The sequence below is a fragment of the Delftia sp. RIT313 genome (genome assembly GCF_000632165.1).
Classification (GTDB): Bacteria; Pseudomonadota; Gammaproteobacteria; order Burkholderiales; family Burkholderiaceae_C; genus Comamonas; species Comamonas acidovorans.
Genome location: NZ_JFYT01000101.1, coordinates 57,672 through 163,026, shown reverse-complemented (window position 1 = coordinate 163,026; position 105,355 = coordinate 57,672). Strand labels below are relative to the sequence as shown.

The window sequence follows — 105,355 nt, the reverse complement described above, 5'->3', positions numbered from 1 at the left end:
GCATGGTGATCGCTCCTTGGCTGCTGTTGGCTACAGCTGCCAAGCTTGGATCTGTTACCCATGTCCTTGTACTGATGTGTCACCTATGAGTGTGAGTCGTACCGGGTGCTTTTCTTTGCCTACTTTCTTGTAGCAAGACAAGAAAGTAGGTCGGCCGCCGGGCCGAACCCCGGCCTCGAAAAACACCCCCCCGGCAGGGTCAAAAAACGTCCCCGCCAGAGTCAAAAATCAAACAGCAAGCCGCCGCAAAAACCCATCAACAACCCGCAACGCATACCGACTCGCCACCACCCTCACAAACTCCGCAAAGTCCACATGCGCACTGTCATCCGCCCGATCGGAAACCGTCCGCATCGCCGCAAACGGCACGCCATAGTCCAGGCAGGCCTGCGCCACGGCGGCGCCTTCCATCTCCACCGCCAGCACCTCATGCCCTGCAGCACGCAGGCCCTGCGCCAGCGCGGAAGAGGCGCCCGCCGTGCCCACGAACTGGTCACCGCTGGCAATCAGCCCCTGGTGCGCGCGCGGCGCCGTGGTGGCGTGGGCGGCGCGCAGGTCTTCGCCCGCCTCGGCCACGCAGGTCTGGGCGGCCGCCAGCAGCGCGGCCGTCATTTCGGGGTCGCAGGGCAGGCGCGTACGGCCGTAGCCGGGCATTTCCCAGCGCGGGAAGATGGGCGAGGCGTCCAGGTCATGCTGCAGGTATTCGTCGGCCACGACGACATCGCCCACGCGCACGCCTTCGCCCAGGCCACCGGCCACGCCGGTGAAGGCGATGCGGCGCACGCCGAAGCGCTCGATCAGTGCCGTGGCCGTGGTGGCCGCCGCCACCTTGCCTATGCCCGACAGCGCGCAGACCACGTCGTGCCCATGCAGGCGCCCGCGCCAGAACATGCGGCCGGCGTGGGCCGTGCACTGGGCGTCGGACAGGGAATGGACCAGGCCTTCCTGTTCCTGCGGCAGGGCACTGAGGATGGCGATGGTCATGGTGGCTTCTCTTTCAACGTTTCAACGGCACAGGCAAAAAGCAAAGGCGGCCCGGGGGCCGCCTGCTGGGCGAAAGCGCCCATTGTGCCGCGAGCCTGTGCCCGGTGCGGCTCAGATGGCGATGGCCGTGGCCTGGTTGAGCACGGCGCGCACCACGCTGTAGACGGTGAGGGCCGAGGTCTTGGGGTTGGCCTCCAGCGGCTTGCCGCGCATGGTCAATTCCATGGAACCGAAGGCGCCGCGCGCGGCCACATGGTGCACGTTCTCGTCCACGGCCGGGTCGGCGTACAGGCGCACCGTGGTGCGGTCCAGGCCCATGCCGGCCAGCGACAGGGTGGCGGCCACGTTGGCGTTCTTGGGGTAGAGCTGGGCGGCCTCGCGTGCGCTGCCTTCGAAGATGCAGAAGGCTTCCTTGAGGCTGGCGAGGTCGCAGCGCTGCTCTGCGGGCGTGCCGGTCCAGGCCAGGGGCGGCTTGCGGCCGGTGTAGACCACTTCGTCCAGGCCGCCGATGCGGGCTGCGGCCAGCGCATCCACGCCGCCGATGGCGCCCGACAGCAATTGCACCTGGGTGCCTCCGGCCTCGGCCGCGGCCTGCACGGCCTCGGCCATGCCGGGGGCGCTGAGTGCGCCGATGGAGGCCACGACGGCAGGAATGCCGCGCTGCAGGGCGGGCAGCACATGCTCTTCGATGGCGGTATGGCCTGCGCATTCGACGATGAGGTCGGGCCGGTCTTCAGTCGTCAGCGCAGGCAGTGCGCGCGCCTGGGGCGCATGCCGGGCCAGGGTGGCGCGCACGGCGTCCGTCACTTCGGGCACAAGCACCCAGCCCACCTGCACCGCGGCATGGCCCTTGAGCAGTTCGAGCACGCTGGCGCCAATCGCACCGCAGCCAATCACAGCAATATTCATCGTCATTTCTTTCTGAGCAAGAACGCGCTGAAGGCCGGTGGAGGCACCGTCTCCTCAGCGCAGAAAACCAGGATGCTGGGTGCGCAGGTGGCCCGTCAGTTCGACGGCGGCCTCGCGCACCTGTTCCACCCAGTGCGCCATGCGCCCGGGTGCGATTTCGGTAAATGCCACGGCCATGCCCAGGCCCGCGATGATGCGGCCCTGCGCATCGCGCACGGGCGCGGCAATGCTGGAGACGCCGGGCTCGTAGAAGCCCTCGCCCATGGCGTAGCCGCGCTCGCGGTCCTGCAGCAGCAGCTGCTGCAGTTGCTGCACGTCACGCGGGGTGCTTTCCGAGAATTGCGGCAGTTCGCTGCCGCCGAAGAGTTCGCGCAGCTGGTCTGCGTCCATGTCCTGCAGCAGGGCGCGGCCCAGCACGGTGGCATGGGCCGGCAGGCGCGAGCCCACGCGCACGGCGCCCTGGAAGGCGCCGGCCGGCGCAATGCGCGCCACGTAGACCACGGAGGTGCCGTCCAGCAGCGCCAGGTTGGTGGTGAAGCCCAGGCGCTCGCACAGCGCCTGCAGCACGGGCTCGGCCAGCTGGGCCAGCGGCTGGGTGGACAGGTAGTCGTAGCCCAGGCGCAGCACGGACAGGCCCAGCCGGTACTCGGTGCCCGAGCGTTGCAGATACCCCATGTTCTCCAGCGTCGTCAGCATCCGGAACACCGTGGAACGCGGCAGCGCCAGGGTGCGCGCCAGGTCGGGCGCGCTCCACACGGGCTGCGAAGGCGTGAAGCAGGCCAGCAGGCGCAGGCCGCGCTCCAGCGCGGGGACGGTGTAGCGGTCGTTGTCGTTCGAGAGGGTTTCGGAGGTGTCGCTCATCGCAATTCGGGCCGGTAGGCCATCAGGTCAGCAGGGTGGCCAGCCTCTGTGCGACATCCGCAGGTTGTTCGACGACAGAGGCATGGCCGGCTGCCGCAAGCGTAACGTACCGCGCGCCCAGCCTTGCGGCCCAGGCCGCGCAGGCGGCGGGCGGCGTGACCACGTCGTGCTCGCCCACCCAGACCTCGACCGGCATGGCCAGTTGCCCCGCCGCCTGCCCCAGGTCGCTGCCGCACAGCAGCTCCACGGCCTGGGCGTAGCCGGCAGCATGCAGGCGCGCCGTGTTCCAGCGCACCCATTGGCGCACGGGCTCGGGCGCGGCGGGCGAGACCAGGCGCTGGTCGATGGCGGCGGCCAGGCCTTCGATGCCTTTTTCCTGCAGGGCCGCAAGACGGCCCTGGCGTACCTTGGCCTGCTGCTCGCCCATGCCGGGTGCGCCATAGCCGCCGGCGGGGCTGATCAGCACCAGTTGCCGCACGCGCCCGGCGCCGGCCTGCACCGCCCAGGGCGTGCCCATGAGCGCGCCCAGCGAGTGGCCCACCAGCAGGCAGCGGCGCACGCCCAGCGCCTGCAGCGACTGCTCCAGCACGCGGGCGTAGTCGGCGCCCGTGGGCACGGCCGGTGCCAGCGGCGTGGAGCGGCCATAGCCGGGCGCGTCCCAGGCCAGCACACGCGTGCGCGGCGCCAGCGCCAGGGCCACGTCCAGCCAGGAGGCGGCGCCCGAGCTGATGCCGTGCAGCATCACCACGGCAAAGTCCGAGGCCGTGTCGCCGGCCTCGCGCCAGGCGGCCTGAGCGCCACCGGGCAGGGCGATGAGGTGTTCGGGGAACTGCGCCTGAAGGCGCTGCTCCATGCATGCTGTTACCGAGGGGGTCATTTCAGTTATCCATGGCGATGGCATGGCCCTTCAGCCATGAGACTGGCACGATCCGAGCCAGGGACAGCAAGCAAGGGCCGCCCCGCCGCGAGGCTGTCGTCCCCCTTCAAGGGGGAAGGCGCGAAGCGCCTCAGGGGGTGCTCCATTTCTAACGTTTGATTTTTGCCAGAGGGTGCTCGGGCGGGTATGTGGGCGTGATGGGCTTCTTGGCGCCCAGCATCACGCACATCAGCGCGTCTTCGTCGCCGATGTTGATTTCCTCGCGGTACACGCCGGGCGGCACGGAGACCACGTCGCGGTCGGTGAGGATGGTCTCGAAGCGCTGGCCGTCCTTCTCCAGCACGAGCTTGAGCTTGCCGCGGATCAGGAAGAAGACTTCCTCCACATCGGTGTGCAGGTGCGAGGGGCCTTCATTGCCGGCCGGGATGACCATGGTGGAGAAGGTGAAGTTCTCGGACGGGATGGTGTTGCTGTCCGCAGCCACGCCCGTGCCGCCCGTGCCGATGTAGCGCATCTGGCCACGGCGGTACTTGGGGTCGAAGTCGGCCTGGAACTTCAGCGCGTCGAAGTCGTACTTGCGCGTGGAAAACCGCGCCACGCGCGACTCCATCCATTGTTCGAAGCTGGAGCCTTCCGGCTGGTCCCAGGTGCGGGGCGTGTTCTGAGCGGATTCGGACATGTGTCTCTCCATCAACGTCGGTGGACATGGCGGGGAAGGTGCCATTTGTTTTATCCATGAATCACAGTTCATGGGGTAAAACAATTATAGGAAGATTGATCGCACGCAACAAGGACCACATGCGCAGCGGCATGTGGCCCCTTTGCTGCCCAGTCTGTTGAGGGAACAGCGATGCGGGTGCAACAGCGATGCGGGTGCCTCAGGCAGCCATGCTGCGCCGCCCAGGCCGAAAGCCCGCCTGGCTGGCCGGCCAGACCACGGACAGGCAGGCCAGTGCCAACACCGCCAGCGCCCAGGGCAAGGCGCGGGCACCCAGCCAGCCCAGTAGCAGTCCGCCGGCCACGCCGCCGCTCGCCACGGCCAGGTTGAAGACCGTCACCAGCATGGACTGGGCCACGTCGGCGCCCTCGCCCGCCGCATCGGCCAGCGCGGTCTGCAGCAGCGTGGGTGCGCCGCCAAAGCTCAGGCCCCAGGCCGCAACCCCGATCAGAACGGCCACGGCCGACTGTCCGGCCAGCCCCAGCACCAGCGCAGACACGGCGAACAAGGCCAGGCTCACCACGGTGAGTGCGCGCAACCAGCGGTCCACCAGCAGGCCCGTGAGCCAGATGCCGGCAATGGCCGCAAGGCCGAACAGCAGCAGTACCCCATCCACCCTTTGCCCCAGCCCTGCAGAGACCAGGAAAGGCGCGATGAAGGTGTAGAGCATGTTGTGGGCCAGCATCCAGCCGAACAGCGCCAGCAGTACGGGACGCACGCCGGGCACGAGCAGGATGCGCGCCACGGGCTGGCGTTGGTGCGCCGTCTGCCCGGCGTAATCCGGCACACCCAGCCGCACCCAGGCCAGCAGCAGCAGGCACAGCGCCGACAGCGCCCAGAACACGCCGCGCCAGTCGAACAGGCTGCCCAGCCAGGCGCCCAGCGGCACGCCGGCCGCCAGGGCCAACGGCTGGCCCACGCCCGCCACGGCCAGTGCACGCCCCTGCAGATGCGGCGGCACCATGCGCCGCGCATAGCCGGCCACCAGCCCCCAGATCACGCCCGCAGCCATGCCTGCGGCAAAGCGGGCGACCAGGGTCAGGCCGTAGTGGCCGGACAGCGCGGTGAGGCTGTTGAAAAGCAGCAGCCCGCCCACCGCCGCCATGAACAGCGGCCGGCGCCTGAGGCCGCGCGTGGCGGCCACGACGGGAATGGCGGCCAGTACCGAACCCAGCGCGTACAGCGTGACCATCTGGCCGGCCATGGCTTCGGACACTGCCAGTCCCGTGCCGATCTGGGGCAGCAGGCCGGCCGGCAGGGTCTCGGTCATGATGGCCAGAAAGCCTGCCATCGCCAGGGCCAGCAGCCTGCCCAGCGGCAGGCCCGTGTCGCCGGAGGTGTCCATGGGCTGGTTCATTGCCTTTTCCTCGCTGCGCATCTCAGGCATGGGAGGCTGGATGGGATGCCAGGTGGGATGCCGCCATGTCCTTGTCGCCATGCCCGGCGGCCAGCGCGCGCTCGAAGCGGCGCAGCCCGGCCTGGGCGCCATCCAGCAGCAGGCCTGCGCCGGCTGCGGCATCGGCCACCAGTTGCGCGTCCTTGACGGCATTGGCCACGGTGAAGCTGGCGTCGTAGCGGCCTGACAGCATGGCAGCGGCCTTGGCCTGGAAGAAGCCGCTGTCCATGGGCCCGCCCGTGACGGCTTCGACCACCAGGGCCGGCTCTATGTCCAGCCCCTTGGCCAGCGCCAGGCTTTCGGCCAGGCCATGCGTGAGTGCGAAGGCCCAGTGGTTGAGCGCCAGCTTGAGCCGGCTGGCGGCGCCTGCCTGCTGCGCAATCCACAGGCTGCGTTTGCCAATGGCATCGAACACCGGCTGCACCTGGCCGCGCTGCGCCAGCGGGCCTGCGGCCAGGATGACCAGCTGGCCCTGCTCGGCCGGCTGGCGCGTGCCCTGCACGGGGCAGTCGTAGAACACCAGGCCATGCCGATCGGCGAACTGCGCCAGCGGCGCGATGGCGTCCACACCCACCGTGCTCAGTTGCAGCCACAGTGTGCCCGGCTGCAATGCGGGCGCTGCAGCCTGCATGGCCTGCAGCACGGCCGGCCCGTCCTTGAGCACAGTGACGACGATGCGGGCGCCACGCACGGCGTCGGCCGCGTCGCCACAGGCCTGAACGCCGTCGGCCGCAAGGGCCTGGGCCTTGGCGGCCGTCCGGTTCCAGGCGCGGACGGTGAAGCCCTTGCGTTGCAGGTTGCGCGCGACGGGCGCACCGATCAGGCCCGTGCCGAGCACGGTAATGGTGGTTTGAAGGTTTGAATGCATGGGAACTCCAGGGTGATGAGAGAGTGAAACAGACACGGAAAACTGAAAGCCGGATTACTGGAACGATCATTCCAATTCAAGGAAAATAAAAACCCGCAACGGCACGACATGCGCGCGGCGGGTGACGGGTGGCCGGCTATTGCGCCTGCAGCGCCATGTCGACCACGTCGACCACGTCCATCAGGCACTGGCGGCGCTGCGGCGCGCTGCTGCCCTTGCCCAGCACGCGCATGCCCTGCACGGTGTTCAGGACGAAGCGCGCCAGGGCGCGCGGCTTTTTGCTGTCGGTGATGTCGCCTTCCTGCTGGCCGCGCAGGATGAGCTTTTCCAGCGCCTTTTGCAGGCGCTGGAAGTTGCCGGCTACCCTCTCGGCCACGGCCTCGTCATGGCCGGCCAGCTCCAGCGCGGCATTGGCGACCAGGCAGCCACGGCGCCCGGCATCGCTCAATTCGTCCTGCACGATGCGCAGCAGCAGCTGCCGCACCAGGTCCCGGGCGCGCCCCGGGCCGGACAGCAGTTCCACGTTGGAGGTGGTCACGGCCTCATAGCGGCGCAGCGCATGCTGGAACAGCCCCTGCTTGTTCTCGAAGGTGCCGTACAGGCTGCTGCGCGACAGGCCCGTGCCGTCCACCAGGTCCTGCACCGAGGTGGCCGCGTAGCCGCGCTGCCAGAACACCTGCATGGCGGCGTCTGCAATGTCATCGGGGTCGAAGTCCTTGGTGCGCATGGTGGCTCATTGAATTGGAACGATCATTCCAATCAATGTAGGCGGCCGTTTCACGGCTGTCAAGATTGCGCCAAAGGGCCTTCACTCGCAGGGAATTTCCAGCCCCACCTTCACGCGGTCCAGCGCCACGATGGTCTTGAACCATTTGACGTTGGGGTTCTCGGCGAACAGGCGCCGCGCCAGGGCCTCGTACTCCTGCATGGTGGCCACGGTGAGCACGAGCACGAAGTCCACCTCGCCCGTGACGTAGTAGCACTGCTGGACCTCGGGCACGGCGAAATGCGACTTCATGGCGTTGAGCGCGTCGATGCTGGTGCGCTCGGTCATGACCTCCACGATGATCGTGATGGGCCGGCCCACGCGCGTGGGGTCCACGGTGGCGGCCTGGCCGGTGATCACGCCCTCGGCCTGCATGCGCTTGAGGCGGCGCTGCACGGCGGCCGTGGACAGGTTGACCTGCTCAGCCAGCAGGCGCAGCGGCACCGTGCTGTCGCGCTGGACGATGGCCAGGATGGCTCGGTCGAAGCCGTCCAGGTCGGCCAGGTGAGCAGGGTGGGCGGTGTGCTTGGTCATGGGAAGCGAGGACTTTTGGAGGGTGAGAAATTTTCTCGCAAACACCCCCAATTCAGAGACCAAAAAACAGGTGCCGCGAAATAGTATTTCGTCGTTTTCCGCATCCAACGCATGCGGACCCGCCTGCCGAGAAAGCCCATCCCATGGCCACCCTGCTCCACCTGTCTCCCGTGTTTCTTGTGATGTCCATGCTCATGGTCTTGCGCTGCCCGCCTGTGCAGGCGGCCATGGCCGGGGCGGCGCTGGTCGCCCTGCTGTGGCTGGTCGATGCCTGGATGGCGACGGGCACCGCCGCTTCCGGCGCCGCCCTGGCCGCAGCGCGCGACACGGGCGTGCTGTTCCTGAGCACGGCCTTCGTGATCGTGCCGGGCCTGGGCTTTGTGATCCTCATCGAACGCATGGGCGTGAACCAGGCGCTGAGCCAGTGGGTGCGCTCGCTGGGCCTGGGGCCGGCCGATCAGGTGGTGTTCATCGTGCTGGGCCTGGCGCCGCTGCTGGAGGCGATGACGGGCTTTGGCGTGTCGCTGATCGCCACCGTGCCGCTGCTGCTGAGCCTGTTCGAGCGGCGCGCCGCACTGCGCATGGCGCTGGCGGGCATGGCCATCATGCCCTGGGGCACGCTGGGCCTGGCCACGGTGATCGGTGCCTCGCTGGCCCATGTGGATGCAGCCGCGCTGGCCGCTGTGTCCTCGCTGACCAGCGCACCGGTGTTCCTGGTGCTGGGCGCCCTGTCCCTGCAGCTGGCAGGCGAGCGCGGTGCGCGGGCCTGGCTGCTGTTGGGCGGCTTTGGCCTGCTGTTCGTGGGCGTGCTGCATGGCATCAGCCGCTGGCTGGGTCCCGAGGTGGCGGGCGTGGGCGCGGGCCTTGCGGTGGCACTGGGCATGCTGGTGCGCGCACTGCGCATGCGCGGCCGTGCCCAGGCGGCACCCGGCTGGCCGCGACAGGCCTGGCCGTATCTGGCGCTCGCCCTTGCCATCGTGCTGCTCAAGCTGCTGGCCCTGGCCACGCAGTGGGACCAGCGCTGGATCGTGCAGGGCGCCCAGGTGGCCTGGAAGCCGCTGGCCTCGCCCGGCGTGGCGCTGACCCTGGTGCTGGCACTGCTGCTGGCGCGCGGGGCCGGCCGTGGCGCTGCCCTGGCTGGTGCTCTGGCCGCCCGCGCCAAGCGCCCGCTGCTGACCATCTTCTTCTTCCTGGCCATGTCCCAGATGATGGTCAAGGCCGGCTTTCTGTCCGGCTTGGTGCAGCTGCTGGCCGAGCTGGCGCCCGCTGCCCTGGCGCCCATCGTGGCGGCCTTCGGCGCGCTGGCCGGCTACATGACGGGCTCCAACGTGGGCGGCAACGCGATCTTCATGCCCGCCATCGCCCTGCTGCCCGAGTCCTCGCGCCTGCTGCTGGCCGCCGTGCACAACAGCGCCGCCGGGCATGCGGCACTGGGCTCCCTGTCCATCGTGATGCTGGTGCTGGGCCTGGCACGGACCAATGCCCAGGAAGAAGGCGAGCTGGTGCGCTTCGGCTTTGCGTTGGCCTGCTTCAATGCGGCGGCCGTGGCGCTGGCGGCGTTGGTCATGGCGGGTCTGGGCGTGTTCTGAAGACGTGTTCCCTCCCAATGAAAAGAGGCGCCGCAGCGCCTCTTTTCAAACACGGCAAGCCGCCCGCGTCACTTGCTGTCGCGCAGCTCCCGGCGCAGGATCTTGCCCACCGGGGTCTTGGGCAGTTCGGTGCGGAACTCGATCACGCGGGGCCGCTTGTAGCCCGTGAGGTTGTCGTGGCAGAAATCGCGCACGGCCTGTTCGGTGAGGCTGTCGTCCCTGCGCACGATGACCAGCTTGACGGCCTCGCCGGTCTTCTCGTCGGGCACGCCGACCACGGCGCATTCGAGCACGCCGGGGCAGTTGGAGACCACGTCCTCCACTTCGTTGGGATAGACGTTGAAGCCGCTGACCAGGACCATGTCCTTCTTGCGGTCCACGATCTTGAAGTAGCCGCGCTCGTCCATGGTGCCGATGTCGCCGGTGCGAAAGTAGCCGTCGGCGGTGAAGACCTTGGCGGTTTCGTCGGGGCGCTGCCAGTAGGCGGCCATGACCTGCGGGCCCTTGATGGCGACCTCGCCGCGCTCGCCGATGGTGGTCACGTCGTTTCCTTCGTCATCGACGAGCTTCATCCAGGTGCTGGGCAGGGGCACGCCGATGGTGCCCGAGAACTCGGTGGAGTTGACGGGGTTGCAGCTGACCGAGGGACTGGTCTCCGACAGGCCATAGCCCTCGCAGATGGGGCAGCCGGTCTTTTGCAGCCACAGCTGGGCCACGGCGCTTTGCACGGCCATGCCGCCGCCGACCGAGACCTTCAGGTGCGACCAGTCCACGGTGTTGAAGTCCGGGTGGTTGGCCAGGCCGTTGAACAGCGTGCTCACGGCCGGGAAGCTGTGAAAGCGCTGCGTGGACAGTTCCTTGAGCGTGGCCTTGAGGTCGCGCGGGTTGGGGATCAGGATGGTTTTGCCGCCCGTGCGCATGGACAGCATCATGTTCACCGTGAAGGCGAAGATGTGGTACAGCGGCAGCGCGCAGATGCTGGTGGGCTGCTCGCCGGCCGGCACCTTGCCCATGGCGGGCTGGTTCCAGGCCTCGGACTGCAGCACGTTGGCGATGATGTTGCTGTGCAGCAGCACGGCGCCCTTGCTCACGCCCGTGGTGCCGCCCGTGTACTGCAGCAGGGCCATGTCGGAGGCCTGCAGTTGCGGCGCCTGGAAGGGCGAGCGCATGCCCTTGGACAGCGCGTCGTTGAAGCGCACGGCCCCCGGCAGCGAGAACGGCGGCACCAGCTTCTTGACCTTGCGCACCACGTAATTGACGATGGCGCCCTTGAGCATGCCCAGCTGGTCGCCCATGGTGCACAGCACCATGTGCTGCACGGGCGTGGCGGCCTTGCAGGCCTGCAGCGTGTGGGCGAAGTTCTCGATGATGACGATGGCCTTGGCGCCCGAGTCCTTGAGCTGGTGCTCCAGCTCGCGGGCCGTGTACAGCGGGTTGACGTTGACCACGACGAAGCCCGCACGCAGCACGGCGGCCACGGCCACGGGGTACTGGGGAATGTTGGGCATCATCAGCGCCACGCGGTCGCCGCGGGCCAGGCCCAGGCTCTGCAGATAGGCGGCGAAGGCGCGGCTTTGCGCATCGACCTGCGAGTAGGTCAGCTCCTTGCCCATGAAGGAATAGGCCACGCGGTCCGCGTAGCGGCTGAAGGCCTCCTCCATCAGGGCCACCAGCGAGGGGTATTGGGAGGGATCGATGTCGGCGGGCACACCTGCCGGATAGGCACCCAGCCATGGGCGGTCACTCATGCTGCTCGTCTCCTGGTTTCTCGATTGAACGTGCATTCTCATAAAAAGCACGGTCGTTCGATACTGTGATAACCCTAGTACTACCCCTAGGGTCACCATTGCGTTGCTCCAGGTCAAAGCCCGCCGGGCCGCGCAGGCCCCCGATCACAGCCCCCCGTTCAATCCCAGGCGGGAGCCAGGCCGTCAGGGCTGACCTGGCGGTCGCCGCGTTCCAGCGCGGCGATGCGCTGCATGTCTTCGGCGCCCAGCACCAGCTGGCAGCTGTCCAGATTGGCCTGCAGGTGGGCGCGCTGGGTGGACGAGGGAATGACGGCATAGCCCATGGCCATGGCCCAGGCCAGCGCCACCTGGGCGGGCGTGGCGCCGTGGGCGGCGGCGATGTCGGCCAGCACGGGATCGGCCAGCAGCTTGCCGTAGCCCAGCGTCATGTACGAGGTGGTGTGAATGCCCTGCTGGCGTGCGAAGTCGGTGACGGCGCGGTTTTGCAGATAGGGGCTCAGTTCGATCTGGTTGGTGGCGATGTTCGCGGCGCCCACGGCGGCGATGGATTGCTGCAGCAGCGCAATGTTGAAGTTGGACACGCCGATGTGGCGCGTCAGCCCCTGCTCCCTGGCGCGCATGAGCGCGCTCAGGCTGTCCTCCAGCGGCACGCTGCGCGAGGGCCAGTGGATCAGCGTCAGCTCCACATGGTCGGTGCGCAGGGCTTCAAGGCTGCGCTCCAGGCTGGGGATCAGCGCGTCGGCGGACAGGTTCTCGGTCCAGATCTTGGTGGTGAGGAAGAGCTGATCGCGCGGCACGGCGCTGGCGGCGATGGCGGCACCCACATCGGCCTCGTTGCCGTAGATCTGGGCGGTGTCGATGGCGCGGTAGCCCACCTCCAGGGCCTGGCCCACGGAGTGGCGCACCACCTCATCCTTGAGGCGGAAGGTGCCCAGGCCGAACGCGGGCACCACGGAAGCGAGAGAGGCAGTCGATGTCATGCAGGTCTTTCAAAAAAGCAAACAAGGCGCGGAACCACGCCCCGAAGACTGCAGTCTGGCGGGTTAACGCTTGCAGATAAAGCCTGGTATCAGCAGAAAATATTTGACGCTGCAGCAACAATTGCGCCAAGCTGGCGCCCCATGAAAACCACCCTGGACGAGTTGCAGGCCTTTCGCGCCGTGATCGACTGCGGCAGCATCACGGCGGCGGCCGAGCAGTTGGGACAGACCACCTCGGGCATCAGCCGCAGCCTGTCGCGCCTGGAGAAAAAGCTGGCCACCACCCTGGTGCGGCGCACCACGCGCAGCCTGGAACTGACCGAGGAAGGCGAGCGCTTCCTGGCCCGCGCGCGCGAGGTGCTGCAGGCCCTGGACGCGGCCGAGGAGGAGCTGGCCGCGCGGCGCCAGGCTCCGGCCGGGCTGCTGCGCGTCAACGCGGCCTCGCCCTTCATGCTGCATGCCATCGTGCCGCTGATCGGCGAGTTCCGCGCGCTCTATCCGCTGATCACGCTGGAGCTGAACACCGATGACCTGCACATCGACCTGCTGGCCCAGCGCACCGACATCGCCATCCGCATCGGCGAGCTGCGCGACTCCACGCTGCATGCGCGGCTGCTGTGCCACAGCGTGCTGCGCGTGCTGGCCAGCCCCGCCTACCTGCAGGCCCATGGTTCCGTGGCGAGCGTGGCCGCGCTGGCGCGCCACCAGCGCATTGGCAACAGCCAGGTGCCCGGCCTGAACCACTGGCCGCTGCGCACGCCCGAGGGCGGCGACCGCTGGGATGCCGCGCCCCAGCTCACGGCATCCAGCGGCGAGACCATGCGCCAGCTGGCCCTGGCCGGCCAGGGTGTGGTCTGCCTGGCCGATTTCATGACCGTGCGCGATCGCGCCCAGGGCGAGCTGGTGCAGGTGCTGGCGCGCGAGACCGTGCAGCAGCGCCAGCCCATCCACGCCGTCTACTACCGCAACACGGCGCTGGCCGCGCGCATCACGGCCTTCCTGGACTTTCTCGCGCAGCGCATGGCGCAGTCCTGAGGGCCCTGTGACGTCCGCCTGAACGGCTTGATCGGCCCGTTCGGCTTGTGCATGCAGGGCGCATGCATATGCGTTTTGCTTCGTTGCCACAGGGCTGGCGGTTTTACAGAATCCGGGATTCGCCGCAGCAGGCATGGGCCGGCTGCGGCCGGAGACCGCCTTGCCCCACCTGATCGAAAGCTTTGCCGACATGGCGCCCTTCGTGGCCCTGCGGCGCGACCTGCATGCCCACCCCGAGCTGGGCTTCGAGGAACACCGCACCTCGGCCATCGTGGCCGAACGCCTGGCCTCCTGGGGCGTGGAGGTGCACACCGGCCTGGCCGGCACGGGCGTGGTGGGCGTGGTGCACGGCAGGCATACGGACGCACGCCACGGCACGCGCACCATCGGCCTGCGCGCCGACCTGGATGCGCTGCCGCTGCAGGAAGAAAACCGGTTTGCCCACCGCTCGCAGCACGCAGGCCGCATGCATGCCTGCGGCCATGACGGCCACACCACCATGCTGCTGGCCGCGGCCTGGCATCTGGCGCGCACGCGCGACTTCGCGGGCACGGTGCACCTGATCTTTCAGCCCGCCGAAGAGATGGGCAAGGCCGGCGCACGCAGGATGATCGACGAAGGCCTGTTCGAGCGCTTTCCCTGCGATGCGGTTTTCGCCCTGCACAACTTCGCGCTGGACCGCGTGGGCAGCTTCGCGCTCAACCCGGGCGCGCTCATGGCCTCCAGCAACACCTTCCGCATCGTGCTGCATGGGCAGGGCACGCATGCCTCGCTGCCGCACACGGGCATCGACCCGGTGGCCGCCACCATTGACCTGGCCCAGCAGTTGCAGGCCCTGGTCGCGCGCCATGTGGATTCGCGCGAACGCGCGCTGCTGGCGGTCACGCAGATCCAGGGCTCGGACGCGCCCAACGTGATTCCCGACAGCGCCTGGGTGGGCGGCACGGTGCGCACCTTCTCCGTGGCGGCGCTGGACATCCTCGAAGCCGCCCTGCGCCGCCAGGCCGAGCACACGGCCCTGGCCCATGGCTGCAGGGCCGAGATCCATTTCCGGCGCGCCTCGCCGCCCCTGGTCAACCACGCGGCCGAGGCCGCCTTCGCCGCCGCCGTGATGCGCGAGATCGCGGGCGACGACGCCGTGGACACGCAGTTCCCCGGCGTGCTGGCGGCCGAGGACTTCGCCCACATGCTGCAGGCGCGGCCCGGCTGCTACGCCTTCATCGGCAACGGCCAGGGCGATCACCGACTGCCCGGCCATGGCGACGGCCCCTGCCTGATCCACAACCGCTCCTACGACTTCAACGACGACATCCTTGCCATCGGCGCCAGCTACTTCGTGCGGCTGGTGGAGCGGTGGCTTGCCGTCACCCAGGAAACTTCCCCATGAAAACCTCTCACCCTTCTCCCGTCACCCGCCGCGTTCTGCTGGCAGCAGCCCTGGCCCTGGGACTGGCACCGGCCGTGCATGCCGAACGCGTGATCCGTATCGTCGTGCCCTTCGGCGCAGGCGCCACGCAGGACACGGTGGCACGCACCTTCAGCAATGAACTGGGCCAGGCCCTGGGCGCCACCGTGGTGGTGGAAAACCGGGCGGGCGCGGGTGGCAGCGTGGGCACGGCCCAGGTGGCCAAGTCCGCGCCGGACGGCAACACCCTGGTGCTGGCTGCCGCCAGCCACAACCTGGCCGGCCATCTGTACGCGAAGCTGCCCTATGACCCGCTCAAGGACTTCGTTGGCGTGTCCTTCCTGGGCCGCACGGGCTATGTGGTGGGCGTGCCGGCCGCCTCGGGCGTGCAGACCCTGGGCGAGCTGCTGCAGCGCGCCAGGGCCCAGCCGGGCCAGCTCAACTATGCGTCGGCCGGCAATGGCAGCGCCTCGCACCTGGCCTCGGCCTCGCTGGCCGCGCAGGCGGGCATCAAGCTGCAGCACATTCCCATGAAATCCACGGGCGACGCCACCACCGAACTGCTGGCCGGCCGCGTGCAACTGGTCACGGGCGCCACCATCGGCATGCTGGCCTTCCAGAAGGACCCGCGTGTGAAGCTGCTGGCCTACTCGGGCCAGCAACGGTCGCGCTTCCTGCCCGATCTGCCCACGGTGGCCGAGTCCGGCGTGCCCGGCTATGCCTTCGACTCCTGGCTGGGCCTGCTGGCACCGGCCGGCACGCCACCCGCCGAAGTGGAGCGCATCAACGCCGCCGTACGCAAGGTGCTGGCCGAGCCCGTGGTCCAGGAGCGCCTGGCCCGCGTGGGCGTGGAAGCCGCCACCCTGCCGGCCGCCGAATTCCAGCGCCTGCTCAAGGACGACTGGGAAGCGTCCGGGCGCATCGTCAAGGCCGCCGACGTGCGCATCGAATAGTCACCCAGGCCAATAGTCACCCAGGCCGTCACAGCAGCTTGGTGCCCAGCGGCACCTCGCGGTCGGGCACGCACAGCGCGACCTCGCCGTTCTCGTTGTGGAATCCCGTGACCAGGCATTCCGAGCGCATGGGACCGATCTGCTTGCTGGGAAAGTTCAGCACGGCCACCACCTGGCGGCCTATCAGTTCCTCGGGCCGGTACAGCGCCGTGATCTGGGCGCTGGACTTGCGCAGGCCCAGCTCCGGGCCGAAGTCGACCTGCAGCACATAGGCGGGGCGGCGCGCCTCCTTGAACACCTGGGCGTCCACGATGCGGCCCACGCGCAGCTCCACCTTGAGGAAGTCGTCAAAGCCAATCGTTTCGTGCAATGCGGATGAAGTAGTCATGCGGCCATGATGCAGCGCCGCCGGGGCCGGCTTTGTCGAGCAACGCTTGCAGTGCCAGGGCAGACTGTCCGCCATGAAAAAGGCCGGCATCGCGTCCGATGCCGGCCTGGTGCGAGGCCCTCGACAGGCCCCGCAGCGGTTCACGCCAGGATTACTTGGCGGCGACCACGCGCACCATTTCCAGGCACTTGTTCGAGTAGCCCCACTCGTTGTCGTACCAGGACACGACCTTCACGAAGGTCTTGTCCAGGGCGATGCCGGCTTCGGCATCGAACACCGAGGTGCAGGACTCGCCGCGGAAGTCCGTGGCCACGACCTTGTCTTCGGTGTAGCCCAGCACGCCCTTGAGCGCGCCTTGCGACTGGGCCTTCATTTCGGCACAGATCTCTTCGTAGCTGGCTTCGCTGTTCAGCTCCACCGTCAGGTCCACCACCGACACGTCGGAGGTGGGCACGCGGAAGGACATGCCGGTCAGCTTCTTGTTGAGCTCAGGAATCACCACGCCCACGGCCTTGGCTGCGCCCGTGCTGGAGGGAATGATGTTTTCCAGGATGCCGCGGCCGCCGCGCCAGTCCTTGTTGCTGGGGCCGTCCACGGTCTTTTGCGTGGCGGTGGCAGCGTGCACGGTGGTCATCAGGCCGCGCTTGATGCCCCACTTGTCGTTGAGCACCTTGGCCACGGGAGCCAGGCAGTTGGTGGTGCAGGAGGCGTTGGAGATCACGTCCTGGCCGGCGTAGGTCTTGCAGTTCACGCCGAAGACGAACATCGGGGTGCTGTCCTTGGAAGGCGCGGACATGATGACCTTCTTGGCGCCGGCAGCCAGGTGCTTGCGTGCGGTCTCGTCGGTCAGGAACAGGCCGGTGGCCTCGATCACGATGTCGGCGCCGACTTCGTTCCACTTCAGGTTGGCGGGGTCGCGCTCCTGCGTCAGGCGGATGGTCTTGCCGTTGACGATCAGGTTGGAGCCCTCCACCGAGACCTCGCCCTTGAAGCGGCCGTGCACGCTGTCGTACTTGAGCATGTAGGCCAGGTAGTCGGGCTCGAGCAGGTCGTTGATGCCCACGACTTCGATGTCGCTGAAGTTCTGCACGGCAGCGCGGAACACCATGCGGCCGATGCGGCCGAAGCCGTTGATACCGATCTTGATCGTCATATTTGCCTCTTGGATTGACGGATTGCGAAAAACGGAAAAACTGAAACGGTGAGGGCCAGGCAGGGCCTGGCGGGCGGCAAAAAGGGGCCACAGGCCCCTTCTCGCAGCTTTACTTGCCGGCGCGCTGCAGCGCAGCCTGCACGGTGTCGGCCACGTTCTCGGCCGTGAAGCCGAAGTGCTTGAACAGCACGGGCGCTGGAGCCGATTCACCGTAGGTGTCGATGCCGACGACGGCGGCGCAGCCGTACTTCCACCAGAAGTCGGTCACGCCCATTTCCACGGCGATGCGCGGCAGGTTGGCCGGCAGCACCTGGCTCTTGTACTTGGCGTCCTGCTTGTCGAAGGTGGTGGTGCTGGGCATGGAGACCACGCGCACGGCGACCTTGCGCTCGGCCAGCAGCTTCTGGGCGGCCAGGGCCAGTTGCACTTCGGAGCCGGTGGCGATGATGACGGCCTGGGCCTTCTTGTTCAGGCCGACGGCCTTGGGCTCGGACAGCACGTAGGCGCCGCAGGCGATGTCGTCCAGCGCGTCTTCGGTCTTGGCTGCGTAGGCCAGGTTCTGGCGCGACAGCAGCAGGGCCGTGGGCTTGTTCTTCTGGCTCAGGGCCACGGTCCAGGCGACGGCGGTTTCCGTGGTGTCGGCAGGGCGCCAGACATCCAGGCCCGGGATCAGGCGCAGCGAGGCGGCGTGCTCGATGGACTGGTGGGTGGGGCCGTCTTCGCCCAGGCCGATGGAGTCGTGCGTGAAGACGTGGACCACGCGCTGCTTCATCAGCGCGGCCATGCGGATGGCGTTGCGGCTGTAGTCGCTGAAGGTCAGGAAGGTGCCTGCGTAGGGGATGTAGCCGCCATGCAGGGCGATGCCGTTCATGATGGCGGCCATGCCGAACTCGCGCACACCGTAGTTGATGTGGCGGCCGATCTTGCCGTCTTCGGTCAGGACCACGGCACCCTTGTCGTCCACGCGCAGCGAAGGCGTGCTCTTGGTGTTGGTCAGGTTGGAGCCGGTCAGGTCGGCCGAGCCGCCCAGCAGTTCGGGCAGGGCTGCGGTCAGGCCTTCCAGGGCCAGCTGGCTGGCCTTGCGGCTGGCCACGGTGGCGCCTGCGTCATGCGCGTCGGAGGCGATCTGCGCGGCGATCTCGCCGAAGTTGGCAGGCAGGTCGCCGGCCATGCGGCGCGTGAAGTCGGCTGCCAGTTCGGGGAAGGCCTTGGCGTAGGCGGCAAACTTCTTGTTCCAGGCCGCTTCGGCCTTGGCGCCGGCGGCCTTGGCATCCCAGTCGCCGTAGACGCTGCCGGGGATGTCGAAGGGGCCGTGCTCCCAGCCCAGGGCCGCGCGGGTCAGCGCGATTTCCTCGGCGCCCAGGGGCTCGCCGTGGGCCTTGGCCGTGTCCTGGCGGTTGGGCGAGCCCTTGCCGATGCTGGTCTTGCAGCAGATCAGTGTGGGCTTGGAGCTGTTCTTCTTGGCAGCGGCGATGGCGGCATCGAGGGCCTGGACGTTGTGGCCGTCCACGTCGCGGATCACGTTCCAGCCATAGGCTTCGAAGCGGGCGGGCGTGTTGTCGATGAACCAGGGGGCGACCTTGCCGTCGATGGAGATGCCGTTGTCGTCGTACAGCGCCACCAGCTTGCCCAGCTTCCAGGCGCCGGCCAAGGCCGCGGCCTCGTGGCTGATGCCTTCCATCAGGCAGCCGTCACCCAGGAACACGTAGGTGTGGTGGTCGACGATGGCGTGGCCGGGACGGTTGAATTCGGCAGCCAGCAGCTTTTCGGCCAGCGCGAAGCCCACGGCATTGGTGATGCCCTGGCCCAGCGGGCCGGTGGTGGTTTCCACGCCGGGGGTGATGCCCACTTCGGGGTGGCCGGCCGTCTTGCTGTGCAGCTGGCGGAAGTTCTTGAGCTCGTCGATCGGCAGCGCGTAGCCCGTGAGGTGCAGCAGCGCGTAGATCAGCATGGAGCCGTGGCCGTTGGACAGGATGAAGCGGTCACGGTCAGCCCATTGCGGGTTGACGGGGTTGTGCTTGAGGTGACGGCTCCACAGTGCCACGGCCATGTCGGCCATGCCCATGGGGGCGCCGGGGTGGCCGGAGTTGGCTTGTTGAACGGCATCCATTGCGAGTGCGCGGATCGCATTCGCCATTTGTTGAGTGTTGGCCATCAGGGCGCTCCGTGAAGGAGGGGGTAATCAGAATAAGCCGGCCATTTTAAAGGACTGGGGTTTTCGGCTCCCGGGCGCGGGGCAATGGCCGCTGGCAATGGTCTACAGTTGCCCTCCATGACCGCCCAGCCCATCCCGCCGTTCCCCGCCGCCAAGGCGCTTTCCCTCACCGAACAGCCGCCTGCCATGCTGCTGGCCGCAGGCCGTGGCGAGCGCATGCGGCCGCTGACCGACGCCACACCCAAGCCCCTGCTGCAGGTGCAGGGCCAGCCGCTGCTGCAGCACCACATGCAGGCGCTGGCCCGGGCGGGCGTGCGCCGCGCGGTGGTCAACACGGGCTGGCTGGGCGCGCAGATTCCGGCGCGATTCGGCCCCCAATTCGTGCCTGACAACGGGGGCGAGCCGCTGCAACTGGCCTATTCCCCCGAGCCCGAGCAGGCGCTGGAGACCGCCGGCGGCATTGCGCGCGCGCTGCCGCTGCTGGGCGAGGTGTTCTGGCTGGCGGCCGGCGATGTCTACGCGCCCGACTTCGATTTTCCGTTCGAGGCCGCCCGGGAATTCGCGGCCAGCGGCCGCCTGGCCCATCTGTGGCTGGTGCCCAACCCCGAGCACCACCCGCGCGGCGACTTCGGCGTGGACGAACTGGGCCTGGCCTGCGACTGGCCCGAGGGCGATGCCCGCCCGCGCCAGACCTACGGCACCATTGCGCTGCTGCGCGCCGAGCTGTTTGCCGCGCCCTGGTGCGACATCCCGCCCGGCAACCCCGAGGGATGGCGCGTGCCGCTGGTACTGCTGCTGCGCCGCGCCATGGCGGCCGGCCAGGTGGGGGCCAGCCTGTACACGGGCCGCTGGACCGACGTGGGCACGCCCGAGCGGCTGGAACGCCTCAACGCGCCGGGCTGAGACACCGCGCGTCGGTGAGTGCGGCCTGGCGATCGGCGGCTTGGCGCCCTGCCCCCTGCACCTGCAGGCAGCGGCGCGCGCTTCGTGATAGCGTCGCCGGTTCGGCGCAGCGGCGCGCCAGAAAGCCTTTCGATGAGCGTGATCCAGTATGTGATGTTCCTGGCCCTGGTGGGCCTGGCGACGTTTTGCCAGAACCTGACGGGCTTTGCCTTCGGGCTGATCTTCGTGGGCGTGGCCGGTGCCACGCACCTGATGGGCATTGGCGATGCGGCCAACGTGGCCTGCCTGCTGTCCGTGGTCAACGGCGTGGCCTACCTGCGCGCCCACCGCCAGGTGCCGCAGTGGACGCTGCTCAAGCCCATGCTGATCAGCAGCGTCATCGGCGTGATCGGCGGCGTGCTGCTGCTGCAGTGGCTCAGCGGCAATGCGCTGAGCGGGCTGCGCATGCTGCTGGGCCTGGCCATCGTGGCCTGCGCGCTGTTGCTGTTGCTGCAAAAGCAGGTCAACGCGCAGGTGTCGGGGCCGGTGTCGCTGTGGGTGGCCGGTGTGGCATCGGGGGTGCTGGGCGGCCTGTTTGCCACGCCGGGCCCGCCCATGGTCTACCACCTGTACCGCCAGCCGCTGGACCGCCTGGTGGTGCGCCAGTGCCTGTTTGCCATGTTCCTCACCTGCGCGCTGCTGCGCCTGGTGATGGTGGCCTGGGAGGGCGAGATCACCGCCAGCGTGCTGCTGGCGGCGGCCCTGGCCTTTCCCGTGGTGACGGTGGTGACCTGGCTGCACATGCGCCATCCGCCCGCCCTGCCCAAGCGGCTGGTCGAATGGATGGTCTGCCTGCTGCTGGTGCTGTCGGGCACCAGCCTGCTGGTGTCGGGCTGGAACGCCAGCCACCCCCAGCCCGTGGTGCCCGATGACGAGATGGCCATGGCCGTGCCCCAGCGGTCACCGGCTGCGGCCCCCGCGCCGCGCTGACAACAAAAAAGCCCGCCGGGCGGACCGGCGGGCTTTTTTTTGAAGGGGGAAGGAACCGATCAGTTCACGACCTGCTGCAGCGAACCGGCAGCGTACTTGGCGGCCATCTGCTCCAGCGTGTAGCCCTTGATCTTGGCGCCCTGGCCTTCGCAGCCGAACTCGATGTAGCGGGCCTTGCAGATCTGCTTGGCGGCTTCGCGGGCGGGCTTGAGCCATTCGCGGGCGTCGAACTTCTCGGGGTTCTCGGCCAGGAACTTGCGCACGGCGCCGGTCATCGCCAGGCGGATGTCGGTGTCGATGTTGATCTTGCGCACGCCGTGCTTGATGGCTTCCTGGATTTCCTCGACGGGCACGCCGTAGGTTTCCTTCATGGCGCCGCCGTACTGGCGGATGATTTCCAGCAGTTCCTGGGGCACGGAGGAGGAGCCGTGCATGACCAAGTGGGTGTTGGGCAGGCGCGCGTGGATTTCCTTGACGCGCTGGATGGACAGGATGTCGCCCGTGGGCTTGCGCGTGAACTTGTAGGCGCCGTGGCTGGTGCCGATGGCAATGGCCAACGCGTCCAGCTGCGTGGCCTTGACGAACTGGGCCGCTTCCTCGGGGTCGGTCAGCAAGGCCGAGTGGTCGAGCACGCCTTCGGCGCCCACGCCGTCTTCCTCGCCGGCCATGCCGGTTTCCAGCGAGCCCAGGCAGCCGAGCTCACCTTCGACGGTGGCGCCCAGCTTGTGGGCCATTTCCACGACCTTGCGGGTCACGTCCACGTTGTATTCGAAGGAGGAAGGCGTCTTGCCGTCTTCCATCAGCGAGCCGTCCATCATCACCGAGCCGAAGCCCAGGTTCAGCGCGCCCTGGCAGATGGCGGGCGAGGTGCCGTGGTCCTGGTGCATGACCAGGGGGATGTGGGGATACTGCTCGGCGGCGGCCTGGATCAGGTGCTTGATGAAGGGCTCGCCGGCGTACTTGCGGGCGCCTGCGCTGGCCTGCAGGATGACGGGCGCGCCCACTTCGTCAGCGGCCGACATCACGGCTTGCACCTGCTCCAGGTTGTTGACGTTGAAGGCGGGAAGACCGTAGCCGTTTTCGGCAGCGTGGTCCAGCAGTTCGCGCATCGAAACGAGAGGCATGTGTAGGGTCCGTATCAAGTTGTTGAGAGGGGGATGCCCCTGCCGCATGGCAGCCGCCGCTGCGTCATGGGGTGCGCTGCGGGGCCACGGCCGGGGGATCGCGGCAGTAACCGCTTGGTAACTGGCGATTTTAACCAGCTGCCGCCAACCCTGTCCCGGGCATTCCCATGCGGTAGCAGGTCGTGAAGCCTTCGGGCGGCGCGGCCTCGCCAAAGCTTCCCTGGTGGGCGCGCAGCACGCGCGCCACGATCTCGTGGCCCAGGTGCAGGCTGTCCACGGGCGCTGCCGCGCGCTCGGCGCCATCGCGGCGGCCGTCGCTACGGCGGCCGTCGTCGCAGACCTGCAGCCAGACCTCGCCGTCGGGCCCCTGCCCGGCCTGGACTTCGATCTGCGTGCCGTGCGGCGTGTGCTTGAGGGCGTTTTCCACCAGATTGCGCAGCGCCAGCTCCAGCAGCACGGCATTGCCCATCACGCCCAGTGCCTCAGGCGCCTGCACGGACAGGCTGCAGTCGCGCTGCCAGGCCGCCTGCGCATGGGCGGCCACCACCTGCCGGGCCAGCGCGGCCAGGTCCACGGGCACGGGCGGCTCGGCCAGCATGGCGCGGCCGGCGCGCGCCAGTGCCAGCAACTGGCTGAGCACATGGCCGGCATGCAGCGCGTCCCGGCCTATCTGCGCCAGCGCCTGGCGTTGGGCCGGGGCGTCCATGGCACCAGCCGGCGCATCGCCCAGGGCCCGCGCCTGCAAGGCGATGGAGGCCAGCGGCGTGCGCAGTTCATGGGCCACTTCGTTGGCCAGGCTGCGCTCGCGCTCCAGCGCCTCCTGCTGGCGGTCCAGCAAGGTGTTGATGGAGTTCACCACGGGCATGAATTCCCGCAGCGCGTGGCGGTGCGAGACGCGCTCGGCCTGGGCCAGGTCCAGGCGCTCCACCTCGCGCGAGAGTTCGTTGAGCGGCCGCATGCCCCGGCGAATGGCCAGCCCCAGCGCCAGCGCCACCACAGGCAGCAGCCACAGGCCGGGCTCGACCATCTGGCCCGCAATGTCGTCGGCCAGTTCGTCGCGCTCCTGCAGCTCGATCATCACGCTGACCTTGCGTGCGTGGTCGCGGCTCCACTGGGTGAAGCTGCGCCAGGCACGGCGCTCCGGGCCCAGGCGCAGCGTGGCAAAGCCCTGCTCGGTGTCGAAGGAGGGCTCGGGCGCATCGCCCGTGCGCGAGATGAGCCGGCCGGAGCCATCCCACAGGGCCACGCTCAGCGACTGCTGGTAGTCGTGGGCCATGAGGCCGGGGGGCTCATGCACGGGCGTGGCTGCTCCCTGGCCTACGGCGCCTGCGACTTCCAGGTTGAGCACCAGCGCAGCCACGCCGGCCAGGTGGCCGTCGGTGAGCTCGTCGGCCTCGTGCACGCCGGTCTGGTAGCCCAGCGCCACGAAGCTGGCCCAGACCACGACCAGCGCGCCCAGCATCCAGGCCATCAGATGCCAGATCAGCGAGGGGCGGCGGTCCGGCGCGGTGCTCATGTGTTCTCCACGGGCAGGAAATAGCCCACGCCACGCATGGTGACGATGCTGGCATTGCCCAGCTTCTTGCGCAGGTGGTGGATGTGGACTTCGACGGCATTGCTTTCCACGGCCGTGCCCCAGCTGTAGAGATGTTCCTCGATCTGCTGGCGCGAGAGCACGCGCCCGCGTGCCTGCAGCAGCACCCAGAGCACCGAGAACTCGCGCGGCGACATCTCCACCAGCTTTCCGTCGCGGCGCACGGTGCGCGCGGCCGGGTCGACCTCCAGCTCGCCATGGCGGATCACGGGTGCCGCCTGGCCTCCTGCGCGGCGCAGCATGGCGCGCAGCCGCGCCTCCAGCTCGTCGATGTCGAAGGGCTTGACCAGGTAATCGTCGGCACCCAGGTCCAGCCCGGCGATGCGCTCGCGCACCTGGTCGCGCGCGGTGAGGATGAGCACGGGCGTGTTGGGGTCCGGCAGGGCCTGGCTGTCGCCACCCGGGCGGCGCGGGCTCCGCAGGCGGCGCAGGATTTCGCTGCCATCGCCGTCGGGCAGGCCCAGGTCCAGCAGCACGGCGTCGAAGCGCTCCATCTCCAGCGCATGCCAGGCATCGGCCACGGTGGAGCAGACGTCGACCGCATAGCGGCGCTGTTGCAGATTGGCCTGCAGGCCTGCGGCAATGCCCGCGTTGTCTTCGACGACCAGTATTCGCATGCGCGCATTGTGCAATGGCCGCTGCCGGCTGCGGCGCCAGACGATGGCCGCACGCCGGGGCATGCGTTAAGACGGGTTTAAGCCGCGCTTCTCATGCTGCCGGCCATGCCGACACCTGAACCCCGAGATTTCTCCGCAGCCCCCGCGCAGGGCCCCTCCTTCAAAAGCACCCTGCTGTGGACCCTGGCGGCCCTGGCCGTGGTCCTGGCCTGGGATGCCAGCGCCCTGGACCTGTCCATGGCCCGCTGGTTTGGCGACGCCGATGGCTTTGCGCTGCGTTCGGACTGGTTCTTCGTGAACATCGCCCACGAAGGCGCACGCCGCCTGGCCTGGCTGGTGGTGCTGGGCCTGACGCTGTGCGTCTGGCGGCCCGTGGGCCCGCTGCGCCTGCTGCCCCATGGACGGCGCGTGCAGCTGGTGGCGGGCATCTTGCTGTCGCTGGCCCTGATCTCGCTGCTCAAGTACACCAGCGCGACCAGCTGCCCCTGGGACCTGGCCGAGTTCGGCGGCGTGGCGCGCCATGTCTCGCACTGGTCGCTGGGCCTGGCCGATGGCGGGCCAGGGCGCTGCTTTCCCGCAGGCCATGCCTCGGCAGGCTTTGCCTTTCTGGCCGGCTATTTCGCGCTGCGCCGCCATGCACCGCGCGCAGCCTGGATCTGGCTGGCCGTCTCGCTGGCCGCGGGGCTGTCGATGGGCCTGGCCCAGCAGATGCGCGGCGCCCATTTCATGAGCCACACGCTGTGGACCGGCTGGCTGTGCTGGACGGCTGGCTGGCTCTTCGACCTGGCGGTCACGCGTGCGCTGCGCACCCGGGAAAGCGCGCCCGACTCCCTGTGGCCCGCCGCCAGTCTTCCGCCTTCCACTCCCTGATCGAGCGTTGCCATGCTGCCCCTGGACCCCGCCCTGTTCACGCTGCTGAACGCCAACGCGCAAACGCCCGCCATCTCGATCGAGGCGGCGCGCGCCATCTCCTCCTGGCTTCCCTCGCTGTGCGCCGTTCCCGTGATGGCCGGGCTGCTGCGCGGCTCGCCCGCCCTGCGCCGCACCCTGGTGCTGGCCCTGCTGTCCATGCTGGCCGCCTGGGCCGTGGCGCGGCTGATCCGCTGGGGCTTCCCGGCGCCGCGTCCTGCCCAGCTGGGCATGGGCGTGCAATGGGTGGAACACGCGCTGCGGTCCAGCTTTCCGAGCATGCACGCCACGGGCGCCTTTGCCCTGGCCCAGGCGCTGACCCTGGGCTGCACGCGCCACCGCCGCTGGGTCATGGTGTCCGCCTGGTCGCTGGCCCTGGGCATGGCCTGGAGCCGCGTGCACCTGGGCGTGCACTTCCCGTCCGATGTGGTCGGCGGTGCCATCGTGGGCATCTGCAGCGCCACCCTGGTCTGGCATGCCGCGCTGTGGCGCCGCCGTGCCGTCATGCCCAACCTGCTGCCCTACAACGCACGAACCCACTCAGGCAGGCCCCAATAGACCATGGCGAAGGCATAGCGCACCGCACATAAAACTGGCGCGCCCCAAAACGAGGGACACCGAGCAAGGGCCGCCCCGCCGCGAGGGTGTCGTCCCCCCCGCGTAGCGAGAGGGGGAAGGCGCGAAGCGCCTCAGGGGGTTAGTTCACACGACATATCTTCAGCATGTTGGTGCCACCGGGCTGGCCCATGGGCTCGCCGCAGGTGATGGCATAGACATCGCCGCTTTGCACGATGTTGCGCGCGCGCAGATGGCCTTCGGCCTGGTCCAGCGCGGTGTCGCGGTCGGCGCTGGTGTCCATCAGCAGGGGGCGCACGTTGCGGTACATGGCCATCTTGCGCTGCGTGGAGATCTTGGGCGTGAGCGCGTAGATGGGGATGTGGATGCGGTGGCGGCTCATCCACAGCGCGGTGGAGCCGCTGTCCGTCATGGCGACGATGGCCTTGGCGCCCAGGTGGTGGGCCGTGAACAGCGCGCCGATGGCGATCGACTGGTCGATGCGCGAGAACTGGCGGCCGGTGAACTCGGCATCGCTGTCCGGGTCTTCGGCGGCTTCTGCGGCGGCGCAGATCTTGGCCATTTCCTGCACGGTCTCCAGCGGGTACTTGCCGGCGGCGGTCTCGGCGCTGAGCATGACGGCGTCCGTGCCGTCCAGCACGGCGTTGGCCACGTCGCTGACCTCGGCGCGCGTGGGCACGGGGTTGGTGATCATGCTCTCCATCATCTGCGTGGCGGTGATCACGAACTTGTCCATGTCGCGCGCCATGCGGATCATCTTCTTTTGCAGCGCGGGCACGGCCGCGTTGCCCACTTCCACGGCCAGGTCGCCACGGGCGACCATGATGCCGTCGGAGACATGCAGGATCTCTTCCAGGCGCGGAATGGCCTCGGCACGCTCGATCTTGGCGATCAGGCCGGGCTTGTGGCCGTACTGGGCCGCAGCCACGTTGCACAGCTGGCGCGCCATCTCCATGTCGGTGGCGTTCTTGGGAAAGCTCACGGCCACGTAGTCGGCCTGGAAGCTCATGGCGGTCTTGATGTCCTCCATGTCCTTGGCCGTCAGCGCCGGGGCCGTCAGGCCGCCGCCCTGCTTGTTGATGCCCTTGTTGTTGGACAGCTCGCCGCCCAGCTTGACGGTGGTGTGCACCTCGTCGCCGCGCACATGGTCCACGGTGAGCACGATCAGGCCGTCGTTGAGCAGCAGCACATCGCCGGGCTTCACGTCGCGCGGCAGCTCCTTGTAGTCCAGGCCCACGCCTCCCAGGTCGCCGGGCGCTGTGCGCGATGCGTCGAGCACGAAGCGCGCGCCGGGCTCCAGCATGACCTTGCCTTCGGCGAACTTGCCGACGCGGATCTTGGGGCCCTGCAGGTCGGCCATGATGGCCACCTCGCGGCCTGCGCGCTGGGCCGCCTCGCGCACCATGGTGGCGCGGTCGATGTGGTCCTGCGCCTTGCCGTGGCTGAAATTCAGGCGCACCACGTTGACGCCTTCACGCACCATCTGTTCCAGCAGTTGCGGGTCGCTGGAAGCGGGGCCCAGGGTGGCGACGATCTTGGTGGCACGGCGGACTTGCATGGAATGTCTCTCGCTCAGGGTTTGTAATCGGGTTTCAATTCTCACACGAATGCGGTTACATGAAGGCAACATTCCGGCATGTGGCCAGGGGCTGAAAGCCAGGCCCCAGGCACCTCGCAGATCGCGCAGGCGCGGCACGCAGCGCATCGCAAAGCACCGTGGCGCCTGGCCTTTGCCGCTATGGGTTTTGATGCTGCAGCGCAGCATCGCCGGCGCAGGCACGCCGCCATGCCTGCCGCCTGTGAAAGCAGTTTTGCCCGGGACGTTCGCAATGCCTGCCGCCCGCGTGTCGAACCCGCGACAGCCTCGCGCCCCTCCTGGCGTTTGAATGCCCTGCGCGCCTTGTTCGACAAACCAACGACAGGAGACAGACATGGGACATGCCCACGACCATGGACACACGCACGACGACGCCCCGCTGATGGAGGATCTGCTCAGGAACGCCCCCAGCAACTGGGGCCGCTGGGGAGCCGACGACGAGGTCGGGGCGCTGAACTTCCTCACGCCCGCCGAGGTGCTGCGCGGCGTGTCCCACATCCGCTCGGGCGAGACCTTCACGCTGCAGCGCCTGATCGGCGACCCGCGCGGCGATCCGGTCTGGCCCGGCCGCACACCGGCCGAGCGCACCATGGTGTTTGACGAGTCCAGCTGGGACGGCCCCGATGCACCCCGGCTCCCCGGCGGCCTGCACTATGCCGATGACAAGCTGGACGCCTTCCTGCAGGGATCGACACAGTACGACGCGCTGGGCCATGTCTGGTACGGCGGGCGCATCTGGAATGGCTATGACGCACGCACCACCATCGGCGGGCTGGACAAGGCCAGCGTGGAGGCGCTGGGCGCGCGCGGCATCGTGGGGCGCGGCGTGCTGCTGGACATGGCGCGCCACCGCGGCAAGGCAGCGCTGGAGCGTGCCGAGACCTTCACGCACGAAGACCTGATGGCCTGCGCCAAGGCCCAGGGACACACCATAGAAAAGCACGACATCCTGATCGTGCGCACCAATTTCCTGTCGGGCTTCTACGAAGACCAGGCGAGCTTCTACAACGACTTCTGCGAGCCCGGCCTGACCTACTCGCCCGAACTCGTGGACTGGTTCCATGCGATGGAGATCCCCAACCTGGTCACCGACACCATCGCCAACGAAGTCACCATGGACCCCGTGCACGGCGTGGCCCTGCCGCTGCACTGCGCGCTGATGCGCAACCTGGGCGTGACGCTGACCGAGATCTGCGACCTGGAGGCCCTGGCCGACAGCTGCGCGCACGACGGCCGCTACACCTTTCTGTACGTGGCCGCGCCGCTGAAGATCCACCGCGCCACGGGCTCGCCCGTCAATCCCGTGGTGATCAAATGAGCGCGGCCCCATCGCACGACAGGCCCTGGCTGGGCCTTTACGCGCCGGGCCAGCCGGCCGAGATGCGGCCGCAGTTCGGCAGCATGCTCGACCTGTTCGAAGCCTCGCTGGCTGCGGCACCCGGCTGCGCCATCGTGCGCTACTTCGACGGCGGGCTGAACCTGCGCGAACTCGACCAGGCCGCCAGCGCGCTGGCCCATGCGCTGCAGGCGCGGGGCTTTGCGGCCGGCGACCGGCTGGCCCTCTATACGCAGAACAATCCGGCCTTCGTCATCGGCCTGGTGGCGGCCTGGAAGCTGGGCGGTATCGCCGTGCCGGTCAATCCCATGAACCGGCAGCGCGAGCTGCACTACATCCTGCACAACGCGGGCGCCCAGGCCCTGCTGTGCCTGGACCAGCTGTACCTGGACGTGGCCCGCGAAGTGCATGCGGCCGGCGGCCTGCCGCTGGCCACCGTGGTCACCACGTCGGCGCTGGACTGGCAGACGCGCGGCGATGCGCGCGTGCTCGGCGACGGTCCGCGCCTGCCCGTGGCCGATGGCACGCTGGACCTGCTTGCGCTGGTGCAGGCCGGCGGCCAGCCCGCGCCGCTGGCGCGCCGGCCCGCGGCGGGCGATACGGCCGTGATCACCTACACATCGGGCACCACGGGCCAGCCCAAGGGCGCCATGAACACGCATGGCAACTTGGCCTTCAACGCCCAGACCTACCGCGACTGGATAGGCATCACGGCGGACGACAGCGTGCTGGGCCTGGCACCGCTGTTCCACATCACCGGCCTGGTCGGCCATGTGGCCCTGGCCCTGCTGGTGCCCTGCCCGCTGGTGCTCAGCCACCGCTTCCATCCCGCGACCATGCTCGAATCCATGCGCGAGCACCGGCCCAGCTTCACCATCGGCGCCATCACCGCCTTCGTGGCGCTGATGAACCACCCGGGCGTCTCGCGCGAGGATTTCCGCAGCTTCAAGGCCTTGTACTCCGGCGGCGCGCCCATTGCCCCGGCCGTGATCCAGGCCTTCGAGCAGCTGTCGGGCCTGGTCATCCACAACGCCTTCGGCATGACCGAGACCTGCTCGCCCACGCACTTCGTGCCGCTGGGCGCGCGGGCGCCGGTGGACCCGGCATCGGGTGCGCTGTCCATCGGCGTGCCGGTCTATGGCACGGTGGTGCGCATCATCGACGACCAGCACCGCGAGGCCGCGCCGGGCGAGATCGGCGAGATCGTCTCGGCCGGCCCGCAGATCATGTCCGGCTACTGGAACCTGCCCGAAGCCACGGCCGACGCCATGTTCGAGGGCGGGCTGCGCACGGGCGACGTGGGCTTCATGGACGAGCGCGGCTGGTTCTACCTGGTGGACCGCAAGAAGGACATGATCAACGCAGCCGGCTACAAGGTCTGGCCGCGCGAGGTCGAGGACGTGCTCTACACCCACCCCGCCGTGCGCGAGGCCGCCGTCATCGGCGTGCCAGACGACTACCGGGGCGAGACCGTCAAGGCCGTGGTCTCGCTGAAAGCGGGCCGGCAGGCCGCGCCCGAGGAACTCATCGCCCATTGCAAGGCGCACATGGCCGCCTACAAGGTGCCGCGCATCGTCGAACTGCGCGAGGAACTGCCCAAGACCGTGACCGGAAAGATTCTGCGCAGGCAGCTGCGCTGAGTCCTCCTGCATCGCTCTGCAGAATCAGACGGGGCCGCATTGACCCGGCAGGCGGCCCCTCCCTAGCATCGCCTGTTCATATCTGCGGCCCCCCGGGTTCGCAGGCAGCAGCCAGAACATCCGGTGCCCCTTGGTTTCGCATGCTCAGCCAACCCATCCACCGCTTTGCCATGCCACCAGAAAATCCAACATGCTCGACCGGCGACATTTTGTTCTGAGCGCCCTCGCTTCCTCCGCACTGACCGCCTGCAGCGGCGGCGCACCCGCCAACCGCTACCTCCAGACACCCCTGCTCGCCAGCCATGCTGGCTACGGCGCGCGCTTCACGGAACCCGACTTCGTCAACGGCTGGGGCATTGCCATCCGCCCGGCCGGCGCAGGCGGCCATTTCTGGATTGGCGGCGGTGGCACTTCCTGGCAATTCCTGGGTGATGTCTCGCGCTCGTCCGAGCCAAGCCTGCGCACACTGCGCCAGGACGGCCTTCGCAAGGTGGCCGTGCCCCAGTCGGACTCCCGCATCGACGACGGCAGCGCAGGCAAGGTCACTGGCGTGGTCTACCACGGCGCGCCCCTGGAATCCCACCTGTTCCGCGTGCGCAGCCAGCCCGCAGGCGGGCGCCTGCTCGACGGCGCGGCGCGCTTCGTCTTCGTGACCGACAGCGGCAGCGTCAGCGCCTGGACCGAGCGCGACGCCGAGACGGGCGCCATCGTGCGCGTGGACGGCCCAGCCGTCGAGGTCTTCGATGGCACGGGCCGGGGCATGGCCTTCTTCGGCGCGGCCCTGCATACAGGCCGCTGGGACCGTCTGTGGCTGGCCGATTTCGGCGACCAGCCTCAGATCCGCACACTGGACGCGCAATGGCAGCTCACCCCCACCCAGGGATTCGTCAACCCCTTCGCCAGCGGCCCTGCCGGCGTTGCCAGACCTGGCGATCCCGTGCCGTTCAACATCCAGGTTGTCAACGACGGCTCAAGAGACCGCGTCTTCGTGCTCTACGCCATGAGCCAGCCTGACCCCGAGGACGCCAGCGCCTTCTTCGCGGGTGAGGAAGATGCCATGGATGCAGAGCGCGAGGCCGCAACCGGCAACCGCCCCGCGCGCGGCAAGCTGGCCGAGTTCGATCTGGACGGCCGCCTGCAGCGGATCTATTCAGACGATGGCAGGCTCAACGCGCCCTGGGGCGTGGCCATCGCACCGCCCGACTTCGGGCCGCTATCGGGCCGGTTGCTGGTGGGCAACTTCGGCGGCGCGGGCCGCATCTGCGCCTTCGACCTGGACAGCGGCAGCTACGTGGACGAGCTGCGCGATGGCCAGGATCGCCCGGTCGCCATACCGGGCCTGTGGGCGCTGCAGTTCGGCAACGGCGTGGCCCTGGGCGACAGCAACGCCCTGTACTTCGCGGCCGGCCCCAAGGATGAGACGGAAGGCTTGTTCGGCTCGCTGAGGTTTGGCTAGAGTCACACCAGCCCGTGCGAGAGCAGATAGGTGATCGCATGGGCCACCATGGCCGCCTCCAGGCCATAGCGCCAGAACAGGAAGCCGCCCACGGCGCCGTGGACGATTTCGAACAGCAGCAGCTGCAGCACCAGCCCGTCCGACAGGCCGCCCCAGGTACCCCAGGCCAGCGCCAGCTGCAGCAAGCCCCAGAGCAGGGCCGACAGCATCACCGACCACCAGCCCAGCATCCAGCCCGGGCGGCGGTCGGTGCGCCCGCTCAGCCGCCACAGCAGCCACATCACCAGCGTCATGCCGCCCAGGCGCATCACCAGCTCGGCCGTGATGCCCGCGTACAGGATCTTGGCGCCCAGCGGCATGGCGTAGACGGGGTCGATCAGGGTCAGGTCGTCGGGCCAGGCCAGGGCCAGGGTCACCAGCCAGGCCGCGCCGACCACGCCGCCGGCCAGCCCCGGCAGCGTGAGATAGCGCACGGCGCGCTGGGGCGAACGCCCGGCCACCCAGGTGGTAAGCAGCGGTGCGGACAGGCCCAGCCTTGGCCCCAGCCACACCCCGACGCCCACGGGCAGGGCCAGCAGCGCGGCCATCACGCCAATGCCGGCCAGCGGCGTGGCCAGCGGCTCCACGGGCAGGCCCAGCAGGCGCATCCAGTCAGGCAGCACGAACCAGGCCATGGCCGCCACGCCGGGCAGGCCCAGCAGCCAGAGCACCGTGAAGATGCGCCAGCTCAGCCGTGGCAGCGCGGGCGGGACATAGGCCGATGGGGCGGGCATGAGGGTGGACACGGGGCCGGTGGTGGGCAGGCTGGCGTTGTCAGTCACGCATCAAGGCTTCTATCTCGTCGGGCTCCACGGGCACGCCGCGCGTGATCAGCTCGCAGCCCGTCTCGGTGACGATGGCATCGTCCTCGATGCGGATGCCGATGTTGTGGAACTGCTCGGGCACGCCGGCCGCAGGGCGCACGTAGATGCCCGGCTCGATGGTGGTGCACATTCCCGGGCGCAGGATGCGGCTGGGGCGGTTGGTGATGGTCTCGCCCGACAGCGGGTCCTTGCGCTCGTGCGACTGGCCCAGCTCCGAGGGCTCCACATAGCTGCCGCAGTCGTGCACGTCCATGCCCAGCCAGTGGCCCGTGCGATGCATGTAGAACTGGAAGAAGGCGCGCTGCTCGATCACGTCCTGGGCATTGCCATAGACCTTTCTGTCCAGCAGGCCCAGGTCCAGCATGCCCTGCGCCAGCACGGCCACGGTGGCGTCGTGCGGATCGTTGAAACGCGCACCGGCGCGCGTGGCCGCCACGGCGGCCTTCTGGCTTTCCAGCACCAGCTCGTAGAGCGCGCGCTGCGGGCCGGTGAAGCGGCCATCGGCGGGGAAGGTGCGCGTGATGTCGCTGGCGTAGCCGTCGAGCTCGCAGCCCGCATCGATCAGCACCAGCTCGCCCGCGTGCACGGGCGCCTTGTCGGCCTGGTAGTGCAGCACGCAGGCGTTGGCGCCGGCCGCCACGATGGAGCCGTAGGCCACGTACTGCGAGCCCTGCTGGCGGAATTCATGCAGCAGTTCGGCGTCGAGGTGGTATTCGCGCACCTCCTGGCCTGCGCGCAGCATGCGTGCCGAGCGCTGCATGGCGCGGATATGGGCCTGGGCGCTGATGGCGGCGGCGCGGCGCATGATGTCCTGCTCATGCGCGTCCTTGACCAGGCGCATCTCGTCCAGCAGTGTGCACAGGTCGCCCTGCTCGGCCGGGCACAGCGCGCCAAAGCGCACGCGCGCGCGCACCTGGCCCAGCCAGCCTTCCACGCGCACGGCCAGGCCTTCATGCGTGGCGAATGGATACCAGAGGCGGCCCCGGTTCTCCAGCAGGCGGGGCAGGCGCGTATCGATCTCGGCGCTGGAGAACGCCTGGCTCACGCCCAGCGTGGCCACGGCGGCCTCGGGGCCCAGGCGGATGCCGTCCCAGATTTCGCGCTCCAGGTCCTTGGGCTGGCAGAACAGCACGCTGGTACCGTCGGCGGCCAGCACCAGGCAGGCATTGGGCTCGGCAAAGCCGGTCAGGTAGTAGAAGTAGCTGTCGTGGCGGTACAGGTAGCCGGTGTCCCGGTTGCGCTGGCGCTCGGGAGCGGTGGGAATGATGGCGATGCCGCCAGCGCCCAACTGGGCGGCCAAGCGTGCGCGGCGTTGAGCGTAAACAGATGTCATACAGCTATCGTACTGCCGTCCGGGGTTCTCCACAGTCCCCTGAACAGGGGAACTTGGGGGTCGGACAGCAGGCGTCAGGCTGGATTCAGTGCAGGCGCCGTCACTGCCCCAGGGCGCGCCGGTTCCAGGGCGCCTTCATCAGAACGCGCGCCAATCCGCAAAAGCCCGTGGCACCGGCCACGATCAGGCCGCAGCCCACGAAGGCCGACAGCAGGTGCCACCACGGGGACACCGTGGCGCCGAGCACGGCGCCCAGCAGTGCCAGCCCGCCCGCGCCCAGTTGCACCTGGCGCTGCAGCTCCAGCGGCTGGCGGCTGTCGCGCAGCACGGGCAGGCCTTGTGCCTTCCAGGCGTCCAGGCCGCCGTCGAGCACATGGCCGGCACAGCCGGGCGGCAAGGCTGCCGCCAGGGCCTGGGCGTTGAGGCGCGTGCGGTGGCCGGAGCGGCAGTGAAACACCACGGCGGCGGGCGCGCCGGCCAGGGCTCCCGCCGCCAGGCGATCCATGGGCATGCTGCGTGCGCCGCCTATGCGTTCGCGCGCATGTTCGTCCGGCGCGCGGATGTCGATGAGCCAGGCGCCCTGCTCCTGCATCTGGCGGGCGGCTTGGGAGGAGACGGAGGAAAGGGACATGGATCAGCTCCTTGGGAACAGAGGATTTCAGGCGCAGAAGATGCTCTTGAGCGTGGCCACCAGCTTTTGCACATCGGGATTGGCGATGCGGTAGTACAGCGTCTGCGACTCGCGGCGGTAGGCGACCAGACCCTCTTCGCGCATGCGGGCCAGGTGCTGGGACAGGGCCGACTGGCTCAGCGGGATCTGCTGCAGCAATTCGCCCACGGACAGCTCGCCATGCTCGATCAGCAGGCACAGCACCAGCAGGCGCCTCTCGTTGCCCACGGCGCGCAGCAGCGCGGCGGCACGTGCAGCGCCCTGCTGCAAAAAGGCCTGTTCGGGAGAGAGCGTCGGTTCGGTCATGGTTGATCAAGAACAATCTAATTTAGCAAATTCTAATATAATTACCGACAGGCTGCACACGAGCCCTCGAACCAGGAGTGCCTCCATGACATCACCGCTGCGCATTGCACCGTTCTTCGACGCCAACACCCACACCGTGACCTACCTGGCCTGGGACGCGGACACGGCCGAGGCCGCCGTCATCGACCCCGTGCTCGACTACGACCACGCCAGCGGCCAGGCCCACACCGGCTCGGCCGATGCCGTGCTGGACGCCGCGCAGGCCCAGGGCCTGCGAGTGCGCTGGATTCTGGAAACCCATGCCCATGCCGATCACCTCAGCGCAGCCCCGTACCTGCGCGAGCGCACGGGCGCCCCGATTGCCGTGGGCGAGCACATCCGCGAGGTGCAGCGCATCTTCCGCCCCGTCTTCAACCTGCCCGCGTCCGGCGGCGACCAGCCCTTCGACCGGCTGCTGGCCGACGGCGACAGCCTGCCGCTGGGCGGGCTGCGCATCGAGGTGATGCACACGCCCGGCCATACGCCGGCCTGCGTGTCCTACCGCGTCGCGGACGCGGTCTTCGTGGGCGATACGCTGTTCATGCCCGACTACGGCACGGCGCGCGCCGACTTCCCCGGCGGCGACGCGGGCACGCTGTTCCGCTCCATCCAGCGCCTGCTGGCCCTGCCGCCCGCAACGCGATTGTTCATGTGCCATGACTACAAGGCGCCGGGCCGCGACCGCCATGCCTGGGAAACCACGGTGGACGCGCAACGCGCCGGCAATGTGCATGTGCACACGGGCGTGGACGAGGCAAGCTTCGTGGCCATGCGCAACCAGCGAGACGCCACGCTGTCCGCGCCCGCCCTGCTGCTGCCCGCCATCCAGGTCAACATGCACGCAGGCCATTGGCCTGCGGCCGAGGCCAATGGCGTGCACTACCTCAAAATCCCGCTGCGCATGAAGCACCGGCCCCGGGCAGCGGACGCGAAGCAGGCGTAGAGTCGTCCGTTGCCTCTCCCACCCCTCTTGCGACACCCCAGGACAAAGGACCTTCCATGATCCACAGCGCCCACGCCACCAGCACGGACATCCCCTATCGCGTCACGCTCGGCGACCCCCAAGGCCACAGCTGGCATGTGGACGAGCCCGCGGACAAGGGCGGCGGCGACACGGCGCCCAACCCGCTGCAACTGCTGCTGTCGGCCCTGGGCGCCTGCACCACGGTCACGCTGCAGATGTACGCGGCGCGCAAGCAGTGGAAGCTGGGGCAGGTGGACGTGCAACTGCGCCTGAACCCCGAAGGCACGCCCGCCAGCGGCAACCTGATCGAGCGCCAGATCACGCTGCAAGGCGCGCTGGACGACGAGCAGCGCCAGCGCCTGCTGCAGGTGGCCGAGGCCTGCCCCGTGCACAAGCTGCTGGCCGGCGAGGTACACATCCAGACCGCGCTGCAGCTGCCGGCCTGAGCGCGGGCCGGGCCACCATGCAAAAAGCCCTGCAGCTGTCAGGCCGCAGGGCTTTTGGGAGTGGATGGGGACATGGCCGGCGTCAGGCTTGGCTGACCTCGATCTCCCCGGTGTCGACATAGAGCTCGAACTCGCGCTTGGCCAGCGACACGGTGATCGGCTGCTCGTCCTGGGTCCAGGACAGCACATAGCTTCCGATGGCCGTGGCCACCTGCACACGGGTGCCGCGCGGAATGTCTTCCAGGGGGCCGTCGCCTACCCGGTGCTGCACATTGCCGGTGACCGTGGCTTCGAACTTCTCGGGGAATCGCTGGACTTCCACGGCGCTCTGGACCGCCTCTTCAGCGGCTTCGGCTTGCGTCTGTACGGATGTATTCATGGCGTTTTCTCCTGTAAGAGTGAGGCCGGCGCCCGCCAAAATGGCGGGCGCCGGTCCGTTCTTCGAATGTAAACAATGTTCCTGAGAACGCGCTGTCAGCGAACAGGCCCAATCGATGCGAGCCGCGTTTGCCTGCTGCGCCGCGCTGCACGACACTGGTGGCTTCCCCCACGAAACAGGCCGATCCGACCATGTCCGACACGTCCCAGCCCCACTCCCAACCCCAGCACCTGCCCACCCGCACCGCCGATGTGGGCGGCATTCCCATCCAGCGCGCCATTCCCCAGCGCGCCTTGCGCAAGGTCGGCGCCTGGTGCTTTCTCGATCACGCCGGTCCTGCCGACCCCGCGCCACCGGGCATGCAGGTCAGCCCGCATCCGCACATCGGCCTGCAGACCTTCACCTGGATGATCCGCGGCGAAGTGCTGCACCGCGACAGCCTGGGCCACACCCAGATCATCCGCCCCGGCCAGGTCAACCTGATGACGGCCGGCCACGGCATCGCCCACTCCGAGGAAAGCCAGACGCCCTCGCACATCCACGCCGCGCAGCTGTGGATTGCGCTGCCCGAGTCGCACCGCAACGGTCCGCCGCGCTTCCAGCACTACCCCGAGCTGCCCAGGACCACGGTGGGCGACTTCACGGCCACGGTGCTGGCCGGCGAAGCGCTGGGCCTGACGTCGCCGGCCGAGGTGCACACGCCCCTGATGAGCGTGGACCTGCATGCGGACAGCGCGGGCAATGGCAATGCCGTCGCCACGCTGCCGCTGCGCGCCGATTTCGAGCATGCAGTGCTCAGCCTGGAAGGCAGCGTGAGCGTGAACGGCCAGCCCCTGCCGGTGGAGGAACTGCTCTACCTGCCCCTGGGCACGGCCTCGGTCGCCATCGAGACCACGCCCGGCAGCCGCCTGCTGGTCATTGGCGGCGAGCCCATGGATGAAGCCATCTTGCTGTGGTGGAACTTCGTGGCCCGCACCAGCGAAGAAATCGCCGAGGCCCGCGCGCAATGGGAAGCGGAGGCCGCTCAGGATGCGCAGGCCCTACCCGCAGGTGCGGCGCGCCGCTTCGGGCCGCCGCTGGCATCGCCCCTGAAGCCGCTGCATGCGCCTTCGCTGGACGGCGTGGTGCTGCGCGCCTCGCGCTGAACACGCTTGCTGCGGCGATCGACCTGCAGCCATGGCCCTGCCCAACAAAAAGGCGCCCCAATGGGGCGCCTTGCCGTTTGTGTTGCGGGGATTTCGAGGGTCAGGCCGGGCTGGCCGCATCCACCTCGGTGCCGTCTTCCACGCCGCGAACGCTCTCGCGGCCGTTCTTGTCCTTGAGCTTGCCCAGGTCGGTCTCCACGGCCCGCTTCAGCTTTTCAATGGCCGCGTTGAAGGCATCCTTGACCTTTTCAGCCTCGGCGTTCACGGCGATCGGCGGGCGGCCATTGGCCCGGGTCTCCAGAACGCAGCGCTTGCCGGGAGCGCCAGAGGTCTTGAGCGCATCGACGCCGGTGAGGAAAACCTCCACGCGTACCACGTAGTCCTTGAATCTCGCCAGCTTGGCGTTGATCTCTTCCTGCGCCCATTGCGCCAAGGACTCGCCACCCTGGATCGAATCGTCGGCATGAACCTGAACTTGCATGCATATCCTCCTAGTCGCCAAAAGCCGCACCACCGGCGCGGCGGGGTTGTCGGGGCCATTGATGAACTGGCGAATCCATCGTAACGCCATGCGGGCTGCCTGCACAGCAAGTCGCACCCTGCGTCGTCAGGTTTTTCGCGCTGCAGCATCCGCAGCCCCAACCCCTGCCTACAGGCTACACCCGCGGGCGGGGCGCCTGCACGAATGGACGGAAAAAGCTTGAGATGCCTCAAGACAACTCTTGCATTCACCTACACCTATTTGCAGTGATGGCCCTGCGCCGGTCGCGGGCGTTCAACCCCTTCCTACAGGTCGCAGGCACGATTGGGCTTACAACGTGACCATCAGGACTTTCCCCTTGCCCACCACCCCATGAGCCCACTTGCCTCACGCCGCCTCAAGATCGGCCTTTCGGCCTGTTTCTCCCATGCGGACCCGCAGCGTCCGCTTTTCACGGGCAAGACGCTGCAGTACGTGGAGCAATCGATAGCGCACTGGATCATGTCGGCCGGCGCCATGGTGGTGATGGTGCCCTGCCCCACAGGCGAGACCGCGCGCGGCGACGTGACGCTGGAGCACTATGCCGAGTGGCTGGACGGCGTGGTCATGCACGGCGGCGCCGATGTCTGGCCCGGCAGCTATGGCGAGGAACCCATGCGCCCCGAATGGCTGGGCGACCGCGTGCGCGACCTCTACGACCTGGCCGTGGTCGAGGCGTTTTCCCAGGCCGGCAAGCCCATCTTCGGCGTCTGCCGCGGTCTGCAGCTGATCAACGTGGCCTTCGGCGGAACGCTCTACCAGGACATCGAGACCCAGGTGCCCGGCTCGCAGCTGCACCGCAATCCCACCGAGTACGACCGCCACTACCACGACATCGCCATCGTGCCCGGCAGCCGGCTGGAGGCGCTGTACCCCACTCTGGACCGCGCACGCGTGAACAGCATCCACCACCAGGGCATCAAGGACGTGGCGCCCGAGTTCGATGTGGAGGCCTGGAGCCTGCCCGACCGCATTCCCGAGGCCATCTTCCGCAAGCCCGGCACGCTCAAGAGCTATATCGCGGCCACGCAGTGGCACCCCGAATTCCAGTTCCGCAACCCGGACACCAGCACGCTGGATGACAGCGTGCTGCTGCGCGACTTCCTGGCCGCCTGCTCACGCGCCCGCGTGAGCCCGGCCGTGAGCCACAGCCCCTTCCAGATCCGCAACCGCGCCGCGCGCCTGCTGCGCCGCGCCTTGCTTCGCAGGCATTGACGGCCCGGCGCCGCCAAGCGCCTGCGCCACCACCTGCTGCAACTGCCCGCGCAGCCACGCATGGGCGGGATCGGCCTGGTGGCGCGCGTGCCAGATCATGAACATGGGCAGCGGCGGGCAGTCCACGGGTACGGCAAAGCTGGCCAGCGATGACAGGGCCGTGCGGCCCAGCAGCGACGGCGCCGTCGCCAGCAGCGGCGTGCCGCGCACGAAGGCGGCCAGCGCCGCAAAGCCCGGCACGCGCACGGCAAAGCGGCGCTCCAGCCCGCGCGCCTGCAGTTGCAGGTCCAGATCCAGGGCCTGGCGGTCGGCATAGGCCACGGTGGCGTGGTCGGCCTGCAGATAGTCGGCCAGGCTGGCCGGCGGCTGTCGCACGGCGCTGTCATAGAAGACTGCGTACTCATCGCTGAACAGGCGCTTTTGCACGATGTCCGTGGCATCGGGCGGACGCGGGCTGATGGCCAGCAGGCAGGCGTCCGAGCGCAGCAGTTCGGCATCCGGCGCGCCGCTGTCGATCACGCGCAGCATGGCTGCGGGCGCTTGCGTGCGCAGGCGCCGGGCCAGCGCCGGCAGCAGCAACTCGCGCTGCAGGTCGTTGGCGGCAATGGTGATCTCGGCACGCCAGTGCGCGGGGTCAAAGCTGGGCCCCCGGCCGAACTGCTGCATTTGCCGCAGCAGCTCGCGCGCCGGGTCCTGCAGCGCCAGTGCATGGGCCGTGGGCGCAATGCCCCGCCCCTGCCGCACGAACAATCGGTCGCCCGTGATGGCGCGCAGCTTGTCCAGCAGATGGCTGACGGCCGACTGCGTCACGCCCAGGCGCTGAGCCGCCGCCGTGACGCTGCCGGTCTCCAGCACGGCCAGCAGCAGTTGCAGCAGCCTGCCATCGAGCTGCGATCCATCGATTTGTCTCATGCATTCCATGATTGGCCGCCGCTTTATCTTTGGCAACGCGCGCCGGACACTGCCGCTGATCCAACGCAAATACCGGAGACAAAACATGGCCGACCAGCCGCAGATTCCCGGCACCACCCTGTTCGATGGCAGGCAGGCCCGCAAGGGCTATGCGCTCAACAGCATGTGCTTTTCCTTCAACGAGCTGGCCAACCGCCAGGCCTTCCTGGCCGACGAGGAGGACTATATGCGCAGCTACGGCCTGAACCAGGAGCAGGCCGATGCCGTGCGCGCCCGCAACGTGCTGCAGATGATCGCGGCCGGCGGCAACGCCTACTACCTGGCCAAGCTGGCCGGCATCTTTCACCTGGACATGCAGGACATAGGCGCCCAGCAGACCGGCATGACCAAAGCCGAGTTCCAGGCCCTGCTGCGCTCGCACGCCTGAGCACCGCCGCAGACCACACGCAAGACACAGCACAGGAGACACCCACCATGGCACATCTCATCGGCGGCCTCGGCACCTCGCACATTCCCGCCATCGGCAACGCCATCCACAAGGGCCTGCAGAACGAGCCCTACTGGAAGCCCTTCTTCGACGGCTTCCCGCCCATCCGCGAATGGCTGGCCGCCCAGCGCCCCGACGTGGTGGTGATGTTCTACAACGACCACGGCCTGAACTTCTTCCTCGACAAGATGCCCACCTTCGCCGTGGGCGCGGCCGAGCGCTACTGCAACGCCGACGAAGGCTGGGGCATTCCCACGCTGGCACCGCTGCGCGGCCACACGGAGCTGTCATGGCACCTGATCGAGTCCCTGGTGGGCGAGGATTTCGACGTGGTCAGCTGCCAGGAGATGCTGGTGGACCACGCCTGCACGCTGCCGCTCAAGCTGTTCTGGCCCGAGGGCGACTGCCCTGTGGCCGTCGTGCCGGTGTGCATCAACACCGTGCAGTTCCCGCTGCCCTCGGCGCGCCGCTGCTATGCGCTGGGCCAGGCCGTGGGCCGGGCCATCGCGCGCTGGAACAGCGACCAGCGCGTGGCCGTCATTGCCTCAGGAGGCCTGTCGCACCAGCTCGATGGCGAGCGCGCGGGCTTCATCAACAAGGCCTTCGACCTGCAGTTTCTCGACAGCCTGGCCACCAATCCCGAATGGGCCACGCAGTTCAGCGTGCATGAACTGGTGGAAAAGACCGGCACCCAGGGCGTGGAACTGCTGATGTGGCTGGCCATGCGCGGCGCCCTGTCCGCGGCTGCGCCCGGCGTGCGCCGCGTGCACGGCAACTACCACATACCGATCTCCAACACCGCCACGGCGCTGCTGGCGCTGGAGGCGGTCTAGTCGGAAAACACAAAGGCCGCCGGGCATGCCAGGCGGCCTTTGTGCTTTGCGGGGCCGTGCGGACCGGGTGTATCCCGGCCCTGCCTCTCAATGGTGGTGGCCGTGGCCGCCGTGCACGTGGCGGTGCTCGATTTCCTCGGGCTTGGCCGCGCGCACTTCGGTGACCTTGCAGGCAAAGTGCAGCGCCATGCCGGCCAGCGGGTGGTTGCCGTCCAGCAGCACCACGGGGCCCTTGATCTTGACCACGTGGTAGATCTGGGGCTGGCCCTGGTCATCGGTGCCGCGCAGTTGGCCGCCGACCTTCACGCCGGGCGGGAACTCGCCCTTGGGGATGGTGCGGGTCAGGCTCTCGTCGCGCGCGCCGAAGGCGTCTTCCACGGCCAGGTCCACGGTCAGCGTGTCGCCCACGGCCTTGCCGTCCAGGGCGGCTTCCACCTTGGCGAAGATGTTGTCGTAGCCGCCGTGCAGATAGGCCACGTCGCCCTTGTCGAGCAGTTTGCCCAGCTTGTCGGTGATCTTGTAGTTGATGGTGACGGCGGTGTCTTTGGTGATGTTCATGGCAAAGGCCTTGGAAAACCGCAGCGCAGAAGGCGCGCCGCGCAAAGCTGCCATTGTCGGCGACCTGGGGCATTCCAGCGTCGCGGTCGTGGGTTCACCGGCCGCCCGACCTCAAGCCAGGCACTCGCGCGCGCATTCGAGCAGGCTGCGCGCCCAGCGCGCGCGGGCCGAGGTGTTCAGCCACAGCAGGCCCACCTTGCGGGCATCGGCGGGGCGGGAGCCGGCGCCGTCCGCAGCGGCGCCCTGCTCGGGCAGCGCCAGCACGCGCACGTCGCGGCCCTGGGAGAGCACGGGGCCTATGTCGGGCACCAGGCCCACGCCCAGGCCCTGGTCCACCATCATGGCCACGGCCAGCACCGAGTTCAGTTCCATGCGCTCCAGCGGCGCAATGCCCTGGGCGCGCAGGTAGCGGTCGGCCAGCCGGCCACCGGCCAGGGAGCGGTCGTAGCGCACCAGGGGCCGGGTGCGCAGCAGGGCCAGCGGGTCCTGCTGCGCATCGCGGGCGCGGCACAGCACGACCAAAGGCTCCTGGCGCAGCTCGGCCCAGCACACGGTCTTGGGCAGGTCGAACGAGGGTTGCAGGCAGATCAGCACGTCCAGCTCGGACTGGACCAGGGCCGTGTACAGCTCGGGCGTGAGGCCGGCGCGCACGCTGATGCGCACCTCGGCGTGGCGCGCCACGAAGGCCCGCATCACGGCGGGCACAAAGCCGTGCAGCGCCGTGTTCACGGTGCCCAGCCGCAGCTCGCCGCCGTCCGCGTCCGAGGCCACCCACTCGCGCAGGCCCTCGAAGTCCTGCAGCAGCTGGCGGCCACGCTCGAACAGCCGCTCGCCCGCCTCGGTGGCGCGCACGCTGCGGCCATGGCGCACCAGCAGCGGCGCACCCAGCTCGCCTTCCAGCACGCGCATTTGCTGGGCAATGGCCGAGGGGCTCAGGTCCAGCTGGCGAGCGGCCTCGGACATGGAGCCGGTGTCCACCACTCTCAAGAAATTGTGTATGTATCTCACGTCCATTTCACACATTTTCTTGAATCACAACGCAGATGCAACTGCTGTTTTCCCAGGCTGCGCTGCACCACACTGCGTGACAACGACTATTTCAGGAGACAGACGCATGGATTCCCGGCCCACCTCTCAAACCGCTCAAGCCTCTCAGACCTCTTTGCCGCGCCGGATGTGGCTGTCCACCGCCGCCGCCGCGCTGGCCGCCTGTGCGCTGCCGGCCTGGGCCCAAAAGCGCGGCAGCCGCCTGGTGGTGCCGTTTGCGCCGGGCGGCGGCAACGATGTGTTCGCGCGGCAGATGGCGCATGGCCTCAACGAGTCCTTCGGCTACGGGATGATCGTGGAGAACAAGGCCGGCGCGGGCGGCAATCTGGGCACGGAAGCCGTGGTGCGTGCGGCCGGCGACGGCAGCACCTGGCTGCTGGGCCATACGGGCACGGTGTCCATCAATCCCTCGCTGTATCCGGGCCTCAAGTTCAATGCGGCCACCGATCTGCAGCCGGTGGCCATGTTCGCCTCGTCGGCCCTGCTGCTGGTCGTGCCGGCTTCCTCGCCCGTGCGCAGCGTGGCCGATCTGGCCGAGCAGATGCGCAAGCGCAGCGGCGAGATGAACTACGCCTCCAGCGGCTCGGGCACGGGCGGCCACCTGACGGGCGAGATGTTCGCCCACGCGCTGGGCGCCAAGGCCATCCACGTGCCGTACAAGGGCACGGCCCCGTCGCTGACCGACCTGGTGGGCGGCAATGTGGACTTCAGCTTTGGCGTGATTCCCGCGGCCATGGCCCTGGTGAAGGCCGGCAAGCTGCGCGCCCTGGCCGTGACCGGAGCCAAACGCCAGCCCCAGCTGCCCGACGTGCCCACGGTGGCCGAGTCCGGCGTGCGTGCACTGGCCGACTTCGAGAGCTCGCTGACCTACGGCATCCTCGCGCCCAGGGGCACGCCTGCCGAGACGGTGCGCGCGCTGGGGCGCGACATCCTCAAGGTGGCGTCTGCCGAGTCCTTCCAGTCGCGCCTGGGCATCGAGGGCGCCGTGCCGCTGCTGGGCGATGGCGCGCAGTACGCGGCCCGCATCCAGGTGGAGAGCGCCAAGTGGGCCGCCGTGATCAAGGCCTCGGGCGCCACGGCCTGAGACCGGCAAGGACAGCATGTCATTGGTGAAGGACTATCTGGGCCCCGCCGACAGCGGCCACTGGTTTGCGGACGCGCGCTGGCTGCAGGCGCTGCTGCGCTTCGAGAGCGCGCTGGCCCAGGCCCAGGCCGACTGCGGCCTGGTGCCGCGCCCGGCCGCCGAGGCCATTGCGCGCGCCTGCGCGCAGGCGCCGCTCACGTGCGAAGGCGTGGTGGAGCAGGCACGCGCCAGCGGCGCGCTGGGCCTGGCCGTGGTGCGGCCGCTGCAGCAGTGGCTGCAGGCCCACGCCCCCGAAGGCCTGCCCTGGCTGCACTGGGGTGCGACCACGCAGGACGCCGTGGACACGGCGCAGGCCCTGCTCACGCAGCAGGCCCTGCAGGCGCTGCTGGCCGAGCTGGACGCGCTGCAGTCCGCACTGCAGGCCCTGGCCCGCACGCACGCGGCCACGCCCATGCTGGCGCGCAGCCTGCTGCAGCCCGCGCAGATCACCAGCTTCGGATTCAAGTGCGCGCAGTCGGCTGCCGCCGTGGGGCGCAGCATCGAACAGTTTGAAAGGCTTGCCACCGCTGCGCTGTGCGTGCAATTGGGCGGCGCCGTGGGCAATGGCGCCGTGCTGGGAAACCGCCGTGCCGAGGTGGAGCAGGCACTGGCCCGGCGCCTGGGCCTGTCGGCCTGCGGCCACAGCTGGCATACCCAGCGCGACGACTGGATGCGCCTGGCCATGGAGGCCGCCGTATGCGGCGGCAGCCTGGCCAAGCTGGCCAAGGACTGGTCGCTGATGGCGCAGTACGAGGTGGGCGAGGTCAGCGAGGCGCCGCGCGGCAGCACCTCCAGCGCCATGCCGCACAAGCGCAATCCCGTGCACCTGATGCAGGCAGTGGCACAGGCCCAGGCCGTGCCCCAGCTTGCGGCCCTGCTGCTGGGCTGCATGGCCCAGGCCCATGAGCGCGCGCTGGGCGAGTGGCAGGCCGAGGTCGCGCACTGGCCCGACCTGTGGCGCCATGTGCATGGCGCCGCCGCCGCATTGCGCCAGGCCGCGCAGTCGCTGCAGGTGCATCCGCAGCGCATGCTGGGCCATGTGCGGGGCCTGCACGGACTGGTGTTTTCAGAGGCCTGCGTGCACGCCATGGCACCCTGGACGGGCAAGCCCGAGGCCCTGGCCGCCGTGGAGCTGCTGGCCCCGCAGGCGCTGGAGCAGGGGCGCGAGCTGCGCCTGCTGCTGGCCGAATGGGCCGCGCCCCGGCTGGACGCAGCGGCCCTGCAGGCGCTGCAAGATGCGCTGGCCCGGGCCTGCGACCCGGCCCGCGCCGTGCAGGCATCGCATGATGCGTGCCTGGCGCTGCTGGCAGCGCCGCAGACCCACGCCCACGCCAATGCCCATTCCCATGATTGACACAGGAACCCCCGCCATGACCGAACCTTCCGCCGACGCCCTGCAGCGCGGCCTTGCCAACCGCCGCCGCGTGCTGGGCGATGAATGGGTGGACCAATCCGTGGCGCGCGCCAACGAACTGAATGTGGAGTTCCAGCGCATGATCACGGCCTATGCCTGGGACGGCATCTGGAGCCGCCCCGGCCTGGAGCGCCGCACGCGCCGCATCATGGTGCTGGCCATCACGGCCTCCATGGGCCGCTGGGAAGAGTTCGAGCTGCACATCCGTACGGGGCTGCTGGCCGACCCGGCCGATGCCGAGGCCGCGCCGCTGGATCTGGACACCATCCGCGAAGTGCTGCTGCAGACCGCCGTCTATGCCGGCGTGCCCGCAGGCAACACCGGCATGGCCATCACGCTGAAGATCCTCAAGGAGCTGGGGCGCACGCCCGCGCCGGCCAGCTTTCATCCGCCCGCAGACACGGCCTGACGCGGCCTGACCGGACTCAGGCGGCCGGCGGCTGCTCCTCGGCCGCAGCGCCCGGGTAGCGCGCAAAGCGCCGGTTCTCTGCGCCATGCACCGGGTCCTGCTCGGCCCAGGGCCATCCGCCGAACTGGGTGCGCCGGTAGTCCTGCATGGCCTGCATGATTTCCTGCTGCGTATTCATCACGAAGGGGCCGTACTGCGCCACGCTCTCGCCAATGGGGCGGCCCTGCAGCACCAGGCATTCCACGGCGTCGGCGCCGCTGTTGTGCAGCTCCCAGTCCTGCGTGGCATCCACATGCAGGGCCGCATGCTGTGCCAGCGCCGTGGGCCCGACCTGCAGTGCCTGGCCTGCAAAGAAATACAGCATGCGCTGCGTGTCCGCACCGGCTGCGCGCGGCAGCGTCCAGCGTGCGCCGGGCTCCAGGCGCAGTGTCCAGATGGCCACGTCGCCCTCGGGTTGCGAGGCCCAGGATTCGGGCGGCGGCGGCAGGGCGGCCGCCGTGCCGGGCAGGCTGCCTGCGACCACGGTGACCACGGTCCTGCGGCCTGCGGCGTCTGCGTGCTCCAGGCGCGGGATGCGCTCGTTCCAGAACATGGTGAAGTGCGGCTCCACCATCTTGGAGCGCGCAGGCAGGTTCAGCCAGATCTGGAACAGCTCCAGCGGATTGGGCGCGTCGCTGTCGAGCAGCGGGAACATCTCCGAATGCTGGATTCCCTTGCCGGCCGTCAGCCACTGCACGTCGCCGCCGCCAAAGCGCGCGGCCGCGCCCAGCGAATCGGAATGGTCGATCAGGCCCTTGCGCACCAGGGTCACGGTCTCGAAGCCGCGGTGCGGGTGGCCGGGAAAGCCCGGCACGCCATCGCCGTGGTACATGGAAAAGCCGTCCTTGCGGCTGAAGTCGCTGCCCATCTGGCGGCCTTCCAGGTCCACGGCCTGCACGCCCAGGCGGCCATCGCTGGGCGGATAGGCATCGTCATGGTGGGCACAGAACAGGAAGGGGTCCATGGTGGGCCACAGCGGGCCCAGCGGCTGGCTCTGGAGGACGGGGGTGGTGGCTGCGGTCATCGTGGCTCCTGTGAGGCTGCGCCCGCAAGAAAAAAGGGGGCGCTGCATTCTCGGACAGATGCGGCCCCCGCGCCGGTTTTGAAAGCCACCATGGCTGGGACAGTGCGGCCCAGGAATGCAACGCCCGCCGGGTCAGTTGCGCGGCGGCGTCACCAGGCCCTTTTGCACGGCCGGGCGCGCCACGAAGGCGGCCAGCACGCGCTGCAGCTCGGGAAAGCGCTCCCAGCCCAGCAGTTCGGCCGCGTTGTAGCCCTGCTCCACCACCATGTTGCGCACCCAGGGCCACAGGGCGATGTCGGCAATGGTGAACTGCTCGCCCATCACCCAGGCGCGGCCTGTGAGGCGGCGCTCCAGCACACCCAGCAGGCGCACGGACTCGTTCACGTAGCGGTCGCGCGGGCGCTTGTCCTCGAAGTCCTTGCCCGCGAATTTGTGGAAGAACCCCAACTGGCCGAACATGGGGCCGACGCCACCCATCTGGAACATCAGCCACTGCAGCGTTTCATAGCGCGCGGCCGGGTCGGCGGGCAGCAGCGGGCTGCCGGACTTCTCGGCCAGGTAGACCAGGATGGCGCCCGATTCGAACAGCGCCAGCGGCTTCCCGCCCGGGCCTTGCGGGTCCAGGATGGCCGGGATCTTGTTGTTGGGAAAGGTGTCCACGAACTCGGGCGAGAGCTGGTCATTGCTCTCGAAGCCCACGCGGTGCGCCTCATACGGCAGGCCCATCTCCTCCAGAGCGATCGACACCTTGACGCCGTTGGGCGTGGGCAGGGAATACAGCTGGATGCGGTCCGGCTGCGTGGCCGGCCACTTGCGCGTGACGGAAAAGGCGGAAAGCGGATTCTGTGAAGTCATGGGGCACCTTGAAGGCTGGACGGGTTCGCCAAGAAATCGATGGCCGCTGCATCGTAACGTTCGGCGCCCAGCCATGCTTGGCACGCTAAATAATGGCAGACCCGGCCCTGCCGCCGGGTCATAACAATCAACGGAGACATGCATGACAAGACATTCCACCCGCCGCCACGCACTGGCCCTGCTCGGCACCACCGCCGCCGCCTGGGCGGCCCTGCCCCTGGTCGCCACAGCGGCCGGCTACCCCGAGCGCCCCGTGACCGTAGTCGTGCCCTACTCGCCCGGCGGCGGCGTGGACATCATCACGCGCCTGGTCACGCCGCCCATGGCCGAGCTGCTGGGCCAGTCCCTGGTGGTGGACAACAAGCCCGGCGGCGGCACCAACATCGGCATGGGCGCGGTGGCACGCGGCGCGGCCGACGGCTACCTGCTGCTGACGGCATCCAATACGCTGACCACCAACAAGGCGCTGTACGCCAAGCTCAATTTCGATCCGCTCAAGGACCTCATCCCGGTGGGCCGCATCGGCGAGGCGCCGCTGGTCGTGGTGGTCAACGCCAAGTCGCCCCACAAGAACCTGGCCGAGCTGATCGCCGCCGGCAAGGCCAAGGCCGGCGCGCTGTCCTATGGCACGGCTGGCGTGGGCAGCTCGGGCCACATGGCCAGTGCCCTGCTGGAGCGCGCAGGCGGCTTCCAGGCCGTGCACATTCCCTACAAGGGCGGCTCGGCCGCCGTGACCGACCTGCTGGGCGGGCGGCTGGACTTCATGGCCATCAACCCGCTGGAGGTGGCCGGCCATGTGGGCAGCGGTGCGCTGCGCGCCCTGGCGGTGCTCAACCACAATGGTTCGCGCCTGTTGCCGGGCGTGCCCACGGCACGCTCGCTGGGAGTGAATGTGCAGGCCACCGTGTGGTGGGGCCTGGTGGCGCCGGCCGGCACGCCGCCGGCCGTGGTGCAGGCGCTGAACCAGGCTTTGAACAAGAGCCTGGCCCAGCCCGCCGTGCTGCAGAAGCTGGCCGACATCGGCGCATCGCCCATGGGCGGCACGCCGGCCGAGTTCGGCGCCTTCATTCAGGCCGAGAGCGCCGAGCTGGGCGAGGTGATTCGCGCCGCCAATATCCGCGCAGACTGAGGCGCGGGCGAAGGGAAGGACGAAGGCGCGCCGCTGCGCTCAGCGCGGCGCGACGGGCTTCTGGACCAGGGCCACGCTCAGGCCGTCCGGCGTCACCGTGATGGCGCCGGGCTCCATGTTCAGCGAGTCCATCAGGGCCAGTTCCTTGTCCTGCAGCTGGTAGAGCACGAGCTGGCCCAGCGCCTGCTCGGCCAGCGCGCTGGCGTAGGTGGTGAGCATGTCGCTCATGGCGGGCGCCAGGTCATTGATGACCAGGCTGTTGACCTTGATCTGGTGGGCGCGCAGCGTGCGGTCCGTGGGCTCGTAGCGCAGCGCGAAGTCCAAGTTCAGATGGCCGCCATAGCCCTGCTTGAGCACGGGCCCCGACAGATCGGCCTGCAGCACCGCATTGAGCGCGTTGCGCTCGGGCAGCAATCCCAGCACCGGCGAATGCAGCTTGAGCTGCAGCATGCCGGCCACGGGGAACTGCCGGGGAAAGCGCTGGGCCACCACCTCCTGCAGCCTTTGCCGCGAAACCGAGACATTCCCAGGTCCGGACTTTCCCGAACATCCGGTCGCGGCCAGGCTGCAGCCCGCTGCCACGACCATCAACAAAAAGCGGCGATTCATCACGACAGCACAAGCCTCAGAAAGCCCGACACGAAACCCTGAAGCGCCATGCATGCCATACGCATGGCGCTATGTTTTTTGAGAGCGACATTGTCCCGCCAGGGGCTATTCCCTGTCCCTGCAGTGGGTGTTGCCCGGCACCTGCGCGCAGCCACTTCGAGAACGAAACGACATAGCAGCTAGTGCCCGCCGGACATAGGCAGTACCGGCTCCCATACGGAAACTCGGCCGCTCGCAAAGTTCCCGCCTTCCAGAAGAAATCAAGGAGACACCATGAAGAAGAACATCGCCCTCGCCCTGCTGGCCACAGGCTGCGCGGCCGGCCCCGCCCTGGCGCAGTCCACCAGCAGCGTGAGCCTGTACGGCATCATCGACGTGTCGGTGCGCGCACAAAGCGGCCTGTCGGGCGCCAATGCGCCGGCTGCGGGCAGCATGGGCTCGGTCAACAGCGGCGTGGGTCCCACCAGCCGCTGGGGCATACGCGGCAGCGAGGACCTGGGAGGCGGCCTGCGCGCCATCTTCAACCTCGAATCCACGCTGGGCGCCGACGTGGGCGGCATCGGCGGCGTGGCCGGCACCTTCGACCGGGCGGCCATCGTGGGCCTGGCCGGCCACTGGGGCGCGGTCACGGCTGGCCGGCAGAACACGCTGATCTCCGACTCCGTGGGCCTGGTCGATCCCATCGCCCTGCGCTTTGCGGGCCTGAACCCCAACATCCAGGTCACCAGCCTCACGGGCCACGGCCTCAACAACGAATGGGGCGCCACCAACACCAAGGTGGGCTCCAACCGCGTCAACAACTCCATCAAGTACTCGGGCAGCTTTGGAGGCCTCACGGCGCGCGCCATGTACAGCTTCGGGGAGACCGGCGTGTCGGCCTCGCGCCTGGACACGCGCGGCCTGGGCCTGGACTGGCGCCAGGACGATCTGGTGCTGACCAGCGCCTACACCCAGTTCCACGACGCCAGCGGACGCACGCTGGACGCCGCCAACATCGGTGGCGCCTGGAGCCGTGGCGACCTGCGCCTGATGCTCAACTACGGCCGCAACAAGGCCGAGACCAGCGACACCGCGAAAACCACGAACAAGATCCTGGCGCTGGGCGCACGCTACGCCATCACACCCGTCATCGGCCTGAACGGCGGCTACTACAAGGTGGACCGCGAGCGCACGGGCCAGGGCGACGACGGCTTCCAGCGCCTGATCGGCTTCGTGGACTACCAGCTGTCCAAGCGCACCAGCCTGTTCCTGGAGCTGGACACGACCAAATGGAAGAACGGTTACCAGGGCGCAGGCAACAAGACACGCGCCAGCGGCATCAGCCTGGGTATCACGCACAATTTCTGACCCCCTGAGCGGCTGGCGCCGCTTCCCCCAGGGGACGACGCCCTCGGCTAGGCGCCCCCGCCGCGAGGCGGCTCTTGCTCGGCGTCTCTGAGTTGGAGCACGCCAGTTTCACAGGCTGTGATCGTGATTCGCAGACCTGCAAGCCGCCGCGAAATCCAGCTTTGCCGCGCCCTTGGGCGCGGTTTTTTTATCTATTCATATATCCATTCATGGATTTGCATAAATCCTTGATTTTCAATAAATTAACCCCTTGTTTCATCCATTCATGAATTGATTCCCCATGCCCACTGAAGACCTCTCCCTGCAGGTGCTGGCAGCACTGCGCCGCCAGGGCGGTGCGCTGGCGGCGCGCGAGTTGCAGCAGATGCTGGGCGTGAGCCAGCCCACGGTGTCGCGCGCGCTGGCACCGCTGATCCAGTCGGGCCAGGTGCGCAAGGTGGGGGCGGCGCGCACGCAGCGCTATGTGCTGCCGCGCCAGGTGGCGGGCGTGGGCGCCGAGGTGGCCATCATGCGCGTGGACGCCGAAGGCCATGCATCGCCCTTCGGCCGGATGATCGCCCTGCACGGCGGCGGCTTCTGGGTGGATGAGGCCGACGGCCTCAGCGAGCAGCACGACGGCCTGCCCTGGTTCCTGGACGACATGCGGCCCCAGGGCTTCATCGGCCGCAGCTTTGCGCACAGCCACCCCGAACTGCAGCTGGGCGGCGACCCGCGCCAGTGGGGCGAGGACGATGTGCTGCGCGCCCTGGCCCGCTTTGGCGAAGACCTGCCGGGCAACCTCATCGTGGGCGAAGCCGCCTTCGAGCGCTTCCACTCCCTGCCCGCGCGCACGCTGCGCGCCGCCTCTGCGGCCGACTATCCGCGCCTGGCCATGCAGGCCATGCAGGGCACGCATCCGGGCTCGTCGGCGGGCGGCGAGCAGCCCAAGTTCTGCTGCATCACGGCCGGACGCAGCGTCATCGTCAAGTTCTCCCCGGCAGGCAACGCGCCGGCCGAGCAGCGCATCCGCGACCTGCTGGTCTGCGAGCACCTGGCACTGCAGACCCTGGCCGAAGACGGCCTGCCCGCAGCGCGCACGCGGCTGTTCCTCGATGGGGGCCGCGCCTTCCTCGAATCGGAGCGCTTCGACCGCAGCCAGCCGTCGCCGGGCGATGTGCCAGTCTCACAGGCCCACCCGGGCAGCAACCCTGGACGCATCGGCATGGTGTCCCTGCAGGTGCTCAATGCCCAGTACGTGGGCGAGGTGGACAACTGGGCGGCCACGGCCAACCGACTGGCCGCACGCGGCCTCATCACCGAGGCCGACGCGCGCAGCCTGCGCCTGCTCGAAGCCTACGGCCAGCTCATCGCCAACACCGACCGGCACTACGGCAACATCTCCTTCGTGCTGCCGCAGCCCCATGGCGACTGGGCGCTGTCGCCCACCTACGACATGCTGCCCATGCTCTACATGCCCATCAACGGCGAGATCGTGGAGCGCGACTTCGGCGCCCAGCCCCAGCGACCAACGGCCGCCACGCTGGCCGAATGGCCGCAGGCCCAGGCGCTGGCACGCCGCTTCTGGCAGGCCGTGGCGCAGGATGCGCGCATCTCCGGGGACTTTCGCAACATTGCCACGCGAAATCTTGAATTCATGAGTGCCTGATTGACAGGCACCAGCAATGAAATCCGAATACCAATCTGTGGATAACACCGGTAATTTCTCTTGAAAAACCTGTGCGCATTCTCTTGAAAAACATTTGCACAAGCTGTGCTTTGACAGCGCAAAACCTGCCATCCACAAGGGCAGTACGCCACCGCCTGCACAATCGAAGGCTTCCTCATCCGACAAGAGCCTGGCCACCGATGACAAGCATTGCCCCTTCTCACGCCGCAGACCCGCGCATCGCCGACGTGCTCAGCTACTGGCTGGGCTCCGCGCATCCCGACAACGCGGGCGCCCTGGCCTGCAAGAACCTGTGGTTCATCAAGTCCGATGCCACTGACGACCAGATCCGCGAGCGCTTCGGCGCCCTGGTCGAAGATGCGCTGGCCGGCCAACTGGACGGCTGGGCCGGCACGGCGCTGGGGCGGCTGGCGCTGATCGTGTTGCTGGACCAGTTCACGCGCAACCTGTTCCGGGGCACGGCACGCAGCTTTGCAGGCGACCCGCAGGCGCTGCAACTGGCGCTGGACGGCATCGCCCTGGGCCATGACCGGCATGCCGACCTGCCAGCCGTGGCGCGCATCTTCTGCTACCTGCCGCTGGAGCATGCCGAAGACCTGGCCCTGCAGGACCGCAGCGTGGCCGCCTTCCAGGCCCTGGCCGACCAGGCCGGTGACGCTGGCGGCGAGGGCGTGCGCGAGTTCCTCGCCGGCACGCTGGACTACGCCCACCGGCACCGCGACGTCATCGTGCGCTACGGCCGCTTTCCGCACCGCAATGCCATCCTGGGCCGCACCAGCACGGCCGAGGAACTGCAGTACCTGTCCCAGCCCGGCTCAGGGTTCTGAGAGCGCAGCGGATCTCCTTCACCCACAAAAAAAGGGAACGTGCCAACGTTCCCTTTTTTGCTTTCGGCGCGCTGCCGGCATTCAGGCCGGCTGCGCCTGCGGCTGGCGCTCGCCGCCCTTGCGCTCGCCATCGCGCATGCGCAACGCCCAGCGCTCGATCGTGTAGAACGACAGCGCCGACAGCGCCACCGAGATCGCCAGTCCCAGCGCCACCACCACGGGCCACGAGAAGTCGGCGCGCAGATAGCGCACCACCGGGTAGTGCCAGAGGTAGACGCCATAGGACAGGCGGCCCAGCTTCACCAGCGTGGGCGACGACAGCATGTCGAAGACCAGGCCCGAGCCCTGGCTTGCCGCCACCAGCAGCACCACGGCGGCGCATTCCACCACGGTGATGCCCCAGACCATGGCGTCCTGGTTGTCCCATTGCAGCGCCATCAACAGCGGCACGGCCAGCGGCACCCACATGGCGTGGTGCATGCGCGCCTTCAGTGCAGCGATGAAGTCGGGCCGCTCGATCATCACCGCCGCCAGCAGCGCACCGGCGAACAGGCCCGAGGCACGGGTGTCGAAGCGAAAGAAGATCTCATAGAAGTGCTGGCCCTGGTCCACCCAGTACACGCGCCACAGCCAGCTCAGCGCCCACAGCAGGGCAATCGGGCGCCACAGACGGCCCGGCTTGGAAAAGCGCAGCAGCAGCACCAGCAGCGGCGGCCAGATCAGGTAGAAATGCTCCTCCACCGACAGCGACCACATGTGCAGCAGCGTGTCCGGGCTGTCGAAGAAGGCGATGCCGTAGTCGGCCAGATAGAGGATGGAGACCAGCGCATCGGTGTAGATGTCATTCAAGTCCGGCCACAGCAAGGGCGCGAAGATGCAGTACGCGCCCAGGAACAGGGCCAGCGCCGGCATCAGGCGATAGAAGCGGCGGCGATAGAAGCGCCAGAAGCCGATGCGGCCTTCGGATTCGTTCTCCATCAGCAGCAGCGAGGTGATCAGATAGCCGCTGAGCACGAAGAACAGGTCCACCCCGAAGAATGCGCCATCGAACAAAGGCGCATGGGAGTGCGACAAGATCACCAACAGGATCGCCACGCCCCGCAGCCCGTCAAGGGCGGGGTTGTAGTGCAGTTTGAAATCCTTGACCACCAAAACCGGACACCTTTCCAACGCCGGGGCATACGCCCCGGGCCATGAACAAACCCCATGAAAAATGGAGCACGCGGACATGGCGCAGCCGTCCCCGGGAGGGTCGCAACGCATGGTCCAGCGCGATAAGAGAGACGGCACGCCCCAAGGTTCCCGGCGGATGCTGTGACCAGCAATCCGCGAGCCGCGGCTGCGGCGCACCTGGAGGATGCGGGCCGCCTCTACGGGCGGCCCTGCGTGCACGAACATGCCCTGCAGTACAGGGCAATGGCTGATGAATTTCAGCGAAATCCGATTTTAGCCATCACCGCCTGCGGGCCAGGTTCGATGGACATTCGGCCTGGAGTCCTGGGTCACCCCGCCCCGCCGCCTGTCCACCTCTCATCGCACGCCGCGAGTATGGGCAGCGCACCGCGGCCGGAACGTAACAGGAAGTTGTCGCCGCCGCTGCTGCGCCCTGCCTCACGCCGCCCTGTTGAGCCACTGGCGAACACAGGGCAAGGGGAGTTGGATGCGCTGTCAACAATTTGGAACAAAACGACGCCAATCCCAATGAACACAAGCGTTCACCGCTATCGTTTTTATTCTTCAGGCGTACAGCGGGATGAGACTGCGTCCTGCAGACCACGGCGCGCGCCACTGTCTGCCTGCACCGGCTGCTGGTTCTTGGCGCGCAGATAGTGCTCGGTGAACAGCGCCAGGTAGCTCTCCAGCGCGCGGCCTGCGCGCCGGTCGCCTCCGTCGCCCGTCAGCTCCAGGCACAGGGCCGCCACCTCGCTGGTGCAGAAATGGTCTTCGCGCTGGGAGCGACGCAGACGGTACTGCGACACCTGGTCCGGGTGCAGGCTCAGCACCGGAAAGCGGTCCAGGTAAGGGCTCTTGCGGAACATCTTGCGCGCCTCGGGCCAGGTCGCGTCCAGCAGGATGAACAGCGGACGCCGGCCTTGGTTCGGTTCGACCCCGGCTCGGGGCGCCGACAGCGCATGCACCACGCGCTGCGGCGGCTCCACGAACTCGCCGGGAAACACCACATAGGGCTGCCACTGCGGATCATCGAGCAAGGCCAGCAGGCCCGCATCGGCCTCGGTGCGCGCCCAGCCGAAGGCATGCGTCTGCTCCACCACATCGGCGATCAGCCAGCCCGTGTTGCTGGGCTTGAGCGGCTCGGCATCGTGCATCAACAGGCAAAAGCCCGCCCGCGTCGGCAGCATGGGACGCAGCGCGCAAAGGCAGTGCGAAGGCCGCAGCCGGCATCCCTCGCAACGCTCACCGCGCGGCCCGCCGCGTGACAGAAAGGGCCGCGTGCTGCGCGCCAGCCGCTGCGTGCGCAGCCGCGAGACCGCATGCGGCGCCACGCCGGAGTCCACGCCGCGCAGATAGGACAGAGGCACGCAGGCATCCTGCGCCGCAGCAGGCACAGCTGACATTTCCAGGCTCATCCCACGCTTTCCAGCTCGAACAGCGGCAGCTCGGCGCGGCGGCTCAGCCACACGCCGCCTCCCAGTTCCTTGAAATGCTCGGCCAGCCCGCGCCGGTACAGATCGGCCCGGTGGCGGAACAGGCGCGGATCGGTCAGATCCTCATCGATCACGCCGCGTTCGTAATCCTCGCGCGCCACCGCCTCCACATACAGACCGCCTCGGCTCAACCGCCCCAGATTGGCCAGCGCGCGCTTGAGATCCGGCGGGCTCAGATAGGGCAGCACGCCCTGGCAGATCACCAGATCGAAGGGCTCTGCAGGATCATGCGCCGCATAGTCCACCACCGAGCCGCGCTCCCAACCGAAGCGCCCGCACAGGTACTCGCTGAACTCCACGCCGTGGTAGCTGGCACCGGGGAAGTGGCGCTGCACCGCTTCGCGCCACAGACCGATGCCGCAGCCCACATCCAGCACGCGGCGCACGGGCACGCGCACATAACTCAGATAGGAACAGACGAAAGCGCCCAGACGGTTCACATGCTCGGTATCGACCACGCTGGTCTTCTTGTCGAAGTAGTAGCGCTGGTAGTACGCCTCGTCGAACCACTGGTCACTTGCTGATTGCACGCATTCTCCTTGGGGGTGAGCGCCCGGCGGGCGCGTTCGGGCGGGAGTATGGCGCAGAGGGGTTTGTATATGCCGGGATGCGGTATTCGCTCAGGCCTTGGGCGGCCGATGCAACAGGCACAGCTTGTTGCCATCCAGATCCCGCACATAGGCCAGGTACAGCCGGCCACCGGGCGAAGCCTCGCGCCAGCCGGGCGGATCCTCGCAGGTCACGCCCCCGGCTGCCACGGCGGCGGCATGGGCCGCGTCGGCCTGCTCGGGCGACTGCGTCGCAAAGCCAATGGTCGCGCCATTGCCGTGGCAGGCAGACTCGCCGTTGATCGGTGTGGAAATGGCAAACGTGCCGCCCGCGCTGCGGTAGAAATAGCGGTTCTTGTTGGCCATGCCCGGGGCAACGCCGAGCGCGCCCAGGAATGCGTCGTAGAACTGCTTGGATTTTTCGAGGTCGTTGACCCCGACCATGACGTGGCTGAACATGCCTGTGTCTCCTTGGTTGATGCGAACCGGGATGTTAGCTGCGGCACGCCGTCCTGCTGTCACCCATGCGCGCCAGCGACCATACTGTCGCCCCCGCCACAGCCGGCGGACATTGCACCGATACCGCGATACCGAAACCATGCGCCTTCTTCACACTTCCGACTGGCACCTGGGCCAGCACTTCATGGGCAAGAGCCGCCAGGCCGAGCACGCTGCGCTCATCGACTGGCTGCTGGAGCAGGTCGATGCCCAGGCGGTGGATGCCGTGCTCATCGCGGGCGATATCTTCGACACCGGCGCGCCGCCCAGCTATGCGCGCGAGCTGTACAGCCAGCTGGTGGTTCGCCTGCATGCGGCGGGCGTGGCCCTGCTGCTGCTGGGCGGCAACCACGACTCCGTGGCCACGCTGGCAGAGAACCGCGAGCTGCTGGCCTGCCTGGACACCACCGTGGTTGCCGCCGTGGGCGAGACGGCCAGCCACGTGGTCGAGCTGCCGCTGCGGCGCCGGCCGGGGCAGCCGGCCGCGCCCGGCTGCATCGTCTGCGCCCTGCCCTTCATGCGCCCGCGCGACCTGGTGCTGAGCCAGCCCGGCCAGAGCGCCGAGCAAAAGCAGCAGGCGCTGCAGGCCGCCATCGAGTCCTGCTACCGCAGCGTGCACGACGCCGCCATGGCACGCCGTGACGCGCTGGCCGCCGCATCCGGCCAGCGCCTGCCCATCATCGCCACGGGCCATCTCACCACCGTGGGCGCCAGCAGCAGCGAGTCCGTGCGCGAGATCTACGTGGGATCGCTGGACGCCTTCCCCACCTCGGCCTTTCCGCCCGCCGACTACGTGGCCCTGGGCCACATCCACCAGCCGCAGAAAGTGGGCGGCCTGGAGCACATCCGCTACAGCGGCTCGCCCATTGCGCTGAGCTTTGACGAGGCCCGCCAGTCCAAGCAGATGCTGCTGGTGGACCTGGGCCCCGAAGGGCTGCAGGCCGTCACGCCGCTGCCCGTGCCCTGCTTTCAGCCCATGGCCTCGGTGGCAGGCAGCCTGACCGCCTTGCCGGATCTGATGCGCGCCGCCGCCCAGACCGGCAGCCCTGCACGGCCCGTGTGGTTGGAGGTGGTGGTGGAGCAGGACGACTACCTGCCCCAGCTCACCGACCGCGTGCAGGCCCTGGCTGACGAGCTGCCCGTGGAACTGCTGCGCGTGCGGCGCCAGCGCGGCCGGGCGGTGGCCGGCATGACCGCCGCCGCTGGCGAGTCGCTGCATGAGATCAGCCCCGCCGACGTCTTCGAGCGCCGCCTGGCGCTGGAAACACTGGAGCCCGGCCTGGCCCAGGCCCTCACCCGGCGCTACCAGGAAGTGGTGGCCGGGCTTGACGCGCCCCAGCCAGGCGCCGGCGAACACGGCGAGGAGGCCCGCGCATGAAGATCCTTACGCTGCGGCTCAAGAACCTCAACTCGCTCAAGGGCGAATGGCGCATCGACTTCACGCAGGCACCGTTCGCGGGCAACGGCCTGTTCGCCATCACCGGGGCCACGGGCGCGGGCAAGTCCACCCTGCTCGATGCCATCTGCCTGGCGCTGTACCACCAGACACCCAGGCTGAACAACATCTCGGCATCGGCCAACGACCTCATGACGCGCCACACGGCCGACTGTCTGGCCGAGGTCGAGTTCGAGGTCAAGGGGCAGGTCTACCGCGCCTTCTGGAGCCAGCGCCGCGCACGCGACAGGCTCGATGGCGCGCTGCAGGCGCCCAAGGTGGAACTGGCCCGGGGCGACGGCAGCATTCTCAGCAGCCAGACGCGCGACAAGCTGGAGCAGACCGCCGCCATCACTGGCCTGGACTTCGAGCGCTTCACCAAGTCCATGCTGCTGGCCCAGGGCGGCTTTGCCGCTTTTCTGCAAGCCAATGCCAATGAGCGCGCCGGCCTGCTGGAAGAGCTGACAGGCACCGAGATCTACGGCCTCATCTCGCAGAAAGTCTTCGAACGCGCCCGCGACGCCCGCCAGCGCCTGGACCAGCTCAAGGCCCAGGCCGATGGCGTGGAGTTGCTGACGCCCGAGGCGCGCGATGCCCTGCAGGCCCAGGCCGACAGCCTGGTGACGGAGCAGGCCACGCTGCAGGCCGACTACCTGCGCACCCAGGCCCAGCACCAATGGCAGCAGCAACTGGCCCAGGCCACCCAGACACTGCAGGCCGCCCGCACCGGCTGCGCAGACGCCGCCCAGGCACTGGAGCAGGCCGCGCCCGAACTGGAAAGACTGGCCCATGACGAGCCCGCGCAGGCGCTGCAGCCGCTGCACCAGGCCTGGCAGCGCAGCACCGCCGCCTGCGATGACAGCCGCCAGCAACTGCAGCAACTGCGCGAGCACGAACAGCAGACCCAGGCCCGGCTGCTGCTGCAGCACCGCCATGCCCAGGCCCTGTCCGCCCGCCTGGCCCAGGCCGCGCAAGACACCCTGGCCCGCCAGCAGGCCGAGCACCAAACGCTGGAACAGTTCTGCACCCACCATGCCGCCCACGCCCTGCTGGGCGAGCGCCTGGGCAGCTGGCGCCAGCAGTTCAAGCTGCGCGCCAGCCAGCAACAGCAAGCGGCCAGCCAGCAGCAGGCCCTGCGCAAGCTGGATGCCGAACAGGCCCGCATGGCGCAAAGCGCCGAAGCCGGCGCGGCCCAGGTCCAGGCCGCCACCGACGCCCAGGCCCGCGCCAGCGCCGCACTCCAGCACGCGCAGGACGAACAGGCGCAGCGCCTTCAAGGCAGCGGCGGCATGGCCGAGCTGCGCGCGCGCGAGCAGGCAGAGCAGGACCGCCTGCACCTGTGGCGCCAGGCAGAAACCCAGGCCGCGCAGCGCCGCGAACTTGCGCGCCAGCAAGCTGCGCTGGAGCAGGAATTGCGCGATGGAGAGGCACAGGCGCGGGCGCAGGACACATCGCTGCAAGCCCTGCGGCAGCAGTACAAGAGCGTCAAGGAACAGGTCGCGGACAAGCAGACCCTGCTCCTGCAGGAGCAGCGCATCCAAAGCCTGTCCGAGCACCGCCACGCCCTGCAGCCCGGCCAGCCCTGCCCGCTGTGCGGCGCGCACGAGCACCCGGCCGTGGCCGCCTACGAAGCGCTGGACGCCTCGGCCACCGAAGCCGCGCTGCGCCGCAAGCAGGATGAACTCGACGCCCTGCAAACCCAGGGCGAAACCGCCCGCGCCACGCTGGCCGCCACCACGGCCGCGCAGGCTGCGCGCCAGCGCCAGGCCGACGAACTGGAACAGGACATCGCACGCTGGCACGGCACATGGCACCACACATGGCAGGGCCTCACGCAACCCCTGCAACTCGCGCCAGACAGTTGGCAACAGGCCGACACCCTCGCCGCATCGGCCCAGGCCTGCGCCCGGCAGCTGGACACGCTCAAGCGCGCCGTGCAGGCCGCCGAGCAAGGCGAGCAGGCCGTGCAACAGGCCAAGGACGCCGCCCAGCACAGCCGCCAGTCACTGCAGACCGCGCAAGGCCAGCTTGCGCTGCAGCAGCAGGCCCTGGCCGACCACAGCGCACGCCGCGAAGAACTGCAGCAATCCATCGCCGGCCTGCAGGCCGAAGCCCAGGCGCTGAACGCGCAGTTGCAGGCCTCACTCGGCGAGGCCGGCCACACCCTGCCCGACGACGCCCAGCCCTGGCTTGAAGCGCGCGAAGCCGAATGGCAGCACTGGCAACAGGCCCGGCACGACCTGCAGCAACTGGCCCAATCCATGGCCTTGCAGCGCAAGGAATGCGAGGCGGCCGAGGCCGATGCGCAGCGCTGGAAAACACAGTGGGAGGCGCAGTGGGAGGAGCAGAGAACGGCGCAGCCCCATCCCGCCGATACGGCTGTGGCAGAGCCGCCTTCACTGCCCTTGCCGCCCGTGGAACAGCTGCCGCAGGCCCTGGCCGAATGCGCCAGCGACATCGCCGCTCTCACACGCCAGCAGGATGCCCTGCAAGGCCAGCAGCAACAGGCCCAGGCCACGCTGGCCCGCCAGCGCGAGGAAGCGGCCCAGGCCGAATCCGCATGGCAGGCCGCCCTGGGCACCAGCCCCTTTGCCGACGAACCCACCTACCTGCAGGCCCTGCTGCCCGCACCCGAACGCCAGCGCCTGGCCGCGCTGCGCCAGCAACTGCAGGCGGCACAACAGCGCGCGGCCACCCTGCTGGAAGCCGCGCAGCGCGAGCACGCGCAACTGCAGGCCCAGGCCCTGACCGACCTGGCACCCGAAGCCATACAGGCCCTGCTGCAAACACTGCAGGAGCGCCATACGGCACTCAGCGAACAACTGGGCGGCGCCCGCGCCCAGCTGGCCGACGACCAGCGCCGCCGCCAGGGCCAGCAGGCCCTGTTCGAGCACATCGCCGCCCAAGCCAGCGACAGCGACCTGTGGCAGCACCTGGATGGCCTCATCGGCTCGGCCAAGGGCGACAAATACCGGCGCTTCGCCCAGGGCCTCACCCTGGACCACCTGCTGCACCTGGCCAACCTCCACCTGGCGCGCCTGCACGGCCGCTACCTGCTGCGCCGCAAGCCCGAGGGCGAGCTGGAACTGGACATCGTCGACAGCTGGCAGGGCGACACCCCGCGCGACACGCGCACGCTATCGGGCGGCGAAGCCTTCCTCGTCAGCCTGGCCCTGGCCCTGGCGCTGTCCGACCTGGTCAGCCACAAGACCTCCATCGACTCCCTGTTCCTCGACGAAGGCTTTGGCACGCTCGATGCCGACACGCTGGAGATTGCCCTCGACGCACTCGACCGGCTCAACGACAGCGGCAAGATGATCGGCATCATCAGCCACGTGGAGGCGCTCAAGGAGCGCATCGCCGTGCAGGTGCGGGTGGAGAAAGGCGGTGGCGTGGGGCATTCGAGGCTGGTGGTTTCTTCGTGATCCGAAGCGTTTCAAAATCTCTTAGGCTGTTGTTTTGAAAAGAATTTCGGTACGTTTCTGGTTTTTTGAGAAACGTACCGAAAAAGGCTCTTTCGATTTCTGCCGGTAAGTTGTTGCGTGCTACCGCTTCGCCCGACTCTGCTTGCGGGGCTGTGAGTCACTACAGAACTGTCACCAAACTGCCTCCCAACGCCTGCACCATCCTGCGGGCACGGCCTGCGTGGCCGCCGTTCACTCCTTTTCAAGGACCGTTCCATGCAAGTGCGCTTTCCCAATCCCTTCGGCCTGGCCCTGCCCGACGCCCAGGCGGTGCGCGAGTACCAGGCCGCGCAAGGCTTCTCCGACGCTTACGCGCAGTTCCTGATCACGCAGAACGGCCTGGACTTCGACCGGCTCGAAGCGGCGCCCGACCGCGAGGACTACCTGCAGGCCGACGACGAGACCGGCGACAACCACGCCTGGCTGCGCACCCTGCACCACTTCCGCGCAGGCTCGGAGCACTGCGACGTGGAGGACCATCAGCGCGAGAACCTGTTTGCCGCGCACTTCATGGTCATTGGCCATGACCCCGGCGGCAACCCCTTCGTGGAAGTGCTGCACGGCGCCTTCAAGGGCCGCATCGGCAGCCTGGACCATGAACTGTTTGCAGGCTGCGAGGACCTGGAGCAGTTCCTCGAAGAAATGGAACTGAGTGGCTTTGCCGCCGCCAGCGTGGACGAGCAGACCGACATGCTTTGCGACGAAGACCAGGGCCTGATCTGGTTCCACGCCAGCAGCATGGACAGCTTCGTGCAGCAATGCGTGTTCTGCGACGAGGACGGCTCGGGCTTCGTGGTGGACGAGCCGGGGTTGGAAGAGGATTGAGCCACGGGGCGGGGAGGCCGGTGCTCGTGCGCAAGGGAAACCACTGCGCATTGGCATGACCGGTGGCTTGGCGTTCGCTTGCGGTTGCTCGCAACCGGCCAATCAGGCATGCCAGAATGCCCGGCGCCTTTGCGGCCATCGTCATTGCATCGGGATCAGGCAGCCCGGCCTCTTCGGATTCAGGACCTCCACATGCGAGCAATAAAGCTGACAACCCTGGCACTGGCAGCCTGCATTCCTCTGTGGAGCCTCGCCACGGAAATCATTTCTCAACCCGATGAACGCGCCTTGCGCGAGGAATGCAGTGCCCACTCCCAGGCCGGAATGCGAGACTGCCTGGCACGCAGGCTCGCAGACAGCCACAAGGCCTTGAAGCAGGCCGAGGAACAGGCAGCCAGCGCACTGGGGCAATGGGATGAGGATGCCAAATATGCCGCACAGGCCAAGGCCAGGCTGTCCGCCTCCGGCAAGGAATTCACGCAGTACCGCGATGCCCAATGCAGCTGGCTTGCTTCTCTGGCTGGCGGCGCAGCCGGCAACGCGACGGAGATCAGGCGCCTGTCCTGTGCTGCAGCACTGAACTTGGGGCGGGCTGCGCAGCTGCGCGACGCCACATCCGAGCTGCCGTTGAAATAGCACGGAGCGCCCGCTGCGGGCGCGCCTAAGGTGCGTGTCAGCGGAACTTCACCGGCTGCACCCCCCGGTGCTTGGGCCTGACCACCACGGTGCCCGCAATCTTGTCGTGCCAGCCCTGCTTGCGCGGGTCAAAGGCCACCCAGATCAGCCCCAGGCACAGCGGGATGATGGACACGAAGTAGGCCAGGTAGCGAATGATGGCCTGCCGTGTGCTCATGTCCGCGCCGGTCTGCGCGTCCACGATCCTGGCGGCGATGAGCATCTTGCCCGGCGTGGCCTGTTTCTTGATCCAGAAGATGACGACGGCAATGGCAGGCAGCACCCAGGTGATGACGAAATCGGCCGGGCCGTGCAGCAGTTTTTCGGACTCCAGGTACTCCCAGCCATAGATGGAGATCAGGGCCGGAAGCATGAGCACGAGCAGGATCACGGTGTCGATCAGCGCGGCGCCGGTACGGGCCCAGAAGCCCACGTATTCGAGATCGTCATCCTGCATGGTGCGCCCTGGTTGGCATATGAGGCTGCCAGTGTGCCACCTCGGTGTCCGCCAGAAATGCCGCGCAAGGCCAGGGCCTGCGCGGCGGGCTGCGGCGGCCTATCGGTCGAACTATCGATCGAATACTGCCTGCAGGTCCTTCTGCCCCGTCACGCCGGACTGCAGCGCCAGCATCAGCAGGATCCGCGCCTTGGGCGCGCGCAGATCGTCGGCCATGACGGCGCCGGCCTCGAACGAGGTCTTGCCGCCGCCCTCGAAGCCGTAGCTGGGCATGACGCGGCCGTTGTGCACGCGCGTGCTGACGACCACGGGCACGTTCTTGCCGATGGCGTACTTGGCGGCATCGAGCATGGCGACGTTCATGTTGCCCATGCCCAAGGCGTCGATGACGATGCCCTTGACGCCACGGTCCACCGCCTGGCGCACGGCCTGGCCGTTGGCGCCGCCGTACATGGGAAAGATCTCCACCTCGGGCATGGTCTGCGCCTGGATGGGCAGGTGCTGGCGGCGCGCGGGGGCGGAGGCGAAGCTGACGCGGTCCGGGTAGACCTCGCCCAGAAAGCCGAATTCACCCGAACGGAAGGTCTCCACGTTGGCCGTGTGTGTCTTGGTGACGTAGCGCGCGGCGTTGATCTGGTTGTTCATGGCCAGCATGGCGCCCTTGTCGCGCGCCTTGGGGTCCACGGCGATGCGCACGGCGTTGAGCAGGTTGCGCGGCCCGTCGAAGTCGGACACCGAGGCATTGCGCTGCGCGCCTATGAGCACGACGGGCTTGGACGACTGCACGGTCAGGTCCAGCCAGAAGGCGGTTTCCTCCAGCGTGTCCGTGCCGTGCGAGACGATGGCGCCGGCCACCTCAGGGCGGGCCAGCGCGGCCTGTACGGCCTGGGTGAGCTGCACCCAGCGGGCCGGGTCCATGTAGTCGGAGGGCACGTTGGACAGGTTGTTGACCTGGATGCGCGCGTACTTGCCCACATCGGGCACGGTGGCCAGCAGGTCGTCGCCCGAGATCGCGGGCACGGGCGCGTTCTTGACCGGGTCGATCTTCATGGCGATGGTGCCGCCCGTGGCGATGAACTGGACCACGGGCTTGTCCTGGGCGGCGGCGCTGGTAGCAATCATGGGCAGGGTGCAGGCAGTGAGCAGGGCGAGGGCGGTGCGGCGGAAGGCTTTCACGGGTGTTGTCTCCTTGTTGTGATGTCAAGGAGCATGCTAACCATGGCGTGCGGCCGGCCCGCGCTGCAGGCCCTGCGTGAAACCCCGATGGACAGGCGCGATCAGCGCGCATCAGCGCATCAAAGCGCCAGCGCGGCCTCGATGTCCGTGGACAGCTTGGCCGGCGCATCCTGGGGCGCATAGCGGCGGATGACCTGGCCGTCGCGGCCAACGAGGAATTTGGTGAAGTTCCACTTGATGGCCTTGGTGCCCAGCACACCCGGCGCCTCGGCCGTGAGCCAGCGGTACAGCGGGTGGGCGTTGGCGCCGTTGACGTCGATCTTGCCCATGAGCGGAAAGCGCACGCCAAAGTTCAGGTCGCAGAAACTGGCGATTTCCGATTCGCTGCCCTTTTCCTGGGAACCGAACTGGTTGCACGGAAAGCCCAGCACCACCAGGCCGCGCTCGCCGTACTGCTCATGCAGCGCCTGCAGGCCGGCGTACTGCGGCGTGAAGCCGCAGGCGCTGGCGGTGTTGACGATGAGCAGCACCTTGCCGCGATAGTCCGACAGGGGGACAGCCTGGCCCGTGATGGAGGTGGCCTCGAAGTCGTAGGCCGAGCGGGGTGCGGCGGCGGTGTCATTCATGCGGGTGCTCCTGGAGTGGAGCGCCCATGGTAGCGCCGGGATACCCAGGGACACCCAGGGGCGCGCTGGCCGGGCATGGGGATGCGGACTTGTCTCACAGACAGCAGGCGGCCAAAAACTTACCTTGGAAGGCAACAGGCGGGCATATCGGCCCGCCTGGTCCCGTTTCGCTGGCAGGTGTTTACAAGCCGCATAGGCGCATGCCTGCCGTAGTTTCCGTCCCACGATGAAGAGACCACGTATGAACCCCAACAGCACCCCCACGAAGCAAGCCAAATCCAACGCCGGCAACGGCCACCTGGCGCTGGACCCCAAGGCCCTGGAGGCCGCCAAGCACAGCCTGGACGATGGCGCCGTGACCCCGCACTTCGGGCCCTGGCGCGAGGACATCATCAAGCTGCTCAATGACTCGCTGGCCACCGAGCTGGTGTGCGTGATGCGCTACAAGCGCCACCACTTCACGGCCGTGGGCCTGGCTTCGCCCGCCATTGCCGACGAGTTCCTGGTCCATGCCAACGAGGAAATGGCCCACGCCGACAAGCTGGCCCAGCGCATCGTGCAGTTGGGCGGCGAGCCCGACTTCAACCCCCAGACGCTGACCCAGCGCAGCCATGCCGACTACAACGGCGAGATGGACCTGAAGGCCATGATCCGCACCAACCTGATCGCCGAGCGCGTGGCCATCGAGGCCTACAGCCAGATGATCGACCTGATCGGCGACAAGGACCCGACCACGCGCCGGCTGATCGAATCCATCCTGGAGCAGGAGCAGGAACACGCGGACGAGCTGTCCGACTGGCTGGAGAAATAAGCACTTCCCGCCAGTACCCGCCAGCCCGACAATACCGGGGCTTGGCCCATAGGCAAGGCACCCCGCGCGAGCGGGGTGCCGTTTTTTTGGGCATTCTGTCGGCTTCGCGGAAATGGTCCCGCCCTATCGGCCCTGATGTCCTGTCATCAGGGCCGTCTTGCAATATGCGCTTTTCTTTCAATGACTTGAAGCTGCCAGAAGCTGTGCTCGCAGCCTGGCAAAGGCTGCTGGCCAGCCGCATCGGCCAGCGCGTGGCGGCCCTGCCCTGGTGGCACCGCTGGCCCACGCGGCGTGAATGGCTGCTGTTCGCCGCCGCGCTGCCGCTGCTGTTCGCGCTCTATGTGCTGGCCCTGATCCCGTTCACGCCCGGCATCCGCGACATACGCAAGGCCAAGCTGGAGCAGCCCGCCCAGATCATGAGCGCGGATGGCAAGCAGCTCGCGCAGTTCAAGCGCAGCAACCGGCAGTGGGTGAAGCTCGACGAGATGTCGCCCTCGGTGATCAAGGCGCTGATCGCCACGGAGGACCACCGCTTCTACGAGCACCACGGCATGGACTGGCGGCGCACGCTGGGCTCGGTGGTGCACACGCTGCGTGGCGATCCGCAGGGCGGCTCCACCCTCACCCAGCAGCTCGCACGCAATCTGTACCCGACCGAGATCGGCCGCGCGCCCACGCTCAACCGCAAGCTCAAGGAGGCGATCACGGCCTTCAAGATCGAGGCGCTCTACACCAAGGACGAGATCCTCGAAACCTATCTGAACACCGTTCCCTTCCTCTACAACGCCTTCGGCATAGAGATGGCGGCGCGCACCTATTTCGACAAACCGGCCGCGCGGCTGACGGTGCTGGAAAGCGCCACGCTGGTGGGCATGCTCAAGGGCACGAGCTACTACAACCCCGTGCTCAACCCCGACCGCGCGCTGTACCGCCGCAACACGGTGCTGTCGCAAATGGTCAAGCGCGGCGTGCTGCAGGAGGCCGAGTTCGCCCAGCTCAAGAAGCGCCCCATGCGCATCAACTTCGAGCGCCAGGAAGAGCCCCTGGGCATGGCCCCCCACTTCGCGCAGCAGCTGCGCAAATGGCTGATCGACTGGGCCGACCGCAACGACTACAACATCTACACCGACGGCCTGGTGGTGCACACCACCATCGACTCGCGCCTGCAGAACTGGGCCAACCAGGCCGTGGCGCGCCAGACGCGCACGCTGCAGGGCGTGGCCAATGGCGCCTGGAGCCAGCGCGACGGCTGGAATGCCGCCAACCCGCTGGTGCAACAGCTGGTGCGGGAGACCCCCGCCTGGCGCGCGGCGCGCAAACGCGCGGACGGCCAAGGCAAGGACAAGGCAACGGACAAGGACAGCGAGGAAGACACCCTCAAGGCCCTGCTGGCCGACAAGGCCTTCATGAAACAGCTGCGCGAGGACAAGACCCGAGTGCAGGCAGGCTTTGTGGCGCTGAACCCGGCCACCTCCGAAGTGCTGGCCTGGGTGGGCAGCCGCGACTTCACGCAGGATGCCTACGACCATGTGCAGCAGGCACGGCGACAGCCCGGATCGACCTTCAAGCCCTTTGTCTATGGCGCCGCGCTGCAGCAGGGCGCCACCCCCGACGACAGGCGCGTGGACGGCCCCGTGGAAATCAAGCTGCCCGGCGGCGAAGTCTGGCGCCCCACCGACGCCACGCCACCCACGGGCCGCGAGATGACGCTGCGCGACGCCCTGGCCTATTCCAAGAACACCATCACCGCCGAAGTCATGCAGTCCGTGGGCCCCGCCCGCGTGGCGCGCCTGGCGCGCGCCCTGGGTGTGCGCCAGAGCCCGCTGGACGAAGTACCCGCCCTGGCCCTGGGCAGCAGCCCGGTGTCACTGCTGGAGATGGTCAACGCCTATGCCAGCCTGGCCCACGGTGGCCGCTGGCTGCCGCCCATGATGGTCACGCGCATCGAGGACGCCGAGGGCAAGGTCATCGCCGAATTCAGCCCGCCCAAGCCCGAGCGCGCGCTGGACGAAGACCACGCCTACGCCCTGGTGGACATGCTGCGCGCCGTGGTGGACAAAGGCACGGCCGTGGCCGTGCGCCAGCGCTACGGCATCCACGCAGACGTGGCCGGCAAGACCGGCACCACCCAGGGCAATGCCGACGGCTGGTTCATCCTCATGCACCCGGAAATCGTCACCGGCGCCTGGGCCGGCTTCAACGACCCGCGCATCACCCTGCGCAGCGACCGCTGGGGCCAGGGCTCGCGCAGCGCCCTGCCCATGGTGGGAGACTTCATGTCCCGCGCCCTGCGCAGCCCCGTCATCGACGCCAAGGCCCGCTTCGCGCCACCCGAACAAAGCCACTGGTGGTCCGACATGGTCGGCCGCCTGCGCGAACGCATGCAGGACTGGTGGCCTGACCAGCCGCCGCCCGCACAGCCCGGCCAACCCACCACCCCGGAGCCAGCACCGGCCCCTGAACCCGCACCAGAGCCCACGGAGCCACCCGGCCCGGGCCTGTCGCCCGGCGAGGAAATCATAGAAAGCACCCCCGCCCTGCCCGCACCCAGCATCCCCCTCACCCAGGGCACGCTGGGCCCCACGGACCAGCGCGCAGTGCAGGAAGCCACCCCCGCCACGCCAGCCCTGCCCGGCGGCGAAGACGCCCCCGCAGGCACCGGCGTGGTGATCACGCCGATCCAGCCCTGACCCGGCTGGCTGTTAGCTGTTGGCTGTTGGCTGTTAGCTGTTGGCTGTTGGCTGTTGGCTGTTGGCTGTTGGCTGTTGGCTGTTGGCTGTTGGCTGTTGGCTGTTGGCTGTCGCCAGCCTCCCCCTTCTGCCCACGCCTGCGTTGGGCGGGATGCGGGGTGGCAGCCCTGCCGAAGGACAGGGCTGCTTCGTTGTCTAGCTTGCCGCAGTTGTTTGAACGGATTGCGCCGCAGGCGCAAGGAGTGAGTTCTGCGGCACACCCCGCATCCCGCCCAGCGCAGGTCGCCCGTAGCGAAGCGGAGGGTCGTGGGCAGTGCGGGGCGCGCTTCTTTGCTTCCTTTCTTATCGCGCGATAAGAAAGGGAGTCGGCCGCCGGGCCGAAACCCGGCTCCTGCCCGCCGCAAAGGCAAGCAGCAAAAATCAGTCCAGAAGATCAGCCCAGATCAGGCAAGAAAACAAGTCACCGCGAAGTCCGCGTATGACTCACATTGGCATCCACAGTCCCAAACACCGTCACCCCACTGCCACTGGACGCCTGGCTCCCGGAAACATCCCCAGGCACCCCGCCCGCACAGCCAGCCAGCCCCACACTCAAGGCCACCAGCACCATAGCGGCCAGCCCACGCATGCCGTACTTCATCGCAATCTCCTTCATCTCCGGCGCAACCGACCGGCACAGCCCATGTTAGCCGCGCCAACCCGCCGCCCCGTGAGCGAAGGTAATCACCCTTCCAGGTAAAGCGCAGCCAGCCGCTCGCGTGCAGCGCTGTCGATGCCCAGCGCATCCCGCAGATACCCCTGCATTCCACCGAAGTCGGCCCGCACCATGTCGGTGGCCGCCGCCAGGTAGGACGCCTGCACGCGCCACAGCACATCCATCACCTCGGCCGGCATGGGGGCGAAGGTGGTGGCGGGGCGCTGGTAGAGCTGGTTGGTCAGCAGGTAGTCCTGCATCACGGTGTCCTCGTCCACGCCCAGCGCGGTGAGCAGCAGGGCGGCGGCCCAGCCCGTGCGGTCCTTGCCGGCCGTGCAGTGGAAGACCAGCGGGTCCTGGCTGTCCAGCAGCAGTTGGAACAACTGTGCAAAGCGTGGCGCGTAGTCGTGCACGAAGCTGCGGTAGGTGTCCTGCATCAGCTCCTCGGCATGGGCGGCCGTGAGGTCGTTGCCTGCGGCGATCAGGGCACTGGCGCGCTGCACCACGGTGGGCTCGACGATGAGCGCATGGCGGGCAATGCCCGGCCATTCGTAGGCCAGGTGGGCGCTTTCCATCTTGCCCCGGAAGTCCGCGCTGCGCGCGAGCTTCAGGCCCTGCAGCACGTCCAGGTCCGCTGCGCTGAGGCCGGCCAGGTGGTCGGCACGGAACAGCGTGCGCCAGCGCACGCGCCGGCCATCCAGGCCCGTGTAGCCACCGAGGTCTCGGAAGTTGGAGGCGCCGTCCAGGCGGATGGAGCGCGAGGGCGCCGGGGAGGAAGCAGCGGCGGCAGCCGCTGCCGGGGTGAGCATTTCGGTATCCATGCCCGCTAGATTAGCCCAAGCATGTGTTGTCCCCGTGTCAGGCCGGCGACCCGCTGCAGCAAGGTGCAGAAGCGGGTCGCAGGATCAGGTCAGGCAGGCGCCTTACGCCAGATGCTTGCCCACGATGCCGGCCAGCTCGAACATGTTCACGCTGTCCTTGCCGAAGACGGGCCGCAGCTTGTCGTCGGCGCGGATGACGCGCTTGTCCTTGGGGTCCTGCAGGTTCTGGGCCTTGACGTATTCCCACAGCTTCTTGACCACTTCGGTACGCGCCACCGTGCCTTCGCCGATGACGGCGGCCAGGGCCGCGCTGGGCTGCAGCGTGCCGGCAGCCGGCTTGCGCGCGGTCTTGGTGGCCGTCTTGGTGGCCGTCTTTGCCGTGGTCTTGGCCGCGGCTTTCTTGGCAGGCGCCTTCTTGGCCGGCGCGCTCTTGGCGGCCGCCGTCTTGCGCGGCGGGTACTTGCTGTCGCGCTGCTCGAACTCGAAGTTGACCTTGCCGGCCGCGCCATCCCAGACCAGGAAGGCCTTGAAGCTGCGGCGCGTGCGGTTGGAGACGAACTTGTCCAGCAGGTCGGTCTTGCCGGTCTGCAGCAGCTTTTGCATCTGCTCGCGCTCTATGGGCTGCTGCAGGATGATCTGGCCGCTCTTGAAGTCGCAGCTGGGCGTGGCCTGGGCCAGCGTGGGCACGGCCTTGGCGCAGACGTAGTTGCTGCCGTGTTCGAAGACCGGCGCGCCGCACTTGGGGCAGGGGCCCAGCGATTGCTGGCTGGCAAAGTCCACCAGCTCGCCCGTGTCTTCGGAGGCGGCGTCGTCGCCAAAGTCGAACTCGAGCTTGTAGTTGCCGCCTTCCTCATCGTGCACGATGGTGACCTCGGCCACGAAGGGCCAGCCTGCCTTGGAGCGAAAGCCGTCCAGCGGGCCCAGGCGGCGGTCGCGCAGCAGTTGCTCGGCCTCGGCCGTCTCGAAGGTGCGGCCTGCAGGCGACTTGGTGAACGAGAAGCCACAGCCCGCGCCCTGTCCGTCGCTGCCCGTGCAGCCGTAGCGGCGGTAGTTCTCCTTGACCACGCCGCCGCAGTTGGGGCAGGGGGTGGACAGGGTGGCGTAGTCGCCGGGCACGGTGTCCCGGTCGTATTCCTTGGCCTTCTTGACCAGCTTTTCCGTCATGGACTGGATCTGCTGCATGAAGGCATCGCGCGAGAGCTGGCCCTTTTCCATCTGCGCCAGCTTGTACTCCCATTCGCCGGTGAGGTCGGCGCGCGAGAGTTCTTCCACGCCCAGGCCGCGCAGCAGCGTCATGAGCTGGAAGGCCTTGGCCGTGGGAATCAGCTCGCGGCCTTCGCGCAGCATGTACTTTTCGGTCAGCAGGCCTTCGATGATGGCCGCGCGCGTGGCAGGCGTGCCCAGGCCCTTTTCCTGCATGGCCTCGCGCAGCTCGTCGTCCTCGACCTGCTTGCCGGCGCTTTCCATGGCGCCCAGCAGCGTGGCTTCGGAGTAGCGCGCGGGCGGCTTGGTCTTGAGGCCCTTGGGATCGACCTGGCCGGCGCGCGGCTGCTCGCCGGGCTGCACCGCGACCAGGGGCTGGCCCTTGTCGCCGTCCTTGCCGCCTTCGACCTCGTTGGCGGCCTCCTTGCCGTAGATGGCCAGCCAACCGGGCTTGACCAGGATCTTGCCTTCGGTCTTGAAGCTGTGCTGCTCGACCTTGCTGATGCGCGTGGTCACCTGGTGCTCGGCACTGGGGAAGAACACGGCCATGAAGCGGCGCACGACGAGGTCATAGAGCTTTTGCTCGGCCTCGGACAGGCCGCTGGGCGCCTGCGTGGTCGGGATGATGGCAAAGTGATCCGACACCTTGCTGTTGTCGAAGATGCGCTTGGTCGGGCGCACGTAGTTCTCGTCCAGCGCCTGCTGGGCAAAGGGCGCCAGGTGGCGCATGCCGCTGCCGGCCAGCATGGCGAAGGTCTGGTGCGCCACGGGCACGTAGTCCTCGGGCAGGGCACGCGAGTCGGTACGCGGGTAGGTCAGGGCCTTGTGGCGCTCGTACAGGCTTTGCGCCAGCGACAGCGTGGTCTTGGCCGAGAAGCCGAACTTGCCGTTGGCCTCGCGCTGCAGGCTGGTCAGGTCGAACAGCAGCGGGCTGGCCTGGGACGTGGGCTTGGACTCCTCGGTGACCTGGGCCGGCTTGCCGCGCACGGCGTCGGCAATGGCCTGGGCGTCGCGCTGGTTCCAGATGCGGTCAGCGCGGGCTTCCGCATCCTCGCTCTTCTTCCATTGGGGATCGAACCACTTGCCCAGGTACTGGCCGGCCTGGGCGTCGAAGGCGGCGTGCACTTCCCAGTAGTCGCGGCTCACGAACTTGCGGATCTTTTCCTCGCGCTCCACCACCAGGGACAGCGTGGGCGTCTGCACGCGGCCCACCGTGGTCAGGAAGAAGCCGCCATCACGCGAATTGAAGGCCGTCATGGCGCGCGTGCCGTTGATGCCCACCAGCCAGTCGGCCTCGGAGCGGCTGCGCGCGGCGCTGGCCAGGCCCAGCATCTGCGCGTCACTGCGCAGGTTCTGGAAGCCGTCGCGGATGGCCTGCGGCGTCATGGACTGCAGCCACAGGCGCTTGACCGGCTTGCCCAGGCCCTTGCCGTCGGGCTTGGCGCCTGCGGCGTACTGCTCGATCAGGCGGAAGATCAGCTCACCCTCGCGGCCCGCGTCGCAGGCGTTGATGAGTTCGGTGACATCCTTGCGCTTGGCCAGCTTGACCACGGCATTGAGCCGGCTCTTGGTCTTGTCCACGGGCTTGAGGTCGAAATACGGCGGAATCACCGGCAGGTTGGCAAAACTCCATTTGCCGCGTTTGACGTCGAATTCCTCGGGCGCCTGGATTTCCACCAGGTGGCCCACGGCGCTGGTCACGACGTAGTGCTCGCTCTCGAAGTATTCATCGTGCTTGTCGAATTTGCCCGCCACCGGAGTCAACGCGCGGACGATGTCCTGCGCGACCGAAGGCTTCTCAGCAATCACCAGGGTCTTTGTCATTGTGTGTACTCGTCATTCCCCGCAGGACCTGCATGTCGCAGCCTGCGCTTCTACAATCCATGGCTCACGCGTGTACGTACGTGTACGCGCACGCGCATGTGTGCCTATTCAAGTTATCAGAGAAAACATGCCCCGCACAGCTTTGGCCCCTTCCGGCGGCCGCCGTATCCAGACCCGCCGCTCGGGTGTCCATGGCAAGGGCGTCTTCGCCGCGCAGGATCTTGCCGAAGGCGAGGTCCTTGTCGAGTACGTAGGGGAAATCGTCAGCTGGCAGGAGGCCCAGGACCGGCATCCGCACGACCCCAGCCAGCCCAACCATACCTTCTACTTCCACGTGGACGAAGACCGCGTGATCGACGCCAACTATGGCGGCAACTCCTCGCGCTGGATCAACCACAGCTGCGCTCCCAATTGCTACACCGATGAGCGCGATGGCCGGATTTTCATCGTCGCGCTGCGCAACATCGCCGCCGGCGAGGAGCTGAGCTACGACTACGGCCTGATCATCGACGAACCCTACACCAGGAAGCTGAAGGCCGAGTATCCATGCTGGTGCGGCGCGGCCACCTGCCGCGGCACGCTGCTGGCGCCCAAGCGCGGCTGGCGCCCGCCCATGCCCGGCGATGCATTGCCGGCCAGCGCAAAGCCGGCATCGGAACAATCTGAAAAGACAAAGCGGGCCAAAAAGCAGCAGGTCAAAGCGGAAAAGCCTTTGGAAAAGCATTTGGAAAAGGCCCCCCAAAAGCCAAGGAAAAAATCCCGCAAATCCTCCACAAAGGCCGGCGCATGATGGCATCGTCCCCCATTCACTGGCCTGCGGAATCGCTGTGGCAGGCCATCGAGCCGCAGTTGCCGGGCTTTTCCGTGGAAATCGTGCCCAGCATCGGCTCGACCAATACCGAGCTGATGGCGCGCGCCCGCGATGGCCGCAACGAACCCGTGCTGCTGGTGACCGAAGTGCAGACCGCCGGCCGGGGCCGGCTGGGCCGCCAGTGGACCAGCGGCGTGGGCGATTCGCTGACCTTCTCGCTGGGCATGCCGCTGGCGCCTGCCGACTGGTCCGGCCTGTCGCTGGCCGTGGGCCTGAGCGTGGCGCAAAGCCTGCAGCCGCAATTGCCCGCCCCGGGCTCGCAGCGCCCGCGCATCGGCCTCAAATGGCCCAACGACCTGTGGATCGACGGCGACCGCAAGCTCGGCGGCATCCTGATCGAGACGGCCAGCTTTGTCGGCAGCGCCGCGCATGAACCCGGCACACCGCGCTACGTGGTCGTGGGCATCGGCCTGAACGTGCGCCCGCGCCCCGGCGACGGCATGCGCACGCCCCCGGCCAGCCTGCTGGAGCTGGACGAACGCCTGGACGCACCCACAGCCCTGGCCTGCGTGCTGCCGGGCCTGGTCTCCGACATCCAGACCTTTGCCGCCCAGGGCTTTGCGCCGCTGGTGGAGCGCTTTGCCCAGCGCGACCTGCTGCGTGGCCGCGCCGTCAATCTCAGCGATGGCGAAAGCGGCACGGCCGAGGGCGTGGGCCCCGATGGCGCGCTGCTGGTGCGCACGGCGCGCGGCCTGCAGGCCATCACCAGCTCGGAAATCAGCGTGCGCCCGGCTGCTGTAGGCTAGGGCGGGTGACTCATCACTAGGGCCCAAGAAACGACATGCTGCGAATCGCCTTCCTGCTGCTGGTGCTGGCCAATGCCGGCTACTACCTCTGGAACCACGGCCAGCTCCAGGCCCTGGGCCTGGCACCGCCATCCCAGACCGAGCCCGAGCGCCTGGGCCAGCAGGTGCGCCCGGAGGCGCTGAGCCTGCTGAGTGTGGACAACGCGCCAGCCCCCTCCTCGGCCACCCCGGCCACGGCTCCTGCATCCCCTGCATCCCCTGCGGCACCCGCAGCACCTGCTGCCCCTGCCAGTGGCGAGGAACCCGCCGCACCGGCTCGCCCCGAGAAAGCCGCGGGCCAGCCCACCAGCTGCCTGGTGGCCACGGGCATCGAAGACCGCCATGCCGAGGCGCTGCGCCGCGGCCTCATCGCCCAGGTCGCCAGCGACCAGTGGGACCTGAGCAGCACGCACCAGCCGGGCCGCTGGATGGTCTACATGGGCAAGTTCCCCGATGCCGAGTTCCTGGAGCGCAAGCGCGCGGAACTGCGTGCACGCAAGATCGACTTCGACCGCGCAGGCGGCGCGCTGGAGCCCGGCCTGTCGCTGGGCCGCTTCTCCTCCGAGGAAGCGGCCACGCGCGAGCTGACCAACGTTGCGCGCCAGGGCGTGCGCACGGCCCGCGTGGTGCAGGAGCGCCCCGACATCACCCTCTACACGCTGCGCCTGCCCCAGGCCACGCCCGCGCTGCGCAGCCAGGTCGAGTCCATGGGCGGCAAGGCCTTCGAGGGCAAGCCGTTCAGGCCCTGCTGAGCCCCGCGAGGGCACGATGAAAAAAGGCCCGCGATCCTGTGATCGCGGGCCTTTTGCATTTCACTCGCAGGGGCTTCAGAGCGTACGCGGATCGGTGGCCATCAGCTGCTCCACCAGCACCTTCAGGTCGGTGGTCAGGCGCAGGTAGCCGGCCTGGTCGAGATCCAGGGTCTGCTCGTTCATGTAGAGCTTGCGGTTGATCTCGATCTGGATGCTGTGCCGGTGCTCGGCGGGCTTGCCGTAGCGGCGCACCAGCTCCACGCCCTTGTAGGGATGGTTGTAGTCCACGCTGTAGCCGCGCTCGCGCAGGAAGGCGCAGATGCGCTCGGACAGCGCCGGGCTGGCCGTGCTGCCGTCGCGGTCGCCGATGACGAAGTCGGCATGGACCAGGCCCGGGTGCAGCGTGGCATGGCTGGCTGCGACGGAAGGCATGGAGTGGCAGTTGATATGGATGCTGTAGCCATGGCGCGCATGGGCGCCGTCGATGGCGCGCTCCACGGCGGCGTGGTAGGGCTTCCAGCAGCGCTCGATGCGCTGCAGCAGTTCAGCGGCGGGCAGCTGGCGGTCATAGATGGGCACGCCCTCATCGGTGAACTTCCAGATCAGGCCCTTGCCCAGGCGCACCTTCTGCAGCACGACCTGGTCGGTGGTGACGGGCAGCGGCCACTCGCCCTCGATCATGGTGGTGTCGATCTCGGTGGTGTCGCGGTTGGCATCCAGGTAGATGCGCGGGAAATGCGCCTCCACCCAGCTCACGCCCAGGCCCGGCGCAAAGGCGTAGATCTTCTCCACATGCGTGTCCTCGGCCTGGCGCAGCGTGGCCAGCGGCAGGCAGGAGCCGAAGTCCGCCGGGTAGACCGTGCCGCTGTGCGGCGAGTCCAGCACCACGGCACTGGCGCCGGCAACGCTGGTGACCATGGGCGGCGCGGCATCGGCCGCGCCGGAGCCTGCCGCGCCGGGCAGGGATTGCAGGAAGTTCTGACTGATCAGTCGCAGGACGGGATGCATGAGGAAGTGGTCTATCTCGGTTACGCATTGCACCGCTGCGCTGCGGCCAGCCCGCCATGAAACTGGCGCGTCCCAGGCCAGGGACGCCGAGCAAGGGCCGCCCCGCAGCGAGGGCGTCGTCCCCCTCCCGCGAAGCGAGAGAGGGGGAAGGCGCGAAGCGCCTCAGGGGGAGCCTTTAATCCAGCTGGATCTGGGCCGTGGCGGCAATCTTCTTCATCTTGGCGACTTCGCTGGCGATCTGCTTGGTGAAAGCGTCGCTGCTGGTGCCGGAGATGTACAGGCCCTGGGCCGCCATGCGCTTTTGCACGGCCGGGTCCTTGAGCGCGGCCGCGATGGCCTTCTGCACGCGGGCGATCTGCTCGGGCGGCGTGCTCTTGGGGGCCACGAGACCGAACCACGAAGGATCGTTCAGGTCGGCATGGCCGGCTTCGGCGTAGGTCTGCACGTCGGGCAGCACGTCCAGGCGCTCATGCCAGGACACGGCCAGGGCCTTGACCTTGCCGCCCTTGATGTGGGGCAGGGAGGAAGCCACCTGGTCGAAGTACACGGGCACCTGGCCGCCGAGCACGTCGTTGATGGCCGGGCCTGCACCGCGGTAGGGAATGTGCTGCATCTCGGTGCCCGTGCTCTTCATGAACTGGGCGCCCCACATGTGGCCGATGGTGCCGTTGCCGGGGGTTGCGAAGCTGACCTTGCCGGGGTTGGCCTTCAGGTACTTCACGAACTCGGCGAAGTTGTTGGCGGGCACCAGCTTGGGGTTGATCACGATCACGCCGGGGGCCTTGACGATCTCGGTCACGCCGACGAAGTCGTTGATGGCGTCGTAGGGCAGCTTCTTGAACACGGCGGGGTTCACGCCGTGCGTGGACAGCGTGGCGATGCCGAAGGTCACGCCGTCGGTGGCACGCGCCACTTCGGCCATGCCGATGGAGCCGCCAGCGCCGGCCTTGTTCTCGATCACCACGGCCTGGCCGCCCAGCAGCTTGGGCAGCACGTCCTGCATGTTGCGCGGGACCATGTCGGTGGAGCCACCAGCAGGGAACGGAACGACGATGCGCAGGGGACGGGAGGTGTCCTGGGCGAAGGACATTCCAGGAACGACAGAAGAAGCGGCGATGGAAGCAAGGAAATGACGTCGTTGCATAGGATCTTTCTTACAAACAAGTTCAGATTAAAAGAAATCTGCTCACAAAAAAAGCAAATACTGTGCCTGTTAATATTCCAAACAGGAATACTTTCATCATATCCCTGTCATGAGTTTGCGCCGCCTCAACCCGCCCACGCATCTGCTGCGCGCTTTCTCCACCGTGGTGCGCTTCGGGGGTGTCTCGCGCGCGGCCGAAGCCTTGCACCTGACGCAAAGCGCAGTCAGCAAGCAGATCCAGGAGCTGGAGAAATGGGTGGGCGTGCCGCTGTTCGAACGCGAGCGCAAGCGCTTGAGGCTGACGCCCGCGGGCGAGCGCTATGAGCGCGCAGTGCGCGCCCTGCTGGGCCAGCTGGAGGCAGCCACCCTCGAACTCATCACCAGCGATGACAGCCGAGGCGCGCTGCACCTGTCATCGCTGCCGACTTTCGCGGCCAAGTGGCTGATCCCCAGGCTGCCCCAGTTTCAGCAGCGCTATCCACAGATCACGCTGCACTTTGTACCCTACGTACACAGCTACCAATTTGACAGTCCGGGGCTGGACTGCGCAATTTTGTTTGGCGACGGGCACTGGAATGGCGCGCATGCCCACTATCTGGTGGGCCGCCAGGTGGCCCTGATCGCACCGCCGCGTGGCGCGGGCCCCGAGGCACGCATCACCACCCCACAGGACGTGGCGCGCTGCACCCGGCTGCGCCATGTGACCATTCCCGATGCCTGGGCGCGCTGGAGCGAGGCCCATGGCGTCAACGGCATCAGCCCCCTTGCGGGCCCGCAGTTCGACCAGTTCCAGACCATCATCCGCGCCGTGATGGCCGGCATGGGCATCGCCCTGGTGCCGCGCTGCCTGGTGCAGGACGAGATCGCGGCCGGCCTGGTGAACGAGCCCCTGCCCCAGCACGGCTACCAGAGCGCCCTGGGCTACTGGCTGTGCTATCCGGCCGACCGCGCCAACCACGGCACCCTGGGCATCTTCCGCAACTGGCTGGTGGACCATGCCGCGCAGACGCCGGGACGGATCGCGGTGGCGCCTGTGGCTCCCGGGGAATCTGCGGCAGCCGGGGATGCCCCGCCACCTATGCCGCAGGCTTGGGCGACGGCGGCGAGCGCAGCGCCGTGAAGCGCACGCTGAAACGCGCACCCGGCGGCTGCTGGCCAGGATGCGCATCTTCCAGCACCACCTGGGCGCCATGCTGGCGAGCGATCTCCAGCACGATGGGCAGGCCCAGGCCCGAGCCATCGGCCTCCGAGCCCAGCACGCGGTAGAACGGCTGGAACACCAGCTCGCGCTCGGCCTCGGGCACGCCGGGCCCCGAATCCTCCACCTGCAGCAACAAAACCTGGCCGAAGGGATCGGCCAGCACGCGCACCGTGACCATGCCGGGCCGGCTGCTGCTGGAAGGCGTGTAGTTGATGGCGTTGTCCACGAGGTTGCGCACCAGCTCCGTCAGCAGCGTGGCGTTGCCCTGCAGCCAGACGCCCGTGGCCGATGGCTCGGCGCCGTCGTATCCCAGGTCCACATGCTTGTCCATGGCGCGCGGCAGGCAGTCGCGCACCACGTCGGTGACGATGCGTACCAGGTTGCAGGGCTGCATGGCCAGGCCGCGGCCCACGCCGGCGCTCTCGGCGCGCGCCAGCGCCAGCAACTGGTTCACCGTGTGTGTGGCGCGGATGCTGGAGCGCGCGATCTGTGCCAGGGACTGCCGCAACTCCTCCGTGCTCACGCCCTCGCGCTGGGCCAGTTCGGCCTGCATGCGCAGCCCGGCCAGCGGTGTCTTGAGCTGGTGGGCCGCGTCGGCCAGAAAGCGCTTTTGCGTGGCCAGCGAATCACCGAGCCGACCCAGCAGGTCGTTGACCGAGTCCACCAGCGGCACGACTTCCAGCGGCACGTCCTTGTGGTTGATGGGCGAGAGGTCCTCGGGCCGGCGCGCGCGGATGCGCTCCTCCAGCCGGTGCAGCGGCTTGATGCCGCGCGCCAGCGCCAGCCACACCAGCAAAGCGGCCAGGGGCAGGATGACGAACTGCGGCAGCATCACGCCCTTGATGATTTCCGTGGCCAGCACGCTGCGCTTTTCGCGCGTCTCGGCCACCTGGACCAGGGCCTGGGGCTCGTCGGGCAGGGGCATGCGCACCCAGACATGGGCCACGCGCAGGTCAATGCCGCGAAACTCCGCATCGCGCAGCTGCACGGCCCCGCCGGTCGGTGCACCGCCGGGCGATAGATCGCCGGATGGCGGATCGTCGGACTCGGGCGGCAGCGGCAGATCGCGCTCGCCAGCCAGGTATTCGCCCTTGACGCCCAGCACCTGGAAATACACGGTGTCCGACTCGTCGGCGCGCAGGATCTCGCTAGCCGATTGCGGCAGGTTGAACAGCACCTTGCCCTGCTGCACCATCACCAGCTGCGCCAGCGCCTGGGCGTTGTACTCCAGCGCGCGATCGAACGGCTTGTTGGCAAGGCCCTGGGCCACCAGCCAGGTCAGCGCCAGGCTCACGGGCCACAGCAGCAGCAGCGGCGTGAGCATCCAGTCAAGGATCTCGCCGAACAGTGAGCGCTGTTCACGCTGGAAGATTTTCATCGGCGGGCAGCCCTCACGACGGGTTCACGGCCCCGTGGCATCCGCCACTATGCGCAGGCAAGCCAACCCGGGCCTGACAGCCAGGGCCGCGGCCTCAGGAAGCGATCTTCTCAAGGCAGTAGCCCAGGCCGCGCACGGTGGCGATGCGGATGGGGCCGCGCTCTATCTTCTTGCGCAGGCGGTGGATATAGACCTCGATGGCGTTGTTGCTGACCTCGTCGCCCCATTCGCACAGGCGCTCGACCAACTGGTCCTTGCTGACCAGCCGGCCCGCACGCTGCAGCAGCACTTCCAGCAGGCCCAGCTCGCGCGCCGACAGCTCGACCATCTTGCCGTCGATGGTGGCCACGCGGCCGGCCTGGTCGTAGACCAGGGGACCATGCTTTATGGTGCTGCTGGCGCCACCCATGCCGCGCCGTGTGAGCGCGCGCACACGCGCCTCCAGCTCGGACAGCGCAAACGGCTTGGCCATGTAGTCGTCGGCGCCGTAGTCCAGCCCCTGCACGCGCTCTTCCACGCTGTCGGCCGCCGTGAGGATGAGCACCGGCAGCGCATCGCCCCGGCCGCGCAGCTTCTTGAGCACTTCGAGCCCGTGCATCTTGGGCAGGCCTAGGTCCAGGATGAGCAGGTCGAACTCGCTGCTGGTCATCAGCGCGGTATCGGCCTCGCTGCCGTTGGCCACATGGCTGACCACGGCGCCCGAGCCGCGCAGGCTGCGCAGCAGACCATCGGCCAGGACCTGGTCGTCTTCGGCAATCAGAATGCGCATGGGGTTGTCTCCTGAAATACAGACGCGCTCTGGATGTTGGAAATGCGCGTCTTTGATTCCTAGGATTCTAGGATGCGCCCCGCCCCACGGGCAGGGACCTTACCCGAGTGAGCCGCCGCCCGCATAGGCCTCCAGCCCCAGCGCCACCACGGTGGCGATGTCGTCGCCGACTTCCTCGCGGAACTCGGCCTCGGCCTGGGACACGGCGTCATGGAAGGCCTGCAGCCATGCCAGGCCCGCAGGCGTGAAGCGGATGCGGCGTGCGCGCGCATCGCGCTCGTCGCTTTCGCGCGTGACCAGGCCCCAGGCCTCGCACTGGGCCACCAGGTCGCCCATGGACTGCTTGGTCATGCCAGCGCGCTCGGCCAGGTCGGTGAGCCTGTCGCCAGCCAGCGACAGATGCCGCGTGATGTGGATGTGGGCCGCACCCACCTTGTCGCGCGCCGCAAGATTGGACAGCGCCAGCGGCACCTCCACATCGCGCGCCATGAGCTGCAGCACACGCGCGTCGAACCGGCGCATGGCATGGCCGAGCAGGCGGCCCAGGTGGGTCTGCCGCCAGGCGTCGGCGGGCGGCGTGACGGGGGAAAACTCACTCATGGATGCATTGTGGAGGCAAATCCAACAAGTCAGGAAAACTGACTAAAAACACCAACAAAACAAACCAACAAGCCCATAAACTACTGTTCAAGCATCCAGCCTGAATGCAAATACAGAGCTGAAACCCCAGCCAACCCAGGAGTCCGCATGAACACCGCCGTCACCACCGCCAACAGTGAAAAAGCCAAGGCCCTGCAGGCCGCACTCGCCCAGATCGAAAAGCAGTTCGGCAAGGGCACGATCATGCGCCTGGGTGAAGGCGAAGCCATCCAGGACATCCAGGTCGTCTCCACCGGCTCGCTGGGCCTGGACATCGCCCTGGGCGTTGGGGGCCTGCCCCGTGGCCGCGTGATCGAGATCTACGGCCCTGAATCCTCGGGCAAGACCACGCTGACGCTGCAGGTCATCGCCGAAATGCAAAAGCAGGGCGGCACCTGCGCCTTCATCGACGCCGAGCACGCACTGGACACCAGCTACGCCCAGAAGCTGGGCGTGAACCTCAACGAAGTGCTGATCAGCCAGCCCGATACCGGCGAGCAGGCCCTGGAAATCGTGGACAGCCTGGTGCGCTCGGGCGCCGTGGACATGATCGTCGTGGACTCGGTGGCCGCCCTCACACCCCGGGCCGAAATCGAAGGCGAGATGGGTGACCAGCTGCCCGGCCTGCAGGCCCGTCTGATGAGCCAGGCGCTGCGCAAGCTGACAGCCACCATCAAGAAGACCAACTGCATGGTCATCTTCATCAACCAGATCCGCATGAAGATCGGCGTGATGTTCGGCAGCCCCGAAACCACCACGGGCGGCAATGCGCTGAAGTTCTACGCCTCGGTCCGCCTGGACATCCGCCGCACCGGCACCATCAAGAAGGGCGACGAGGCCATCGGCAACGAGACCAAGGTCAAGGTCGTCAAGAACAAGGTCTCGCCTCCGTTCAAGACCGCCGAGTTCGACATCCTCTTCGGCGAAGGCATCTCGCGCGAAGGCGAAATCCTGGACATGGGCGTCAACGCCAAGATTCTCGACAAGTCGGGCGCCTGGTATGCCTACAACGGCGAGAAGATCGGCCAGGGCCGCGACAACGCCCGCGAATTCCTGCGCGAGAACAGCGGCCTGGCCGTGGAGATCGAGAACAAGGTGCGCGACAGCCTGGGCATCGCCCTGCTGCCCACGGCCGGTGGCGATGCCCCCGAAGCCAAGGCCGCCAAGGCGGGCAAGGCCAAGGCCGACAAGGACGGCGTGATCGAAGCCTGAGCGGCCTGACCCCTCACTGCAGGCGCTGCCGCGCCTGCACACACTGTGTTTGCCATCTTGGCGCAGGCTCACGTCTGCGCCTTTTTTATCGCCGGGACGCCCCAAGGCAAAAAAGCGGCCCCCTTGGGGGGCAGCGGACCTTGCGCAGCAAGGGGAGCGTGGGGGCCTTTTTTATTCGGGACGATTCAGGAGACATTGCCGCATGGGATTCGCCAAGCTGTCGCTCAAGGGTCGGGCGCTCAAGCTGCTGGGCCAGCGCGAACATTCACGGCTGGAGCTGGAACGCAAGCTCGCCCCCCATGTGGAGGAAGGCGAAGACCTGGGCGCCATGCTCGACGCGCTGGAGCAGCGCGGCTTCATCAGTGCCCAGCGCGTGGCCGAGTCCGTGCTGCACCAAAAGGCCGCACGCTTTGGCACGGCACGCGTGGTGCAGGAGTTGCGCAACAAGGGACTGGACGACGGCCTGGTGCGCGCCGCCGCAGAGCAACTGCGCGCCACCGAACTGCAGCGCGCCCTTGCCGTATGGCGCCAGCGCTTCGGCGCACCACCGGCCACACCGCAGGAACGACTCAAGCAGATGCGCTTTCTGGCCGCCCGCGGTTTTGGTGGAGAAATTGCGAGCAAGGTGCTGCGGGGGCGCAGCGAAGACTGGGACGCAGGAGCAGAGGACGAAGGCTAGCCTGCGCGCCGGGTAGCACCCCAGCACACCAGCGACCCCACGGTCACCAGCACCACGCCCTGCCAGAAGCCCCAGCCCGGCTGCACCTGCAGCCAGGCACTGGCCAGCAAGGCAGAGAACACGGGCGTGAAGTACGAGGCGGCAGCCATCACGGCCAGATGCCCGTGCTGTATGCCGTGCTCCCAGCAGCTGTAGCCCAGGGCGGTGAGCCCGCCCACGGCCAGCAATTGAAGCACCACGGTGCCCGACCATTGCATGCCGCCTTCACCGCCCAGCCACAGCCATTTGATCCACAGCGCCAGCGCGGTCCATATCAGGAAAAGGCCCACGGCATTGTGGCCACCGCCCCAGCGCCGCGCAGCCAGCGAATAGCAGGGCCACAGCAGGGCCGCGCCAAAAGCGAGTCCATACGCCAGCGGGTTGGACAGCATGTGGTCCGCCATGCCCCGCAGTTGCAGCGAGTCGCCGCCCAGCACGCGCGTCAGCCCCCACAGGCACAGCAGCACGCCGGGCCACAGCCACCAGCGCGCATGCTGCTGGCGCAGCAGCACGGCCAAAACGATGGTCAGGCTGGGCCACAGGTAATTGATCAGCCCCAGCTCCAGCGCCTGGGCGCGGTCCTGCGCCAGGCCAATCGCCAGCGACAGGCAGATCTCGTAGACCGCAAACAGCAGGCCGCAGCCCCAGAAGTAGGCCGGATGCATGGCCCGCCACTGCGAGGGCCTGGGCAGGCCGCGCACGGCGACCACGCACAGGGCGCTGACCGTGTAGAGCATGGCGGCGCCGCCCACGGCGCCCAGCGGCTCGGCCACCGAGCGCATCAGGCCCACGGTGCAGCTCCAGCACACCACGGCCAGCAGTCCGATGGCGGTGGCCCGGCCGGCGGCCACGGGGGAGTTGTTCTGCAGGGAAGACACGTCGATGGCTGCGCGCGGCAGCTCAGTGCGGCTGCAGCAGCTGGCGCAGCGAGTGGTACAGCGCATCCGAGCCATGCGCGGTGTTGTCCGCATCGAACGAGAACTCGTTGCTGGACTGCGTGCCCGTCGCATCCTCGGGCCGGGCTTCCATGAAGAAGGACAGGAAGCGCGCGCCCTGGCGGCGGTGCATGGTCAGCACTTTCTCCAGCCGCTGCGGCGACAGGGCCACCAGCGGATGGAACTCCGTCACGCCATAGGCCGTGTGGCCATAGCGGCGCAGCATCTGGCCGACCAGCGGGCCGTAGGTATCTTCGCCGTACAGGCTGACGCCCAGGGACAGCCCCGGCATGCGCTGCAGGCTGCGCTCCACGGCATAGCGGTTGGCATCCCAGCTCGGATTCGCATGGGGGTTGAGCTGGTGGGCAAAGCGAGGAACCCGGCCCAGGCAGCCGTGGCCGATGTGCTCGGAAAAGCCCTGGATGTAGTCGGCCACCTGCTGCTCGCGGAAATCGTTCCAGTCCGTGACCAGCGGGTTGTAGAACAGCGCCAGCCGGTCCTGCGGGCTGTCCACCCAGAATTCCACGCCGTCCGGCAGCTTGCCGAAGTCGGGCAAGGCCTCGGCGGCATGGGGGCTGGGCTCGCCCTGGTTGCGGTCCATCACGGCGATCTGGCGCGTGGCCAGCAGGCCCAGGCTGCGTCCACCGGCCTGCAGCACCACGTCGATGCGGTGCAGGCCCTCGCCCAGCGCCGGATAGCGGATGTCGGCACGCCAGCCCACATCGGGCGTGAGGAACCCGGGCTTGGCCTGTGCCACGTCCTGGCGGTGCATGTGCACGGGGGCGTGCGAGTAAGGATGCCCGTCCACGAAGACGGCCACGGCCAGCTGCTTTTGCAGCTTCGCATCGGGCGAGTGGACCCAGCCGGACACGGGCACGGTGCCGGCTGCATAGCTGTCGATGTGCTGGAAAAAGTTCTGCAGCGGCTCGCTGCGGATATTGCGCGACGGCGGCTCGACCGCGTCGAAGCTGGCAAAGCCGGACTTCAGATGGACATTGAGCCGCGCGATGTCGCCATAGCGCTGGCGCAGGAATGCATGGAAGCCCGCAACGGAGGCAGGGCTGTAGTCGGTGACCGCATAGTCTTCGGCCGCGAACCCCATGCCGGCCTCGAATCCCGGGAACAGCTGGTGCGTCTCGCCCAGCACGGTGAGGGCGCGCAGCTGGTGCATGGCGGCATCGCCTGCGGCGCACATGCGCTCGGCCAGGGCATCGACGACCAGTTTGCGCACGCGCGTGACTTCGTTGTCCTGCCGCGCGACCGACCACGGGAAGATGCGCGCGCCCAGATAGCTGTCCAGCGGCAGCGGCCCCTTGGGGGTCCACGCAAGATTGGCTGGATCGGCGGCCAGGCGCTCCTCGGCCTTGGAGTGCACCTCGAAATGCGTGGCGAACAGATACAGCACCACGGGCCGGTGCGCCTGCGCCACCGTGCGCACCACACGGTCCAGCGCCTCGCCCCGGACCTCCCAGGCCTGGCCATTCCACTGCACATAGCGCAGCAGCGGCACGCTGAGCGTATAGCCCAGGTCCAGTTCACGCTGGGGCCGGCCCAGGCGCTGCAGCGTGGCTTTCACCATTTCTGCGGCCGAGCCCTGAGGACCCAGGCAACTGGCGGGTATCTGCTGAAATTCCTTGGGAAAATCCTCGCGCAGCCCGTCCTGCACCAGACAGGCCTCCATATTGCCCAGCAGCGGACTGAGCAGCAGGCGCGATGAAGACGGCAATGCAGGCCGCAGCTTCCAGGCAAACACAACGACCAGCAGGCACAGCACGGCCAGGGCCAGGACATGGCCCCAGACCGGACCGCGCCGGCCCGGCAAGGACGGGGGCGCGGGGGGCCTCACAGGCCCAGCATGATCTGCAGGTTCTGCACGGCGGCGCCGCTGGCGCCCTTGCCCAGGTTGTCCAGGCGGGCGATCAGCACGGCTTGGCGGTACTGCTCATTGGCAAACACGCGCAGCTCCAGCTTGTTGGTGTCCGTCAGCGTGTCGGCGGCCAGCTTCATGTCCTCGGTCGGCGGCAGCACCGACACCCATTGCTCCGGCGTGTTGGTGGCCGCGTAGTGGGATGCCAGCGCATCGTGCAGGTCGGCCGCCTTGGGCGCGCCCGGCAGCAGGTCCAGATGCAGCGGCAGCTGCACCAGCATGCCCTGGCGGAAATTGCCCACGGCGGGAATGAACACCGGGCGGCGCGTCAGGCCGGTGTATTGCAGGATCTCGGGAATGTGCTTGTGCGTCAGGCCCAGCGCGTAGGCCTCGTAAGGCGCGGCCGTGCCGGCCTCATAGGCTTCGATCATGCTGCGGCCGCCGCCCGAATAGCCGGACACCGAGGGCAGGCTCAGGCCGTGGTCGGCAGGGATGAGGCCCGCGGCAACCAGCGGGTGCAGCAGCGCGATGGCTCCCGTCGCATAGCAGCCGGGGTTGGACACGCGCTTGGCAGTCTTGACCGACTCAAGCTGGCCGGCACGCAGCTCCGGAAAGCCATACACCCAGTCGGGCGCCACGCGGTGGGCCGTGGATGCATCGATGATCTTGATGGTGCGGCCGGTCTCGGCCTCGATGGAATCGACCATGGCCACGGTCTCGCGCGCGGCATCGTCATGCAGGCACAGGATGACCAAGTCCACTCCGGCGATCAGCGCACGCTTGGCGGCAGGATCCTTTCGCAGCTCGGGGGCAATGCTGACCAGCTCCACGCCGGACAGATCGACCAGACGCTCACGGATCTGCAGCCCTGTCGTGCCTGCTTCGCCATCGATAAAGACTTTTGCCATCGCTGTATTTCTCCTGCTGCGCGGCCCTCCTGGAGCCGCTGCGGCACCATTGCCGCGTTCCAGCTGCGGATTCTCACCGAAACCGGGTCCCCCTGCGCCCGTTGTCGCAAAACGGTTGGCGGTGGCGATCAAGGCCGTGCTGACATGCGCCTGTTACAAACAGCGGGCAGCGCCGTCTGCAGATCCTCTATAAGACAAAAGAGCTGTGGCGCCTGAAAGAAATGTCGGGAAACCGTCTTTTCCCTGACATATCAATGCATTGCACAGTTCCTGACATGCTGCTTGGCCCGCAGGAAATTGTGGATTCTGCGCATGGGGGCGTGTCGGATGGCGCAGTGCAGCATGGTACATTCGGCGATTGCCAGGTCACTCCGCCTTGAGGCAGCACCCCAGGGCTACCGGGTCAATCCCCCCCTATTTGTTTGAGAGAGACATCATGAAGATTCATGAATACCAAGGCAAGGACATCTTGCGTCAGTTTGGTGTGCCTGTACCTCGCGGTATCCCTGCGTTCACAGTGCAAGAGGCCGTCGAGGCCGCCCAGAAGCTCGGCGGCCCCGTGTGGGTCGTGAAGGCCCAGATCCACGCTGGTGGTCGCGGCAAGGGCGGCGGCGTGAAGGTTGCCAAGAGCATTGACGACGTCAAGGCACTGGCTGGCCAGATCCTGGGCATGCAGCTGGTCACGCACCAGACCGGCCCCGAAGGCCAGAAGGTCCGCCGCCTGTACATCGAAGACGGCGCCGACATCCAGAAGGAATACTACCTGTCGTGCGTGACCGATCGCGGCACGCAGAAGGTGGCCTTCATCGCTTCCAGCGAAGGCGGCATGGACATCGAGGAAGTGGCCCACTCCACTCCCGAGAAGATCATCACCATCTTCGTTGACCCCCTGGTCGGCCTGACCCAGGCCCAGGGCGAAGAACTGGCCAAGGGCATCGGCATGCCTGCCGACTCCACCGCCCAGTTCATCGACATCTGCCAGAAGCTCTACAAGTGCTACATGGACACGGATGCCTCGCTGGTCGAGATCAACCCGCTGAACCGTGACAGCAAGGGCAACGTGGTTGCCCTGGACGCGAAGTTCAACTTCGACGCCAACGCCCTGTTCCGCCTGCCCGAAATCGTGGCCCTGCGCGACCTGGACGAAGAAGATCCCGCTGAAGTCGAAGCTTCCAAGTTCGATCTGGCCTACATCTCGCTGGACGGCAACATCGGCTGCCTGGTCAACGGTGCAGGTCTGGCCATGGCCACCATGGACACCATCAAGCTGTTCGGCGGCGAGCCGGCCAACTTTCTGGACGTGGGCGGCGGCGCCACCCCCGAGAAGGTCACCGAAGCCTTCAAGATCATGCTCAAGAACCCCAAGGTCGAAGGCATTCTGGTCAACATCTTCGGCGGCATCATGAAGTGCGACACCATCGCCACCGGCGTGATCACTGCCTGCAAGGCCGTGAACCTGCAAGTGCCCCTGGTCGTGCGCATGAAGGGCACGAACGAAGAACTGGGCAAGAAGATGCTGGCCGAGTCCGGCCTGCCCATCATCAGCGCCGACACGATGGCCGAAGCGGCCACCAAGATCGTCGAAGCCGTCAAGTAAGCAGGCCCGGAGAAAACACCATGTCGATCTACATCAACAAAGACACCAAGGTCATCACCCAAGGCATCACGGGCAAGACGGGCCAGTTCCACACTGAAAAGTGCATTGAATACGCGAACGGCAAGAACTGCTTCGTGGCCGGTGTGAACCCCAAGAAGGCCGGCGAAAAGATCTTCGACGTGCCAATCTACGCCTCCGTCAAGGAAGCCGCTCAAGGCACGGGCGCCACGGTCTCCGTGATCTACGTTCCCCCCGCAGGCGCTGCCGCCGCGATCTGGGAAGCCGTGGAAGCCGACCTGGACCTGGCCATCTGCATCACCGAAGGCATTCCCGTCCGTGACATGCTGGAAGTGCGCAACAAGATGCGCGCCAAGGAAGCCGCAGGCGGCAAGCGCACCCTGCTGCTGGGCCCCAACTGCCCCGGCCTGATCACGCCCGACGAGATCAAGATCGGCATCATGCCCGGCCACATCCACAAGAAGGGCCGCATCGGCGTGGTCAGCCGCTCCGGCACGCTGACCTATGAAGCCGTGGCGCAGCTGACCGAACTGGGCATTGGCCAGTCGTCGGCCGTGGGCATCGGCGGTGACCCGATCAACGGTCTCAAGCACATCGACGTGATGAAGGCCTTCAACGACGATCCCGACACCGACGCCGTCATCATGATCGGCGAAATCGGCGGTCCCGACGAAGCCGAAGCTGCCCGTTGGTGCAAGGACAACATGAAGAAGCCGATCGTCGGCTTCATCGCTGGTGTCACTGCCCCTCCCGGCAAGCGCATGGGCCACGCCGGCGCGCTGATCTCCGGCGGTGCCGACACGGCCGACGCCAAGCTGGCCATCATGGAAGAGTGCGGTTTCGTCATCACCCGCAATCCTTCCGAAATGGGTCGCCTGCTCAAGGGCCTGATCTAAGCGGCACCGGTTCTGCGTGACATCCTGGGGTTCGCCCCAGGAGAAAATTACGCAGAATTACGAATCGGTAAGGCGGCAAGTCCGCCCTACACTGACGACTCCAAAAAAGAAAAAGCGCCAGAGGCCACCGCCCTGGCGCTTTTCAACTCATAACAGCGGAGAAACCATGGAATACCTGCAAAGCGCCGATTTCTGGATCGGCCTGTTGAAGATCGTCTGGATCAACATCATTCTGTCTGGCGACAACGCCGTCGTCATCGCCCTCGCAGCACGCTCGCTGCCCCCCGCACAGCAAAAGAAAGCCGTCATGTTCGGCTCCGGCGCCGCCGTGGTGCTGCGGATCATCCTGACCGTGGTCGCGGCCAAGCTGCTGGAGCTGTCCTTCCTGCAGATCGTGGGCGGCTGCCTGCTGCTGTGGATCGGCTTGCAACTGCTGACCGGCGAAGAAGATGATGAAGGCGAATCCAAAGGACACGGCAGCATGATGGTCGCCATCCGCACCATCCTGATCGCCGACCTGGTGATGAGCCTGGACAACGTGATCGCCGTGGCCGCCACGGCGCAGGGCAACATGGTCCTGCTGATCCTGGGCCTGGCCATCAGCATCCCGCTGGTGATCTTCGGCTCCACGCTGATGATCAAGCTCATGGAGCGCTTCCCCGTCATCATCACGCTGGGCGCTGCCCTGATCGGCTGGGTCGGTGGAGAAACCATCGTCAACGACCGCCTGCTGCACGACTACGCCATCAGCCATCCCTGGCTGCACTACGTGGCGGCTGCCGCCGGTGCCGTGCTGGTCGTCGGCATTGGCAAGCTCCTGCAGTCGCGTTCCGGCGCCAAGCACGCGGCGCAGGCCTGATCCTGCCGCAGGCGGCGGCCCCTCGCCGCCTCCACAACGCACTGCCTAGGCAGTGCGTTTTTGCTTTGTGAGGGTCCGTTCTTGATGTGGCGTCAAGCTGACGAGCCGCTGCGCCGGCCCATTCTTGGCACTTGGGGGCACTGTTTTCATTTACGCTGTGCACCGGCTTCACCATTGCATCTGCACACAGGGACTGATGGCAACACCGCCGCGCCCGCCCTTCGCCACCATGCCCAGCGCACCCAAGACCCCGGACCAGCCCTGCCGACAGGCAGTCCCTGCGCAACACTGCGCCATGGTTGCGCGCACCGATGTGGGCCGGCGCCGTGACAACAACGAGGATGCGGTCACCATCCACCCCAGCGCCCAGCCCTGGCCCATTGCGGTGCTGGCCGATGGCATGGGCGGCTACAACGCCGGCGAAGTCGCCAGCGCCATGGCCATCAGCCTGGTATCCGTGGCACTGCAAAGCGTGGCCACCGAGGCGCCGGCAGCCAACACTCCGCAAGCCCGCCAGGAATTGCAGCAGTCACTGGCCAATGCCTTGAACCTGGCCAACGCCGCCATTCTTACGGCTGCCCGGGAAACACCGGGCTGCCGCGGCATGGGCACCACCATCATTGCCGCAGCCCTGCTGCCAGGCCTGCTGATGCTCGCCCACCTTGGCGACTCGCGGGCCTACGGCTGGCGCGCGGGTCAACTGCTGCGCCTGACCCGGGACCACACCTGGCTCCAGGAAGAAATCGACGCAGGCCGCATCCAGGACCACGAAGCCCGGCAATCCGGCCTGGGCCACCTGCTCACCCAGGCCCTGGGCGTCACGCCGGACGTCACGCCCGATTTCAATGAGTGGCCGCTGCAACCCGGCGACCGCATCCTGCTGTGCTCCGACGGCCTCACCGACATGCTCGATGACCAAGCCATCGCCGCCCTGTTCACCCAATCCAGCCCGCTGCCCGTCTTGCTGACCTCGCTGCTCACCGCCGCCAATGAAGCCGGCGGAAACGACAACATCAGCGCGGCGCTGATCGAGATACAGGCCAGCCCGCCCCCTGCAGCCAGCACTTCCCTCGATTGAGCCCCACACAGCGATCGACGGCAGATCCCAAGCGATGGACGCGCTTGCCTGCACCGCCCTCGCAGGTTCCAATTGTTAAAAATGATTGCAAATCCAACAATCAGGAAAAGACAATCCATAGTCTGTATCAAATACCATGGCAGACCTCGGCGCGCGCAGGCCGCAGACATAATATTTAGATACACCCCAGCTCCGGATCGCCCAGTGGATGGTGCAAGCCGGGCATAACAAAGGAACTTTGAGCATGCCGACCCTGGTCATCTCCATCGACGGCGCCGTCATCAAGGAAGTGCAGCTGACCAAGGAGCGCACCACGCTGGGACGCCGCCCCTACAACGATATCGTGATCGACAACCTTGCCGTCAGCGGCGAGCACGCCGTTCTCAGCATCGTCGACGGCACCGTCATCATCGAAGACCTGCGCAGCACCAACGGTACCTATGTCAACGGCCAGCCCATACTGCGCCAGACCCTGAACCACGGCGACCTGCTGGACATCGGCAAATACAAGATCCGCTTCGTGCAACAGCAGGTCAGCGCGTCCTCACGCTCGGCCCTGGCGGCCATTGCCGCAGCAGTGGAGGCAACCCGCCCAGCCCCCTTGGCGGAAGACCTGCCATCGCAGTTCAGCACCCAGACGCCCTCAGGCTTCGACCACACACTGCCGCCTTCGATGGCTGGCTTGGCCACGCGCCAGGCTGCCATCCGCATGCTCAACGGCAACGCCGCTGGCCGCGAAGTCCCGCTGGTCAAAGTCGTCACCACGTTGGGCAAGCCCGGTGTAGCCGTCGCCTCCATCACCCAGAAGCACCACGGCTTCGTGCTGGCCCAGCTGGAAGGCGACTCCCCCAGCCTCAAGCTCAACGGCCAGGAAATCGGCCGCCGCGCCATGCCGCTGCAACATGGCGATACGGTGGAACTGGCAGGTACGCAGATGCAGTTCCTGGTGGCGTGAGGGACCAACTCGATCCCGCCGACAAGCTTTGCGTGACGTCTGTAGCAAGCGCACGATCTCTGACAAAAACGTCACAACAAGTGGATCAATTTGTCAGAGAATGGCGTCCAACCGTGTCAGTTGCAACCAAACCATACATAGACTTGGACCTTGGCCCCCTGGAGCGACTGGCACGGCTCTTGCTCAGTAGAGCATGCAATCAACCCCTATGAGGAGAAGTTCATGAAGCGTTCCATCCAGCAAGGTTTTACCTTGATCGAATTGATGATCGTTGTGGCGATCATCGGCATTTTGGCAGCCGTGGCGCTGCCGGCTTATCAGGATTACACGGCACGTGCCCAAATGTCCGAGGCCATGACTTTGGCCAGCGGCGCCAAGGGTGCTGTGACTGAATCGTATTCCAACAACGGTGCTTGGCCAACCACCAATGGCGCCGCTGGACTGGCAACCGCAAACACCATCACCGGCAAGTACGTTAACAACGTTTCCGTTGCTGATGGCGTTATTACCGCACGGATGAAGAGCACTGGCATTACCAAGGATATTCAGGGCAAGACTCTGGTTCTCAGCCCCATTACTCGAGTGGGTTCGATCGAATGGAAGTGCAAGCCCGGTGCCGGTGGCGCCCCCCTCAAGTTTTACCCTGCTTCCTGCCGCGGCTAAGCCTTTGACGACGGTATAGCAGCGCAATCAGCGCATCCGACTGCCCGCTATCGCGGGCAGTTTTTTTTGAGAAGGACAAAGTAGTTTGCTGAGAAGAAATGCATGGTGCCTGGCTTTCTGGCTGATCATCGGTCTATGCTTGGCGAGCTATCTGCCCGGTCTAAAGGGCGGCTTCCTATTCGATGACATGCCCAACCTCTCCGAATTGGGAGCACGTGGAGGGGTGGAGAACTGGGACAGTTTCAGGGCTTTCGTGTTCCATGGTTCCGCTGGCCCCCTGGGCCGCCCAGTCTCTCTCGCCAGCTTTCTGCTGGACGACAATTTTTGGCCCAGTGCCCCCGCTGCGTTCAAGCGCACCAACTTGCTGCTGCACCTGCTGACGGGCGTGCTTCTGTGCTGGACTACGCTGAACCTGCTGCGGCTGTATGGGGTTCGGGATGAGCAGGCCCGCTGGGGCGCCGTCCTCAATATGGGTTTCTGGCTGCTACACCCCTACATGGTCTCCACCACGCTTTACGTGGTGCAGCGCATGGCGCAATTGGCAACGCTGTTCGCCCTAGCCGGACTGGCGGGCTATCTGCACGGGCGCCTGCTGATGCGGGGCCGGCGTACCGGGGGGTATCTCTGGATGAGCGCTTCCCTGGGCCTGGGCACCTTACTCGCCACCTTGAGCAAGGAGAACGGTATTTTGCTGCCCATGCTGGCCATGCTGGTCGAATGGTGCAGGCCCGTGCCCGTTGCTGCTGAACCTGCGCAAGCTGAGCGCCCCAACTGGCGCTGGCGCCTGATTTTTCTGTGGCTGCCCAGCTTGGCGGTTTTCTGGACACTTGGCAAGGAGATCAATTTCTCACCCGATGTGTGGCCGGCCCGCCCTTTCAATCAGGTCGAACGCTTGCTCACCGAACCCCGCATCGTCTGGGAATACCTGCAGCATCTGTTCATCCCGCGCATAGAAGGCCTGGGCCTGTTTCAGGACGGCTATGAAATCTCGACCAGCCTGCTCAGCCCATCAACCACGCTGCCCAGCCTTGTCGGGTTGACAATACTGCTGCTCGCAGGGCTGCTACTGCGTCGACGGCAGCCTTATGTGGCCCTGGCCATACTGTTCTTTTTCGTATCCCATCTCATTGAATCCACGGTCGTGGGCTTGGAGTTGTACTTCGAGCACCGCAACTACGCTGCGGCGCTGTTCCTTTTCCTGCCCATCGTCATGGGACTACTGTGGCTGGCGGAAAAGAAAAGCATCTTCATTGCGGCCACGACGCTGTGCGCCATGTTGGCCCTGCTCGCCCTGCTGACTTGGCAGCGAGCCACACTATGGTCAAACACAGAGGCCTTGCAGAACTATTGGGCCGTGGCCTCCCCCCTGTCGCCGCGCGCTCAGAACCATCTGGCCATGCGGCTGTTCCAGTCCAAGCAGCCCGAAAAGGGCTTTCAGCTCTTGGAGCAAGCTTCGGAGAGGCTCCCACAGAGCTCGCTGTTGACTATGCAATGGTTGCTTCAGAAGGTGATACGCAAAGAAGCCACCCCCCAGGACTTTGGCAGAGTGAAGAACAAGCTGCCGGCCCAGCGTTTCGACGCCCAGGCTCTGCTGGGCATACGCATGATTGTCGACAGCCTGCAGGAAACAGGCACACGCCCGGAGTACCGGCAGCAGACTCTTGAGCTGTTGGACGTGATGCGCACTCTGCCGCGCTATACGGCGGTACCGTTGTTCAACCGCCTGGAACCCTACCTGCGCGGAAGCTTGCAGCTGGGACAGGGAAAATACACGCAAGCGACCGCCAGTTTCAAGCAGGCCATACAGCAGTACCAGGACATCGACGCCGCGTTGCCCATGGTGGCCGACATGGGCAACGCCAACCGCCCCTATGAAGCCATGGAGCTGCTGCAAGCAGCGAAGACCATCTATGACAGGCAACCTGAAAGAACGCTCAAGAGATCAAGGGAAAGCTATGCGCAGGAAATCGAGCGTTTCAACGCTCTTCTGCTCCTCGATATGCAAGCCATGAAGCCAAGTCAAAAATGAAGTTCAGCATCGTATTACCAGCCAAGAACGAAGCCCTCAGCGTCGGAGATACGGTGCACGGCATCCTGTCCAGACTTGTGCACGCCGAAGTCATTGTCGTGAACGACGGCTCCACCGACCACACGGCACAGGCGGCTGAACAGGCAGGCGCCCGTGTAGTGCACCACCCCTACAGCAAGGGCAACGGAGCGGCCATCAAGACCGGGGCACGTGCAGCCACGGGTGACGTGATTGTCTTCATGGATGCCGATGGCCAGCATGATCCTGCAGATATCCAGCGTCTGCTGCAAAAAGTGGAGGAGGGCCATGACATGGTCGTCGGCGCCAGGCAGAAAGGCTCGCAGGCAAGCCTGGGACGTGGGCTGGCCAACGGCTTATACAACCGGATCGCCAGCTGGATGACCGGCCACAAGGTCGAGGATCTCACGTCAGGCTTCAGGGCCGTACGGGCCGATAAATTCCGGGAATTCCTGTATTTACTGCCCAACGGGTTCTCGTATCCGACCACCAGCACCATGGCGTTTTTCCGGGCTGGCTATTCAGTCACATATGTCCCTATAAATGCGGCCAAGCGCATCGGGAAGAGCCATATCCGCCTATTACACGATGGCATGCGATTTCTACTCATCATCTTCAAGATCGGTACCCTATACTCACCCTTGAAAATATTTCTACCTTTTTCCGTGGCCATGTTCTCCATCGCAACGGGATGGTATCTCTACACCTACTTCCACTCCGGAAGATTCACCAATATGAGCGCATTGCTTTACACAGGCAGTGTCATGGTTTTCTTGATGGGACTCATTTCCGAACAGATTACCGCATTGATGTATAAAGGATCAGAGCGATAGTATCCGGAGATATCTCTGCCGTACGCAAGACTTGATGATGAAAAATTCCATTAATCCAGAGACGGCAATGATATCAAGCGAAAGCGCAGGGGAGGCTTAATATTGAAAATACCCCAACTCCATCACCACCCGCTTCGCCACGTATATACATCGTCCGCCATACAGTTTGCTTCGCAAATACTTCTTCTCTTCGTCTTGATCAGAAGTACGAGCCACGCTGAATTTGCGGACTACAATTATGCGGCCCTGATACCTGGAATTGCAGCAGTCATCACTAATTCCGGTTTTGATTCTCTAATGAACAAGGAGCTAGGCCGCACCAAAGGAAATTCCGGCTTCTATAATATGGCAGGCAATATAAAACCTGCTCTATACATATTATCAGCAATCCCGGCATGGATCTTCTTTGCAGCGGGAAACCCCTTCTGGCTGTTCATTCCTATTGCACTGGCGAATGTTCTCATCGAACATGATGATGTACTCTTCCGGTTTCACTCGAAATATGAGGCATTTCGAGCTAGAGCGTTAGCAAGCACTATTTTCATAGCCCCGAAAATATTGCTTGCCCTGACAGCGCATGTCCAATATCTCATACTTTGCATGCTGATCGAGCAGGTCAGCATCATCGTCATCAACAAGGTACAGAAAAGAAGAGCAAACCTGTCCGCAAACGCCAAAGATTGGGGACAAGTCTCCATCAGAGATTTGATAAAATCGTTTATCGGCGGCGCGAGCATATTCATATTCTTCCGGATAGACCAGCTGATACTCTATCAAATTTCCGATAAGCAGATTTTCGCCCATTACTCTGCGGCCGCTAGAATAAACGACATGCACAACAGCTTCACAAGCATCTTCGCAAGGCATATCATACCGAAGGTCTACTCCGAGCAACTGAACTATAGATCAGGGCTCATGAAACTATGGTTGGCCAATACCGTGGGCATCACCATCACGTTATTCGGCTCCATATGTATACTACTTATTGCCGCGCCCGACTATCTAAGCACTTTGGCAATACTTGTTCCGCTGCTTCTCAGCAGCTACTTTCTGATATTTGGTCAGATTCGAGGAATTTATTTCGTCAAACGTGGCAGACTGGCTGCCGACACCATCAATGCCTTGCTGGGCATCGGAATCATGCTTTGCTTCATTCACCTGACCGATTTCCCCCTCGATTTAAGATTTTCCCTATCGTATTTTATAGCATTTGCAGTCACAGGAATGGCGACAACACTCGCCTACAGCACGGGCCGCGAATTTCTCAAAAATATCGGACGCATGCATCATGGCAGATAAGCTCCTACATTCCATGTCTTGCTTCTCGGAGCTGATCAACAAGATACTTGAGCAGTGCATGCCACGCAATATCGTCGAGGTAGGATCGGAATATGCGGGCTCAACGAAAATACTGGCCGCATATGCCGCAAGCAACAAGGCCACTCTGCATGTTATAGATCCCGCGCCAAAGGCAGATCCCGATCTCATATTGGCAGACTTCAAAGGCGCATATCAATTCATCCGTGAAAAAAGCCTAGATGTCTTACCCAAACTGAATGCAGATATTTACTTTCTCGACGGAGATCACAACTACTGGACCGTCTTCAATGAACTGAAATCAATCTACAGCATAAACCCGAATGCCTGGGTTGTATTGCATGATGTAGGATTCCCCTGCGCTCGCAGAGACATGTACTACAATCCATTCAGCATTCCCAAAGAGGGCTTGCATGAATTCAGCTACGATCACGGGGTGAATTTGGAAAAGGGATCCGTTCAGTATCGGTCTGGATTCTGGGGCGCTGGCCACTACGCCATTGCCCTGTCTTCCGACACCCCACGTAATGGAGTCCTGACCGCCATCGAAGACTTCATGCAGAACAGAGGTGAACTGCACTATGAGTCCATACCGTTGATTTTCGGACTTGGGGTGATCACCCCTAAAACAAATCGAGATTTCATACAAAGAATACTCCAACCTTACCAAGGTGAGCTTTGCCACATCCTGGAGACGAACCGCCTGGATTTATACAATGAAGTTCTCAGGCTCAACCGTTTCGTTCCACGAACATTTGTGCGAAGGTGGTTGAATCGCATATTGGATCTGCTTGGCCTATGAGGTCTTTATGCGGCTTGAAAGCTACGATCTTTTCGACACTCTTGTCACCCGTTCCACCAAGACCCCCAGGGGCGTATTTCAACTGCTACAGTTGAGCCAGAGCATCGTCTTCCGCTGGAAGATCCTGAGCATTGTTCCCTTTGCGGTTTGGCGTCGCCACGCGGAGCATATGGCCCGCAGGCTTTCATCCCGTGATGATATCTGCATTACGGACATATATCGCGTGCTAGGCTGGATCATCAAGAATCCCTCCAATGCTATGCGCCAGGAAATCACACTGGAAAAGGCTGTTATCCAGCCCATTCCATTGATGATTTCGCAACTCAGGCATCAGCAACAAGAGGGACTTCGATGCTGCATCATCTCGGACATGTATCTGCATAAGTCAACCATCAGATCCATTGTTCACAGGCATATCCAGGATATCCCCTTGTATGTATCCTCCATGAACGGCATCACAAAATCCAGTGGAAAGCTCTTTCAACATGTCGCCCGAGACCAAGCTATTGATCTGCGAAGCATGCATCATCAAGGCGACAATCAGGTTGCAGACTATGCTGCCCCACTACGCCTGGGAATCCAGGCAACTCTGACAGAGAAACCGAGGGATGAAGCATCCTGCAGTTCGCTGGATGTTCTTAAGTGCCCTAACGAAGATCCATTTTTTTCAATTGGATTCAGAATTGCCGGCCCTGCTGCATTTGTAATGGCCAAAGGCCTGGACAGGCATGTTTCCAGACACCCACCAAGCAACATAGTTTTTGCAGCACGTGATATGCACTTGGTTTTCCATGCCTTCAATCGCATATCTCATTTCAAGAACACCAGTTACCTCCGGATATCTCGCAGTGCGGTTTACCATGCACAGTGGCATGCCAGCAGAAATCCAGAAAAGTGGTTTGAAGGAGTCTCCAATGGAAAGGAATTCCTATCCAGATTAGGCATTGAGTGTCCAGCTGAACTCTCCGGCTTGAATCCTTATGTGCATAGCCAGCGCTTTCTTGCTGAGCTTGAGCGCAGTGGCTTCATGCAGAGATGCAGCGATGACTATCATGCCATCCGCAGCTATCTGCTTGAAAACGGGTTGCGATCAGGAACTCTTTTTGTCGATCTGGGTTGGCGCGGTTCCATACAAGATGCCATCGAGGATATACTCGGACCAGAAATCGCACTGACAGGCTGGTACTTTGGAACCATAAAGAACAGTAACCCAAGCCATAAGACAGGTTTTTATTTTGAGAATTCCCGGCCTCTCAAGCGTTTTCACAAGGTAATGCAGTCCATCTCTTTCTTCGAATTCATCTTTACTGAGAACATTGCGAGTCTTTCCAGGATTGATGGCTCCCAAGGAAAACTCATTCCAGTCTTTACCGAGGATGAGTCCCCAGAGCAGATCAGCGTAAGAAATCGCATCGCAGAAGGCGCTCTGGCATATATAGATACCATGGCATCTTTGGACAAAGTGGCAAACTTTCAAACAGATCGCTTGCTCAGGGAACTAGATAGCTTATTCGATAAATACCTAATGACCCCTCCCTCCGACTGGGTCAATGCAGTGGAATCCATGACCCATTCAGGAGGATTTGGAGGATCGGGGAAGTGCCCCATGGTCGGCGACGAATCCGGCACATTTTTGGGATTTCTCAAGTCCACATGGAAAGGCGGATATCTGCAAAAGTATTCCAGATCCACCTCCGCAAGAATCATGAGAGCAGCACACAATTATATTTTTTTTGGATTCTATGAACTTCTGAAATCAGTGTTCCGCCGCCTGAGAAAAAAGTTCATCTACAAACAAGCGAAGATGGAATGAATAATATGAATCAATACATCGTCGTTGGAGCCGGTTTTGCCGGATGCGTATGCGCGCGCGAATTGGCAGAAGCCGGGAAAAATATCTTGCTTTTGGAAAAGCGCCATCACACGGGAGGAAATGCACACGATGAAGAAGACGATTCAGGAATTCTTGTCCATCGCTATGGGCCACATATCTTTCATACTAATAGCGAGAAGGTTTTCCATTGGCTTTCGCAATTCACCCGATGGAGAAAATACGAACACCGTGTCCACGCCGTATTGAAGGGGAAGAGCTACCCTTTTCCCATCAACAGGGCTACCCTCAATCAACTCTATGGCTTGGAATTAAATGAGGCGGAGGCTATAGAATTTCTGAATTCCGTGCGCGAGCCACGAGATCCCATACGCACCAGCGAAGACGTAGTTCTCAATACTGTGGGGAGAGATCTCTATGAAAAGTTCTTTTTAAACTATACCCGCAAACAATGGGGTCTGGATCCATCCCAGCTCAAAGCCGCCGTTGCCGCACGCATACCCGTAAGAACCAATGACGACGACCGCTATTTTACCGATCGTTTCCAGGCCATGCCTCTCGATGGTTATGCATGTATGTTCGACAAGATACTGGACCACCCTCTTATCCAATTGAAGTTGAACACAGATTTCCTCCAGTTGCGGGCCGAGTATTATTCATCTGGCAAACCGCTTCCTCATGTCATTTACACAGGACCGGTGGATGCCTACTTCGATTACCGTTTTGGCCGACTGCCTTACCGCTCCTTGCGCTTCGAGCATGAGCATCTACCCGATATTGCACAGTTTCAACCCGTGGGGACGGTCAACCATCCCAATGAAAATTCATTCACACGGATTACGGAGTTCAAGCATCTGACAGGGCAGGATCACCCGGGGACATCCATCGTGCGAGAGTATCCTTCTGCAGAAGGGGACCCCTACTATCCCATTCCAAGCGATGAGAATGAACGCCTGTTTCAGCAGTATCAAGATTTAGTCGACATGGAGGCCAATACCAGCTTCGTGGGCCGCTTGGCGCAATATCGATACTACAACATGGATCAGGTCGTAGCTGCAGCGCTCACCACAGTTCAGGGAATTTTGCGAAGGCATGCGTAATCCTCATACCGCATCATTTTGCGGCATCAAAGGCTCTCCCATCATCGATCCATTTCGGATGTAATCGTGAAAATTGCTTTTCTCTGCAAAAGAAGGTATATGGGCAAGGATGTCATTCTTGATCGCTATGCCCGTCTCTATGAGATTCCTCATCAACTCGCACGCCTAGGAAATAGGGTCAAAGCATTTTGCTGGGCATACCAGCAGCAGGAGGAAGGCCAATGGGAACATACGATAAGTGGTGAAGGCAGTCTGCATTGGCAATCCCGGTCACTAACGCGCTCTTTACTACCGGGACTTTTTACCTACCCTCGTTGGCTTGCAAGCCAGTTAAGAGCCTTTGCCCCTGATGTCGTCATAGGTAGTTCCGACATTCCTCATGCCATCCTGGCTCAGCAAATGGGCCGTTTCCTGCAGGTGCCCTATGCGATTGACCTGTATGACAATTTTGAAGGGTTCGGACAGGCACGTATCCCTGGCATGGTGAAAGCCCTGAGGCGTTCCGTGCGCGATGCAGCCTTGGTAACCACCACCAGCGATCCACTGAGGGATCTGGTACGGCAGGGCTACCAGGCCAAAGGCGAGGTCGTGACCCTGCCCAGCAGCGTTGATCATTCTATTTTTTCCCCCCGGGACCGTCAGGCCTGCCGTCAGATGCTGGGTCTGCCTGCAGATGCTCTGCTGGTGGGTACGGCGGGTGCACTTATGGCCGAACGGGGTATAGGCGACCTTTATGCCGCTTGGCAAGCCATGCATGTACACATGCCTCGGCTGCATCTGGTGCTCGCGGGCCCGGTCGATACTGCCTTGCCTCCACCAAGCCATCCCCGTGTGCACTATCTGGGCATGCTTGCCCACGACAAAGCCGCCCTGCTTCTTGGCGCCTTGGATGTAGGTGTCATCTATCTGCGCGACACGCCTTTTGGCCGCTATTGCTTTCCCCAGAAATTCTATGAAATGAAGGCTTGTGGCCTGCCCATGGTGGCGACGGCGGTAGGTGTCATGCCGCAATTGCTCCGCGAATCGCCTCAAGCGCTCTACCCGCCGGGAGACGCAACAGCCATGGCACAAGCGCTGTCAGTCCAGCTTGCCCAGGGCCAGCAGAGCTCGGGCGACGTACCGGGTTGGGATCAGCTCATCGCGCAGATGGCAGAACATCTCCATCGAATATCGCGCCATTGATTAAGGTAGCTTTCTTCAAGATTTCAATGCGGAGGCAAGCTGCGCTCCGAACATGGGCCACGCAAATTGGCGGGCAAAATTGACTGCGCCGGAGTGCCAGGCATCAGGGCCCCGCTCCAGAGCGGCAAGTACCTCGCGGGCCAGTGCGGCATAGTCGTCCGGCGCCACGAGTGCCCCCGACTGGCCTTGTGAAACGGCGTCAACCACTCCACCTGTTGCGAACGCGATCGTGGGCACACCATGTGCGGCCGCCTCGATTGCGACCATTCCGAAGCCTTCAGGATCTCCCGGTATGCAACGTACCGGGAAAACGTGCAGGCTTGCACATTCATAGGCGGATGCCAGTTCGGAAGGATTGGTGATTACCCCCAGAAATTTCAGGTGCCGCCCAATCCCTGCCGCATCGGCCACGGCCTGAATGCTGGCCTGAGTCTGATGTGTTGCATACAGCGAACTGGCAGGCGCGTCGCCTATGACCAGCAACAATGTGTCAGGCCGTTCCCGCACGATGGCCGGCAACGCTTGTTCAACAAACTCCCGCAGACCTTTACGTGTAGTCAACCTTCCGATGGAAAGCAAAATCCTCGCATCGCCCAGACCATGACGCTTCCGGAAATCACTGAGCACGTGGCTTGGCTGAGGCTTGTGCGGCAGTTGGACCCCGGGATGCACCACGGACACACGCTGCGGATCCACGCCGATAGCCCGTGCAAGGTCGGCTGTGGGCCTGCTGTTGACGATCACGTTATCCATACGGCGGATCACCGGATGCCAGACCGCCTGATAAATGGGATGCCGAACGGCAGCGTCCAGGCCATGCAGGTAGACGCTGGCCCGAGAGCCCGCAGCACGTGCGGAGAGCCACGCCGCAGGGGCCGTCAAACCGCTGCCGGCCAGCACCCTGTCCGGCTTCCAGCTCCTGGCCACGCACAAGGCTTTGGCGGTAGAGCATGCGAGAAATTTCCATAGTGGCTGCAGCGGTACTTCCGTGCATTGCACGCCGGGAGGGCAGAGTGCGGCAGCTCCCTGAGGTCCAATCACATGTACCTCGCCGCGACCGGAAAGCTCTTGTGCCATATGCCAGTTGAGCCGCTCCATACCGCCCACCAGCGGCGGCAGATTGCGAGTCACGATCAAGAAGCGAGTGGGCCGCGATGGAGGCGTGAAATCGGGCAATGGGGACATTGCTCTCATTTTGCAGCAAACCACATCATATAGCCATGTGTGTGAACGGATTCAGGAGGTCGCCTGTACATTTCTAATATTGCTCATATATGAATTTATTGGAAGCCGCAATACCATCCAATTGCGTATCCATGCAATCGGCCTAGAGTCTCTGGATGATTCATTTTGCCCCTGAAACATCAAGGCACGTATG

The 105,355-nt window shown here is 66.3% G+C and carries 97 protein-coding genes; 49 read left to right on the top strand and 48 right to left on the bottom strand.

Annotated elements, in window-relative coordinates:
* Positions 1-228 precede the first annotated feature (228 nt).
* The 9 genes from BW39_RS27920 to BW39_RS27880 all read right to left on the bottom strand — a co-directional run bounded on the left by BW39_RS27920 (position 229) and on the right by BW39_RS27880 (position 7,913).
* Positions 229-984, bottom strand: coding sequence for a 5'-methylthioadenosine/adenosylhomocysteine nucleosidase (locus BW39_RS27920; protein WP_043825442.1), 756 nt, complete (start codon positions 982-984; stop codon positions 229-231).
* 111 nt (positions 985-1,095) lie between these two features.
* Positions 1,096-1,893 (bottom strand): aspartate dehydrogenase, encoded by a 798-nt coding sequence (locus BW39_RS27915; protein ID WP_043825460.1) that lies wholly within the window; start codon positions 1,891-1,893, stop codon positions 1,096-1,098.
* Between the two features lie 54 nt (positions 1,894-1,947).
* Positions 1,948-2,754, bottom strand: coding sequence for an IclR family transcriptional regulator (locus BW39_RS27910; RefSeq protein WP_012202883.1), 807 nt, complete (start codon positions 2,752-2,754; stop codon positions 1,948-1,950).
* A 22-nt stretch (positions 2,755-2,776) separates the two neighbouring features.
* Positions 2,777-3,607 (bottom strand): alpha/beta fold hydrolase, encoded by an 831-nt coding sequence (locus tag BW39_RS27905; protein WP_235264293.1) that lies wholly within the window; start codon positions 3,605-3,607, stop codon positions 2,777-2,779.
* Positions 3,608-3,779: 172 nt separating this feature from the next.
* Positions 3,780-4,310: a cupin domain-containing protein gene (locus BW39_RS27900; protein ID WP_012202881.1), complete on the bottom strand. Its 531-nt coding sequence runs from the start codon at positions 4,308-4,310 to the stop codon at positions 3,780-3,782.
* A 199-nt stretch (positions 4,311-4,509) separates the two neighbouring features.
* Positions 4,510-5,706 carry an MFS transporter gene (locus tag BW39_RS27895; protein ID WP_043825459.1) on the bottom strand — a complete coding sequence of 399 codons (1,197 nt, stop codon included), beginning with the start codon at positions 5,704-5,706 and terminating at the stop codon, positions 4,510-4,512.
* Positions 5,707-5,728: 22 nt separating this feature from the next.
* Positions 5,729-6,613, bottom strand: a complete 885-nt coding sequence (locus tag BW39_RS27890) for an NAD(P)-dependent oxidoreductase (RefSeq protein ID WP_043825439.1) — start codon at positions 6,611-6,613, stop codon at positions 5,729-5,731.
* Between the two features lie 136 nt (positions 6,614-6,749).
* A complete protein-coding gene (locus BW39_RS27885; RefSeq protein WP_043825438.1) occupies positions 6,750-7,340 on the bottom strand; it encodes a TetR/AcrR family transcriptional regulator in 591 nt (196 codons plus the stop codon).
* An 81-nt stretch (positions 7,341-7,421) separates the two neighbouring features.
* Positions 7,422-7,913 (bottom strand): Lrp/AsnC family transcriptional regulator, encoded by a 492-nt coding sequence (locus tag BW39_RS27880; protein WP_016449824.1) that lies wholly within the window; start codon positions 7,911-7,913, stop codon positions 7,422-7,424.
* A 143-nt stretch (positions 7,914-8,056) separates the two neighbouring features.
* Here BW39_RS27880 and BW39_RS27875 point away from each other — a divergent pair, with 143 nt between their 5' ends.
* Positions 8,057-9,502: an L-lactate permease gene (locus BW39_RS27875; RefSeq protein WP_043825437.1), complete on the top strand. Its 1,446-nt coding sequence runs from the start codon at positions 8,057-8,059 to the stop codon at positions 9,500-9,502.
* Positions 9,503-9,570: 68 nt separating this feature from the next.
* Here the strand turns inward: BW39_RS27875 and BW39_RS27870 are convergent, their stop codons facing one another.
* On the bottom strand, positions 9,571-11,250 hold the full coding sequence (locus tag BW39_RS27870) for a long-chain-fatty-acid--CoA ligase (RefSeq protein WP_043825436.1): 1,680 nt from the start codon (positions 11,248-11,250) through the stop codon (positions 9,571-9,573).
* A gap of 158 nt (positions 11,251-11,408) precedes the next feature.
* The gene (gene dkgB, locus BW39_RS27865) at positions 11,409-12,230 is read right to left on the bottom strand and encodes a 2,5-didehydrogluconate reductase DkgB (protein ID WP_043825434.1); all 822 of its coding nucleotides are present in this window, start codon (positions 12,228-12,230) and stop codon (positions 11,409-11,411) included.
* A gap of 141 nt (positions 12,231-12,371) precedes the next feature.
* Between dkgB and BW39_RS27860 the strand changes: the two genes are divergently transcribed.
* The 3 genes from BW39_RS27860 (at position 12,372) to BW39_RS27850 (ending at position 15,623) form a co-directional block, all read left to right on the top strand.
* Positions 12,372-13,265, top strand: a complete 894-nt coding sequence (locus BW39_RS27860; protein WP_043825432.1) for a LysR family transcriptional regulator — start codon at positions 12,372-12,374, stop codon at positions 13,263-13,265.
* Between the two features lie 133 nt (positions 13,266-13,398).
* On the top strand, positions 13,399-14,652 hold the full coding sequence (locus tag BW39_RS27855; RefSeq protein WP_043825431.1) for a M20 aminoacylase family protein: 1,254 nt from the start codon (positions 13,399-13,401) through the stop codon (positions 14,650-14,652).
* Positions 14,649-15,623 (top strand): tripartite tricarboxylate transporter substrate binding protein, encoded by a 975-nt coding sequence (locus tag BW39_RS27850; RefSeq protein ID WP_043825429.1) that lies wholly within the window; start codon positions 14,649-14,651, stop codon positions 15,621-15,623. Before BW39_RS27855 ends, BW39_RS27850 begins: the two co-directional genes overlap by 4 nt.
* A 28-nt stretch (positions 15,624-15,651) precedes the next feature.
* Here the strand turns inward: BW39_RS27850 and BW39_RS27845 are convergent, their stop codons facing one another.
* The 3 genes from BW39_RS27845 to tkt all read right to left on the bottom strand — a co-directional run bounded on the left by BW39_RS27845 (position 15,652) and on the right by tkt (position 19,319).
* Entirely contained in the window at positions 15,652-16,011 is a 360-nt protein-coding gene (locus tag BW39_RS27845) for a tRNA-binding protein (protein ID WP_026062619.1), read from the bottom strand.
* 151 nt (positions 16,012-16,162) lie between these two features.
* Complete coding sequence (gap, locus tag BW39_RS27840; protein WP_012202871.1) at positions 16,163-17,164, bottom strand: type I glyceraldehyde-3-phosphate dehydrogenase; 1,002 nt, start codon at positions 17,162-17,164, stop codon at positions 16,163-16,165.
* Between the two features lie 109 nt (positions 17,165-17,273).
* On the bottom strand, positions 17,274-19,319 hold the full coding sequence (gene tkt, locus BW39_RS27835) for a transketolase (RefSeq protein WP_043825428.1): 2,046 nt from the start codon (positions 19,317-19,319) through the stop codon (positions 17,274-17,276).
* A 117-nt stretch (positions 19,320-19,436) separates the two neighbouring features.
* Between tkt and BW39_RS27830 the strand changes: the two genes are divergently transcribed.
* Together BW39_RS27830 and BW39_RS27825 are read left to right on the top strand one after the other, a co-directional pair.
* Positions 19,437-20,222: a nucleotidyltransferase family protein gene (locus BW39_RS27830; RefSeq protein ID WP_043825426.1), complete on the top strand. Its 786-nt coding sequence runs from the start codon at positions 19,437-19,439 to the stop codon at positions 20,220-20,222.
* A 132-nt stretch (positions 20,223-20,354) separates the two neighbouring features.
* Complete coding sequence (locus tag BW39_RS27825) at positions 20,355-21,191, top strand: sulfite exporter TauE/SafE family protein (protein ID WP_043825425.1); 837 nt, start codon at positions 20,355-20,357, stop codon at positions 21,189-21,191.
* 59 nt (positions 21,192-21,250) lie between these two features.
* Here the strand turns inward: BW39_RS27825 and fba are convergent, their stop codons facing one another.
* The 3 genes from fba to BW39_RS27810 form a co-directional block, all read right to left on the bottom strand.
* Positions 21,251-22,315, bottom strand: a complete 1,065-nt coding sequence (fba, locus tag BW39_RS27820) for a class II fructose-bisphosphate aldolase (protein WP_013804528.1) — start codon at positions 22,313-22,315, stop codon at positions 21,251-21,253.
* A 130-nt stretch (positions 22,316-22,445) separates the two neighbouring features.
* On the bottom strand, positions 22,446-23,831 hold the full coding sequence (locus tag BW39_RS27815) for an ATP-binding protein (RefSeq protein WP_043825424.1): 1,386 nt from the start codon (positions 23,829-23,831) through the stop codon (positions 22,446-22,448).
* Positions 23,828-24,526, bottom strand: a complete 699-nt coding sequence (locus BW39_RS27810) for a response regulator transcription factor (protein ID WP_043825458.1) — start codon at positions 24,524-24,526, stop codon at positions 23,828-23,830. The genes BW39_RS27815 and BW39_RS27810 overlap by 4 nt, the downstream gene beginning before the upstream one ends.
* A 93-nt stretch (positions 24,527-24,619) precedes the next feature.
* Here BW39_RS27810 and BW39_RS27805 point away from each other — a divergent pair, with 93 nt between their 5' ends.
* A complete protein-coding gene (locus BW39_RS27805) occupies positions 24,620-25,396 on the top strand; it encodes a phosphatase PAP2 family protein (protein WP_043825422.1) in 777 nt (258 codons plus the stop codon).
* 12 nt (positions 25,397-25,408) lie between these two features.
* Complete coding sequence (locus tag BW39_RS27800; protein ID WP_043825420.1) at positions 25,409-25,993, top strand: phosphatase PAP2 family protein; 585 nt, start codon at positions 25,409-25,411, stop codon at positions 25,991-25,993.
* Between the two features lie 139 nt (positions 25,994-26,132).
* On the opposite strand, the gene pyk is transcribed toward BW39_RS27800, so the two are convergent.
* Positions 26,133-27,569, bottom strand: coding sequence for a pyruvate kinase (pyk, locus tag BW39_RS27795; RefSeq protein ID WP_012202862.1), 1,437 nt, complete (start codon positions 27,567-27,569; stop codon positions 26,133-26,135).
* Between the two features lie 373 nt (positions 27,570-27,942).
* Between pyk and BW39_RS27790 the strand changes: the two genes are divergently transcribed.
* The 3 genes from BW39_RS27790 (at position 27,943) to BW39_RS27780 (ending at position 32,040) form a co-directional block, all read left to right on the top strand.
* A complete protein-coding gene (locus BW39_RS27790) occupies positions 27,943-28,926 on the top strand; it encodes a cyclase family protein (protein WP_052155446.1) in 984 nt (327 codons plus the stop codon).
* Positions 28,923-30,584: an AMP-binding protein gene (locus tag BW39_RS27785; RefSeq protein ID WP_043825418.1), complete on the top strand. Its 1,662-nt coding sequence runs from the start codon at positions 28,923-28,925 to the stop codon at positions 30,582-30,584. Before BW39_RS27790 ends, BW39_RS27785 begins: the two co-directional genes overlap by 4 nt.
* A gap of 190 nt (positions 30,585-30,774) precedes the next feature.
* Positions 30,775-32,040 (top strand): TIGR03118 family protein, encoded by a 1,266-nt coding sequence (locus BW39_RS27780; RefSeq protein WP_043825416.1) that lies wholly within the window; start codon positions 30,775-30,777, stop codon positions 32,038-32,040.
* Positions 32,041-32,042: 2 nt separating this feature from the next.
* On the opposite strand, the gene BW39_RS27775 is transcribed toward BW39_RS27780, so the two are convergent.
* From BW39_RS27775 to BW39_RS27760, 4 genes are all read right to left on the bottom strand, one after another.
* On the bottom strand, positions 32,043-32,861 hold the full coding sequence (locus tag BW39_RS27775) for a hypothetical protein (RefSeq protein WP_012202858.1): 819 nt from the start codon (positions 32,859-32,861) through the stop codon (positions 32,043-32,045).
* Positions 32,854-34,236 (bottom strand): aminopeptidase P N-terminal domain-containing protein, encoded by a 1,383-nt coding sequence (locus BW39_RS27770; RefSeq protein WP_043825414.1) that lies wholly within the window; start codon positions 34,234-34,236, stop codon positions 32,854-32,856. Before BW39_RS27770 ends, BW39_RS27775 begins: the two co-directional genes overlap by 8 nt.
* Positions 34,237-34,336: 100 nt before the next feature.
* Complete coding sequence (locus BW39_RS27765; protein WP_043825412.1) at positions 34,337-34,867, bottom strand: rhodanese family protein; 531 nt, start codon at positions 34,865-34,867, stop codon at positions 34,337-34,339.
* A gap of 27 nt (positions 34,868-34,894) precedes the next feature.
* Positions 34,895-35,212 carry an ArsR/SmtB family transcription factor gene (locus BW39_RS27760; RefSeq protein ID WP_012202855.1) on the bottom strand — a complete coding sequence of 106 codons (318 nt, stop codon included), beginning with the start codon at positions 35,210-35,212 and terminating at the stop codon, positions 34,895-34,897.
* Positions 35,213-35,297: 85 nt separating this feature from the next.
* Here BW39_RS27760 and BW39_RS27755 point away from each other — a divergent pair, with 85 nt between their 5' ends.
* Both BW39_RS27755 and BW39_RS27750 read left to right on the top strand, forming a co-directional pair.
* Positions 35,298-36,194, top strand: coding sequence for an MBL fold metallo-hydrolase (locus BW39_RS27755; protein WP_043825410.1), 897 nt, complete (start codon positions 35,298-35,300; stop codon positions 36,192-36,194).
* 56 nt (positions 36,195-36,250) lie between these two features.
* The gene (locus BW39_RS27750) at positions 36,251-36,661 is read left to right on the top strand and encodes an OsmC family protein (protein WP_043825408.1); all 411 of its coding nucleotides are present in this window, start codon (positions 36,251-36,253) and stop codon (positions 36,659-36,661) included.
* A gap of 82 nt (positions 36,662-36,743) precedes the next feature.
* Here BW39_RS27750 and BW39_RS27745 read toward each other — a convergent pair whose 3' ends face one another.
* A complete protein-coding gene (locus tag BW39_RS27745; RefSeq protein ID WP_012202852.1) occupies positions 36,744-37,040 on the bottom strand; it encodes a hypothetical protein in 297 nt (98 codons plus the stop codon).
* Between the two features lie 191 nt (positions 37,041-37,231).
* Here BW39_RS27745 and BW39_RS27740 point away from each other — a divergent pair, with 191 nt between their 5' ends.
* Positions 37,232-38,185 (top strand): pirin family protein, encoded by a 954-nt coding sequence (locus BW39_RS27740; protein ID WP_043825407.1) that lies wholly within the window; start codon positions 37,232-37,234, stop codon positions 38,183-38,185.
* Positions 38,186-38,285: 100 nt separating this feature from the next.
* On the opposite strand, the gene BW39_RS27735 is transcribed toward BW39_RS27740, so the two are convergent.
* Positions 38,286-38,666 carry an HPF/RaiA family ribosome-associated protein gene (locus BW39_RS27735; protein ID WP_012202850.1) on the bottom strand — a complete coding sequence of 127 codons (381 nt, stop codon included), beginning with the start codon at positions 38,664-38,666 and terminating at the stop codon, positions 38,286-38,288.
* A gap of 372 nt (positions 38,667-39,038) precedes the next feature.
* Here BW39_RS27735 and BW39_RS30720 point away from each other — a divergent pair, with 372 nt between their 5' ends.
* Positions 39,039-39,920 carry a gamma-glutamyl-gamma-aminobutyrate hydrolase family protein gene (locus BW39_RS30720; protein ID WP_012202849.1) on the top strand — a complete coding sequence of 294 codons (882 nt, stop codon included), beginning with the start codon at positions 39,039-39,041 and terminating at the stop codon, positions 39,918-39,920.
* Here the strand turns inward: BW39_RS30720 and BW39_RS27725 are convergent.
* The gene (locus tag BW39_RS27725; protein WP_043825403.1) at positions 39,822-40,841 is read right to left on the bottom strand and encodes a LysR family transcriptional regulator; all 1,020 of its coding nucleotides are present in this window, start codon (positions 40,839-40,841) and stop codon (positions 39,822-39,824) included. The two genes, BW39_RS30720 and BW39_RS27725, sit on opposite strands and share 99 nt — an antisense overlap.
* Before the next feature lie 76 nt (positions 40,842-40,917).
* On the opposite strand from BW39_RS27725, the gene BW39_RS27720 reads away from it, so the two are divergent.
* Positions 40,918-41,259, top strand: coding sequence for a protocatechuate 4,5-dioxygenase subunit alpha (locus BW39_RS27720; protein WP_043825455.1), 342 nt, complete (start codon positions 40,918-40,920; stop codon positions 41,257-41,259).
* A 47-nt stretch (positions 41,260-41,306) separates the two neighbouring features.
* Positions 41,307-42,152 (top strand): class III extradiol dioxygenase family protein, encoded by an 846-nt coding sequence (locus tag BW39_RS27715; RefSeq protein ID WP_043825402.1) that lies wholly within the window; start codon positions 41,307-41,309, stop codon positions 42,150-42,152.
* 87 nt (positions 42,153-42,239) lie between these two features.
* On the opposite strand, the gene BW39_RS27710 is transcribed toward BW39_RS27715, so the two are convergent.
* Together BW39_RS27710 and BW39_RS27705 are read right to left on the bottom strand one after the other, a co-directional pair.
* A complete protein-coding gene (locus tag BW39_RS27710) occupies positions 42,240-42,710 on the bottom strand; it encodes an FKBP-type peptidyl-prolyl cis-trans isomerase (RefSeq protein WP_034399899.1) in 471 nt (156 codons plus the stop codon).
* A 111-nt stretch (positions 42,711-42,821) separates the two neighbouring features.
* Complete coding sequence (locus tag BW39_RS27705) at positions 42,822-43,724, bottom strand: LysR family transcriptional regulator (RefSeq protein WP_043825400.1); 903 nt, start codon at positions 43,722-43,724, stop codon at positions 42,822-42,824.
* A 100-nt stretch (positions 43,725-43,824) separates the two neighbouring features.
* On the opposite strand from BW39_RS27705, the gene BW39_RS27700 reads away from it, so the two are divergent.
* The 3 genes from BW39_RS27700 to BW39_RS27690 are packed head-to-tail and all read left to right on the top strand — an operon-like array spanning position 43,825 to position 46,703.
* On the top strand, positions 43,825-44,841 hold the full coding sequence (locus BW39_RS27700) for a Bug family tripartite tricarboxylate transporter substrate binding protein (protein WP_043825399.1): 1,017 nt from the start codon (positions 43,825-43,827) through the stop codon (positions 44,839-44,841).
* Between the two features lie 16 nt (positions 44,842-44,857).
* The gene (locus tag BW39_RS27695; RefSeq protein WP_043825397.1) at positions 44,858-46,234 is read left to right on the top strand and encodes a lyase family protein; all 1,377 of its coding nucleotides are present in this window, start codon (positions 44,858-44,860) and stop codon (positions 46,232-46,234) included.
* A gap of 16 nt (positions 46,235-46,250) precedes the next feature.
* Positions 46,251-46,703 (top strand): carboxymuconolactone decarboxylase family protein, encoded by a 453-nt coding sequence (locus BW39_RS27690; protein WP_013804545.1) that lies wholly within the window; start codon positions 46,251-46,253, stop codon positions 46,701-46,703.
* 16 nt (positions 46,704-46,719) lie between these two features.
* Here the strand turns inward: BW39_RS27690 and BW39_RS27685 are convergent, their stop codons facing one another.
* Both BW39_RS27685 and BW39_RS27680 read right to left on the bottom strand, forming a co-directional pair.
* Positions 46,720-47,766, bottom strand: a complete 1,047-nt coding sequence (locus BW39_RS27685; protein ID WP_043825395.1) for a pirin family protein — start codon at positions 47,764-47,766, stop codon at positions 46,720-46,722.
* Between the two features lie 132 nt (positions 47,767-47,898).
* Positions 47,899-48,621 (bottom strand): glutathione S-transferase C-terminal domain-containing protein, encoded by a 723-nt coding sequence (locus BW39_RS27680; RefSeq protein WP_043825393.1) that lies wholly within the window; start codon positions 48,619-48,621, stop codon positions 47,899-47,901.
* 142 nt (positions 48,622-48,763) lie between these two features.
* On the opposite strand from BW39_RS27680, the gene BW39_RS27675 reads away from it, so the two are divergent.
* Positions 48,764-49,750: a Bug family tripartite tricarboxylate transporter substrate binding protein gene (locus BW39_RS27675; RefSeq protein ID WP_013804548.1), complete on the top strand. Its 987-nt coding sequence runs from the start codon at positions 48,764-48,766 to the stop codon at positions 49,748-49,750.
* 39 nt (positions 49,751-49,789) lie between these two features.
* Here BW39_RS27675 and BW39_RS27670 read toward each other — a convergent pair whose 3' ends face one another.
* A complete protein-coding gene (locus tag BW39_RS27670) occupies positions 49,790-50,239 on the bottom strand; it encodes a DUF1439 domain-containing protein (protein WP_224986070.1) in 450 nt (149 codons plus the stop codon).
* 393 nt (positions 50,240-50,632) lie between these two features.
* Between BW39_RS27670 and BW39_RS27665 the strand changes: the two genes are divergently transcribed.
* The 3 genes from BW39_RS27665 to BW39_RS27655 all read left to right on the top strand — a co-directional run bounded on the left by BW39_RS27665 (position 50,633) and on the right by BW39_RS27655 (position 54,199).
* The gene (locus tag BW39_RS27665) at positions 50,633-51,706 is read left to right on the top strand and encodes a porin (RefSeq protein WP_043825391.1); all 1,074 of its coding nucleotides are present in this window, start codon (positions 50,633-50,635) and stop codon (positions 51,704-51,706) included.
* A gap of 280 nt (positions 51,707-51,986) precedes the next feature.
* Positions 51,987-53,351, top strand: a complete 1,365-nt coding sequence (yjjJ, locus tag BW39_RS27660; protein ID WP_043825390.1) for a type II toxin-antitoxin system HipA family toxin YjjJ — start codon at positions 51,987-51,989, stop codon at positions 53,349-53,351.
* Between the two features lie 200 nt (positions 53,352-53,551).
* The gene (locus BW39_RS27655) at positions 53,552-54,199 is read left to right on the top strand and encodes a DUF924 family protein (RefSeq protein ID WP_013804552.1); all 648 of its coding nucleotides are present in this window, start codon (positions 53,552-53,554) and stop codon (positions 54,197-54,199) included.
* A gap of 81 nt (positions 54,200-54,280) precedes the next feature.
* On the opposite strand, the gene BW39_RS27650 is transcribed toward BW39_RS27655, so the two are convergent.
* The 4 genes from BW39_RS27650 to BW39_RS27635 form a co-directional block, all read right to left on the bottom strand.
* Positions 54,281-55,429: an acyltransferase family protein gene (locus BW39_RS27650; protein WP_013804553.1), complete on the bottom strand. Its 1,149-nt coding sequence runs from the start codon at positions 55,427-55,429 to the stop codon at positions 54,281-54,283.
* A gap of 500 nt (positions 55,430-55,929) precedes the next feature.
* Positions 55,930-56,775 (bottom strand): tRNA-uridine aminocarboxypropyltransferase, encoded by an 846-nt coding sequence (locus tag BW39_RS27645; RefSeq protein ID WP_152547332.1) that lies wholly within the window; start codon positions 56,773-56,775, stop codon positions 55,930-55,932.
* An 8-nt stretch (positions 56,776-56,783) separates the two neighbouring features.
* Positions 56,784-57,395 carry a class I SAM-dependent DNA methyltransferase gene (locus BW39_RS27640; RefSeq protein ID WP_013804555.1) on the bottom strand — a complete coding sequence of 204 codons (612 nt, stop codon included), beginning with the start codon at positions 57,393-57,395 and terminating at the stop codon, positions 56,784-56,786.
* Between the two features lie 90 nt (positions 57,396-57,485).
* A complete protein-coding gene (locus BW39_RS27635; RefSeq protein ID WP_013804558.1) occupies positions 57,486-57,872 on the bottom strand; it encodes a VOC family protein in 387 nt (128 codons plus the stop codon).
* Positions 57,873-58,011: 139 nt separating this feature from the next.
* Here BW39_RS27635 and sbcD point away from each other — a divergent pair, with 139 nt between their 5' ends.
* From sbcD to BW39_RS27615, 4 genes are all read left to right on the top strand, one after another.
* Positions 58,012-59,289 (top strand): exonuclease subunit SbcD, encoded by a 1,278-nt coding sequence (sbcD, locus tag BW39_RS27630; protein WP_043825388.1) that lies wholly within the window; start codon positions 58,012-58,014, stop codon positions 59,287-59,289.
* Entirely contained in the window at positions 59,286-62,771 is a 3,486-nt protein-coding gene (locus tag BW39_RS27625; RefSeq protein ID WP_043825387.1) for an AAA family ATPase, read from the top strand. The genes sbcD and BW39_RS27625 overlap by 4 nt, the downstream gene beginning before the upstream one ends.
* A gap of 255 nt (positions 62,772-63,026) precedes the next feature.
* Positions 63,027-63,635: a hypothetical protein gene (locus tag BW39_RS27620; protein WP_034366885.1), complete on the top strand. Its 609-nt coding sequence runs from the start codon at positions 63,027-63,029 to the stop codon at positions 63,633-63,635.
* 108 nt (positions 63,636-63,743) lie between these two features.
* Positions 63,744-64,271, top strand: a complete 528-nt coding sequence (locus BW39_RS27615) for a lysozyme inhibitor LprI family protein (protein ID WP_326923867.1) — start codon at positions 63,744-63,746, stop codon at positions 64,269-64,271.
* Between the two features lie 37 nt (positions 64,272-64,308).
* Here BW39_RS27615 and BW39_RS27610 read toward each other — a convergent pair whose 3' ends face one another.
* From BW39_RS27610 to BW39_RS27600, 3 genes are all read right to left on the bottom strand, one after another.
* Positions 64,309-64,767, bottom strand: a complete 459-nt coding sequence (locus BW39_RS27610) for an RDD family protein (protein WP_013804563.1) — start codon at positions 64,765-64,767, stop codon at positions 64,309-64,311.
* 111 nt (positions 64,768-64,878) lie between these two features.
* A complete protein-coding gene (locus tag BW39_RS27605) occupies positions 64,879-65,943 on the bottom strand; it encodes an asparaginase (protein ID WP_016452086.1) in 1,065 nt (354 codons plus the stop codon).
* Between the two features lie 119 nt (positions 65,944-66,062).
* On the bottom strand, positions 66,063-66,569 hold the full coding sequence (locus tag BW39_RS27600) for a glutathione peroxidase (protein ID WP_013804566.1): 507 nt from the start codon (positions 66,567-66,569) through the stop codon (positions 66,063-66,065).
* A gap of 241 nt (positions 66,570-66,810) precedes the next feature.
* Here BW39_RS27600 and BW39_RS27595 point away from each other — a divergent pair, with 241 nt between their 5' ends.
* A complete protein-coding gene (locus BW39_RS27595; RefSeq protein WP_013804567.1) occupies positions 66,811-67,380 on the top strand; it encodes a ferritin-like domain-containing protein in 570 nt (189 codons plus the stop codon).
* A 164-nt stretch (positions 67,381-67,544) separates the two neighbouring features.
* Positions 67,545-70,070, top strand: a complete 2,526-nt coding sequence (locus BW39_RS27590) for a penicillin-binding protein 1A (protein ID WP_043825382.1) — start codon at positions 67,545-67,547, stop codon at positions 70,068-70,070.
* Between the two features lie 723 nt (positions 70,071-70,793).
* Here BW39_RS27590 and BW39_RS27580 read toward each other — a convergent pair.
* Both BW39_RS27580 and BW39_RS27575 read right to left on the bottom strand, forming a co-directional pair.
* Entirely contained in the window at positions 70,794-71,573 is a 780-nt protein-coding gene (locus BW39_RS27580; protein WP_043825450.1) for a tyrosine-protein phosphatase, read from the bottom strand.
* Between the two features lie 114 nt (positions 71,574-71,687).
* Complete coding sequence (locus tag BW39_RS27575) at positions 71,688-74,612, bottom strand: DNA topoisomerase III (protein ID WP_043825380.1); 2,925 nt, start codon at positions 74,610-74,612, stop codon at positions 71,688-71,690.
* A gap of 127 nt (positions 74,613-74,739) precedes the next feature.
* On the opposite strand from BW39_RS27575, the gene BW39_RS27570 reads away from it, so the two are divergent.
* From BW39_RS27570 to BW39_RS27560, 3 genes are read left to right on the top strand one after another with little or no spacing between them, the layout of a single operon-like run.
* The gene (locus BW39_RS27570) at positions 74,740-75,402 is read left to right on the top strand and encodes an SET domain-containing protein (protein WP_043825378.1); all 663 of its coding nucleotides are present in this window, start codon (positions 74,740-74,742) and stop codon (positions 75,400-75,402) included.
* Positions 75,399-76,229, top strand: a complete 831-nt coding sequence (locus tag BW39_RS27565; RefSeq protein ID WP_012202814.1) for a biotin--[acetyl-CoA-carboxylase] ligase — start codon at positions 75,399-75,401, stop codon at positions 76,227-76,229. The genes BW39_RS27570 and BW39_RS27565 overlap by 4 nt, the downstream gene beginning before the upstream one ends.
* 35 nt (positions 76,230-76,264) lie before the next feature.
* On the top strand, positions 76,265-77,020 hold the full coding sequence (locus tag BW39_RS27560) for a hypothetical protein (RefSeq protein ID WP_043825376.1): 756 nt from the start codon (positions 76,265-76,267) through the stop codon (positions 77,018-77,020).
* A 75-nt stretch (positions 77,021-77,095) separates the two neighbouring features.
* On the opposite strand, the gene BW39_RS27555 is transcribed toward BW39_RS27560, so the two are convergent.
* Together BW39_RS27555 and BW39_RS27550 are read right to left on the bottom strand one after the other, a co-directional pair.
* A complete protein-coding gene (locus BW39_RS27555) occupies positions 77,096-78,028 on the bottom strand; it encodes an N-formylglutamate amidohydrolase (protein ID WP_013804573.1) in 933 nt (310 codons plus the stop codon).
* Positions 78,029-78,203: 175 nt separating this feature from the next.
* A complete protein-coding gene (locus tag BW39_RS27550) occupies positions 78,204-79,172 on the bottom strand; it encodes a Bug family tripartite tricarboxylate transporter substrate binding protein (RefSeq protein ID WP_012202811.1) in 969 nt (322 codons plus the stop codon).
* Positions 79,173-79,281: 109 nt separating this feature from the next.
* Here BW39_RS27550 and BW39_RS27545 point away from each other — a divergent pair, with 109 nt between their 5' ends.
* Positions 79,282-80,292: a LysR substrate-binding domain-containing protein gene (locus BW39_RS27545; protein WP_043825374.1), complete on the top strand. Its 1,011-nt coding sequence runs from the start codon at positions 79,282-79,284 to the stop codon at positions 80,290-80,292.
* Here BW39_RS27545 and BW39_RS27540 read toward each other — a convergent pair.
* The 3 genes from BW39_RS27540 to BW39_RS27530 all read right to left on the bottom strand — a co-directional run bounded on the left by BW39_RS27540 (position 80,249) and on the right by BW39_RS27530 (position 83,120).
* Positions 80,249-81,751: a sensor histidine kinase gene (locus BW39_RS27540; protein ID WP_043825373.1), complete on the bottom strand. Its 1,503-nt coding sequence runs from the start codon at positions 81,749-81,751 to the stop codon at positions 80,249-80,251. The two genes, BW39_RS27545 and BW39_RS27540, sit on opposite strands and share 44 nt — an antisense overlap.
* Positions 81,752-81,845: 94 nt before the next feature.
* Positions 81,846-82,520, bottom strand: a complete 675-nt coding sequence (locus tag BW39_RS27535; protein WP_012202808.1) for a response regulator — start codon at positions 82,518-82,520, stop codon at positions 81,846-81,848.
* A 99-nt stretch (positions 82,521-82,619) separates the two neighbouring features.
* Positions 82,620-83,120: a MarR family winged helix-turn-helix transcriptional regulator gene (locus BW39_RS27530; protein WP_012202807.1), complete on the bottom strand. Its 501-nt coding sequence runs from the start codon at positions 83,118-83,120 to the stop codon at positions 82,620-82,622.
* Positions 83,121-83,267: 147 nt separating this feature from the next.
* On the opposite strand from BW39_RS27530, the gene recA reads away from it, so the two are divergent.
* Positions 83,268-84,371, top strand: a complete 1,104-nt coding sequence (recA, locus tag BW39_RS27525; RefSeq protein WP_012202806.1) for a recombinase RecA — start codon at positions 83,268-83,270, stop codon at positions 84,369-84,371.
* 202 nt (positions 84,372-84,573) lie between these two features.
* Positions 84,574-85,050: a recombination regulator RecX gene (gene recX / locus BW39_RS27520; protein WP_043825371.1), complete on the top strand. Its 477-nt coding sequence runs from the start codon at positions 84,574-84,576 to the stop codon at positions 85,048-85,050.
* Here recX and yddG read toward each other — a convergent pair.
* From yddG to argC, 3 genes are read right to left on the bottom strand one after another with little or no spacing between them, the layout of a single operon-like run.
* Complete coding sequence (yddG, locus tag BW39_RS27515) at positions 85,047-85,967, bottom strand: aromatic amino acid DMT transporter YddG (protein ID WP_043825449.1); 921 nt, start codon at positions 85,965-85,967, stop codon at positions 85,047-85,049. The genes recX and yddG overlap by 4 nt on opposite strands.
* 22 nt (positions 85,968-85,989) lie before the next feature.
* The gene (locus BW39_RS27510; protein WP_235264292.1) at positions 85,990-87,846 is read right to left on the bottom strand and encodes a hypothetical protein; all 1,857 of its coding nucleotides are present in this window, start codon (positions 87,844-87,846) and stop codon (positions 85,990-85,992) included.
* A gap of 20 nt (positions 87,847-87,866) precedes the next feature.
* Positions 87,867-88,799: an N-acetyl-gamma-glutamyl-phosphate reductase gene (gene argC, locus BW39_RS27505; RefSeq protein WP_043825369.1), complete on the bottom strand. Its 933-nt coding sequence runs from the start codon at positions 88,797-88,799 to the stop codon at positions 87,867-87,869.
* Between the two features lie 436 nt (positions 88,800-89,235).
* Between argC and sucC the strand changes: the two genes are divergently transcribed.
* The 13 genes from sucC (at position 89,236) to BW39_RS30705 (ending at position 103,977) form a co-directional block, all read left to right on the top strand.
* Complete coding sequence (gene sucC / locus BW39_RS27500; RefSeq protein WP_012202801.1) at positions 89,236-90,396, top strand: ADP-forming succinate--CoA ligase subunit beta; 1,161 nt, start codon at positions 89,236-89,238, stop codon at positions 90,394-90,396.
* 20 nt (positions 90,397-90,416) lie between these two features.
* A complete protein-coding gene (sucD, locus tag BW39_RS27495; RefSeq protein ID WP_012202800.1) occupies positions 90,417-91,310 on the top strand; it encodes a succinate--CoA ligase subunit alpha in 894 nt (297 codons plus the stop codon).
* Positions 91,311-91,476: 166 nt separating this feature from the next.
* On the top strand, positions 91,477-92,169 hold the full coding sequence (locus BW39_RS27490) for a TerC family protein (protein ID WP_013804582.1): 693 nt from the start codon (positions 91,477-91,479) through the stop codon (positions 92,167-92,169).
* Between the two features lie 295 nt (positions 92,170-92,464).
* On the top strand, positions 92,465-93,247 hold the full coding sequence (locus BW39_RS27485) for a PP2C family protein-serine/threonine phosphatase (protein WP_043825368.1): 783 nt from the start codon (positions 92,465-92,467) through the stop codon (positions 93,245-93,247).
* Positions 93,248-93,491: 244 nt separating this feature from the next.
* Positions 93,492-94,202, top strand: coding sequence for an FHA domain-containing protein (locus tag BW39_RS27480; RefSeq protein ID WP_043825366.1), 711 nt, complete (start codon positions 93,492-93,494; stop codon positions 94,200-94,202).
* A 222-nt stretch (positions 94,203-94,424) separates the two neighbouring features.
* The gene (locus BW39_RS27475) at positions 94,425-94,865 is read left to right on the top strand and encodes a pilin (RefSeq protein ID WP_043825365.1); all 441 of its coding nucleotides are present in this window, start codon (positions 94,425-94,427) and stop codon (positions 94,863-94,865) included.
* Between the two features lie 187 nt (positions 94,866-95,052).
* On the top strand, positions 95,053-96,894 hold the full coding sequence (locus BW39_RS27470; protein WP_200871552.1) for a hypothetical protein: 1,842 nt from the start codon (positions 95,053-95,055) through the stop codon (positions 96,892-96,894).
* Positions 96,891-97,745: a glycosyltransferase family 2 protein gene (locus BW39_RS27465; protein WP_043825363.1), complete on the top strand. Its 855-nt coding sequence runs from the start codon at positions 96,891-96,893 to the stop codon at positions 97,743-97,745. The genes BW39_RS27470 and BW39_RS27465 overlap by 4 nt, the downstream gene beginning before the upstream one ends.
* 102 nt (positions 97,746-97,847) lie before the next feature.
* On the top strand, positions 97,848-99,044 hold the full coding sequence (locus tag BW39_RS31425) for a hypothetical protein (protein ID WP_161787012.1): 1,197 nt from the start codon (positions 97,848-97,850) through the stop codon (positions 99,042-99,044).
* Entirely contained in the window at positions 99,034-99,864 is an 831-nt protein-coding gene (locus BW39_RS30710; RefSeq protein WP_081816306.1) for a class I SAM-dependent methyltransferase, read from the top strand. The genes BW39_RS31425 and BW39_RS30710 overlap by 11 nt, the downstream gene beginning before the upstream one ends.
* On the top strand, positions 99,854-101,677 hold the full coding sequence (locus BW39_RS31420) for a hypothetical protein (protein ID WP_152547330.1): 1,824 nt from the start codon (positions 99,854-99,856) through the stop codon (positions 101,675-101,677). The genes BW39_RS30710 and BW39_RS31420 overlap by 11 nt, the downstream gene beginning before the upstream one ends.
* A 5-nt stretch (positions 101,678-101,682) precedes the next feature.
* Complete coding sequence (gene glf, locus BW39_RS27455; protein ID WP_442854816.1) at positions 101,683-102,795, top strand: UDP-galactopyranose mutase; 1,113 nt, start codon at positions 101,683-101,685, stop codon at positions 102,793-102,795.
* Positions 102,796-102,894: 99 nt separating this feature from the next.
* Positions 102,895-103,977, top strand: coding sequence for a glycosyltransferase (locus BW39_RS30705; protein WP_200871551.1), 1,083 nt, complete (start codon positions 102,895-102,897; stop codon positions 103,975-103,977).
* Between the two features lie 15 nt (positions 103,978-103,992).
* On the opposite strand, the gene BW39_RS30700 is transcribed toward BW39_RS30705, so the two are convergent.
* Entirely contained in the window at positions 103,993-105,162 is a 1,170-nt protein-coding gene (locus BW39_RS30700) for a glycosyltransferase family 4 protein (protein ID WP_081816304.1), read from the bottom strand.
* Between the last annotated feature and the right edge of the window lie 193 nt (positions 105,163-105,355).

What these genes read in the sequence shown, in the direction of transcription:
- BW39_RS27875 (WP_043825437.1), top strand. Translation starts at nt 8,057, where the DNA reads ATGGCCACCCTGCTCCACCTGTCTCCCGTGTTTCTTGTGATGTCCATG.
- BW39_RS27790 (WP_052155446.1), top strand. Translation starts at nt 27,943, where the DNA reads ATGGGACATGCCCACGACCATGGACACACGCACGACGACGCCCCGCTG.
- glf (WP_442854816.1), top strand. Translation starts at nt 101,683, where the DNA reads ATGAATCAATACATCGTCGTTGGAGCCGGTTTTGCCGGATGCGTATGC.
- BW39_RS27755 (WP_043825410.1), top strand. Translation starts at nt 35,298, where the DNA reads ATGACATCACCGCTGCGCATTGCACCGTTCTTCGACGCCAACACCCAC.
- BW39_RS27595 (WP_013804567.1), top strand. Translation starts at nt 66,811, where the DNA reads ATGAACCCCAACAGCACCCCCACGAAGCAAGCCAAATCCAACGCCGGC.
- argC (WP_043825369.1), bottom strand. Translation starts at nt 88,799, where the DNA reads ATGGCAAAAGTCTTTATCGATGGCGAAGCAGGCACGACAGGGCTGCAG.
- sucC (WP_012202801.1), top strand. Translation starts at nt 89,236, where the DNA reads ATGAAGATTCATGAATACCAAGGCAAGGACATCTTGCGTCAGTTTGGT.
- BW39_RS27705 (WP_043825400.1), bottom strand. Translation starts at nt 43,724, where the DNA reads ATGGACGTGAGATACATACACAATTTCTTGAGAGTGGTGGACACCGGC.
- BW39_RS27620 (WP_034366885.1), top strand. Translation starts at nt 63,027, where the DNA reads ATGCAAGTGCGCTTTCCCAATCCCTTCGGCCTGGCCCTGCCCGACGCC.
- BW39_RS27490 (WP_013804582.1), top strand. Translation starts at nt 91,477, where the DNA reads ATGGAATACCTGCAAAGCGCCGATTTCTGGATCGGCCTGTTGAAGATC.
- BW39_RS30705 (WP_200871551.1), top strand. Translation starts at nt 102,895, where the DNA reads ATGGGCAAGGATGTCATTCTTGATCGCTATGCCCGTCTCTATGAGATT.
- BW39_RS27690 (WP_013804545.1), top strand. Translation starts at nt 46,251, where the DNA reads ATGACCGAACCTTCCGCCGACGCCCTGCAGCGCGGCCTTGCCAACCGC.
- BW39_RS27610 (WP_013804563.1), bottom strand. Translation starts at nt 64,767, where the DNA reads ATGCAGGATGACGATCTCGAATACGTGGGCTTCTGGGCCCGTACCGGC.
- BW39_RS27885 (WP_043825438.1), bottom strand. Translation starts at nt 7,340, where the DNA reads ATGCGCACCAAGGACTTCGACCCCGATGACATTGCAGACGCCGCCATG.
- BW39_RS27575 (WP_043825380.1), bottom strand. Translation starts at nt 74,612, where the DNA reads ATGACAAAGACCCTGGTGATTGCTGAGAAGCCTTCGGTCGCGCAGGAC.
- BW39_RS27655 (WP_013804552.1), top strand. Translation starts at nt 53,552, where the DNA reads ATGACAAGCATTGCCCCTTCTCACGCCGCAGACCCGCGCATCGCCGAC.
- BW39_RS27480 (WP_043825366.1), top strand. Translation starts at nt 93,492, where the DNA reads ATGCCGACCCTGGTCATCTCCATCGACGGCGCCGTCATCAAGGAAGTG.
- BW39_RS27770 (WP_043825414.1), bottom strand. Translation starts at nt 34,236, where the DNA reads ATGACATCTGTTTACGCTCAACGCCGCGCACGCTTGGCCGCCCAGTTG.
- BW39_RS27740 (WP_043825407.1), top strand. Translation starts at nt 37,232, where the DNA reads ATGTCCGACACGTCCCAGCCCCACTCCCAACCCCAGCACCTGCCCACC.
- BW39_RS27825 (WP_043825425.1), top strand. Translation starts at nt 20,355, where the DNA reads ATGAGCGTGATCCAGTATGTGATGTTCCTGGCCCTGGTGGGCCTGGCG.
- BW39_RS27560 (WP_043825376.1), top strand. Translation starts at nt 76,265, where the DNA reads ATGCTGCGAATCGCCTTCCTGCTGCTGGTGCTGGCCAATGCCGGCTAC.
- BW39_RS27555 (WP_013804573.1), bottom strand. Translation starts at nt 78,028, where the DNA reads ATGCATCCCGTCCTGCGACTGATCAGTCAGAACTTCCTGCAATCCCTG.
- recA (WP_012202806.1), top strand. Translation starts at nt 83,268, where the DNA reads ATGAACACCGCCGTCACCACCGCCAACAGTGAAAAAGCCAAGGCCCTG.
- BW39_RS27915 (WP_043825460.1), bottom strand. Translation starts at nt 1,893, where the DNA reads ATGAATATTGCTGTGATTGGCTGCGGTGCGATTGGCGCCAGCGTGCTC.
- BW39_RS27715 (WP_043825402.1), top strand. Translation starts at nt 41,307, where the DNA reads ATGGCACATCTCATCGGCGGCCTCGGCACCTCGCACATTCCCGCCATC.
- BW39_RS27910 (WP_012202883.1), bottom strand. Translation starts at nt 2,754, where the DNA reads ATGAGCGACACCTCCGAAACCCTCTCGAACGACAACGACCGCTACACC.
- BW39_RS27725 (WP_043825403.1), bottom strand. Translation starts at nt 40,841, where the DNA reads ATGGAATGCATGAGACAAATCGATGGATCGCAGCTCGATGGCAGGCTG.
- BW39_RS27735 (WP_012202850.1), bottom strand. Translation starts at nt 38,666, where the DNA reads ATGCAAGTTCAGGTTCATGCCGACGATTCGATCCAGGGTGGCGAGTCC.
- BW39_RS27805 (WP_043825422.1), top strand. Translation starts at nt 24,620, where the DNA reads ATGCTGCCGGCCATGCCGACACCTGAACCCCGAGATTTCTCCGCAGCC.
- BW39_RS27850 (WP_043825429.1), top strand. Translation starts at nt 14,649, where the DNA reads ATGAAAACCTCTCACCCTTCTCCCGTCACCCGCCGCGTTCTGCTGGCA.
- yjjJ (WP_043825390.1), top strand. Translation starts at nt 51,987, where the DNA reads ATGCCCACTGAAGACCTCTCCCTGCAGGTGCTGGCAGCACTGCGCCGC.
- BW39_RS27590 (WP_043825382.1), top strand. Translation starts at nt 67,545, where the DNA reads ATGCGCTTTTCTTTCAATGACTTGAAGCTGCCAGAAGCTGTGCTCGCA.
- BW39_RS27700 (WP_043825399.1), top strand. Translation starts at nt 43,825, where the DNA reads ATGGATTCCCGGCCCACCTCTCAAACCGCTCAAGCCTCTCAGACCTCT.
- BW39_RS27895 (WP_043825459.1), bottom strand. Translation starts at nt 5,706, where the DNA reads ATGAACCAGCCCATGGACACCTCCGGCGACACGGGCCTGCCGCTGGGC.
- BW39_RS27680 (WP_043825393.1), bottom strand. Translation starts at nt 48,621, where the DNA reads ATGACTTCACAGAATCCGCTTTCCGCCTTTTCCGTCACGCGCAAGTGG.
- tkt (WP_043825428.1), bottom strand. Translation starts at nt 19,319, where the DNA reads ATGGCCAACACTCAACAAATGGCGAATGCGATCCGCGCACTCGCAATG.
- BW39_RS27645 (WP_152547332.1), bottom strand. Translation starts at nt 56,775, where the DNA reads ATGTCAGCTGTGCCTGCTGCGGCGCAGGATGCCTGCGTGCCTCTGTCC.
- BW39_RS27830 (WP_043825426.1), top strand. Translation starts at nt 19,437, where the DNA reads ATGACCGCCCAGCCCATCCCGCCGTTCCCCGCCGCCAAGGCGCTTTCC.
- BW39_RS27475 (WP_043825365.1), top strand. Translation starts at nt 94,425, where the DNA reads ATGAAGCGTTCCATCCAGCAAGGTTTTACCTTGATCGAATTGATGATC.
- BW39_RS27535 (WP_012202808.1), bottom strand. Translation starts at nt 82,520, where the DNA reads ATGCGCATTCTGATTGCCGAAGACGACCAGGTCCTGGCCGATGGTCTG.
- BW39_RS27465 (WP_043825363.1), top strand. Translation starts at nt 96,891, where the DNA reads ATGAAGTTCAGCATCGTATTACCAGCCAAGAACGAAGCCCTCAGCGTC.
- BW39_RS27570 (WP_043825378.1), top strand. Translation starts at nt 74,740, where the DNA reads ATGCCCCGCACAGCTTTGGCCCCTTCCGGCGGCCGCCGTATCCAGACC.
- BW39_RS27765 (WP_043825412.1), bottom strand. Translation starts at nt 34,867, where the DNA reads ATGTCCCTTTCCTCCGTCTCCTCCCAAGCCGCCCGCCAGATGCAGGAG.
- BW39_RS27760 (WP_012202855.1), bottom strand. Translation starts at nt 35,212, where the DNA reads ATGACCGAACCGACGCTCTCTCCCGAACAGGCCTTTTTGCAGCAGGGC.
- BW39_RS27710 (WP_034399899.1), bottom strand. Translation starts at nt 42,710, where the DNA reads ATGAACATCACCAAAGACACCGCCGTCACCATCAACTACAAGATCACC.
- sbcD (WP_043825388.1), top strand. Translation starts at nt 58,012, where the DNA reads ATGCGCCTTCTTCACACTTCCGACTGGCACCTGGGCCAGCACTTCATG.
- BW39_RS27695 (WP_043825397.1), top strand. Translation starts at nt 44,858, where the DNA reads ATGTCATTGGTGAAGGACTATCTGGGCCCCGCCGACAGCGGCCACTGG.
- BW39_RS27540 (WP_043825373.1), bottom strand. Translation starts at nt 81,751, where the DNA reads ATGAAAATCTTCCAGCGTGAACAGCGCTCACTGTTCGGCGAGATCCTT.
- BW39_RS27485 (WP_043825368.1), top strand. Translation starts at nt 92,465, where the DNA reads ATGGTTGCGCGCACCGATGTGGGCCGGCGCCGTGACAACAACGAGGAT.
- BW39_RS27800 (WP_043825420.1), top strand. Translation starts at nt 25,409, where the DNA reads ATGCTGCCCCTGGACCCCGCCCTGTTCACGCTGCTGAACGCCAACGCG.
- BW39_RS27870 (WP_043825436.1), bottom strand. Translation starts at nt 11,250, where the DNA reads ATGAGTGACCGCCCATGGCTGGGTGCCTATCCGGCAGGTGTGCCCGCC.
- BW39_RS27580 (WP_043825450.1), bottom strand. Translation starts at nt 71,573, where the DNA reads ATGCTCACCCCGGCAGCGGCTGCCGCCGCTGCTTCCTCCCCGGCGCCC.
- BW39_RS27650 (WP_013804553.1), bottom strand. Translation starts at nt 55,429, where the DNA reads ATGTCCGCGTGCTCCATTTTTCATGGGGTTTGTTCATGGCCCGGGGCG.
- BW39_RS27785 (WP_043825418.1), top strand. Translation starts at nt 28,923, where the DNA reads ATGAGCGCGGCCCCATCGCACGACAGGCCCTGGCTGGGCCTTTACGCG.
- BW39_RS27900 (WP_012202881.1), bottom strand. Translation starts at nt 4,310, where the DNA reads ATGTCCGAATCCGCTCAGAACACGCCCCGCACCTGGGACCAGCCGGAA.
- BW39_RS27470 (WP_200871552.1), top strand. Translation starts at nt 95,053, where the DNA reads ATGCCCAACCTCTCCGAATTGGGAGCACGTGGAGGGGTGGAGAACTGG.
- BW39_RS30700 (WP_081816304.1), bottom strand. Translation starts at nt 105,162, where the DNA reads ATGTCCCCATTGCCCGATTTCACGCCTCCATCGCGGCCCACTCGCTTC.
- BW39_RS27530 (WP_012202807.1), bottom strand. Translation starts at nt 83,120, where the DNA reads ATGAGTGAGTTTTCCCCCGTCACGCCGCCCGCCGACGCCTGGCGGCAG.
- BW39_RS27685 (WP_043825395.1), bottom strand. Translation starts at nt 47,766, where the DNA reads ATGACCGCAGCCACCACCCCCGTCCTCCAGAGCCAGCCGCTGGGCCCG.
- pyk (WP_012202862.1), bottom strand. Translation starts at nt 27,569, where the DNA reads ATGCAAGTCCGCCGTGCCACCAAGATCGTCGCCACCCTGGGCCCCGCT.
- BW39_RS27860 (WP_043825432.1), top strand. Translation starts at nt 12,372, where the DNA reads ATGAAAACCACCCTGGACGAGTTGCAGGCCTTTCGCGCCGTGATCGAC.
- BW39_RS27855 (WP_043825431.1), top strand. Translation starts at nt 13,399, where the DNA reads ATGGGCCGGCTGCGGCCGGAGACCGCCTTGCCCCACCTGATCGAAAGC.
- BW39_RS27665 (WP_043825391.1), top strand. Translation starts at nt 50,633, where the DNA reads ATGAAGAAGAACATCGCCCTCGCCCTGCTGGCCACAGGCTGCGCGGCC.
- BW39_RS27845 (WP_026062619.1), bottom strand. Translation starts at nt 16,011, where the DNA reads ATGACTACTTCATCCGCATTGCACGAAACGATTGGCTTTGACGACTTC.
- BW39_RS27815 (WP_043825424.1), bottom strand. Translation starts at nt 23,831, where the DNA reads ATGAGCACCGCGCCGGACCGCCGCCCCTCGCTGATCTGGCATCTGATG.
- BW39_RS27625 (WP_043825387.1), top strand. Translation starts at nt 59,286, where the DNA reads ATGAAGATCCTTACGCTGCGGCTCAAGAACCTCAACTCGCTCAAGGGC.
- BW39_RS27890 (WP_043825439.1), bottom strand. Translation starts at nt 6,613, where the DNA reads ATGCATTCAAACCTTCAAACCACCATTACCGTGCTCGGCACGGGCCTG.
- sucD (WP_012202800.1), top strand. Translation starts at nt 90,417, where the DNA reads ATGTCGATCTACATCAACAAAGACACCAAGGTCATCACCCAAGGCATC.
- BW39_RS27545 (WP_043825374.1), top strand. Translation starts at nt 79,282, where the DNA reads ATGAGTTTGCGCCGCCTCAACCCGCCCACGCATCTGCTGCGCGCTTTC.
- BW39_RS27880 (WP_016449824.1), bottom strand. Translation starts at nt 7,913, where the DNA reads ATGACCAAGCACACCGCCCACCCTGCTCACCTGGCCGACCTGGACGGC.
- BW39_RS27720 (WP_043825455.1), top strand. Translation starts at nt 40,918, where the DNA reads ATGGCCGACCAGCCGCAGATTCCCGGCACCACCCTGTTCGATGGCAGG.
- dkgB (WP_043825434.1), bottom strand. Translation starts at nt 12,230, where the DNA reads ATGACATCGACTGCCTCTCTCGCTTCCGTGGTGCCCGCGTTCGGCCTG.
- BW39_RS27920 (WP_043825442.1), bottom strand. Translation starts at nt 984, where the DNA reads ATGACCATCGCCATCCTCAGTGCCCTGCCGCAGGAACAGGAAGGCCTG.
- BW39_RS27675 (WP_013804548.1), top strand. Translation starts at nt 48,764, where the DNA reads ATGACAAGACATTCCACCCGCCGCCACGCACTGGCCCTGCTCGGCACC.
- BW39_RS27750 (WP_043825408.1), top strand. Translation starts at nt 36,251, where the DNA reads ATGATCCACAGCGCCCACGCCACCAGCACGGACATCCCCTATCGCGTC.
- BW39_RS27615 (WP_326923867.1), top strand. Translation starts at nt 63,744, where the DNA reads ATGCCAGAATGCCCGGCGCCTTTGCGGCCATCGTCATTGCATCGGGAT.
- BW39_RS27635 (WP_013804558.1), bottom strand. Translation starts at nt 57,872, where the DNA reads ATGTTCAGCCACGTCATGGTCGGGGTCAACGACCTCGAAAAATCCAAG.
- BW39_RS27600 (WP_013804566.1), bottom strand. Translation starts at nt 66,569, where the DNA reads ATGAATGACACCGCCGCCGCACCCCGCTCGGCCTACGACTTCGAGGCC.
- BW39_RS27550 (WP_012202811.1), bottom strand. Translation starts at nt 79,172, where the DNA reads ATGCAACGACGTCATTTCCTTGCTTCCATCGCCGCTTCTTCTGTCGTT.
- BW39_RS27810 (WP_043825458.1), bottom strand. Translation starts at nt 24,526, where the DNA reads ATGCGAATACTGGTCGTCGAAGACAACGCGGGCATTGCCGCAGGCCTG.
- BW39_RS27780 (WP_043825416.1), top strand. Translation starts at nt 30,775, where the DNA reads ATGCTCGACCGGCGACATTTTGTTCTGAGCGCCCTCGCTTCCTCCGCA.
- fba (WP_013804528.1), bottom strand. Translation starts at nt 22,315, where the DNA reads ATGCCTCTCGTTTCGATGCGCGAACTGCTGGACCACGCTGCCGAAAAC.
- BW39_RS30710 (WP_081816306.1), top strand. Translation starts at nt 99,034, where the DNA reads ATGGCAGATAAGCTCCTACATTCCATGTCTTGCTTCTCGGAGCTGATC.
- BW39_RS27905 (WP_235264293.1), bottom strand. Translation starts at nt 3,607, where the DNA reads ATGGAGCAGCGCCTTCAGGCGCAGTTCCCCGAACACCTCATCGCCCTG.
- gap (WP_012202871.1), bottom strand. Translation starts at nt 17,164, where the DNA reads ATGACGATCAAGATCGGTATCAACGGCTTCGGCCGCATCGGCCGCATG.
- BW39_RS27565 (WP_012202814.1), top strand. Translation starts at nt 75,399, where the DNA reads ATGATGGCATCGTCCCCCATTCACTGGCCTGCGGAATCGCTGTGGCAG.
- BW39_RS30720 (WP_012202849.1), top strand. Translation starts at nt 39,039, where the DNA reads ATGAGCCCACTTGCCTCACGCCGCCTCAAGATCGGCCTTTCGGCCTGT.
- BW39_RS27745 (WP_012202852.1), bottom strand. Translation starts at nt 37,040, where the DNA reads ATGAATACATCCGTACAGACGCAAGCCGAAGCCGCTGAAGAGGCGGTC.
- recX (WP_043825371.1), top strand. Translation starts at nt 84,574, where the DNA reads ATGGGATTCGCCAAGCTGTCGCTCAAGGGTCGGGCGCTCAAGCTGCTG.